The following is an 88,677-nucleotide window of genomic DNA, read 5'->3' as shown; positions in this document are numbered from 1 at the left end:
TCCTTGCAGGTCAGGAGCACCTTTCCTATATCCCGACCTCGCTGATCAACGGCTGACGTGAAAGCCCCGGGCTAGTGTTCGCCGCTGTTCGATCCCTGCCGGGCGGGCACACCACGTGCACGTGCACGGGCACGTGTGCGTCGGCAGGACCCAGGGCCGGCTCGCCGGCCCATCCGACTCCTGGTGGCGATCGTTCCGACCGGGGCGACACCACGGCGGCGGCGCGCAGAGCTGGCCAGAAGGCGGCAGCGGTGATGAACCGCTGCCCGCTCGGCTGCTGGAGCGTGGCGCACTCGCTCGGCGGAGCAGCAGCAGGACCATCCCGATGCTGCTGGCCCTCCTGGTCCGCACCGCCGGACGGGGGTCCCGCCCGGCCGGACAGCTCGATGAGAACGCCGGGCAGGGAGTGCTGGACGCAGCCGACTGTCGGCGAGTAGACCGGACTCCTCACCGAAGCGAAGGAGCGGACATGAGCACTGGGAGTGGCCAGGAGACCGGAGAGGTCACCGGGACGCGGGACAAGGACTACAACCTCATCTGGTTCACCGAGCAGTGCCTGAGCAATGCGCTTCGTCTGGAGAGCTACGTCCAGGACGCGGACCGCGACGGCGACAGCGAGCTCGCCGACCTCTTCCGCAAGGCGCAGTCGGAAAGCCGCAAGGGCGCTGAGCAGGGCAAGCAGCTGCTGAGGTCGCGACTCAGCGGCTGATCGAGCGCCCGGGACGTCGGCCCCGGTGCCCCTGGCCGCTGAGCCGAGTCAACCGGCCCAGGAGTACCTGACGGGAGCCGGAGCGGCCGCCGCGGGAGGCCGAGGGAGCGGACCGGTGACGCCCGACTCCTCAGGCCCGCCAGGGCACCGGGACGACCTGCAGGTCCTCGGCGACGACGACGTCCCCGTCGAACACCGCCCGGACCTCCTCGGCGAACCGCGCCGGGTCCCGGTACCGCTGCGAGAAGTGCGTGAGCACGAGCCGCCGCACCCCGCACTCCGCCGCGACCCGGCCGGCCTGGCGGGCGGTCAGGTGGCCGAACTGCTCGGCCAGCGCGGCGTCCTCCTCGAGGAACGTCGCCTCGACCACCAGCAGGTCCACCCCGTCGGCGAGCGCGAACACCGCGTCGCAGAGCCGGGTGTCCATGACGAACGCGAACCGCTGCCCGGACCGCGGCACGCTGACCTGCTCCACGCGCACCGTGCGCCCTCCGACGGCCAGCGATCCGGTGGCCTGCAGCCGGCCCACGTCCGGGCCGGCGACCCCGAGCTCGGCGAGGCGCCCGGGCAGCATCCGCCGTCCGTCCGGCTCCACCAGGCGGTAGCCGAAGGACTCGACCGGGTGGCTGAGCCGGCGCGCCTCGAGCGTCCCGAACCGGCCGGTGGCCACCGGCCCGTCGTCCGCGACCGGCGCCGGGCGCAGGTCGGCGACCTCGTGGAACACCGACGCGTGCCGCAGCCGGTCGAAGAACTCCTGCCCGGACGCCGGGTAGTGCGCGTGCACCGGGTGTGCCACGCGGTCCAGCGACAGGCGCTGCACCACCCCCGGCAGCCCGAGGCAGTGGTCGCCGTGGAAGTGGCTCAGGCAGATCCGGTCGACCGCGCTGCTCGGCACCCCGGCCAGCAGCATCTGCCGCTGCGTGCCCTCCCCCGGGTCGAACAGCAGGCCGAGGGAGTCCCAGCGGAGGAAGTAGCCGTTGTGGTTGCGGTCGCGGGTCGGGGCCTGGCTCGAGGTGCCGAAGACGACGAGTTCGCGGGCCGCCACCCCCGGCACGCTAGCGATCCGCGGGCGTCCGCAGCGAACTCCCGGCCGGCGCACAGGTCCCTCCTCACCTCGGGGCCTTTCCTGTCCTCGTGAACGAGATCCCTGAGGCGCCGGCCCCTCCTGCCCAGCGCCGGCGGACGACCACGGTGGCGATCGGTGCTCTCGGCGCCGCGGGCATCGCCGCGAGCGCGGTGTTCGGCGTGCAGGCCGCGCTGGACGACCACACCTGGAGCAGCGCGGCCCGGACCACGACCGCGCCGTCCGAACCGGTCATCTCCTCCGGCCGCGCCGGCTTCCTGCCCGGCGCCGGCTCCCCGAGCGGGACCGGGTCGTCGGCGACGACCACGGCCGCCGGGACCGCCACCGCCGACCAGCTCGTCGGCGTCGTCGACATCACCACCGTGCTGGGCTACCAGGACGCCGAGGCGGCCGGCACCGGGATGATCCTCACCTCCGACGGCGAGGTCCTCACCAACAACCACGTCATCGAAGGCGCCACGAGCATCACGGTGACCGTGCTGAGCACCGGCCAGAGCTACCCGGCCACCGTCGTCGGCACCGCCCCGACCGAGGACGTCGCCGTCCTGCAGCTCGCCGGCGCCGCCGGGCTGGACACCGTGCAGGCCGACGACGACGGCGGCGCGGCCGTCGGCGACGCCGTCACCGCGGTGGGCAACGCCGGCGGCGATCCCACCTCGACCAGTGCCGCGGCCGGCACGGTCACCTCGCTGGACCAGTCGATCACCGCGACCGACGAGACAGGCAGCGACACCGAGCAACTCACCGGGCTGATCGAGACGAACGCCGACGTGCAGGCCGGCGACTCCGGCGGGCCGCTGTTCGACGCCGAGGGCGAGGTGGTCGGCATGGACACCGCGGCCTCCACCGGCGGCGCCGTCCAGTCCTACGCGATCCCGATCGACACGGCCCTCGACCTCGCCGAGCAGATCACCGCCGGCGTCGACGACGAGACGGTCCACCAGGGCCTCCCCGCGTTCCTCGGGGTCTCCGTGCGGACCGCCGTCAGCGGCGGTGCGGCGGTCGCGGGCGTCGTCCCCGACGGGCCGGCCGCCGCGGCGGGACTCGCGACCGGCGACGTCATCACCGCCGTCGGCGGGACGACGGTGACCTCGCCGGGCGACCTGACCAGCGCGCTGTCCAGCTACGACCCCGGCGACCAGGTGACGGTCACCTGGATCGACACCACCGGCACCGGGCACTCGGCGACGGTCACCCTGGCAGCCGGCCCGGCGGACTGACCTGCAGAGCGGAGCGGGCCCGTCAGCCCGCGGTCCGCCGCGCGGGGTGGACCCAGCCGATCGCCGGTGCGACGTGCTCGGTGATCGTCTGCAGCAGGCGGGCGTTGTAGTCGACACCGAGCATGTTCGGCACGGTCAGCAGCAGGGTGTCGGCCTCCCGGACGGCGGCGTCCTCGGCCAGCTCCTCGGCGAGCTGGTCCGGCTCGCCGGCGTAGCTCTTCCCGAACCGGGCCCGAACGCCCTCGAGCAGACCGACCTGGTCCCGGCTCTCCCGGTCGTCGCCGAAGTACTGCCGGTCCAGGTCCGTGGTGATCGGCATGACCGACCGGCTCACCGAGACCCGCGGCTCCCACTCCCAGCCGGCCTCCTTCCACGCGGCCCGGAACAGCCCGATCTGCTCGGCCTGCAGCTCGTCGAAGGGCACCCCGGTGTCCTCGCTGAGCAGCGTGGAGCTCATCAGGTTCATCCCCTGCTGCGCCGTCCACGCAGCGGTGGAACGAGTTCCCGAGCCCCACCAGATCCGCTCGCGCAACCCCGGCGACTGGGGCTGGACCGCCAGCCGGCCGCCGAGCTGACCGGTCATCCGGGGATCGGCGTCGACCACGGCGGCCCCGCTGATGGCGGCGAGGAACAGCGCCGTCTTCTCCCGGGCGAGCTCCGCGTCGCTGCTGCCCTCGGCCGGCACGTACCCGAATGCCTCCGAGCCGCGCAGCGCCGTCTCCGGCGACCCGCGGCTCACGCCGAGCTGCAGCCGCCCGTCGCCGAGCAGATCGGTCGCGGCGGCCTCCTCGGCCATGTACAGCGGGTTCTCGTACCGCATGTCGACGACGCCGGTGCCGACCTCGATCCGGCTCGTGCGGGCCGCCATCGCCGCGAGCAGCGGAAACGGCGACGCCAACTGCCGGGCGAAGTGGTGCACCCGCACGTACGCCCCGTCGACGCCGAGCTCCTCGGCGGCCACCGCCAGCTCGACGCTCTGCACCAGGGCGTCCCGCCCGGTGCGCACCTGCGACCCGGGGACGGGCTGCCAGTGCCCGAAGGACAGGAAGCCGATCCGCTTCTCCATGACGTCCACCTCTCTCGTCTCCGGACGCGGCAGCGCCGGAGAGCGCGGCGGTGTTCCCGGATCTGCAGCCACGGCGCGGGAGGCCCAGTGGGGGGCATGATGTGTCCGCTGGTCGTCCCAGGCTCCCGGGGGAAGGGCGAGGCCATGGACACCGAGGACGTGACGCGGCGGGCCGCCGGTCGTGCCGAGGAGGCCGCGCGCCGTAGCTCCCAGCTGGCCGAGCGCCTGCAGGAGATCAAGGGTGGCCGAAAGCCCGGGCCCGAGGACGCGCGCCGCGCCCGGGAGCACGCCGAGCACGCCCACGAGCTCGCCCGGCAGGCCCACGAGCGGGCGGTCGCCGGGCACGAGCGCGCCGCCGAGGCGCACGAGCGGAGCGCCGCCCTGCACGACTGGGCGGCCGACCGCGGCGTCGGCGACGTCGAGGCCCACCGGCGCGAGGCGCAGGAGCACCGGGAGCACGCGGCCGCCGGCCGGCTGGCGGCCGCGGAGGACCGACGGGCGGCGGCCGAGGAGGCCCGCCGTGACGACGGCGTCTGAGCCTCGTGGCCGCGAGCCGGGCCTTCCGCTCCCGGCCGGCCCGGCGGACGCCGTCCTCGAGCAGCTCATCCGGCTGGACACCGCGAGCGAGGAGCGGAGCGTCGCCGAGGAGGAGCTCCGGGTCCAGCAGGAGCAGCTCCAGGACCTGCTCCTGCGCTACGACGCCCAGCGACGGTGGCGCACCCAGCTATCCGCGTTGCTGCCGGTCGGGCTGGCCGTCACCGACGGCCACGGCCAGCTGCTCGACGCCAACCCGGCGCTGGCCGGCCACCTGCGCGTGGGGCTCCACCGGCTGTACGGCAAGCCGCTGAGCGTCTTCCTCCATCCCGCCGACATCACCACCTTCCGGGACGCGCTGCGGGACCTCGCGTCCGGTGCGCTGACCGAGCTCCGGGCGACGATCACCGTCCGCCCCCGGCAGGACGGCGACGGCGGCGCGGAGCTGTTCGGCTTCGCTGAGACCGCGCACGCCGATCGGAGCCTGGCGCGGGTCCAGTGGCTGGTCATGCCCCAGGTCCCGAACGGCCGGTCACCCACCGGCGGCCCCGCGGACTCCCCGAGCTTCGAGCACCAGCCCGACTCGCTCGGTCTGGCCGCCTCCCTCGCGGGTCTGTCGATGCTCCCCACCGACGAGTCCGACCAGCAACGGCTGCTCGCCCGCATGGCGGTCCTGGTGCGCGGGGCCGTGCCGGCCGCCGACTGGGTGAGCATCACCCTGGGCTCCCCGAGCGACCCTCAGCGGCTGGCCACCGACTCGCTGGAGGCGCAGGCGTTCGACGGGCTGCAGCTCCAGGCCCAGGAGGGCCCGTGCTGGACGGCGTACGCCGACGGCTCCGTCGTCCTCAGCCCCGACGTCCCCGACGCCGTCCGGTGGCCGATGCTCGCCAAGCTGGCGGCTGACGCCCCGGTGCGCAGCGTGCTGGCCCTCCCGGTGGGCATGGAAGGGGAGCGCCGCGGCGTGGTCAACGTCTACTCGTCGCACCGGCACGCGTTCGGGCCGTCGAACCGGCAGATCGCCGAGCTCGTCGCCGGCGCGGTCGCGGGCGTGTTGCAGACGGTCGCGGAGCGGGAGTCGCTGCAGCGGCTGTCCGCCAACCTCGAGCATGCGCTCACCTCCCGGGCGACGATCGACCAGGCCAAGGGCGTCCTCATGGCGCACCTGGGGATCGGCCCCGACGAGGCCTGGGCCCGGCTGGTGGCGTTGAGCTCACGACTGAACATCAAGGTGCGGGACCTGGCGCGCCTGGTCGTCGAGGGTGACGCCGGGACGGTGCTCGCCGCGTTGCGCCGCTGACCGCTCAGCGGTCGATCGGGTCCATCAGGAGGACGGCGCCACTTCGCTCGCCGGGAGGCTGGTTGAACGCGCTCACCGTGACGCGCACGCGTACCGGACGGCCCCGGCGGTTCACCGCGTCCAGCGCGACCGCGTCGTGCGGCGGCCCGTCGCCGGACACCTGCCGCCGCAGCAGCGGGTACACCTGCTGGACCGGCAGCCCGATGTCCAGGTCGTTCAGCTGCTGCCCGGCCACCTCGTCCGGCCGGAGACCCCAGAGCTCCTCGGCCGCGGCGTTCCAGACGAGCACCCGCAGCTCCGTGTCGACCACGACCACGCCGGCGCGGAAGCTGCTGAGCACGCCGGTCATGAACTGGTTGAGCGAGGCGACCTCCTCGGTGGAGCTGCGTAGCTCCTCGTTCGTGGTGTGGAGCTCGTCGTTCATCGACTGCAGCTCCTCGTTCATCGTCTCCAGTTCCTCGTTGGTCGACTGGAGCTCCTCGTTGGTGGTCTCCAGCTCCTCGACGGTCGACTGGAGCTCCTCGTTGGTGGTCTCCAGCTCCTCGTTGGTCGACTGGAGCTCCTCGTACGCCGTCTCCAGCTGCCGGTTGGCGAACTCGAGCTCGTGCTGCAGGCGCCGGTACTGCGTGACGTCCTCGAAGATGACCGTCGTCCCGAGCAGCGTCTCGTCCTCCCGGAAGAGCGGCACCAGCTGCACGTCGTAGTGGTCGGACTCCTGGCCCGGGCGGTGCCGCTCGACCCCGCGCAACCACAGCGGCCGCCGTGAGGTGATCGCCTCGGCGAGGGCCGCGCGCAGCTCCACCGGCCGGTACGAGATCTCCAGGTCCTGGAACGGGCGGCCGACGTCCCGCTGGTCCACCCGGAACACGCGCTCGGCCTGGCGGTTCACCATCGCCAGCCGGCCCCCCGCATCGAGGGCGAGCTGGGCGGCCGGACCGGCGAGCATCGCCTCCCGGCGCAGCCGGGGCAGGTCCCCGCCGGTGGCCTCAGCGGCCCCGCGGAGGAGCACCGGCACGCCCCGCCGGTCCTGCGTCGACCCGACGTCCCGCCGCCGGAAGAAGCGCCGGGTCAGGTCCACCGGGGTGAACAGCTGGGCGTGGGACAACAGCATCTCGGCCTTGCCGAGGAAGAGGAGACCGTGCGGGTTCAGCGCGAAGTGGAGCCGGCCGAGGATCCGGTTCTGCGTCTCGACGTTGAAGTACATCAGCGTGTTGCGGCACAGCAGCAGGTCGACGTGCGAGATCGGCGCGTCCTGCACCAGGTCGTTGCGACCGAAGATCACCGACCTCCGCAGGTCCTTGCGGAACGCCCAGCGGGCACCCTCGGGCTGGAAGTACGCGTCGACCTGCTCGGGGGTCAGCCCGGACAGCTCCCGCTCGGTGTACAGCGCCTGCCGGGCCTGGGCGAGCGCCTCCTCGTCGACGTCGGTGGCGTAAATCTTGACGCGCTCGCGGAACTGCTCGGTGCCGAGCTCGTCGGCCAGCATGATCGCCAGGCTGTACGCCTCCTGCCCGGACGCCGACCCCGCGCTCCACACCCGGATGACGGGGCCGGCGGAGGCGAGCAGGTCCGGGAGGAGCCGGTCGCGCAGGTGCTCCCACGCCGGCCGGTCCCGGAAGAAGCTCGTGACGTTGATCAGGATGGTGTTGAACAGCGGGGTGAACTCTTCGGGGTGCACCTCCAGGAAGTCCTGGTAGTCAGCCACCGAGGAGATGCCGATCTCGGCCATGCGCCGGCCCACCCGCCGGACGAGGCTGGGCCGCTTGTACCCGGTGAAGTCGAACCCGCGCCGTTCCCGGAGGTACACCAGCAGCGCCTCGAAGTCCGGGTGCCGACCGGCGGCGGCGTCGGCCTGCTGCTCGTCCTCGGCCAGGTCGTCCGGCACGTCCGGTTCCTGCTCGCTCATCGGATCAGGCCTCCCCGGCACCGTCCCGCGCGACGTCCGGTCCGGCCTCGTCGCTCAGCTCCCCCCGCTGGAGCAGTCCTCGCAGCACCAGTGCGGCCTGCTGTGCCTCGTCGTGCCGCTGCTGGAAGGCGCGGGCGCTGTGCGGGTGACCGCGCTCCTCGGCGCGCTGTCCCATCCGCAGGCTCAGCGCCGCCCGCTCCTCCAGGCCGCGCAGCGCCATCCACAGCGCTCCCTCCAGTGCCTGCGACTGCTCGGATGCGAGCGCCTCCGGGGACCAGGCGTGCCCGACCCGGCAGCGGTAGCGCTCCATCCCGCCCTCGGTGATCGTGAACAGCGCTCCGTGGCAGCTGGGGCAGCCGAACCCGGAGGGATCACCGGGCCGGTCGTCGTCGTTCAGCGCGTCCGCATCGAAGTGGGCCAACGACGTCTCCATGTCCATCAGGTCCCCCGCCGGGGGGACGTCCTCGGCGACCTCCTCGGCCACCAGCCGGGTGAGCAGCGCGGCCATCCCCGCCACCGGGACCACGTACTCGGCGCCGCCGACCTGGATCGCGTGCTGCGGCATGCTCGGGTACAGCGCCTCGGCCGGGTCCTGCGCCAGGCACACCCCGCCGCGGGCCCGCACGGCGATGGTGCCGGCCGTGCCGTCGTCCATCGCACCGGACAGCACGATGCTCACCACCCGGTCGCCGGCGCTGTGTGCCGCCGAGCGGAAGAGGGTGTCGACCGCCGGCCGGTGACCGTTCTCCCGCGGCCCGCGGGAGAGCGCGACGCGCCCGTCGCGCACCAGCAGGTGCCGGTCGGGGACGGCGACCACCACCGATCCGGGCTCCAGCGGGAGACCGTCGTGGGCCTGGACCACCGGCATCGTGGCCGCCCGGGCGAGGATCGCCGGCAGTGCGCTGTTCACCGTCGCCGGCATGTGGACGACCACGAGCACCGTCGCCGCGAGGTCCTCCGGAAGGGTGCCGAGCAGCTCGCGCAGCGCCTCGATCCCGCCGGCGGAGGCGCCGATGACCACCACGTCTCGCCGTCCCACGATGGTGCTCCGTCCTGTCCACCCCGGTCCGCCGCCCACAGTCGGACCCCGACGGTGGTGAGAACGGTAGGCCCCCCGCGGTCCCCCGGAGGCCCTGTGGGGTCCGCGACCTGGACGGGGGACGAGGTCGGCGCGCGATGCCTCGACAACGCTGGTGAGGGCGGGTTAGCGTTCCTGTCACGGGTCGAAGCTCCGGCCTCACACCGCACGTCCAGGCGTCGGTCGGTGCGCGGAGCTCACCGCTCCGTTCTCTCCGGCGCCCTCCAGGGGGAACGCCGTGCCCATCCCGACCACCTCTGCGTCGTCTACGCTGGCCGTCACCGTCGACTGGCCGGGCGGCGCCGTGCTGCTGTCCGGTGAGCTCGACCGGGACTCCGCACACGACCTGCTCGAGGCCCTCGAGGCCCTCGCAGTCACCGGCCACCGCGTGCTCAGCGTGGACGCGGCCGACGTCACCTTCTGCGACGCGGGCGGGCTGCGCGCGCTCGTCGTGGCCAGCCGGCGGCTGCGGGCGGGCGGACGCGACCTGCGGGTCCTGCGGGCCAGCCGCTGCGTCGGCCGGTTGCTCGCCCTCGCCGGGCTCGACTGCCTGACCGGGACGGAGCCGCCCGCCGCGGCGATCAACCTGACCGCCCGCCGCGAGCTGCAGCCCCGCGCCGAGCGCACCACCCGTCTCGCTCTTCGCACCGCCACCGCCTGACCCGCTTCCTCACTCTCTGTGACGGCACGAACACGACGTCCCTGTCCGGGTTGCGCGATCCCGGGCCTTCGATGAGCGACCCTGTGAGCGTGACGACCTCAGCAGCCGAGTCGCCGAGCGCCTCCGGGCAGCACGGCGCCCCCGGACAGCGGCTGACGGCGGCCGACGTGCTGCTGGCCGACCGCGGCCAGCTCTTCCGCGCCCTGTTCCTCGCCGCCCCCATCGCCAAGGCCGTCGTCGCCCCCGACGGCCGGATGCTCGTCGTCAACCCGGCCTTCTGCGAGCTCACCGGCCGCACCGCCGGCGAGCTGGTCGGCCGGCACCTGGACCTGTTGACCCATCCCGACGACGTCCCGCTCGAGGACCGGGCCACCGAGCACGTGCCCGGCACCCCGCTGCTCGACCCCCAGCTCGAGGTCACCGGTGAGCGGCGGCTGCGGCGGGCCGACGGCGAGAGCATCTGGGTGCACCAGAGCCAGGAGCTCGTGCACCGCACCAACGGCGAGCCGCAGTTCCTCCTGCTCTCCCTGGTCGACACCACCGATCGTCGGCGGGCCGAGGAGGACCTCGTCCGGCGGGCCTACACCGACCCGCTGACCGGGCTGCCCAACCGGCGGGCGCTGACCGAGCGGCTGCAGCGGGCGCTGGCGATCGCCCGGCGCCGCGGCACCAGCGTCGGCCTGCTGCACCTCGACCTCGACCGGTTCACCGCGGTCAACGACTCGCTCGGGCACGAAGGGGGCGACCAACTGCTCTGCCAGGTCGCCGACCGGCTGCGCTGGAGCACCCGGGTCGAGGACACCGCCGTCCGGTTCGGCGCCGACGAGTTCCTCGTCCTGGCCGAGGAGATCGAGGACGTCGACGGCCTGCGCTCCCTCGCCGACCGGCTGCTCAGCGTCCTCGACGAGCCCTTCCACGTGGGCGGCCGGGACGTCATCCTGTCCGCCGGGGTGGGGGTGACCCTCGGCTCGGACCTCGCCCCGGAGGCGCTGCTGCGCCAGGCCCACAGCGCGCTGGCGCGGGCCAAGGCCGGCGGCGGTCGCGGCCGGGTCGAGGTGCACGACGGCGCCCTCGGCGAGGGGTACGTGGACCAGCTCCAGCTGGAGACCGAGCTGCGGCAGGCACTGGAGACCGGGCAGCTGCGGCTGTTCTACCAGCCGATCGTCTCCCTCGACGACGAGCGGCTGCTCGGCTACGAGGCGCTGATCCGCTGGCAGCACCCCAGCCGGGGGCTGCTGCCCCCAGGCGCGTTCCTGTCCGCGGCCGAGAACAACCGGCTCACCTCCCGGCTGGGCGAGTGGGTGCTGCACCAGGCTTGCTGGGACGCCGCCGGCTGGGAGCCGCACCTGCGCGTCCACGTGAACATCTCCGCGCGGCACCTGGCCGAGCCCGGCTTCGCCGAGCTGGTCGCCGACGCGCTGGCCGAGTCCGGCCTGCCGCCGGAGCGGCTGGAGCTGGAGATTACCGAGTCCACGGCGCTGTTCGCCGCCGACGCCACCCTGAACGCCGTCGACACGGTGACCGAGAGCGGCGTGACCCTGGCGCTGGACGACTTCGGCACCGGCTACTCGGCGATCACGGCGCTGCACCGGCTGCCGATCCACACCGTGAAGATCGACCGGTCCTTCGTGGCCGACGTGGTCACCCAGCCGGCCACCGCCGCGCTGGTGCAGGGCCTGCTCCAGCTCGGCCAGGGCATGGGCCTGCAGGTGATCGCCGAGGGCATCGAGGACGGCGAGCAGGCCCGCTGGCTGCGGGAGCACGGCTGCGCGATGGCGCAGGGCTACGCGTTCGGCCGCCCGGCGCCGCTGCCGGCCCGCGAGCTGGACGAGATCACCGAGGAGGCCGACCTCCAGGACCTGGTCGACCTGCCGGCGCTCCCGGTCGACGAGACGGAGGACGGCGAGGACGAGGCCACCGTCGCCGAGCTCCCGGCCGACGACGACGAACTCGACGAACTCGACGAGCTCGACGACGAGCTCGAGGAGGACCTGGACGCCGAGGTCGACGCCGAGCCGGGCACCGCCGCGGTGCCGCAGCTGGACGCGTTCGCCGTCCTGCCGCCCGGCCCGTTCGGCCCGGTGTCGGCCGGGCTGGTGCCGGAGCCGGCGCCGCGCGACTTCGCCGAACCACAGGACGAGGTGGACCCCGCCGACGGGGCCACCCCGGCCGGCTTCCCCCGGCTGCGGGTCGTCCCCGACCTGGTGCCGGCCCCGGCCACCGCAGAGCAGCCGTCGGCCGCCGCCCCGCCCCGGGAGCCCGCGGAGCGCGAGCAGCCGCGGCAGCCGGCCCGCTCGTTCGACCCGACGGTGTTCTCCGACTCCACCGCCTTCGCCGAGCTGCAGGCGCTGCTGTCCGCGGCCTCGCGCCAGGGCGGCGTGCCCGAGCCCCGGGACGCGGCGGAGGCCGGCGACCGCGGCGAGGCGGAGCCGCACCCCCGGTCCGACCCGTCGTTCCAGCGCCCGACCCGCTCGCCGTTCTGGGGCCCCGGCTCCGGCGACGAGCGCTGACCACGGGGCTCCGGAGCGCCCCCGTGGCGCGCTCCGGAGCCCGGCGGTCCAACCCGCGCAGCGGGTCGGGGCGTCAGCGGATCGTGTCCTCGAGGGCGGGTCCGGTCGACAGCGGCTGCGGCGTGGCCCGCTTGGGCGTGCGGCCGTCGCCGGAGGAGCGGCCGGTGAGCCGGCGCCCGATCCAGGGCAGCACGAAGCCCCGCACCCAGGCGAGCTCCTGGGCGGCCACCTCGCGGGCCGGCCGGGGCGGCGCCGGCTCCAGCGGGGTCCGCCAGCCGTCGTCCCCCGCCACCGGCACGCCGAGCGCGGACGCGGCGGCCAGCGCGGTGCGGCGGTGACCCTCGCTGGTCAGGTGGATGCGGTCACCCGGGTCCCACATCCGAAGGTCCTGCAGCCAGGCGGCGCCCCACTGGTCGAGGACGACGGCGCCGTGCCGGGCCGCGATCGACCACAGGTGGCTGTTGAACACCGCGACCCGGCCGCGGGTGCGCCGGATGATCGGCGTCTGCCGCGGGTCGACCCCGGTGGCCAGCAGGACGTCGGCCCCGATCTCCCGGAAGGCGGCGACCGCGGTCTCCAGGTCGGCCGCCAGCCGGTCCGGGTCCACGCCCGGGCGCAGCAGGTCGTTCCCACCCGCGACCAGGCTCACCAGGTCCGGCTCCGCCGCCAGCGCGACCGGCACCTGCTCGTCGAGCACCTGGGCCAGCAGCCGTCCGCGGACGGCGAGGTTGGCGTACTCGACGGTCCCGGTCGGCGAGGCGGCGGCCAGGTGCCCGGCCAGCCGGTCGGCCCAGCCACGGAAGGCGTCCGGGGTGCCGGGGTCCGGGTCGCTCAGGCCCTCGGTGAAGGAGTCCCCCACCGCGATGTAGCGCTGCCACGAACGTCGGTCACTGCCTGGTTGCACGACTCCACTGCACCACGCCGCGGACCGGCCCCGCATGTGTGTTCTCGCACTCCTGTGCTCTGCATGCCACTGGCATGCAGAGCACAGGAGTGCGAGAACACACACCCGCCCGCCGCATGCGGACAGGTGGAACGGTCAACATGGTCGGTCATGCGCACCGACGTCGCCTGCACGCTGACCCTCTCCTCCCCCGCACCGGCGACCGCGCTGCTGCAGGTCGCGCTGGCCGCGCCCGACCGCGAGCAGCTGACCGTGCTCACCGACGGCCGGCCGGTGGACCCCGAGGAGGTCGCCGTCCCCGGCGCCCGGGTGCACCGCCTCCAGCTGCCCGCCGGCGACACGACCATCACCTACACCGGCTCGGTGGACTCCGCGGGGAGCCCCCGGGAGGTCACCCCGGCCGAGTGGGCCGAGTACGTGCGGCCCAGCCGCTACTGCCCCTCGGACCAGCTGGAGGGGTACGCCTCCACCGAGTTCGACCGCACCCGGCCGCGGGTCGAGCTGGTCGCCGCGGTGGCCGCGTGGGTGCACGACCGGCTCATCTACACCGCCGGGTCCAGCCGCCCGGTGGACACCGCCGTCGACACCCTGCTGCTCGGCCAGGGCGTCTGCCGCGACTACGCGCACCTGACCATCACCCTGCTGCGCGCACTGGAGGTCCCGGCCCGGCTGGTCGCCGTCTACGCGCCCGGCCTGGACCCGATGGACTTCCACGCGGTCGTGGAGGCCGACGTCGACGGCGTCTGGCAGACCGTCGACGCCACCCGGCTGGCGCCCACGTCGTCCCTGGTGCGCATCTGCTCCGGCCGGGACGCGGCGGACACCGCCTTCCTGTCCCTGTTCGGCGGGCAGGCGCGGTTCGGGTCGGTCACGGTGACCGCCACCGTGGACGGCGACCTGCCCGCTCCCAGCGACGAGCCGTTCCCGCTGGCCTGAGCCCGGCGGCGGCCCCTCCTGGCGGGCCGTCGCCACGAGGGCACGCCCCGCTGTCGCAGCGCCGGGCGGGTCCGGGGCGCTCGTCGGCGCCCTGGCCGGGGGGTGACCGGGGTTCTAGCGTGCCGCCACGCGTGGCCGAGCCCAGGCCGATCTCCAGGCAGCTCGGCCGGTGGAGGAGAGCCAGGAGGCCGCGGTGCCCGTCGTCCCGATGAAGGAGATGCTCGACCGAGCGCTGGCCGACCGCTACGGCGTCGCCGCGTTCAACATCCTCAACGACCTGACGATCGAGGGCGTGCTCGCCGCCGCGGCCGAGGAGCGGGCGCCGGTCATCCTGCAGACCTCGGTGAAGACCGTCCGCCAGTACGGCCGCGACCAGCTCTTCGGGATCTTCTCCGCGCTGGCGCGCGACGTCGCCGTCCCGGTCACCCTGCACCTCGACCACTGCCCCGAGCGCTCGGTGATCAGCGACTGCCTCGCCGGCGGCTGGAACTCGGTGCTGTTCGACGCGCACGAGCTCGACGTCGCGGAGAACCTGCGCCAGACCCAGGAGGTCGTCGCCGAGGCGCGACGGCGCGGCGCCCACGTCGAGGGCGAGATCGAGGGCATCCAGGGCGTCGAGGACGGCATCGGGTCCGACGAGGCCTCGGCGCGGCAGAGCCTCGAGGTCGCGGTCGACTTCATCAAGCGCACCGAGGTCGACTGCTTCGCCCCCGCCATCGGCAACGCGCACGGGCAGTACAAGGCCACACCGACGCTGGACCACCAGCGGGTGTCGGACCTGGTCGAGGCCACCGGGGTGCCGATGGCGCTGCACGGCGGGACCGGCCTGTCCGACGAGCAGTTCACCGACCTGATCAGCCGCGGCTGCGCGAAGGTCAACATCTCCACCGCGCTCAAAGAGGCGTTCATGAAGTCGGCGCTGGAGTTCCTCAAGGGCGCCGAGGAGAAGGGCACGTGGGACCCGCCGTCGCTCTTCCGCCACCAGCGGGCCGCCGTGGTGGAGATGGCCCGCTCCCACATCCGGCTGTTCGGCAGCTCCGGGCGGGCCTGGTGACCGCGCTCGTCCTCGACTGCGACGGGGTCCTCGCCGACACCGAGCGGGACGGGCACCTGCCGGCCTTCAACGCGACCTTCGAGCACTTCGGGCTGCCGGTGCGGTGGAGCGAGGACGACTACGCCGAGAAGCTGCGGATCGGCGGCGGCAAGGAGCGGATGGCCAGCCTCTTCGCGGACCCGGAGTTCGTCCGCGCGGCCGGCGTCCCGGACGACGAGGGCGCGCGGTCCGAGCTCCTGGCCGGCTGGCACCGGTACAAGACGGCGCGGTTCAAGCAGCTGGTGGCCGAGGGGCGGATCCCCGCCCGCCCCGGGATCGCGCGGGTGATCGCGGGGGCGCTGGACGCCGGCTGGACGGTGGCGGTGGCCTCCACCTCGGCCGAGGACTCCGTGCGCGCGGTGCTCACCCACGCCGTCGGGACCGACGCCGCGGCGCGCGTGCCGGTCTTCGCCGGGGACGTGGTGCCGGCCAAGAAGCCCGACCCCGGGATCTACCTGCTCACCGTGGAGCGGCTCGGGCTGGACCCGGCCGACACGCTGGTCGTCGAGGACTCCCGCAACGGCCTGCTCGCCGCCACCCGCGCCGGGCTGCGCTGCCTGGTCACCGTCAACGGCTACACCCGCGAGGAGGACTTCGACGAGGCCGTGCTGGTGGTGTCCGAGCTCGGGGACCCCGGCCGGCCACCGATCGAGGTGCTCGCCAACCGGGGCGCCGCGCACCCGGGCCCCCTGGTCACCCTCGACGACCTCAGGGCGTGCCTCGTCCCGCAACCGGTGCCGACCGGCTCCGGCCCGCCCCGCGGAGAGGTGCAGGAACCAGCAGAGGGAGGGCCCGCGTGACCAGCACGCAGCAACAGGTGGACCTCGTCGTCCGCACGATCGCCGAGACCGCCGTCGAGAACGAGCGGTACTTCGGCGACCTGGACTCCGTCGTCGGCGACGGCGACTTCGGCTACTCCCTGGCCCGCGGCTTCGAGAAGCTGCTGGAGGGCTGGGACGACCTCGACCGCAGCACCCCGGGCACCTTCCTGAAGAAGGCCGGGATGGTCGTCACCTCGCGGATCGGCGGCACGTCCGGCCCGATCTGGGGAACGGCGTTCATGCGCGCCGGCATGGCCGCCGGCGACGCGACCGACCTGGACGGCGACCAGGTGGTGGCCATGTTCCGGGCGGCCGTCGAGGGGATCAAGGCCCGCGGGCAGTCCGACCTCGGAGACAAGACCCTGCTGGACGCCCTGATCCCGTTCACCGACCGCCTGGAGCAGGAGCTGCGCTCCGGGGCCGACGGCGCCGCGGCGCTCGCCGCCGCCGCCGAGACGGCACGGCAGGCGGCCGAGGCCACCCTCGGGATGGTCGCCAAGCGCGGACGCGCGTCCTACACGGGCGAACGCAGCAGGGACTCGGTCGACGCCGGAGCGATGGCGGTGGCCGTGATCACCGATCGGGTCAGCAAGGCCTGGCAGACACAGGGAGCGTCGTCATGAAGAAGTTCGTCAACGACCCCAAGAACTTCGTGCCCGAGATGCTCGAGGGCATCGCGCGCGCCAACCCGGACACCCTCAAGTACGTGCCGCAGTACAACCTCATCATGCGGGCCGACGCCCCGCGGCAGGACAAGGTCTCGATCGTCCAGGGGTCCGGGTCGGGCCACGAGCCGGCGCACGTCATGGTCGTCGGTCGCGGCATGCTCGACGCCGCCTGTCCGGGCGACGTCTTCGCCGCCCCGCCCATGGACTACGTCTACGAGACCACCAAGCTGCTCGCCTCACCGAAAGGCGTGCTGCTGCTGGTGAACAACTACACCGGCGACCGGATGGCCTTCGACATGGGCCGCGAGCTGGCCGAGTCCGAGGGGATCAAGGTCGAGATCCTCACGATCAACGACGACGTGGCGGTCAAGGACTCCACCTACACCGTGGGCCGGCGCGGCGTGGCCGGAAACTTTTTCGTGATGAAGGCGGTCGGCGCGGCGTCCGAGGAGGGTGCTGAGCTCGACGAGCTGGTACGGATCGGCCGCAAGGTCAACGACGTCACCCGCACCATGGGCCTGGCGCTCACCGCCTGCACGCCCCCGGCGAAGGGCTCCCCGCTGTTCGACCTGGGCCCCGACGAGATGGAGGTCGGGGTGGGCATCCACGGCGAACCCGGCCGGGAGCGGCGGGGCCTGGCCAGCGCCGACGAGATCGCCGACGAGCTGCTGGAGGCCGTCGTCAGCGACCTGCCCTACCAGTCCGGTGACCGGGTCGCCCTGATGGTCAACGGCCTGGGCGGCACGCCGATCAGCGAGCTGTACATCCTGTTCCGGCGGGCGCACCAGCAGCTGGAGGAGCGGGGCATCACGGTGGGACGCAGCTACGTCAACGAGTACTGCACCTCGCTGGACATGGCCGGCGCCTCGCTGACCCTCACCCGGCTCGACGACGAGATCGAGCGGCTGCTGGCAGCTCCCGCCGAGGTCGCGATCCGCGTCTTCTGACGACCACGGTCAACGAGGGCCCGGTGCGTCCGGCGAGCTGCCGTGCTCCGGGACGCCACCGGGCTGGCGGCGGCGCAGGTCCTCAGGGAGCAGCTCGAGCAACTCCTCAGGGAGCAGGGGCAGGTCCAGCAGGGAGAGCTTGACCCGGCTGCGGTCGGCGGCCACCCAGTCGTCGAGCCGGACGAGCAGCCCGGCGTCCCGGCGGGTCGACACGAGCAGCTCGTCGCCGGGTCCGAGCCGGCCGTGGAGCAGGCCGTCGACCTCCACGGCCGGCCGCCCGGCGCCCGCGGGCAGGGACAGGTGCAGCGGCTCGTCCGGACCGAGGACCAGCGGTCGGTCGATGCCGTTGAGCGGCGCGGACGGCGTGACCAGCACCCCCTCTACGCCCGGGGACATCACCGGGCCGCCGGCGGCGTAGCTGTAGGCGGTGGAGCCCATCGGCGTGGCCACGATGAGCGCGTCGCTGCGGTAGTGCCCGTACCGGCGTCCCGAGACCGACAGGGTCGCGTCGACCATGCCCTCCCCCGGCACGCGGGCCAGGACGACGTCGTTGAACGCGACCGTCTCCCAGCCCGGTCCCCGCACCGCCAGGCAGCTGCGCGACTCGATCGTCGAACGGCCCTCGGCCATCGCGGTCAGCGCCGCATCCAGCTCCCGGCCCTCCACCTCGGTGAGGAAGCCCAGCCGGCCGAAGTTGACGCCGAGCACCGGCACCGGCCGCCGCACCACCAGCCGCATCGCGCCGAGCAGGGTGCCGTCCCCGCCCAGGGCCATCAGCCCGTCGCAGCTGCCGGCCAGCTCCTCGACCCCCACCGGCCGCACCCCCTGCAGCCCCAGCCGGGCGACGTCCCCGGCCGCCGCGACCAGCTCGACGTCGTGCCGGCCGGCCCACCCGGCCACCTGCGCCGCCGCGGTGGAGCAGTCGCGCTGCGGGTGCAGGACCAGGCCGATCCGGCTGCCGTCGCGCACGGTCAGCCCCGCCACGTCTCGAGCAGACGCAGCCACACCTCACTGATCGTCGGGTACGAGGGGACGGCGTGCCAGAGCCGGGCGATGGGCACCTCGCCGACGACCGCGACGGTCGCCGAGTGCAGCAGCTCGGCGACCCCCGCGCCGACGAAGGTCACCCCGAGCAGCACCTCCCGCTCGGTGTCGACCACGGCCACCGCCGTCCCGGTGTAGCCGTCGGCGAAGACGCTGGCGCCGGCGACGTCGCCGATCGGGTACTCGACGACCCGGTGCGGCAGCCCCGCCACCGCGGCCTCGGCGCTGGTCATCCCGACCGCGGCGACCTGCGGATCGGTGAAGACGACGCTGGGCGTGGCCCGGGAGTCGGCGGTGGCCACGAACGGGGACCAGTCGGTGAGGTCGACCCGCTCGCCGCGGGCGCGGGTGACGATCGCGTTGCCGGCCTGCCGGGCCTGGTACTTGCCCATGTGAGTGAGCTGCCGCCGGCCGTTGACGTCGCCCACGCCGTACAGCCAGGGCAGGCCGCGGACCTGCAGCGAGTCGTCGACGTCCAGGTACGACCCAGGCCGGAGGCCGACGGTCTCCACCCCGATCTCCTCGGTGTTGGCCGCCCGCCCGACAGCGACCAGCACCTGGTCCCCGCGCAGCTCACCGGCGGAGGTGGTCAGCACGACCTCCGCGCCGTTCCGCCGCACGGCGTGGACCCGCGTGCCCAGCCGGACGTCGACGCCGAGCCGGCGCAGCGACTCGCCGACCGCCGCCCCGGCCTGCGGCTCGGCCCCGGTCAGCAGCCGGACACCGCGCTGCACCAGGGTCACCGTCGCACCCAGCTGCCGCCAGGCGGTGGCCATCTCGCAGCCGACGTAGCCGCCACCGATCACCAGCAGCCGGCCCGGGACCTCACGGGCGCTGGTGGCCTCGCGCGGCGTCCACGGCTGCACCTCGGCCAGGCCGTCGACCGGCGGCATCGCGGCCCGCGAGCCGGTGCAGACGGCGACCGCGTGCCGGGCGGTGAGCACCACCTCGCCGTCCGGCGTGGGGACGACGACCCGCCGCTCCCCCGCCAGCCGGCCCCGGCCGCGCACCAGGGTGATGCCCGCGCCCTGGACCCACCGCGCCTGCCCGGCGTCGTCCCAGTGGTGGGTGGCCACGTCCCGGCGGGCGAAGGTGCCGGCGACGTCCTGCTCGCCGGTGACCGCCGCGGCCGCGCCGCGCACCGACCGGGCCTCGGCCAGCGTCTCGCTGCCCCGCAGCAGCGTCTTGCTCGGCATGCACGCCCAGTACGAGCACTCCCCGCCGACCAGGTCGCTCTCGACGAGGACGGTGCTGAGTCCGCCCCGGACGGCGATGTCGGCGACGTTCTCCCCGGTCGACCCGGCGCCCAGGACGACGACGTCGAAGGTCTGCTCCGCGGTGGTCACCGGGGCATTGTGGTCGACTGGCCCCCGTGCCCGTCGAGCCCGAGGAGTTCGCCGCCGCCCTGCGCCAGTACGCCGCCGGGGTGGTGCTGCTGACCGTCCGGGACGACATCGACGACGTCGGGACGACGGTCACCTCGCTGATGAGCGTCTCCGCCGATCCACCACTGGTCGCGATCGGGTTGGCCGCCGACGGCTACCCGGCGGAGGTGCTGCAGGCCGTGGGCGCCGGCGCGGTGACCGTGCTCGCCGCCGAGCACGCGATCCTGGCCAGCCGCTTCGCCTCCGCGGGCCGGCCCAGCGCCCGGCACCTGCTGGAGTCGGTGCCGTGGCACCGCGCCCCGATCAGCGACGCGATCGTGCTCGACGACGGGCTGGCCGCGCTGGACTGCCGGGTCGCCTCGGTGGTCGAGGCGGGGGACCACGTGGTCGTCCTGCTCGCGGTGGAGGGGGTGCCGGTGCTGGGGGACGGCGACCCGCTGCTGCGGCTGCGGGGGCGCTGGACCGACGGGTCAGGGGGACCGCTCCGGCGCCGCACTTGAGGTGACGCGCCCGGGGCCGCGTCACATCCGGGGCGTCGGCGGTGCTGTACGTGTGTGGACCCCATCCGGCGCGGCCGAGGCACCCCCGCCCTGACGTCGGCAGCAGTGCTGCCCGCGCCGCGGGGTGCTGTACTGCGGCGGACCGGACGGGAGGGCGCCAGCGTGTCGAGTCCGCCCGCCCGTGGGGACGTGCGCGCCGACCTCGAGCCGGTCTTCCGCGCCGACTACGCCCGTGTCGTCGCCGCGGCCGCCCGCGTGCTCGGCTCGCCCGACGACGCCGAGGACGTGGCGCAGGAGGTGTTCCTGGCCTTCAGCCGCTCCGTGGTCCCGGCCGCGGAGGCGCCGCGGTGGCTGCACGTGGCCGCGGTGCACACGGCGCTGAACGTGCTGCGCTCCGGCCGCCGGCGGGCCTCCCGCGAGCACGCCGCGCGCGAGGACGACGTCGCCCCGGACGTGGCCGACGCCGTCGTCGTGCTCGACGAGCGCGGCCGGGTGCGCGCCGCGCTGGCGAAGCTGCCCCACAAGCAGGCCGCCGCCCTGGTCCTCCGGCACAGCGGGCTGAGCTACGCCGACGTCGCCGCAGCCCTCGACCTCTCCCCCGGCAGCGTCGGCACGACCGTCCGACGCGCCGAGTCCGCCCTGCGCAAGGAGTTGAACGCACATGCGTCATCCGACTGACGGCACCCTGCGCCGGCTGCTCGACGAGCCGGCCGGCGTCCCCGACAGCGATCGCGAGCACGTCGCCGGCTGTCCGGTCTGCCTCACCGGGCTGGCCACCGCCCGCGAGGACGCCACGGCCGCGGCCGCGGCGCTGCACACCCCGGCTGCCCCGGACGTCGACCTCGCCTGGCGTCGGTTCGCGGTCACCGTCGACGCCGCCGCCACCCACCGCGCCCCGGCGGCCGCGCCCGTCCGGCGGTGGCGGACGGCCCTGCGCAGCCCGACCGTCGCCGTGCTCGGCGTCGTCCTCGTCCTCACCGGCGCGGGTGCCGCAGCGGCCGCGGACTGGCTGCAGATCTTCCGCGCCGAGCAGGTCACGCCGGTAGCGGTCAGCGACGCGGACCTCGTCCGGCTGCCGGACCTCTCGGCGTACGGCGACCTCGAGGTCGTCCAGCAGCCCGACGTGCAGCCCGTCGCCGACGTGGCCGCCGCCGAGGAGGCGACCGGGCTCAGCATTCCGGAGGTCGCCTCGCTGCCGGCCGGCGTGACCGGTGTCCCGGCGATCAGCGCCGGCGGCCCGGTGACCGCCGTGTTCACCTTCTCCGCCGAGCGGGCCGTGGCGGCGGGCGGCACCGCGCCGCCGGCCGAGCTGGACGGCAGCCGGTTCCAGCTCGCCGCCGGACCGGGTGCGGTCCAGATGTGGTCGTCGTCGAGCGGGCTGCCCGCCCTCGTCGTCGCCCGCGCCGTCGCGCCGTCGGTGTCCTCCGACGGGGTCCCGTTCAGCACGGTCCGCGACTACCTGCTGTCCCAGCCCGGGCTGCCCGCGGAGCTCGCCGCTCAGCTGCGCGAGCTGACCGGCGACGGGACGACCCTCCCGCTGCCCGTGCCCGCGGAGCTGGTGACGAGTGCGACCACCGACGTCGACGGTTCACCGGCCACGCTGCTCACCTCCCGCGACAGCACCATGGCCGGCGTGGTGTGGGTCGAGGACGGCGTGCTGACCGGGGTCGCCGGCACCCTCACCACCGACGAGGTGCTGTCCGTGGCGCGCGAGCTGCGGTAGTGGCGGCCGCCGGTCCCGATGTCCGGGGGGCGGAGCAGCTCCTCGCCGGGCTGCCTCCGTCGCCGGCGGTGTGGTGCTCCGGTCTGCGCAAGCGCTACGGCCGGCGCACCGCCGTCGACGGGGTCTCCTTCACCGTGGCTCGCGGCGAGGTGGTCGGACTGCTCGGCCCCAACGGCGCGGGCAAGACCACGGTCATCAAGATGCTCCTCGGGCTCGCCCGGCCCGACGCCGGTGAGGTCCTGCTGCTCGGCCGGCCGGCCCTCGACCCCCGCGGCCGCGCGCGGGTCGGGTACCTGCCCGAGCTCTTCCGCTACCAGCCGTGGCTCACCGCGGCGGAGGTGCTGGCGTTGCACGTGCGGCTCGCCGGCGTCCGGGTGCCGCCCGCGGAACGGCAGGAGGTCCTCGCCCTGGTCGGTCTCGGCGACCGGGCCGGTGACCGGGTGGGCGGCTTCTCCAAGGGCATGCAACAGCGCCTGGGACTCGCGGTCGCCCTCGTCGCGGGGCCGGATCTCGTCGTGCTGGACGAGCCGACCAGCGCCCTGGACCCGGTCGGCCGGGTCGACGTCCGCGACCTCGTGCTGTCACTGAGGTCACGGGGCGTGGCGGTGCTGCTCAACTCCCACCTGATCGGCGAGGTCGAGCGGGTCTGCGACCGGGTGGTGGTCCTCGACGGAGGCCGGGTGGCGGCCTCGGGCACGCTGGCCGAGCTCCTCGGGCAGCGTGAGGTGCGGCTGCGACTGGCCTCCGCGGACCGCCGCGCGGAGGACCGGATGAGGGCGGCCGGCTCGCTGACCCGCAGCGGCGACTGGTTCACCGTCGCGCTGCCGGCCGACGACGACGGCGAGACCGTGCCCGAGCTCGTGCGCGACCTGGTCGGCCTCGGAGTTCGCGTGCACGCCGTCGAGCCGGTGCGGATCAGCCTCGAGGAGCGCCTGCTCGGCATCCTGCGGCACGAGGAGCCCGGTTCCGTGGGGGCCGGGACGTGACCGAGCTCGCGAGGTCACGAATGGACACAGCACGGCTCGTCGCGTGGCCGACGAGCGCCAGCGAGGAGGACTCGTGACGGCGCTCACCATCGCCGGGCTCACCCTGCGCGAGGCCGCCCGGCGGCGGGTGATCTGGGCGCTCCTGGTGCTGACCGTGGTGCTCCTCGTGCTCAGCGCCTGGGGCTTCTCCCGGCTCGTCGGCCTGGACTCCGAGCTGGGCACGATGACCAGCGGCGAGGCGCGGCTCGTGGCCTCCCTGCTGCTCAACCTGATCATGTTCGGGATGAGCCTCATCGCGGCGATCGGCACGGCGTTCCTCGCCGGGCCCACGCTGGCCGGCGAGGTGGAGTCGGGGCAGGCGCTGGCGCTCCTCGCGCGGCCGGTCCGCCGCTCGTCGGTCCTGCTCGGGAAGTGGCTCGGCCTGGTCACCTTCGGCTGCGGGTACGTGGTCCTGGCCGGCCTCGCCCAGATCCTCGTGGTCCGGGGGACCGTCGGCTACTGGCCACCGGCACCCGCCGCCGGGCTCGCGCTGCTCGCGGCCGAGACGGTGGTCCTGCTGACCTTGGCCCTGCTGCTGTCCAGCGTCGTGTCGGCGATGGCGTCGGGCATCGTCGCGGTCGGGCTTTTCGGCGCGACGTGGGTCGCGGGCGTGGTCGGCGGGATCGGCGGCGCCCTGGGCAACGAGGGCGTGGAGCGGGTGGGCACCGTGTCGCGGGTGCTGCTGCCCACCGACGGCCTGTGGCGGGGGGCCATGAACGCCTTCCAGGACCCGATCGCCCTGCCCCAGATGGGTCCCGGCGAGGGCGGGTTCCCGTTCCTGAGCGACGCTCCGCTGACCCCGGCCTACCTGGCCTGGGCCGCGGTGTGGGTGGCCATGATCTGGGGGCTGACGGCCCTGTCCTTCCAGCGCCGCGACATCTGACGAAGGACCCCCTTGCCCCCCACCGCTCGCAAGCTCGCGGCGGGACCCGGCACGGGGGCCAGCGGCAGGGGGTCCTTCGGCTAGCGTCGCCGTCGATGACCGAGTCGCCGCTGTCCCCCTCCGCCACCGCCGTCCGCCGGGCCGTGGTCCGCGCCGAGCGCGGTCAGCCCCTGGACGCCACCGAGGCGGAGGTGCTGCTGCACGCCCGCGGCCTGGGCGACGGCGAACCGCTGGACCGGCTGCTCGGAGCCGCGGGGCTTGTGCGCGACGCCGGGCTGGCGTCGGCCGGGCGGCCGCGCGTGGTGACCTACAGCCGCAAGGTGTTCATCCCGCTCACCCGCCTGTGCCGGGACCGCTGCCACTACTGCACGTTCGTCACCACCCCGGGGCAGCTGCGCGCCGAGGGCCGAGCGCCGTTCCTCTCCCCCGACGAGGTGCTCGCCATCGCCCGGGAGGGTGCGGCGCTGGGCTGCAAGGAGGCGCTTTTCACCCTCGGCGACCGCCCCGAGGACCGTTGGCCGGTGGCCGCCGAGTGGCTGGAGGCGCACGGCTTCGACTCGACGCTGGCCTACCTGCGGGCGATGGCGATCCGGGTGCTGGAGGAGACCGGGCTGCTGCCCCACCTGAACCCGGGCGTGCTGTCGTGGGAGGAGCTGCAGCGGCTCAAGCCGGTGTCGGCGTCCATGGGCATGATGCTGGAGACGACGGCGACCCGGCTGTGGTCGGAGCCGGGCGGTCCGCACTTCGGCAGCCCGGACAAGGAGCCCGCCGTCCGGCTGCGGGTGCTCGAGGACGCCGGTCGCTCCGCCGTCCCGTTCACCACCGGGGTGCTGCTGGGCATCGGCGAGACCTACGCCGAGCGGGTCGACGCCGTCCTCCGGATCCGGGCGTCGGCGCGGCGGCACCAGCACGTGCAAGAGGTCATCGTGCAGAACTTCCGGGCCAAGCCGCGCACCGCGATGGCCGGGCACGACGACCTGGACCTGCAGGAGTACGTCGCCGCCGTCGCCGTCACCCGGCTGCTGCTCGGCCCCAAGGCCCGGGTGCAGGCACCGCCGAACCTGTCGGACTCCACCGAGCTCGGGCTGCTGCTGCGCGCCGGCGTCGACGACTGGGGCGGGGTCAGCCCGCTTACCCCCGACCACGTCAACCCTGAGCGTCCCTGGCCGAACACCGACAAGCTGGCGGCGCTCTCCGCCGAGGCGGGCTTCACCCTGCGCGAGCGGCTGGCCGCCCAGCCCGGCTACGTGCAGCAGCCCGAGCCGTGGCTGGACCCGCGGGTGCGTCCGCACGTCGCGGCGCTGTCCGGTCCCGACGGGCTCGCCGTCGAGGGGCGCATCCCGGCCGGGCTGCCGTGGCAGGAGCCGGACGAGGCGTGGACCTCCTCGGGCCGGGTCGACCTGCACGTGGAGGTCGACACAGTCGGGCGGACCGGCGACCGGCGCAGCGACTTCGACGCGGTGTACGGCGACTGGGCCGACCTGCGCGAGCAGACCGTCGCCGCCCGGGACGGCCGGTCCACCGCGCTGACCGTCGGCGACCCGGAGGTGCGCGCCGCCCTGCGGCACGCCGAGGCCGACCCGGCCGGGCTGACCGACGCCGAGTACCTGGCTCTGCTGGGTGCCGACGGACCGGACCTGGCGGCGCTCGCGTCGCTGGCCGACGCCGTCCGCCGGGACGTCAACGGCGACGACGTCACCTACGTGGTGAACCGGAACATCAACTTCACCAACGTCTGCTACACCGGCTGCCGGTTCTGCGCGTTCGCCCAGCGGCGCACCGACGCCGACGCCTACACGCTGTCGATGCAGCAGGTCGGCGACCGGGTCGACGAGGCGTGGGCCGGCGGGGCCACCGAGATCTGCATGCAGGGCGGCATCCACCCCGACCTGCCCGGCACCGCCTACCTGGACCTCGCGCGCACGGTGAAGGACCGGCAGCCGGACATCCACCTGCACGCCTTCTCACCGATGGAGGTGGTCAACGGCGCGGCTCGCACCGGGCTGTCGTTCCGTGACTTCCTGGTCGCCGCGAAGGAGGCCGGCGTGGACTCCCTCCCGGGCACCGCCGCGGAGATCCTCGACGACGACGTCCGCTGGGTGCTCACCAAGGGCAAGCTGCCCACGGCCACCTGGCTGGAGATCGTCACGACCGCCCACCGGGTCGGGCTGCCGACGACGTCGACGATGATGTACGGCCACGTCGACACCCCCGCCCACTGGGTGGCACACCTGCGCACGCTGGCCGGGGTCCAGGACGAGACCGGCGGGTTCCGGGAGTTCGTGCTGCTGCCCTTCGTGCACCACAACGCGCCGATCTACCTCGCGGGCGTGGCCCGACCCGGGCCGACGAACCGGGAGAACCGGGCCGTCCACGCGGTCGCGCGGCTGCTGCTGCACGGGCGGATCCCCAACATCCAGACCTCGTGGGTGAAGCTCGGCGACGCCGGCACCCAGGCGATGCTGAACGGCGGCGCCAACGACCTCGGCGGCACGTTGATGGAGGAGACGATCAGCCGGATGGCCGGCTCGGGGAACGGGTCGCTGAAGACGGTCGCTGAACTGGAGGCGATGGCCGCCGCGATCGGCCGGCCCGCGCGGCAGCGCACCACCGACTACGGCACCCCGACGGCCGAGCGGCTCGCCACCGCCCGCTCGGAGGCGGGCCGCCGAGCGCTCAAGCTGGTCTGAAAGGAGGCGGCCGGTGGGGGAAGCTCCCCCACCGGCCGCGGGCGGTCAGCGGCTGCCGCCGCCGATCATCGGGTCGTCGTCAGGCCGCTGGGTCCCGGTCTCGACGCCCTCCGTGGACGGCGTGGTCGAGTAGCCCGCCGTCCCCGACTCGTCCACGAGCACGTCGGTGCGGACGGTGTCCGGCGGCGGCTGCTCCACGACGGTGACCTCCTCGGCGATGGTGACCGGCTGGGACTCGCGCACGTCCCGCTCCTCGGTCTCCCCGCTCTTCGACGCGGCCACCGCGGCACCCGCCGCCGCGACGCCGGCCACCGCCGCCGCCGCACCGGCGATCTTGGCCGTCGGGGACATCCCCGCCTTGCCGCTGTCCCCTCGCGAGGCCGCGGCGGCCTCGACGCCCGGGGTCCCGACGCCGGCGCCCGCGTTCACCGTGCCCCGCCAGGCGCCGCTCTCGTAGCCCTCGCTCTCGATGAGCTCCTTGAACCGCTTCAGGTCGGCCTTGGCCTGGCGTCCCACGATGCCGAGCTTGTCCCCGGCCTGCTCGACCAGGCCCTCGGGCTCGTACTCCAGGGTCAGGTACACGGTCGTGGACGTCGGCCCGGTGGAGACGAAGCGGACGGCGCCGGCGTTCGTGGCCCCCTCGGTGGCCGCCCAGGCGATCTTCTGGTCCGGTACCTGCTCGAGGATGGTGGCCTCCCACTCGCGCCGCACGCCGGCGATCTCGGCCGTCCAGTGCAGGCGCTGGTCGTCGTGCTGGTGGACCTCCTTCACCCCGCCCATGAAGTGGGGGAAGTCCTCGAACTGCGTCCACTGGTTGTAGGCGGTGCTCACCGGGACGTCGACCTGGATCGACTCCTCGACCTTGGTGCTCATGGCCATCTCCTTCGTCGCAGGGCACCCGCACGGGCTACGGGACCCCGGGCGTACCCGTCTCGGCAGCACTGTTACGCATCGACCGTGGACCCGGTCACCGTGGTGGTCGGGGGACGGCATACTGCCCGCGTGCAGCCTCCGCGCCGGTCGTCCGCCCCTCTGGACCCGACCGGCCGGCGGTCGGCAGGGCAGCTCGCCGACGAGGCGTGGCAGCGGCTGTCCCCAGGGCTGGCCGCCGACGCGGTCGCCGCGCTCGGCGCGGACGAGGCCGAGGCCTTCCTGACCCGGGTGCAGATCGCGCTGGCCGACGCGCACGGGCCCCTCGTCGCCCTCTACGGCGCCCGCGCCGATCCCGACGAGCTGCTCGCCCGGGCGCTGCGCACCGTCCTGGCCGCCGCGGCGGAGCGACCGGCGGAGCTCCGGCGCCTCGACCGCCGCCGCGAGATCGACCCCGGCTGGTTCCAGCACGAGCGGATGCAGGGCTACGTCTGCTACGTCGACCACTTCAGCGGCACGCTCGCCGAGCTCCCCGGCCGGCTGGACCACCTCTCCGAGCTGGGCACCACCTACCTACACCTGATGCCGCTGCTGCGGCCGCGGGAGGGCGAGAACGACGGCGGTTACGCCGTCGCCGACTACCGCCAGGTCGATCCGCGGCTGGGCACGATGGCGGACCTGGAGACGGTGGCGGCGGCGCTGCGCGAGCGGGGCATCAGCCTGTGCATCGACCTGGTGCTCAACCACACCGCCGCCGAGCACCCCTGGGCGCGCGGCTGGCTGGCCGGGGATCCCGCCTACGCCGGCTTCTACACCGCGTTCCCCGACCGGACGATGCCCGACGCGTACGAGGCGACCATCCCCGAGGTCTTCCCCGACCGGTCGCCCGGGTCGTTCACCTGGGTGCCGGAGGCCCGCGGCGGCGCCGGCGGCTGGGTGTGGACGACGTTCTGGAGCTACCAGTGGGACCTCGACTACGCCAACCCCGAGGTCACCCTGGCCATGCTCGGCGAGATCACCTGGCTGGCCAACCGCGGCGTCGAGGTGTTCCGGATGGACGCCATCCCGTTCATGTGGAAGCGGCTGGGCACCAGCTGCCAGAACCAGCCCGAGGTGCACGACCTGGTGCAGCTGCTGCACGCGCTCACCCGGATGGCCGCCCCGGCCGTCGTCTTCAAGGCCGAGGCGATCGTCGCCCCGGACGACCTGGTGCCCTACCTCGGCGGCCACGAGCGGGAGCGGCCCGAGTGCGAGCTGGCCTACCACAACCAGCTCATGGTGCTGCTGTGGAGCAGCCTGGCCACCCAGGACGCCCGGCTGGCCCGCACCGCACTGCGCCGGATGCGGCCGATCCCCTCCCGCGCCAGCTGGGTGACCTACGTGCGGGGGCACGACGACATCGGGTGGGCGGTCACCGACGAGGACGCCGCCGCGATCGGCGTGGGCGGGCACTCGCACCGCCGGTTCCTCAACGACTTCTTCGCCGGCCACTACCCGGCGTCCTCGTCCCGGGGCGCGCTGTTCCAGGAGAACGCGCTGACCGGCGACGCCCGCATCTCCGGGTCGGCGGCGTCGCTGTGCGGGATCGAGGCGGCGCTCGAACGCGGCGACGACGACGCCGTGGAGGCCGGAATCCGGCGGCTGGTGCTGCTCTACTCCGTCGCCTTCGCCTACGGCGGCGTGCCCCTGCTGTACATGGGCGACGAGATCGCCCTGCTCAACGACGACCGCTACCTCGAGGACCCGTCCCGGGCGCCGGACAACCGCTGGATGCACCGCCCGCTGATGGACTGGCCGGCGGCCGGACGGCGGCACGACCCCACCACCCTGGAGGGCCGGGTGTACGCCCGGATGTGCCGGTTCGGGCAGGTGCGGCGGTCGCTGCCGGCCCTGCGCGGCGGCTCCGAGCCGTCGGTCCTGCACGCCGGCAGCGACCGGGTCCTCGTCTGGCGGCGCCGGCACCCCCGCAGCGGGGCCTTCGTCGGGCTGGCCAACTTCTCCCCCGACCCGGAGGTGGTGGACGCCGACACGGTCACCGGCTTCGGCAGCTACGAGCTGGTGCTGGCCAGCGACGGCCCGCTGCGGGTGGAGCACGGCGGGCTGGTCGTGCCGGGGCTCGGGTTCGCCTGGTACGCCGAGCCCTGAGCGGCACCCCAGACGGCCAGATTGTCCGGCTTCACACCTGTCGAAAGCCGGCGGATCACGTCCGTGCCCATCGGTCGGTCCCGGTCGTCGACCCGCTCGCCGGCGGGGACTCCGGGGGCGACGGCGGGTCCTCGACCGGCGGCGCCGGGTCCTCCACCGGCGGCGCCGGAGACACCGGCGGCGGAGGAGACACCGGCTCCGGCGGCGGAGGAGACACCGAGTCCGGCGGCGGAGGAGACACCGAGTCCGGCGGCGGAGGAGACACCGAGTCCGGCGGCGGAGGAGACACCGAGTCCGGCGGCGGAGGAGACACCGAGTCCGGCGGCGGAGGAGACACCGAGTCCGGCGGCGGAGGAGACACCGAGTCCGGCGGCGGTGGAGACACCGAGTCCGAGACTGGCGGAACTTTCGACTCCGAGGATGGCGGGGATCCCGGCGCCTCGGACTCCGGTGCCGAGCTCGGCTGGGACTTCGAGGACGGCGACGAGGACGACGAGGACTCCTTCGATCCCGATGTCGTGGATCCCGTGTCCTCCCTAGTACCCGTTGTCCCGCTTGGTTCGTCGTGAGAATCGGCCTTGCTCGACCGGGAGCTCGACCCACCCGCGGCCGGAAATGCCGAGGCCTCTGCCTCCACATGTCTCCACAGGGCCAGCGCAGCTTCGACCGCTGCCGGGTCGACGGGGTGGTCCAGCTGCCCCGTGGTCGCGCAGGGGCGGGCAACGACCGCCTGGGTGTCCGGCTCCACGATGACGAACTCCTGGACCGGCGCTGGTGCGGGCCGGACGACCGTGACTGCCCGCGGCGAGAACCCCGACCACGTCGCACCCTCGTAGCGGACCGCCGTCCGCGGTGCCGGAGGTCCGAGCGGGTTGCCGCACGCGCACCGCACCCGCGGTGCGCCGCGCTCGTCGACGAGCACCGCCGTCCCTGCCTGCAGGACGGACTGGATCGGGGTGGCCACACCGTCCCGGTAGCCGTAGTTGGTCACGGCCGTGTCGGCGCGGAGGGTCAGCGAGGTGAGCCGGCCGAGGAACGACCGGATCTCGCTGGTCTGGATCCCCTGCGCCCCCGCCCAGGCCGCTGCCCGATCGGGATGTGCGTCCAGGAACGAGGCGATGTCCTCGGGACGGCACTCATCGGTCCCCGAGCCGCCGTAGAGACCCGGAGCATCGCCGGACACCGTGCCGCTCGCCCCGGGCGGGGGCGCCTGCTGGGGCTGCTCCTCGCTCGCGGGTGGGGTGAAGGGTGCCTCTCCCGGTTCGCCGGCGGCCTCCGCCCGGACCACCGTGGGGTCGTCCGAACCGAACAGGGTCACCGCCTCGATGACCGCCCCCAGGGCGAGGACGAGCACACCGAGGACGAGCAGCCTGGACACCAGGCGGCGCCGTCGCCGCGGAGCGGGCGAGCGGACACGACGTGCTCTCGCGGACCTGACCTCGGCGATCCCCGTCTCGGTCGAGCCGACCGTCGGCGGCATCGCCGGCCCCACCTCGGCGGGCCCCGTCTCGGCCGAGCCGGTCGCCGGCGGCGGCACCGGCCCGAACCCGGCGACCCCCGTCTCGACGACATCGGTCATCGGCGACGCCGCGACCGGCCCGCTGATCGCGGCGCGTGCGGCGGCAGCCAGTTCACCGGCGCTCCCGTACCGGGCGTCGGGGTCCTTGGCCATGCCCCGCGCGATGACCGCGTCCAGCGTCGCCGGTACACCCGCGACGAGCGCCGAGGCCGGCGGCGGTTGCAGGTTCAGGTGCGAGTGGATCATCGCCGGCAGTTCGTCGGCCTCGAACGGTGGGTGCCCGGTCAGCGCTTCGTGCAGCAGGCAGGCCAGCGAGTACACGTCCACCCGGTGGTCGCTGGGGCGGCCGGTCAGCCGCTCTGGCGCGATGTAGTCCAGCGTCCCGACCGTGGTCCCGGTCGCGGTCAGCGAGACGCTGCCGTGGCCGACCTTTCCCGTCAGCCCGAAGTCGGCCAGGTAGCAGTGGCGGGCGGGAGCGTCGCCACCGAGCAGCACGTTCGACGGTTTGACGTCGCGGTGCACCAGTCCCGCGCGATGTGCGGCGTCGAGTGCGGCCGCGACCTGCTCGACGACGTCGACGGCCGCGTGAGGCGGCAGCGGGCCCAGGGTCGCCAGCAGCTCACCGAGGTCCTGGCCCTCGATCAGTCGCATGTCGAGGTAGAGCCGGCCGTCGATCTCCCCGAAGTCGTGGATCGGGATGACGTGGGCCTCCGTCAGCCCCGCGGCACCGTGGCACTCCCTGAGGAACCGGGCGCGGTACCTCTCATCGGCCACGAACTCCGGGCGTAGTCGCTTGAGCGCCACCGTCCGCTCACGCACAGTGTCGTAGGCCCGGTAGACCTCGCCCATGCCGCCGTGGCCGATGAGTGCCTCCAGCCGGTACGGACCGAAGGTCTGTGGGTCCAAGGTTCCTCCCGAGGCCTCGGGTGCCGCGTATCGCGCCGTGGGCTGGCCTGGTCGTCGGCTCGCACGAGTCTCCAGTTCCACGAGGTACATCCGCGCCGCTGAGCCGCGACAGCCGTAGCGAGGGGTGCTCGCGCGGTGAGGCCATCGCGCTGAGGGGTCGACCGGCTACGCCGCGGCCACTCCGGGTCGGGAGTCGGCGTGCGTGGGCCTACGTCGTAGGCGGGTCGCACGACGCTGACGGGTGGGATCGGACCGCCACAGGCCCCAGGCGACCACGCAGATCATCACGAGGGCCAGTGCCGCGAGGACGAGCAGATCGGCGGTCCAGGCACTCGCGCTGTGCCGCCACAGCGGGTCGTCGACCGGCGGAGGCACCCTGCCGAGGTCCATGGTCGCTGCTCCCATCGCGAAGCCCCAGCGCGACGGGAGGATCCAGGAGAGCTGGTCGAGACCGGCCCGGCCGACGAGGGGGAACAGCCCGCCCGCCAGGACGAGCTGCACCATCACCGTGAGAACCAGCAGCGGCATGCCTCGGTCGGCGTTGCCGATCGCCGTGGAGATCACCAGGCCCAGCACCATGGACGCGCACGTCACCGCAACGACGCTCACCGCGATCTCCAGACGCCCCGACCCGAGAGTCGTCGCGCCGTCGGGACCCGCCCGGCCCAGCAGCGCCACGGCGCAGAACACGGCTGCCTGGACAGCGGTCACCAGACCCAGGACGGTGAGCTTGGCGGCGAGGTAAGCGGTGCTCGACAACCCGATCGATCGCTCACGCTCGTAGATGGTGCGTTCCTTGACCAGTTCACGGATCGATGAGGCGGTGCCCATCAACGTGCCGGACATCGTCAGCACCAGCAGGAGCTGCGTCGCGGTGACATCACCCCGCGCGGTCGAGAGTCCGTGCGGGGCGGGGAGGGCGTGCGCGACACCGCTCAACAGGACCGGCAGCAGGGCGAGGAAGGCCAGGTAGGTCCGGTCGGCCAGCATCACGTCGAACGTCCGACGGCACAGGACGGGGAACTGGGTGAAGCCCGATCGCCGTGGTGGCGCAGCGGTGGCAGGAGCCGCTCGACGCGCCGGCCGGGTGGGTGGCCGAGGGGCGATGTCCGAGCGTCGGAACCGGGCGGCCCAATCGGTCGCCGGGTCGTTCTCCAACTGCGTGAAGATGTCCGCGAAGTCCGTGACGCCGAAGTAGTCCAGTGCCCGGCGCGGTGGGCCGTCGTAGGCGACCCGACCTCCCGGGGCCAGGATCACGAGTTGATCGCACACGTCCAGGTTGGCGACGTTGTGCGTGACCACGACCACGGTGCGACCGCCGTCCGCGAGGTCCCGCAGGCTCCCCATCACCTGCTTGTCGAGCCCCGGGTCCAGTCCCGAGGTGGGCTCGTCGAGGAAGAGGAGGGAGGGCCGGGTCAACAACTCGAGGGCCACGCTCGTCCGCTTGCGCTGGCCACCGGACAGGCGGTCGATGCGGAGGTCGGCGCGCTCGGCGAGTCCCAGTTCGTCGAGCACCTCCTGGATGCGCTGCTCCCGGACCACGGCCGGGACGTCCGGCGGAAAGCGCAGGCGGGCCGCGTACGACAGCGCGCGACGCACGGTCAACTGCGGATGCAGAATGTCGTCCTGGGGGACGACCCCGATCCGCTGCTGCAGCTCCTCGTACTCGTCGTAGAGGTCCCGGCCGCCGTAGCTGACCGCACCCGAGTCGGCCGGGCGGGTCCCGGTCAACGCGCCGAGCAGGGTCGACTTGCCCGAGCCGCTCGGACCGAGGACTGCCAGCAGACTCCGGCCCGGTAGACGGAATCCCACCCCGTCGAGCAATCGCCGACCGTCGCGGATCACGACCAGGTCGTCGGCCTCGATGTCGACGTCCCCCCGGTCCTCGTACTGCACCAGCCGATCACCGGACAGCTGCAGCAGGGTGCGTCCGACGCCGATCAGGTCTCGCTCGGCCACGAGCGCCTCGTCGACCCCCCGGCCGTTCAGGAACGTCCCGTTCGCGCTGTTCAGGTCCCGCAGCCGCCAGCCTTCCGGGCTCCGCTCGAGAACTGCATGGTGACGGGAGACCAGGAGGTCGTCCACCACCACGTCGTTGTCCGGCAGACGTCCGATGGCGAGCCGATCCGGCGGGAGGTGGTGCACGGCGGACAGCGCCGCGTGCGTGGGAGGCGCCCCGCCGGGCACGTCACGTGTCGTAGCGAGCGGGGTCAAGGTGACCGCGACACCCTCGACGGGGTGCCCGAGCGAGACGACCGTGGAACCCGTGAGCAGGACTCGCGGTGTGCGCCGGCCCGCCAGGAAAACGCCGTTGCGGCTGTGGTCGCTGAGCACCCACCCCGCCGAGCCGTGCTGGACGGTCGCGTGGTGACGGGACACCCGCCCGTCCGTGATGGGCCCGCCGACCTCCATGTCGCGACCAAGGGTGACGGTCTCCCACGGAGGTACGACCCATCGCCGGTCCCCCGCGCGCACCTCCAGGGGGACGGCGAGCGGGTCCTCGGAATCCGTCTCGGCGGCCGCCGGCGGGGCGGCCCCGGGTGCGGCGTCCGCTGGGACGCACACGTGCTCGGACGGGCCGGAGGGCGACGGCGGCTGCCGGCTCCGGCCGGGAACGTCCTCGACGCCCGATCCCGCTCGGAGGCCGTCGGGCGTCGCGTCGTCGCGGGGCTCGGCCGCTCCACCGTCCCCCGTCGACCGGCCACCCGGCGAGGACACGGGGGCCTGCATGCCGAGGGCCTGCGCGAGCTCGTCCACGAGCTCCTGGCAGGACGCGTAGCGGTCCACCGGCTCCTTGGCCATGGCCCGCGCCACCACGGCGTCGACCGCCGCGGGCAGCTCGGGGCGGATCCCCGTGATCGGCGGCGGTATGTCGACGAGGTGGGCCCACAGCAGCGCGGCGTCGTCGTCCCGGCGGAAGGGCAGCTGCCCGGTCAGGCACTCGTAGAGCACGCACCCCAGCGAGTAGATGTCCGCCGTTGCCCCCACCGGCTTACCCTGGATCTGCTCGGGGGAGACGTAGTCGACGGAGCCGAGGAACTGTCCGCTGGCCGTCAGCCCGCCCGACAGCTCGGTGCTGCGCTTGGTGATCCCGAAGTCGGTCAGGTAGAAGTGGTCGCCCTTGGACTGACCCGGGTTGTCGCGGCTGGCGGCGACGAGAAGGTTGTCCGGCTTGACGTCCCGGTGCACCAGTCCGGCCCGGTGTGCCGTGTCCAGCGCATCCCCGATCTGGCTGGACAGCCGCAGCAGCCGGTCCAGCGGCAGGGGACCACCCTGCTGCGACAGCAGGCCCCTCAGGTCGCTGCCCAGGACGTACCGCATCGCGATGAACAACTGCCCGTCGGCCTCCCCGGCGCCGTAGATGGGCACGATGTTCGGGTGCTCCAGCGACGCCGCCAGCCGTGACTCCTGGATGAAACGCTGGCGGAACTGCTCGTTGTCGGAAAGCTGAGGCGGAAGGAGCTTCAACGCGACCTTGCGGCCCAGACGCACGTCCTCGGCGCGGTAGACGACCGCCATGCCACCCCGACCGATCAGGGACTCGATCCGGTAGCCGGCGATCTCGCTGCCCGACTGCAACATCGTCATGCCGACCGCCTCCACTCAGCCCGGGGCTCGCTCGCGCCGGCTCGCCCCGTGGCTCCGCGGCAGCGGGGCAGTACCGGTGGCGGGTTCCGCGCCGACGGCGCTCAATCAGAGCAGGACCGGCGCGCCGTCGCCAGGGTGTGCGGCTCCTCGCGTCGGTGATCGACCCCCGTGTCCGGACCGCGGGACGCCGTCGGCGCGAATGCGAGGCTGTTCGCGGCACGCTCCCAACGCGCCTGCGCCGCCGCACAGATGACGCTTGCAGCGTGGCTGCGCCGGTGGCCTCGTCCCCGATCCCGTTCGGGCATCCTCCGCTCACCCGGCCGACGCCGGCAATGCCCCGATGAAGGAGCCGGATGCGCCACCCTCCGTCGGTGAGGTCTCGCAGTGCGGCCGGCCGTAGTCCGTGGACGACGGCACTGGGGCTGCTGTTCGCCGCCGTCGTCCTCCTCGGTCTGGCCGTGGGGATCGGCCTGCTGGTCACCCGGGCCGAGACCGGGACGGCGGTCGAGGAGGTGGACTCCGGCGCCGACGAGTGGTTCGCCGACCAGCGCACGCCGACCCTCGACGCCGCCTCGGACACGCTCGACGAGCTCGGCAACACCGCCGTGGTCGCCGCCGTCGGCCTGGTCGCCGCGACGGCCGGGTCGCTCGCGCTCCGGCACTGGCGTCCGGCCGCGGTCCTCGCGCTGGCCCTCGGCGGTGAGCTGGCCATCTTCCTCACCACGACGGCGCTGATCGACCGGCCGCGGCCGCCGGTGGTGCACCTCGACGCCGAGCTCCCGCCCACCTCCAGCTTCCCGTCCGGGCACACGGCCGCGGCCATCTGCCTCTACGGCGGGATCGCGGCCCTGGTGCTGGCCGCGACCCGGGCCTGGTGGCGCTGGCTGGTGCTGACCGCCGCGGTGGTCGTCGTGGCGGTGGTGGCGGTCGCGCGGCTCTACCGCGGCGCCCACTTCCCCACCGACGTGCTGGGCAGCGTCGCGTTCGCCGTGCCGTGGCTGCTCGTCGTCCTCAGGCTCGTCCCACCGACGCCGCCCCGCGCGCCCGTTCGGTAACGCTTGCGCAGCGTGACGGTCCGGGGCGCGTCCCGGACGGCCGGTCGACGGCACCATGCCCCTCACCCGACGGCATCGGCGCACCCAGACAGGAGCCACCGTGGCCCTCCCCGAGCGCTTCAACCTGCGCAACCTCTACCTGTACCTGGTCTGCCTGATCACGCTGGTGGTGTCGATCTTCGCGGCGGTCCAGTTCGTCCGCAGCACCGTGTCGCTGCTGTATCCGGACCCGGGCTACTTCGGCTACTACTACGAGGCGCCCGTCGAGGACCTGACCGAGGAGGAGCAGCAGCGGCAGGAGGAGCGGGCCCGCGACTCCCAGCGGCGGCAGTCGGTGCTGGACATGGTCGGCGGGGCCACCACGCTGCTGATCGCCGGGCCGCTGTACGTCTACCACTGGCGCCGTGTGCAGGCGGAGCTGCCCATGCGGGTGGACCCGGGGGTGCCGGCCGAGCCCGAGCGGCGCTGACCCCGCCGTGCCGGTCCAGGGGCCGGACCCCGGGCGGGCTGCGCTGGGGCGCGGGATAACGTCCCGGATGTGAGTGAGCCCACGCGTCCGCCGTCCGAGCTCGACCAGCTGGCCGACCGCTTCGTCGACGAGTACGCCGCCGACCAGCCCACCGTCGCCACCTACATCGGCGTCCCCGGGCACGACGACGAGTGGCCCGACCTCACTCCCGACGGGCATGCCGCGACCGCGGAGCTGCTGCGCCGCACCGTTGCCGCGGTGGACCGGACCGATCCGGCCGAGCGCCGCGACGACGTCGCCCGCAGCGCGATGCTGGAGCGCCTCGGCGCCGAGCTCGCCCTGCACGAGGCCGGGCTGGCGGCGTCCTCGCTGAACACGATCGCCAGCCCGCTGCAGGACTTCCGGTCCACGTTCGACCTGATGCCCGCCGAGACCGACGACGACTGGGCGACGATCGCCCGGCGGCTCACCGCGCTCCCCGCGGCCCTGGCCGGGTACCGGCAGGGGCTGCGCTCCGCGGCCGACGCCGGGCAGGTCTCCGCCGCCCGGCAGGTGCGGCTGGCGGCGGGCATCGCCCGGCGCTGGGCCGGCACCCCGGAGAGGCCGGGCTTCTACGCGCAGTTCGTGGGACGCGCGGAGGTCGGCGACGCGGTGCGGACCGACCTGACCCGCGGCGCCGAGGCCACGGCCCGGGCGCTGGTCGAGTTCGCCGACGCCGTCGAGCGGGAGCTGCTGCCGGTCGCCCCCGAGCGGGACTGCGTCGGCCGGGAGCGGTACGCGCTGGAGTCCCGCTACCACGCGGGCCTCGACCTCGACCTCGACGAGACCTACGCCTGGGGATGGGACGAGCTCGCCCGGATCGTCGCCGAGAAGGAGGCGGTCGCCGAGCAGATCGCCCCGGGGCAGGGCATCGCCGGCGCCATAGCCGCGCTCGACGCCGACCCGGCCCGTCAGGTGCGCGGCCGGGAGGCCCTGCAGGAGTGGCTGCAGGGGACCGCCGACCGGGCGATGGCCGCGCTGGACGGCGTCCACTTCGACATCCCGGACCCGGTCAAGCGGATCGAGGGACGGCTGACCCCGACGTCGGGCGAGGGCGTCTACTACACCGGCCCGACCGAGGACTTCAGCCGGCCCGGCCGGATGTGGTGGTCGCTGCCCGAGGGCGTCAGCGACATGACCACGTGGCGGGAGACGACGACGGTCTTCCACGAGGGCGTCCCCGGCCACCACCTGCAGATCGCGCAGACCGTCTACAACGCCGCGCTGCTCAACCGCTGGCAGCGGCTGCTGTGCTGGTGCTCCGGGCACGGCGAGGGCTGGGCGCTGTACGCCGAGCGGCTGATGGGCGAGCTCGGCCACCTCGAGGACGCCGGCGACCGGCTGGGCATGCTTGACGCGCAGGAGCTGCGGGCCGCCCGCGTCGTGCTGGACATCGGCGTCCACCTGGACCTGCCGATCCCGGCCGGGCGGGCCGCCGGGGACCGGTGGACCTACGACGTCGCGCTGGCGTTCCTCCGCTCGCACGTGAACATGGAGGACGCGATGCGGGTCGACGAGCTGCACCGCTACCTCGGGTGGCCCGGGCAGGCGCCGGTCTACAAGGTCGGTGAGCGGGTGTGGCTGACCTGCCGCGAGGAGGCACAGCGGCGCGGCGGCGACGCGTTCGACCTCAAGGCCTGGCACAGGGCCGCGCTCGACCTCGGCCCGCTGGGCCTGGCCCCGCTGGCCGCGGAGCTCGCCCGGATGTGATCCGCCGGGCCGGACCGGATGTGATCCGCCGGGTCGGCCCGGGTCAGGGGCCGGCGGGTCGGCCCGGGTCAGGGGCCGGCGGGTCGGTCGGCAGCAGGATCGTGGTCAGCAGCCGCCGTCGGCGCCCTTCGGGGGGCAGCGACGTCCGGCGCGCGTACGCTTCGCGGACCTCGGTGAGCAGCTCCAGCAGCTCCTCGTCGGTGAGGTGCAGCGCGATCTGGCGGTAGCTGACGAGGTCACGGCCGAGGTTCACGTCGCCGCGGTCGAGGTAGCGGTCGAAGTCGGCGAGCAGCCCGGCGACGAAGGTCAGGAAGGCCTGCCGGTGCTGCTCGGGCGTGAGCTCGGCGGCCTCGGCCGGGCCGATCGAGGCCGCCTCGGTGCGCAGGCGGTAGGTGCGCTCGGACACGGCGCGCACCCGTCTTTCCCCGGCGACCTCGAGCACACCGGCCGCGGCCAACGTGGCCACCTGGCGGTAGAGGGTCGCCGCGGACACGTCCGGCAGCAGCTCGTGCAGCTGACCGGTGGTGAACTCGCGGTCGCCGAGGAACGCCTGCACGATCCGCAGCCGCACCGGGTGCAGCAGCAACCCCGCGGTCGTCATGTGTCTCACATCGTCCTGACTGTTCTCATTCTTGACATCGTTCTTGTCATTGAGAACACTACACGGCATGAGCGCTGTCCACCTCACCGACCAGGAGCTCCGCGTCGAGCTCACCCGCACCGAGAAGCTCGCCGGCCTGCACGGGGACGTCCGCATCCCGCTGGCCGCCATCACCGACGTGGAGGTCGTCCCGGATGCGCTGACGGCCACCCGCGGGCTGCGGGCCCCGGGCCTGCAGCTGCCCGGCCGGCGGAGGATCGGCACTTGGCGCACCCGGAACGGAGCCGAGTTCGTCGACACCCGCCGCGGCCAGGCCGGTGTGCGCCTGACCCTCTCCGGGCACCGGCTGGCGTCGGTGCTGCTCGGCGACGACGACGCCCAAGGTCTCGCGGCGCGCATCCGGGCTGCCCGATGAGCGCCGACACGCTGACCCCGCGCGAGGTGCAGCTGCGCTTCCCCGGCCCGGACCGGGACCTGGCCGGCGCCCTCACCGTGCCCGAGGGGGACGGCCCGCTCCCGGCCGCGGTGCTGGTCAGCGGCTCCGGCCCGCTGGACCGGAACTCGAACGCGCCGCGCATGCCGATCGACTCCACCCGGCAGCTGGCGCACGCCCTCGCGCGGGCCGGCATCGCCTCACTGCGCTACGACAAGCGCGGCGTCGGCGAGAGCCGGCTGCTGCGCGACGGGACCACGGAGGGCCGGAACGGCTGGAAGCGGGCCGGGCTGTTCGACAACGCCGACGACACCGCCGCCGCGTTCAGCGCGCTGGCCACCCGGCCCGAGGCCGACCCCGGCCGGATGTTCCTCGTCGGGCACAGCGAGGGTGCCCTGCTGGTCGCGCACACCGCCGCCCGGCTGCTCGCCGGGCAGCCCGGCCCGCGCCCGGCCGGGGTCGTGCTGCTGGCCGGCTCCGCGCAGCGCGGGGACGCGGTGCTGCGCTGGCAGGCCGCCGTGATCGCGCCCACGCTGCCGGCACCGGTCCGCGCCCTGCTGCGACTGCTGCGGGTCGACCTGGTCGCCAAGGTCAGCCGCAACCACGACAAGGTCCGCGCCACCACCACCGACGTGGCGCGGATGGGCGGCGTCGCGGTGAACGCCACGTGGTTCCGCGAGTACCTGGACCACGACCCCCGCCCCGACCTGTCCCGCCTCGACCTGCCCGTGCTCGCGATCACCGGCAGCAAGGACCTGCAGGTCGACCCGGCCGACCTGCCCGCGATCGCCGCGGCCGTGCCCGGACCGGTCGAGACCTGGTGCGCGCCCGACGTCAGCCACCTGCTGCGCACCCAGCCCGGCCCGCCGTCGGTGCGCGCCTACAAGCAGGAGGTCCGCCGCCCGGTCGAGCCCGCGGTCCTCGACCGCGTCACCCGGTGGCTGACCGCGCAGGCGGCCGGCGACGCGGACCCCACCGCGGTCGACTCGCCCGCCCGCTGACCTTCGGCGCTGTCAGCCACCGGGACGTTCCCGCGGGAAGGTCCCGACGGATCGGCGACCGGCTTCGCGGGTAGGGACGGCCGGTGCGAGCGATCACCTACACGCAGCCCGGCGGTCCCGACGTCCTCCAGCTCGTCGAGCGGCCCACCCCCGATCCCGGCCCCGGGGAGGTGCGGGTCCGCCTGGCCTTCTCCGGGGTGAACCCGACCGACTGGAAGGCCCGGAGCACCACCGACCCGGGCGCCGGCGGGAAGGTCCCCAACCAGGACGGCGCGGGCACCATCGAGGCGGTCGGCCAGGGCGTGGACCCGGTGCTGCGCGGCGAGCGGGTGTGGGTGTGGGAGGCGGCCTGGCAGCGCCCGCACGGCACGGCGGCGGAGTACACCGTCGTCCCCGCCCGGCAGACCGTTCTGCTCGGCGAGGGACCGTCCTTCCAGCTGGGTGCCGCGCTCGGCATCCCGTTCCTGACCGCGCACCGCTGCCTGACCGTCGCCGAGTCGCTGCCCAACCGGCTGGGTCCTGGCTCGCTGCACGGCCGCACCGTGCTCGTGCAGGGCGGCGCCGGCGCGGTCGGCAACGCCGCGATCCAGCTGGCCCGCTGGGCCGAGGCCACGGTCATCGCCACGGTCAGCTCCCCGCAGAAGGCGCAGCTGGCCGCGGCGGCCGGCGCCTCGCACGTCGTCAACTACCGGCAGCAGGACGTCGTCACCGAGGTGCGCAAGATCGCGCCGAAGGGCGTCGACAGCATCGTCGAGGTCAACGCCGCGCAGAACGCCGCGGCCGACGCGCAGGTGATCGGCCTGCACGGCGCGGTCGCCATGTACGCCGACGACGGCGGCGCGGAGATCACCGTCCCGGTGCGCTCGCAGATGACCCCGAACGCCCGCTGGCAGTTCGTGCTCGTCTACACCGAGCCGCCGAAGGCCAAGGAGATCGGCGTCGAGGACGTCAACGCCGCGGTGCTGGACGGCGCCGTCCGGGTCGGTGAGGAGGCCGGGCTCCCGCTGCACGTGTACCCGCTGACCGAGACGGCGCAGGCCCACCAGGCGGTGCAGGACGGCGCCGTCGGCAAGGTGCTCATCGACGTCACCGCCTGACGCGCGGCGAGTGGGCAGTTCCGGTCGCCGACACGCGCGGACGCGCCGCCCTGGACGACCGGAACTGCCACTCGGCCCAGCCGAAGCTCAACCGGGGCCGAGCCAGGACCCAGCCGAGGCCCAGCCGAGGGTCAGCCGAGGCCGAGGGAGCGGGCGATGAGCATCCGCTGCACCTCGCTGGTGCCCTCGCCGATCTCCAGAATCTTGGCGTCGCGGTAGAACCGGCCGACCGGGAACTCGGTCATGAAGCCGTACCCGCCGTGCACCTGGGTGGCGTACCGGGCGTTGTCCATCGCGACCTCGGAGCTGTAGAGCTTGGCGATGGCGGCCTCCCGCTTGAACGGCTCGCCGCGCAGCATCTTCTCCGCCGCCCGGTAGTAGGCCAGCCGCGCGGTGGAGGCGCGCATCTCCATGTCGGCGATCATGAACTGGACGGCCTGGTTGCGGCCGATCGGCTGCCCGAACGCCTCCCGCTCGCCCGCGTACTTCACGCTCTCGTCGACGCAGCCCTGCGCGAGCCCGACGGCCAGCGCGGAGATCGCGATCCGGCCCTCGTCGAGGATCGACAGGAACTGCGCGTAGCCGCGGCCGCGCTCGCCGACCAGGTTCTCCTCGGGCACCCGGCAGTCGCTGAACGCCAGCTCCCTGGTGTCCGAGGCGTTCCAGCCGACCTTCTTGTAGCGCTGGCCGACGGTGAAGCCGGGGGTGCCGGTCGGGACGGCGATCGTCGAGATCTCCTTGCCGCCGTCGGCCCGGGTGCTGGTGACCGCGGTGACGGTGACCAGGTCGGTCATGCCGGTGCCGGCGTTGGTGATGAACGCCTTCGACCCGTTGAGCACCCAGTGGCCGTCCTCCAGCCGCGCCGTCGTCCGGGTGGCCCCGGCGTCCGACCCGCCGCCGGGCTCGGTGAGCCCGAAGGCCCCCAGCGCCTCACCGGCGCACAACCGGGGCAGCCACTTCTGCTTCTGCTCCTCGGTGCCGAACCGGTAGAGCGGCATCGCGCCCAGCGAGACCCCGGCCTCGAGCGTGATGGCCACCGAGCTGTCGACCCGGGCGAGCTCCTCCAGCGCCACGCAGAGGGTGAAGTACGTGCCGCCGGAGCCGCCGTACTCCTCGGGGAAGGGCAGGCCGAACAGGCCCAGCTCCCCCATCTGCCGCACGATCTCCGTCGGGAACTCGTCGCGCTCGTAGAAGCCGCCGATCTGCGGGGCCACCACGTCGAGCGAGAACTCGCGGACCACCTTCCGCAGCGCTTCCGTCTCCTCGTCGAGCCGGTAGTCGAGCACTGGGTCACTCCCCTCCGCCGGGCGCCAGTGGGGTCACCACGGCCACCCGCTCGTCCAGCCGGACCGGTCGGCCCGCCGTCACCGGGAGCTCGGTGACCGTCCCCGCGACGGGGGCGGTCAGCACGTGCTCCATCTTCATCGCCTCGACGACCAGCAGCGGGGTCCCCGCCTCCACGTGGTCACCGAGGGACACCTGCACCAGCGTCACCAGGCCCGGCATCGGGGCGGTCACCGCGCCGTCGGACGCCGCCGACGCGGCGGTCGACGCCAGCCGCTCGTGCTCGCGCAGCGCGGCGACGTGCCCGTCGACGGCGAGCCAGACCGTCCCACCGGAGTGGACGACGGTGAACCGGGTGCTCACCGCGCCGACGGTGACGCTCAGCCGGTCGCCGTCCCGGGAGGCGCAAGCCGGCAGCGGCTCGCCGTCGCCCACCCGCACCTCGGCAGCGGCCGCCAGGCCGCGCACGCGTACCTCGACCGGGGCCCCGCCGGCCGCCTGCAGCCGGAGGAGCGTCCACGCCGGCTCGCCCAGCCGCCAGCCCGAGGGCACCTCCCACGGGTCGACGAGGCGCCCCGTCGGCTCGGCCTCCAGCTGCAGCGCGAGGGCGGCGGCCGCGTACACGTGCGGCGGCGGGGGCTCCGACCAGGTCAGCGCCTCGCCCCGGCGCTCGATGAGCCCGGTGTCGAGCCGGCCCGCGACGACGTCGGGGTCGGCGAGCAGGTCGCGCAGGAAGGTGGTGTTCGTGGCCACCCCGAGGACGGCGGTGTCCCCGAGCGCCCGGACCAGCCGCGCCCGCGCGGTCTCCCGGTCCGGCCCCCAGGCGATCACCTTGGCCAGCATCGGGTCGTAGTCGGTGCCGACGACGGAGCCCACGACCAGCGAGCTGTCCACCCGCACCCCGGTGCCGGCCGGCTCGACCAGGCCGACGACCGTGCCGGTCTGCGGCAGGAACCCGCGCGCCGGGTCCTCGGCGTACACCCGCGCCTCGATCGCGTGCCCGTCGAGGGTGACGTCGCTCTGGTCGATCTGCAGCGGCTCCCCCGCCGCGACCCGCAGCTGCAGCTCCACGAGGTCCAGGCCGGTGATGAGCTCGGTGACCGGGTGCTCGACCTGCAGCCGGGTGTTCATCTCCAGGAAGAAGAAGTCGCGCGGGGAGTCGGCGTCGACGATGAACTCGACGGTGCCCGCCCCGGTGTAGCCGACCGCGCGGGCCGCCTCGACCGCGGCGCGCCCCATGGCGGCCCGGGTGGCGGTGTCCAGCAGCGGGGAGGGCGCCTCCTCGACGACCTTCTGGTGCCGGCGCTGCAGGCTGCACTCCCGCTCACCGAGGTGGATCACCGTGCCGTACGTGTCGCCGAAGACCTGCACCTCGATGTGCCGCGCCCGGCCGAGGTACCGCTCGACCAGCAGCGTGTCGTCGCCGAAGGAGCCGCGGGCCTCGCGCCGGGCGGCGGCGATCTGCTCGGGCAGCTCCCCGGCGTCGCGGACCACGCGCATGCCCTTGCCCCCGCCGCCGGCGCTGGGCTTGAGCAGCACGGGGAAGCCGATCTCCACCGCGGCGAGGGCGACGGCGTCGTCGTCCATGCCCGGCTCGGTGCGTCCCGGCACGACCGGCACGCCCGCGGCAGCGACCGTCTGCTTGGCGCGGATCTTGTCGCCCATCGCCTCGATCGCCGCGACCGGCGGGCCGATGAAGACGACCCCCGCCCGCTCGCACGCGCGGGCGAAGTCGACGTTCTCCGACAGGAAGCCGTAGCCGGGGTGCACGGCCTGCGCGCCGGTGCGGCGGGCGGCGTCGAGCACCCGCTCGATCGACAGGTAGCTCTGCGCCGCGGGCGCCGGGCCGATGGGGACGGCGACGTCCGCGAGCCGGGTGTGCAGCGCGCCGGCGTCCGCCTCGCTGTACACGGCGACGGAACGGATGCCCAGCTCCCGCAGGCTGCGGATCACCCGGACGGCGATCTCCCCGCGGTTGGCGACCAGGACGGTGTCGAACACGCTCAGCACCCCCCGTCGCGGGAGGGGCGGTCAGGCCGCCTTGCGGGTGCTCTTCGCGAGAACGGCGTCGGCCTTCTCGAGCTTGACCAGCCGACGCTTCTTGACCGTGTACCCGTCGGGGAGGTTGCCCTCAGCGAGGGCCCGCAGGGGGCAGCGCTTGCACCGGGGCTTGTCCTCGCAGCACTTCTTCTTGGGCATGCGCTGCTTCGCCGACGCGCGCTTGTCCTTGGCCACGTGGTGAGGTTAGCCATGCCTTCGTAGGTGGGCCACCGTCTTGGGCGTGTCGCCAGATACCGTGCGCGGGACGAAGTCCGACACACCCGGGAGTCCCGATGGCCGCCGATGCCTTCATCGACCTGCTCAACGCCCAGATCGGCAACGAGTTCGCCGCGCACCAGCAGTACGTCGCCTGCGCCATCTACTTCGACCAGCTCACGATGCCGCAGACCGCCCAGCTGTTCTTCGACCAGGCGGTCGAGGAGCGAAACCACGCGATGATGATGGTGCGGTACCTGCTGGACGCCGACGCCCTGGTCACCATCCCGGGCATCCCGGCCCCGATCACCGACTTCCCCGACGTGGTCGCCCCGGTCGCCCTCGCGCTGGACCAGGAGAAGCGGGTCACCGAGCAGATCAACCGGCTCACCGCCGTCGCCCGGCAGGAGATGGACTTCGCCTCCGACCAGTTCATGCAGTGGTTCATCAAGGAGCAGGTCGAGGAGGTCAGCAAGATGAGCGACCTGCTCGCCATCGTGAAGCGCTCCACGCACGACCTGGAGACGATCGAGGACTACGTGCTGCGCGAGGTCAAGGGCGAGTCGGCCGACCCGACCGCGCCCTCCATCGCCGGCGCCTGACCTCCCCGAGGGGCGGAAGTGGCCACTTTCGCCCTTCGCGTCACATCCGGAAGACGCCATAGCCGACCTCCTCGAGGGGCGCGTTGGCGCAGGCGGACAGCGCCAGGCCGAGCACGGTGCGGGTCTGCGCGGGGTCGATGACGCCGTCGTCCCAGAGCCGGGCCGTGGCGTGGTACGGGTGCCCCTGGTCCTCGTACTGGGCGCGGATCGGCCCCTTGAAGGCCTCCTCGGCCTCGGCGGACCACTCCTCGCCGCGGGCGGCCAGCCCGTCCCGCCGCACCTGCGCCAGGACGCTGGCCGCCTGCTCGCCGCCCATCACCGAGATGCGCGCGTTCGGCCAGGTGAACAGGAACCGGGGTGAGTACGCCCGCCCGCACATCGAGTAGTTGCCCGCGCCGAACGAGCCGCCGATGACGACGGTCAGCTTGGGCACCCGGGCGCAGGCGACGGCGGTGACCATCTTGGCGCCGTGCTTGGCGATACCCCCGGCCTCGTAGTCGCGGCCCACCATGAAGCCGCTGATGTTCTGCAGGAACAGCAGCGGGATCTTGCGGCGGTCGCACAACTCGATGAAGTGGGCGCCCTTGAGCGCGGACTCGCTGAACAGCACCCCGTTGTTGGCGATGATCCCGACCGGGTGGCCGTGCAGCCGGGCGAAGCCGGTCACCAGCGTGGCGCCGTAGAGCGGCTTGAACTCGGCGAACCGGCTGCCGTCGACCAGCCGGGCGATCACCTCGCGCACGTCGTAGGGCGTCCGGGTGTCCACGGGGACGACGTCGTACAGGCTCTCCGCCGGGTGCAGCGGCTCCTCGACCGGGTCGACGTCCCACGGTCGGGGGGTGCGCGGGCCGAGGGTGCCGACGATCTGCCGGACGATCTGCAGGGCGTGCGCGTCGTCCTCGGCCAGGTGGTCGGTGACCCCGCTGACCCGGGAGTGCAGCTCGCCGCCGCCGAGCTCCTCGGCGGTGACCTCCTCCCCCGTCGCCGCCTTCACCAGCGGCGGGCCGCCGAGGAAGATCGTGCCCTGACCGCGGACGATGACCGCCTCGTCGCTCATGGCCGGCACGTACGCGCCGCCGGCGGTGCACGACCCGAGGACGGCGGCGATCTGCGCGATCCCGGCTTTCGAGAGGTTGGCCTGGTTGTAGAAGATCCGCCCGAAGTGGTCCCGGTCGGGGAAGACCTCGTCCTGCAGCGGCAGGAAGGCGCCGCCGGAGTCGACCAGGTAGACGCAGGGCAGCCGGTTCGCCCATGCCACCTCCTGGGCGCGCAGGTGCTTCTTGACCGTCATCGGGTAGTAGGTGCCGCCCTTGACCGTGGCGTCGTTGGCGACGACGACGACCTCCCGGCCGGACACCCGCCCGATCCCGGTGATGATCCCGGCGGCCGGCGCCTCGTCGTCGTAGAGCCCGTGCGCGGCCAGCGGCGACAGCTCGAGGAACGGGCTGCCCGGGTCGAGCAGGGCGTCGACCCGCTCGCGGGGCAGCAGCTTGCCGCGGCCGACGTGCCGCTGCCGGGCGCGGTCCCCGCCGCCCTGGGCGACCCGGGCCAGCTGCTGGGCCAGGTCGGCGGCCAGGCGCCGGTGGTGGCCGGCGTTGCGGGCAGCCGCGTCCGGGTCCGCCGAGGAGGCGGTGGAGAGCACCGGTGCGTCCACGAGCGGAGTCAACCACGACTCCCGCCCGGATGTGAACAGCGGTTAACCTGAGCGCGTGCCGTCCACCCCGGACACCGCGCTGCACGACAACGCCGCGCGGCCCTCCCGCCGCGAGCAGATCCTGCGGGCCGCGGCGCAGCTGTTCGCCGAGCGCGGCGCGCGGGCGGTGGGGGTCGACGACGTGGGCGCGGCCGTGGGGGTCACCGGCCCGGCCATCTACCGGCACTTCGCGAGCAAGGACGCGATGCTCGCCGAGATGCTGCTGCGGATCAGCGAGCGGCTGCTGGCCGGGAGCGCGGAGGTGGTCGCCGCCGCCGGGGACGACGCCGCCGCCCAGCTGCGCGCGCTGATCGCCTTCCAGGTGGAGTTCGCCCTGGACAACCCCGCGCTGATCACCGTGCAGGACCGGGACCTCGGTGTGCTGAGCGAGCCCGACGCCCGCCGGGTGCGCCAGGTGCAGCGGCGCTACGTCGAGGAGTGGGTCGCGGTGCTGGCCCGGCTGCACCCCGAGGCGCCGACGGCGGCCTGCCGCGCCCGGGCGCACGCCCTGTTCGGCCTGATCAACTCCACACCGCACAGCGCCGGCCGGCTGGCCCGGCCGGCGATGGCCCGGCTGCTCACCGGGATGGCCGAGGCGGCCGCGACGGCCCCGATCTGCTGACGGACCCGTCCTCCTCCCCCCTCGCAAGCTGGGGGCGAGCCTCGGGACGGGGCCGAGGGAGGATCAGGCGGCCGGCGGCAGGGACAGGGCGGCGCTGGCGAGGGCGTCGAGCGCGGAGGTCGCCCCTGCCTCACCGGTCCAGGACGTCTCCACGATGGTCACCGTGCTGCCCTGCTGGGAGCTGGCGTACTCGGCGTTGCGCAGCCGGTCCGGGCCGCCGTCCCAGCTGACCCCCTCGCGCAGCAGGTCGTTGACGTTGCCACTGCCGTCGGTGTCCGCGAGCGACCGCAGCGCCCCGGCCCCGGCGGCATCGGGCATCTCGATCCGAGCCACCGAGACGACCGCGGGGCGGCCGTCGGGATCGGCCGACCAGAGCCACCGGTCGAGCGCGGTGCAGTCCGAGTTGCCGAAGAACGCGGCCACCGAGCTGTAGGAGTGCCCCCGGCAGCTGGTGTCGCTCTGCTGGACCTGCAGGGTGAACGTGATCCCGTTGACGACCTCGGTCGCGCCCGGCGTCAGCCCGGCGGCGGGCGCGGGCGTGTCGGGGGCCGCGGTGGTGGCGCCGGCCTGGTCGGCGGGGGTGTCGTTGTCCCGGCCGGTGAACGTTAGGACGCCGACCACCAGGAGGACCAGCACGACGGTCACCGCGGCGGCGACGAGCAGCGCGGAGCGGGCGCGCCGGGGCCGCTCCTGCTCGTCCGGGTCGTCGCCCGACGGAGCCCGGCGGCGCGGCCGCAGCTCCGGGGGCAGCTCGCGCTGCACCGGCGGCGGCACGGGCGGCTGCCTGGACCCGGCGGTCTGCGGAGCCGGAGCAGCGAACAGGCCGCCGATGCCGCCGGTCTCCTCCCCCGGGCGCGCGCCGCCGGGCTCGGAGACCAGCGCGACGGTGTCGCCGGAGCGGGCCTGCTGCAACTGCGTCGGGAGGACGCCCGTCGACGGCACCCGCGGGGTCTGCGGCGGAACGGCCGGGGGCGCGGGCGCAGCGGCGACGACCGGGTCCTGCCCCGTCGACGGCGGGGGAACAGCGGCCGCGGCCGCCTGCGCCGCCGGTTCGTGGGCCGGGGCGGGCGCTGCGGCGGCCTCCGCCTCGGCCTCCGCCTGCGCGGCCACCGCGGCGGCGGCGACCCGGGCAGCGGCGGCCGGGTCGACGATCGGTCCGGCCGGGGCGACTCGGTCCGGGACCTCCGGAGCGGGCTCGGCGGCCACCCGGGTCGGCTTGGCGTTGAGGGTCGCGGGCGTCAGCAGGTCGGGCCGGCGCAGCACGTAGGGCGAGTAAGGAAAGCCCTCGCCGTTCAGCTCCTCCACCGTCGGGGTGCGGCCGGGCACACCGAGGGCCTCGATCGCGGCCCGCACGTCGGCCGTCGTCCACAGCCGCGGGTTGTCGGTGCCGGCGTAGCGGCTGGCGCGCGCGACGCCGAGCAGCAGCGAGCGGGGGTCCAGCAGCGCCACCTGGTCGCCCTCACCGAGGTCGCCGTCGGGCGGGTTGAGGCCGGTGACGGCGCCGACGAGGACGGCCAGCCGGGCGATGCGCCCCGGGTCGAGGCCCGCGCGGCGCAGCGTCACGGCGGCCTCCATGCCCGCCCGCATGAGGCCGTCGAGCGGTGTGGAGCCGCCGCCGGACAGCTGGAGCACGTCGCCGGGGGCGTTCCCCGGGCCGATCGTCCAGGCACCGTCGGGTGTCGCGGTCACGATGCCGGACTGGCGCTCCACCTCGACGACCCGCACGACGGCGAGGCCCTCGGGAACGAAGAGGACGGCGTCGGACAGCCGGCGGTGCATCGGCCCCTCGACCGCCGGACGGGCGGCCATCACCGCTCCCCGGACGCCACCGCCGGTGTCCCAGTCGGCGAGCTCGGCGAAGAACGCACGCTCTGCCGCCGTCTCCAGCGGGGTCGGCGTGAGGATCAGCACGGACTCTCCCGGGCGCAGACGACAGGGGCAGCGCAGCCCGGGCGCGACCCCGGCCACACGGTCGCCGCCCGGCACGGGGCCCACGGGCGGACCCGGACGACGGTACGTCATCGGCCCGGCTCCTCGGGCCCACCGCGGGGCGCGCCGCGCGGCGGGCGCGGTCATCGGCCGGCCGCCCCGACCGGGGACACCGGGCCGCCGCCGCGGCCCGAGCGCCGGAGTGCACCGGTGCGTAGGGTGGCGCGACGTGGCTGACACCGCGCCGAGCAACCTGGTCTGGATCGACTGCGAGATGACCGGACTGGACCTGGTCCGGGACAAGCTCATCGAGGTCGCCGTCGTGGTCACCGACTCCCAGCTCAACGTCCTGGACCCGGGGCTCGACCTGGTGATCCACGCCGACGACGAGGACCTCGCGGGGATGGTCGGCGTCGTCGCGGAGATGCACGCGAAGTCCGGGCTCACCGAGGCGGTGCGCGACTCGACGGTGACGCTCGAGGAGGCCTCGGCCCAGGTCCTCGAGTACGTGCGGCGATTCGTGCCCGATCGGCGCAGCGCCCCGCTCTGCGGCAACTCGATCGGCACCGATCGCGGGTTCCTCGCCCGGGACATGCCCGAGCTCGACGACCACCTGCACTACCGGATGGTCGACGTGTCCTCGGTGAAGGAGCTGGCCCGCCGCTGGTACCCCCGGGTCTACTTCGCCCAGCCGCAGAAGGGTCTGGCCCACCGGGCCCTCGCCGACATCCTCGAGTCCATCCGCGAGCTGGCCTACTACCGGCAGACCCTCTTCGTGCCCGATCCCGGCCCCTCGAGCGAGCAGGCCCAGGCCGCGTCGGCCGCCGCCGTCACGGCGTTCGCCCCGGTGCTCGCGGCCGGTGCGGCCGACGAGGGCACGCCGGACGCGGAGGCCCCGGCAGCGAGCTGACCCGGGCCGGGTATCGTTACGTCGGTTCGCGCGGCCACCCCGGTGGCGGCGAGCGACGGTGGGTGTAGCTCAGCTGGTAGAGCGCCAGGTTGTGATCCTGGATGTCGCGGGTTCGAGTCCCGTCACTCACCCCACAGGAGAGGCCCTGGTCAGGCAACTGACCAGGGCCTCGTCCGTTCCCGGGGGCTCGGCTCCGACCGGGCCACGCGTCGAGCGCCCAGGCGGGCGGGGTGTCGAGGACCGGTCACCAGACCGATCGGCGTGGCGCGTGCGGTCGTGCCCTGCCCCTGCCCCTGCCCCCGGCCCCCGGATCGGGCGAGCCCCGGGCGAGGAGCCGGGTGCGGTCGGAACGGGGGCATCCGGCGGCCATCCGGCCGCCGAACTGTGCGAATGTGTGGGCGGCCCCCTCTCCCAGGAGGTGTGATGGCCGACCAGGGCGACACGGACGCCGCGGTGCTGGCCGCACTGCAGGTGCACCCCGCGCACGGCGCCGTCGTCTTCCGGGCGGTCCCGGACCAGCGGGGTGAGGCCGGCGATTTCGTCGTCGAGCAGTTCACCGGCGCCGCCGCCCGGCTGCTGGAACCCGTGCTGACGCCGGGCACCCGGATCAGCCAGGTGGCGGAGCCGTCCGGGGAGGACCTCGTGCCCGAGATGGCCCGGCTGGTGACGGACGGCGGCTGGTCACGGCTCGCCCTCCCGTCGGGGGACGCCCCCGAGAGCCCGGCCTGCGTGGACGCCGTCGGCGTCGGCGACCGGGTGGTGGGGCTGATCTGCCCGGAGGGCCCCCTCCCCCCGCCGGTGCAGGAGCGCGGGTTCCGCGCGCTCGTCGAGGCCGCCGTCGACGTCGTCCACGTCCTCGACGCCTCCGGCATCACCCGGTACATCAGCCCCGGGGCTGCCCAGGTGCTGGGCTACACGCCCGCGGAGCTGGTCGGCCGCCACTTCCGGATGATGCTGGACCCCCGGGACCGGGCCCAGGTCGAGCAGACCTTCGCCGACGTTGTGTCCGCACCCGCGGGAGCGGTGGTCGAGGCGGAGCACCGGGTCCGCAGCAAGGACGGCCAGGTCCGCTGGGTCCACGGCCGCGGCTCCAACCACCTGGGGACGCCGGGGGTCCACGCCGTCGTCGTCAACTGGCGCGACGTCACCGTGCCCGTGGAGCTGCGTGCCCGTCTGGAGTACGCGGCCACCCACGACGCCCTGACCGGGCTGGCCAACCGGACGCTGTTCATCGACCACCTGGAGCTCGCGCTCGCCACCGCGTCCCGGCACCCCCGGCTCCGGGTCGCGGTGCTCTTCTGCGACCTCGACCGCTTCAAGCTGATCAATGACAGCTTCGGCCACGCCGCCGGAGACGCCCTGCTCCGGCAGGTCGGCCAGCGGCTGCGCGGCGCGGTCCGTCCCGCCGACACGGTGGCCAGGCTCGGCGGCGACGAGTTCGCCGTCCTCTGCCCGGAGCTCGCCGACGAGGAGCAGGCCGGCCATCTGGCCGAGCGGGTGGTGGCCGCGGTCGCCGGCCCGTACCGGCTGGAGGACGGGCCGGAGGAGCTCCTCGTCGGCACCTCGGTGGGTGTCGCGCTCTCCCCGCACCCCCCGCAGGACGCCGAGCTGCTGGTGCGGGAAGCCGACACCGCGCTGTACGAGGCCAAGCACCGGGGCGGTGGCCGGGTGCAGCTGTACTCCGGAACGCTCAGCGAGAGCGTCAGCCAGCGGTTCCACCTGGCGGCCGAGCTCCGCCGGGCCTTGGTCAGCGACCAGCTCCGGGTGCTCTACCAGCCCAAGCTCCGCCTCGCCGACGACGAGGTGTTCTCCGCCGAGGCGCTGCTGCGGTGGGAGCACCCCGAGCGGGGCCTGCTCCGGCCGGCGGACTTCCTCGGGCTGGCCGAGGAGGCCGGGCTGCTGCTCCCGATCGGGGCGTGGGTGCTCCGGACGGCGGCCGAGCAGGTGGCGGCCTGGGCGCAGAGCGGCCGCGGGATCGGCGTCCAGATCAACTTCTCCCACGAGGAGCTCATCGACCCGACGATGCTCGAGCTGGTGAGGGCCACGCTCGCCGAGACCGGTGTCGACCCCGGCAAGCTGGAGATCGAGATCACCGAGCGGGCGGCGGTGGCCGACCTGTCCCGCACGATCGAGACCGTCGGGGCCGTCCGGGCGCTGGGGCTCCACGTGTCCCTGGACGACTTCGGCACCGGGTACTGCTCACTGGCCTGGCTGCGGCAGATCCCGGTGGACGTCGTGAAGCTGGACCAGAGCTTCACCCAGGGGCTCGGGGACGACCCGACCAGCACCGCCATCGTGGAGGCGGTGATCCGCCTCAGCTCGGCCCTCGACCTGCTGACCGTCGCCGAGGGGGTGGAGACGGCCGAACAGCTCGCCCGGCTCCGGGAACTCGGCTGCCACTCCGCGCAGGGCTACTTCATCGGCGTGCCGATGACCGCGGCGGAGCTGAGCGACCGGCTGCTGCGCTGACGGCACCGGTCAGGCGGACGGGACGGACCGGGCGGACGTCCAGCCTCCCTGATGGAGCCGCTCGAACCCGTCGAGCAGCAGGTCGAGGGCGAACTCGAACTCGAACTGGTCGTCGCAACCCGCGCCTCCGGCCATTCCCCCGTCGTCCGACACAGCCGTCGCCATGTCGACGATGTGCGGGTACCGCGCGGCGAACTCGCCGAACATCGCCGCCCGCGCATCCGGGTCGGCCGGCGGCTGCGGCGTGGGGAAGACCTCCTGGGTGAAGCCCCACATGCGGATGCCGAGCGCGTGCATGACGTGGTGGGTGAGGTCGGCGGAGAACCCACCGGCCCGGAAGGTCCCGATGAGCGAGTCCATGTAGGCCAGCACGGCCGGCGGCGCGTGCGTGCGTGACTGGATCACCGCGGAGGCCCAGCCGTGGCGCAGCAGGGTGCCGCGGGCCGAGAGGATCCGCTGCCGGACGGCGTCCTTCCACTCCGCACCCCGCGGAGGTGGGTCGATCTCGCCGACGACGACCTCCACCATGCCGTCGAGCAGCTCCTCCTTGTTCGCCACGTGCTTGTAGAGGGCCATGGGCACCACACCCAGCCGCTCCGCCAGGTTGCGCATGCTCAGCGCGTCGATCCCGGTCTCGTCGGCGAGCGCGACGGCGGCACGCAGCACCCGGTCCCGGTTGAGCGGAGCCCGGCGACCCTCTCCCTGCAGCACCCTCCGACCCCCTCCCCGCTGCAACAACGGCCCGTCCTTGACGGGTGTACGGCATACACCTTACCGTCCCACCCGGTGTACGTCGTACACCGGTACCTCGTCGGAAGGACCTCACCGTGGACTCCGCCCCGCGACCGTGGCTGGTGCCCACCGGTCTGATCCTGCTCAGCCTGGTCCCCGTCCTCGCCGGCGCCGCCCGGGTCGCGGAACTCACCGGCGACGCGCACGTCACCCCGGACAACGCCCGGTTCCTCGCCTCGCCGGCACCGGTGCTGGTGCACATCGTCGGCGCCACCCTCTACTGCCTCCTCGGGGCGTTCCAGTTCGCTCCCGGCCTCCGCCGTCGTCGGCGGGGCATGCACCGCACGGCGGGGCGGCTGCTGGTGCCGCTGGGACTCGCCGCGGCGCTGTCGGGACTGTGGATGACGCTCACCTACCCCCGCCCACCCATCGACGATGTGCTGCTGACGCCGGTCCGGCTCCTCTTCGGCGCGGCCATGGCCGCCTGCCTCGTCCTCGGTGTCACGGCCATCCGGCGGCGGGACATCGCGAGCCACCGCGCCTGGATGGCCCGCGGCTACGCCATCGGCCTCGGGGCCGGCACCCAGGTCCTGACCCATCTGCCGTGGATGCTGCTGGTCGGGCAGCCGAGCGGGCACGCCCGGGTGCTGCTGATGCTCGCCGGCTGGGTGATCAACCTCGCCGTGACCGAATGGGCGCTCCGCAGGCGGCCGGCCGGACCCGCCGCGGTCCCGGGCCGGTCCGCGTCCTCAGCCGGCGGACCGGCACACCCGAGGGCGGCCGCGCCGGTCGAGGCAGCCCGGTAGAGGCAGGCTGGCACGCGCCTCGGTCAGGCGGGCCAGACGGCGTCCTCGGGATGGGCCCGGACGGCGAGCAGGGCGATGTCGTCGTCGGCGCGGCCGGTCACGATGCGGTCGAGCAGCTGGTCGCACAGCTTCTCCACCGGGACCGCGGCGAGCTGGGCGAGCTCGGCGCAGAGACGGGCGAGGCCGTCGTCGATGCCGGAGTGACCGTGCTCGACCAGCCCGTCGGTGTAGAAGACCACCGTGTCACCGGGGTGCAGGGTCACCTCGGAGTTGCTGCGCCACGCGGTGCACTCGGCGCCGAGCAGCCGCTCGGGCACGCTGTCGAGCAGTTGCGCCGTCCCGTCGGGGCGGAGCAGCGCCGGCGGCAGGTGGCCGGCCGAGGACCAGCGCAGCGTCCGCAGCCCGGCCCGAGCCCGCTCCGCCGGCCGCTCGATCCGGGCGACCAGGGCGGTGGCCATCGTGCCGACGTGGAGCCCGTCGAGCACCCGGTCGACCCGGGTCAGCACCTGGGCGGGGCTCTCCGGCCGGTCGTAGGCGATGCCGCGCAGGATGCTGCGGATCTGACCCATCGCCGCGGCGGCGTCCACGTCGTGCCCGACCACGTCACCGATCACCAGCAACGTCCCGCCGTCGGGCTGCGGAAAGGCGTCGTACCAGTCCCCGCCCACCTGCTGGTAGACCGCGGCCGGCCGGTACCGGACGGCGATCTCCAGCTCGTCGGTCTGCGGTGGAGGGCTGAGCAGGCTGTGCTGCAGCGTCTCGGCGACCTTCAGCTGCCGGCCGTAGAGGCGGGCGTTGTCCAGTGCGAGCGCGCCTCGGCGGGCCACCTCGACGGCGATGGCGATCTCCGCCTCGGTGTGCGGCGGCCGGTCGCCGCCGTTGAGCAGCGCCAGCGCACCGAAGGTCTCCCCGCGGGCGCGCAGCGGCACGATCGTGCACGACGTGGTGTCCAGCCGCCGCCAGGCCGCCCGCACCCCCTCGGTGGGCAGCGACGGCGCGATTAGGTCCTGGTCGATCGTGGTCAGCTGCACCGGCTGCCCGGTGAGCAGCGCCTCGACCATCGCGGCGTCGTCACCGGTGTTGCGCAGCCGCCCCGCCACGTAGGCGTCCAGGTCAGCGCGGCGGGCCGGGTCGCGGTGCGCCCACGCCTCCTCGCCCGGGCCGCCGTCCTCGCCGGCCAGCGCGACGACGGCCCAGTCGCACAGCCGGGACGCGGCCAGCTCCGCCAGCCGGGTGGCCGACTCCCCCGTGTCCAGGGTCGCGATCATGGCCTCGGACACCTCCGCCAGGAAGCGCAGCCGAGCAGCGTCCTCGGCACCCCCGACGGTCCGCCCGGCATCGACGACGGGTTCGCCGGGCCGGCCGTCGACCGGCCGGGCGGACAGCTGCAGCAGACCGTCGACGACGACGGCGGTGACCTCCAGCCGGCGGCCGGACGGCGGGTGGTAGCCCGACCAGGTCACCGGGGTGCCCACGCTGCGGGCGTGCAGCAGGAACGAGTGCAAGGCAGTGCCCCGGAGCTCGGGCAGCGCGACCCGGACGTCCCGGCCGATCAGCTCGTCGACGCTCCGGTCGAGCAGCCGCGCGGCGGCCGGGTTGACGTAGCCGATGATCCAGTCGGCGTCGAGGACAGCGACCGGGGTGGGCAGCACCTCGAGGGCTGTCGCGAGGGCCTCCGCGCCGAGGGGGGAGGCCGCGGATCCACTCACCACAACTCCTGCGTCTCGGTCAGCGGCCCGGCGGCTGGGGGGTTCGGACTCTACGTCAGGCCCAGCACGGCGTACACCGACGCGGCCGCACCGGGCGCGCCGCCGGAGGGGCCACCGGACGGCGGTGCCGCAGCGGAGAAGGCCGAGATCAGGCGGCCCGGCGGCCGCGCTCCTGGACCGCCGGACCTCGGTGGTACGGGCACCCGGGCGCCCGCATCACCGTGCCCGGTGACCTACCCACCGCGGCGATCCGCAGGCATGCGGTTCGCTGCGTGCGCAGGTGTCCGACCGGGCCGGGAGGGGGAACTGACCGCCGTGCCCTTCGTCTCCCCCACCGTCACCGTGCGCCGGGTGTCCGACGAGCTGTGGGAGGTGGTCGAGCCGCTGGTCTACCACGGCCACTCGGACACCTTTGTCGTCCCGGCGGGATTCCGCACCGACTTCGCCACGGTGCCGCGACCGGTGGTCTGGCTGATCCCGCGCTTCGGGCGCTACACCCTGGCCGCGGTGCTGCACGACTGGCTGGTGACGAAGGGGCTGGCCGCCGGGGTGGTGTCCGCCCGGGACGCCGACGGCCTGTTCCGCCGGGTGCTCCGGGAGCTCGACGTGCCGCCGGTCCGCCGCTGGCTGATGTGGACCGGCGTGCGCTGGGGGTCGGCGGCCAGCGGGCGGTGGACGGGCTGGTGGCGGGACGCTCCCCTGGTGCTGGCGATCTCGGTGCTGGCCGCGCCGGTCGTCGCCCCGCCCGCCGTGCTCATCACCGTGGCGCTGGCCGTCTACGCCGTCGTGGAGACCGTGGTGATCGCCGCCCTGCCCGGTACCCGCCGGCGCACCGACGGCGGGATCCGGCTGTGACCGCCCCGCCGGGAACGGGTCAGGTCAGCGCGCTGCCGGCCTTCCAGTCCTCCCAGGAGACCGCCCAGTCGTAGATGTCGCCGTCGACCCAGGAGAGGGTCGGCCCGATGGAGTTGACCACCTCGACCACGTCGCCGGGCTGGGAGAAGTCGTAGAACCACCGCGCCCGCTCGGTGGAGAGGTTGATGCAGCCGTGCGAGACGTTGGCCGAGCCCTGGGACGCCACCGACCACGGCGCCGCGTGCACGAACTCACCGTTGTTGGAGATCCGGGTGGCGTACTGGACGTCGGTCCGGTAGCCGCCCGGGGCGTCGACCGCGAGACCGAAGGTCGAGGAGTCCATGGTGATGTCGGCGAACTTCTCGAGGACGACGTGCGGCCCGTTGCGGGTCGGGTTCTCTGCGCTGCCGGCGCTCATCGGATAGGTCTGCACGACCTGGTCGCCGTCGTAGACGGTCAGCGTGTGCGCGCCCGCGTCGACCACCGAGACGTGCTTGTCACCGACGTTGAAGGAGACCGTACGGTCCTTCTCGCCCCACACGCCGTTCCCGAAGTCGACGCCGTAGAGGTCGGCCTCCAAGGTCACCTCGGTGTTCGCCGGCCAGTAGGTCGACGGCCGGAAGTGCACCTCGCTGTCGGACAGCCAGCTCCAGACCCCGTCGGTCGGGGTGGACGTGGTGACGTGCAGGTTGCGCTCGACGGCGGCCTGGTCGGCGACCGGGTCGTCGAAGTAGACGCGGATCGGCATGCCCACGCCCACCGTCGTGCCATCGAGCGGGCCGACGCTCGGGGTCGACAGGGTGGCCGGGGAGACGGTCGTGAAGGTGCTGCTGGCGGTGGCCTCGGCGTCGTCCTCGTTGGCCGCCGTGGCGGTGACGGTGTAGCTCGTGCCGTAGGCCAGCTCCCCCTCCGGCGTCCAGACCGACGTGGTGGGGTCGCCGTCCGCGGGAGCCACGGCGCCGGGCACAACGGCTCCGGCGGCGTCGGTGACGGTGACGTCGCCCAGCTCCCCGCTGCTGACGATCACCGAGACCGGGGTGGTCGGCGGGAGGTCGACGCTGCCGTCGGACACGCTCAGCGCGAGCTCGGCGGGCGCCGCCGGCCGCTCCGGCGTCCGGGCGGAGGCGTCGCCGGACGACGACCCCTGGCATCCGGCGAGGAACGCCAGCAGCACGGCGATGAGCACCGCAGCCACCCGCCGTCCCTCGCCCCGACCGTTGACCGACGACACCACGACGACCTTCCTCCTGCACCGACACCTGCCCGATCGGGACCGTCCCGGGGGCCGGGTGCCGAGTTCCAGTGTCCACGTCGGTGCTGACAGTTCACTGTTCATCGACCCACAGGCGCGTGGCCTACCCCCACGGTCACCGCTCGGGACCGCCGTGTACAGTTCTCCCACGTCGCCGGGCTGCGCCCCGAGGACACGCGCCATTAGCTCAATTGGCAGAGCAGCTGACTCTTAATCAGCGGGTTCGGGGTTCGAGTCCCTGATGGCGCACCACCCGTGAACGGCCCCGTCCCATCCGGACGGGGCCGTGCTGCGTCCGCGGGCCGGATGACCCAGCCGATGCCCGGACGGCAGGATCGCGGTCATGAACGGACCACAGCGGCGGGACTCCGGACTGACCACCGAGACCCGGGGGCACGTGCGCGTGCTCACCCTCGACCGCCCCGAGCGACGCAACGCGCTGTCCAGCGCGCTGCAGGCCGACCTGGTCGAGGAGTTCCTGGCCTGCGCCACCGACCTGGACGTGCGGGCGGTGGTGCTGACCGGCACCGGTCCGGCGTTCTGCGCGGGTTTCGACCTCAAGGAGATCCGCGAGGCCGACCGCCGGGGTGAGCCGTTCCGCCCGCCGATGAACCGGCCGGGCCGCAACCTGTTCGAGGTCCTCGGCGAGACCTACGTGCCGGTCATCGCCGCGCTGAACGGCCACGCCGTCGCCGGCGGCTTCGAGCTCGCCCTGGCGTGCGACATCCGGATCGCCGCGCCGGGGATCAAGATGGGGCTGCCCGAGGCGAAGATCGGCATGGGCGCCAACTACGGCTCCGTCGTGCTGCCCAAGCGGGTCCCGACCGGCCTGGCGCTGGAGCTGCTGTTCACCGGCGACTACGTCGACAGCGAGGAGATGGCGCGCTGGGGGCTGGTGAACCGCGTCGTCCCGGCCGGCGACGTCCTCCCCGAGGCGCTGCGGCTGGCCGAGCGGATCGCCGCCAACGCGCCGCTGTCGGTGCGCCGGATGAAGGAGACCGCGCTCAAGAGCCTGGACCTCCCTCTCGCGACCGGCCTGCGACTGGATGTCGGCCCCAACCCCTACCTCAGCGAGGACCGCCGCGAGGGCATCGCGGCCCATCTGGAGAAGCGGCCCCCGCGGTGGTCGGGCCGGTGACCGGCAGGGAGAGTGGACCCGTGACCGAGCCCGCTGCCGCCGTCGACGCCGCTGCCCTGGGTGCCCGCCGCGCCCGCGAGTACCTGGACCACGTGGCGGCCGGGCGCACCGCCGAGGCCGAGACGCTGCTGGCGGGGCTCGAGGACACCCGGGAGCTGGTGTACGTGGGCGCCGCGTTCACCGCCCTGGCCCGCGCCACCGGCCGCACCCTCCCGACCGCCATGCGCGCCCAGGCCAGCACCCGCCAGGTGCTGCTCGGGCAGCTGCGGGACCGGAACCGCCGGGACGCCGAGGGGCTGCGGTGCTGGCTGCGCGAGGCGGCCGAGGAGGTGCGCACGGTGCACCGGCTGGCCGAGGCGGCCCGGCGTCGGCTGGGCTCAGCCGGCTGAGGGGCGCAGCGCCGTCCGGCCGAGGGCGATCGCGAGCGGCAGCGCGACGGCGAGCAGGACGGCGGTGAGCGTGTACGTCGTCGGCAGCCCCAGCCCCGCGGCGACCGCGCCGACGGCCAGCGCGCCGATCGCCGTCCCGGTGTCGTAGCAGGCGTTCCAGACGGCGCTGACGGTCGCCGTCGGACCGTCCCCGGCCCGGGCCAGGGCGAGCACCAGCGTCAGGTTCTGCACCGCGCCGTAGGCGAGCCCCAGGGCCAGCGCCCCGGCGAGCACCGCGGCCACCCCGGGGCTGCCCTCGGTGGTCAGGCCCAGCGCCACGAGCAGCAGCCCCACCACCCCGGCGGCCACGCTCCCGGGCATCAGCAGCCGCGCGCCGAGGCGGTCGACCAGCACGCCGGCCTGCCACCGGCCCAGCGCGCTGGTGAGACCGAACAGCAGCAGCGCGACGGCCGCCAGCGACCCGTCGGGCCGCTCGATCGGCAGGAAGGTGAAGAACCCGCCGCCGGCCAGCGTCATCACCAGCAGGAGCACCGAGGGCGTGACGGAGGCCCGCACGGCAGCCCGGGACCCCGTGCGCCCGCGCCCCGGCTCGGCCCGCTCACCCACCGCCCGCACCAGCCCGGGCAGGAAGCCGCAGGCCAGCACCGGCGCCGCCGACAGCGCGGCGACCCAGCCGAAGTGCCCGGCCAGGGTCAGCGCTGCGCCGCCGGGCACGGCGACAATCGTCGGGACGGCGATGGCCAGCCCGTAGATGCCGATGGACTCCCCGCGCCGCTCGGGCGGCACCGCCTGGGCCGCCACCGTGGACCCGAGCACGGTCAGCACGGCGAACCCGAGACCCCGGACCGCCGAGACGACGGCGAACCAGCGCACGTCCTCGGCGAGCAGGTACAGCGGAGAGGGCACGGCGAGGGCCAGCAGCCCGGCGAGCAGCACCGGCCCGAGCCCGAACCGGTGCACCAGCGCGGGCACCGCCCCCTGGGCGAGCACCGTAGCGACCAGGAACACCGTGGTCACCGACCCGGCGGCGGTGAGCCCGTACCCGAGCGCGGCGGCGTGCGCGGGCAGCGCCGAGAGCAGCAGCGAGTAGCTGAGGAAGCCCAGCACGTTCAGGGCGAACAGCGACCGCACCGCCGGCAGCCGCCACAGCGAGCCGCGCTGCTCCGCAGTCGTCACGCCCGGTCCCCCGCTCTCCCCGCCGACCCCTACGGTCGGGCCATGAAACCAGAGGCCAGCATCCCGGCGACCACCTCGATCGTCGTCATGGGGGTGTCCGGGTCCGGGAAGACCAGCGTCGCGCAGGAGCTCTCCCGGCAGCTCGGCTGGGAGTACATCGAGGGCGACGACCTCCACCCGGAGGTCAACGTCGCCAAGATGGCCGCCGGCAGCCCCCTCGGCGACGAGGACCGCTGGCCCTGGCTGCGGCGGGTCGCCGAGGTGATCGGCGAGCACGCCGCGGCCGGGAGGTCGGTCGTCCTCACCTGCTCGGCGCTCCGGCGCGCCTACCGCGACCTGCTGCGCGAGGACAACCCGTCGGTGTGGTTCGCCCACGTGCAGGTGTCCGAGGGGGTGCTGGCCGAGCGGCTGGGGAAGCGGCAAGGGCACTACATGCCACCGTCCCTGCTGGACAGCCAGCTGGCCACCCTCGAGCCGCTGGGCGAGGACGAGCCCGGCGGGGTCATCCCCGGCGACGGCCCGCTGGAGCAGACCGTCGCCGACCTCCTCGCCGACCTCCGCCGCGAGCGCGGAGTAGCCGCGAGTTGACCCGGGCCCTCTCGCAGGGGTCGCCGCGAGCCTGCGAGGGGTGGGGGGCGAGGGGGTCCTTACGCCATGTGGGGGTAGCGGTGGTCGGTCGCCGGGACGAACGTCTCCTTGATCGACCGGGTGCTGGTCCAGCGCATCAGGTTCTGCGCCGCGCCCGCCTTGTCGTTGGTACCCGAGGCCCGGCCGCCACCGAAGGGCTGCTGGCCGACGACGGCGCCGGTCGGCTTGTCGTTGACGTAGAAGTTGCCGGCCGCGTGCCGCAGGAAGCGCTGGGCGTGCGCGATCGCCGTCCGGTCCTGGGCGATGACCGAGCCGGTGAGCGCGTAGGGCGCCGCGGACTCCATCTGCTTGAGCACCGTGTCGTAGTCGCCGTCGTCGTAGACGTGCACGGCGAGCACCGGGCCGAAGTACTCGGTGGTGAACACCTCGTGCCCGGGATCGGTGCCCTCGATGACCGTCGGCCGGACGAAGAAGCCCTCGCTGTCGTCCGCCGTCCCCCCGGCGACGACGGTGAGCGCGTCGTCGTCCTGGGCCGCCTCGAGGACCTTCGACAGCTTCCCGAACGAGCGGGAGTCGATGACCGCGCCCATGAAGTTGGAGAAGTCGGTGACGTCGCCCATCGGCAGCGACTCGGTGGTGTCCACGAGGTCGTCGCGCATCCGGGCCCAGAGGCTGCAGGGGACGTAGGCCCGGGAGGCCGCGGAGCACTTCTGCCCCTGGTACTCGAAGGCGCCGCGGATCAGCGCGGTGCGCAGCACGTCGACGTCGGCCGACGGGTGCGCGACGACGAAGTCCTTGCCGCCGGTCTCGCCCACGATGCGCGGGTAGCCGCGGTAGCCGGAGATGTTCTGCCCCACGGTCCGCCAGAGGTGCTGGAACACCGCGGTGGACCCGGTGAAGTGGATGCCGGCCAGGTCGCGGTCGGCGAGGACGACGTCGGAGACGGCGATCCCGTCGCCGGGCAGCATGTTGATGACCCCCGGCGGGAGCCCGCCCGCCTCGAGCAGCCGCATCGTGTGCCAGGCGGCGAGCTGCTGGGTGGGCGCGGGCTTCCAGACGACGGTGTTGCCCATCAGCGCCGGCGCGGTGGGCAGGTTGCCGGCGATCGCGGTGAAGTTGAACGGCGTGACGGCGTAGACGAAGCCCTCCAGCGGGCGGTGGTCGACGCGGTTCCACACCCCGGCGCCGGAGATCGGCTGCTCGGCGAGCACCTGGCGGGCGAAGTGCACGTTCCAGCGCCAGAAGTCGATCAGCTCGCAGGCGCTGTCGATCTCGGCCTGGTAGGCGGTCTTGCTCTGGCCGAGCATCGTCGCGGCGTTCAGCGTCTGCCGCCAGGGGCCGGCGAGCAGGTCCGCGGCCTTGAGGAACACCGCGGCCCGGTCGTCGAAGGAGAGGTCGGCCCAGCCGGGCGCCGCCTCCTTGGCGCTGCGCACGGCGTCTGCGGCGTCCGTCGCGGTGGAGTGCGCCGAGGTGCCGAGCACCTGGGCGTGCCGGTGCGGGGCGACGACGGCGAAGCGCTCACCGGCGGGCATCCGCTGAGCGCCGCCGATCGTGGCGGTCAGCTCGACCGGGGCGGCGGCCAGCTCGGCCAGGCGCAGCTCGAGCGCCGCCCGCTCGGGAGAGTTCGGGGCGTAGTCGCGCACGGGCTCGTTGCGCGGCGCGGGGACCTGGGTGACGGCGTCCAACATCGGGGTGCTCCTCAGTTCTTGGTGGCGAGCGAGCGGAGGAAGAACTGCAGGTTGGCCGGGCGCTCGGCCAGCCGGCGCATGAAGTAGCCGTACCAGTCGACGCCGTAGGGCACGTAGGCCCGCACGGTGTGCCCGGCCGCGGCCAGGCGCAGCTGCTCGTCGGGCCGGATGCCGTAGAGCAGCTGGAACTCGTAGCTGTCCGGGTCGCGGCCGGTCCGGTCGACCAGGGCCAGCAGCAGCTCGATCAGGCGGGGGTCGTGGGTGCCGGCCATCGGGTGGCCGGGCCCGCGGACCAGGATCTCCAGGCAGCGGGCGTAGGCGGCGTCGACGGCGGCCTTGTCCTGGTGCGCGACGGCCGCCGGCTCGTTGTAGGCCCCCTTGACCAGCCGCACCCGGGAGCCGGGGGTCGCCAGCGCGCGGGCGTCGTCCTCGGTGCGGTGCAGCATCGCCTGCAGGACCGCCCCGGTGCCGGGGTGGTCGCGGCGCAGCTCGGCGAGGACGGCGAGGGTCGAGTCGACGGTGCCCGACTCCTCCATGTCCAGGGTGACGGTGGTGCCCATCGCCGTGGCGGCCTCGGCCACCGGGCGCACCAGCTCCAGCGCGACGTCGTGCCCGCCGAGCGGCAGTGCCTGGCCGAAGGCCGACAGCTTGACCGACACCTCGGCCCGGCGCCCGAGGCCCAGCGGCGCGAGCGCGTCCAGGAGGGCGAGGTAGGCGTCCCGGGTGCGCTGCGCCTCGGCGCGGGTGGTGACGTCCTCGCCCAGGTGGTCGAGCGTGACGGCCAGGCCCTCGCCGGTCAGCGTGCGGACGACGTCGAGCGCCTCGAGCAGCGTCTCCCCTGCCACGAACCGGTCGACGACCCGGCGGGTGACCGGGGTGCCGGTCACCATCCGCCGCAGGGAGGCGCGGCGGGAGGCGGCGAGCAATGCCTTCTGGGTGAGCACGGCGGCACCTCCGGCTGGTCTGGCTGTCCCCTCCGACGGTAGGGACGGCGGGTCACGCCGCACCAGGGACAGATGTCGGGACTCCGGCCCTCATCTTCGTACGATCGTCTGAACGACGGGAGGACTCGTGCGCGACGACCTGCAGGACCTGGTGGACGAGGTGTCCCGTGCCCTCGGTGCGCCCGCGACGCTGGAGGACCGCGACTTCACCCTCCTCGCGTTCTGCGCGCACGAGTCCGGCCCGGCTCCCGCCGAGACCGCGATGGACGCCGTCCGGACCCGGTCGATCCTCGGCCGCGGGTCCACGCCGGAGGTCCGCACGTGGTTCGAGGGGCAGGGCATCACCACGGCCACCGCTCCGCTGCGGGTGGCGGCCGACCCGGCGGCGGGGATCCTCACGCGGCTGTGCCTGCCGGTGCGCGCCCACGGCGAGCTGCACGGCTACCTCTGGCTGCTCGACGGCGGGCGCACCGACGTCACCGACCCCGCCGCCCCGGGCCTGGCGGAGGCCGTCGCGCTGGCTGCCGAGGCAGGCCGGCTGCTGGCGGCCGGGCGGCCGGGGACGACGGACCTCGCCGCCGACCTCGCCGCCGTGCTGACCGGCGGCGGCCGGGCCAGGCGGTCCCTCGACGCGGCCCTCGGGTCCCGGACACCGGTGAGCGTGGTGGCGCTGCGCCCGGCCGCTCCGGGGCTCCCCACCGACTGGCGGCCGCCGGGGGCGGGGGCGATCAGCGCCGTGCTGGACGACGGCAGCGCCGTGGCGGTGCTCCTCCCCCTGGCCGACGACCGCGACGTGCGTCCGGCCGGGGCGCTGGCGGCGGCCGCGCTGACCGGGCTGCCGGCCGGGAGCACGGCCGGGGTGGCGGCGGCCCGCCGCGGCTGCGCGGAGCTGCCCGGGCAGTGGCGGGAGGCCCGGACCGCGGCACGCGTGGCCGCGGTCGACCCCCGCCTGGCGCCGGCGGCGTCCTGGGCCGAGCTCGGCGCCTGGCGGCAGGTCGCCGTCCTGCCGGGACCGGACCCGGCGCTCAGCGCCCTGCTGACCGACCCCGTGCTGACCGAGACGGCCGCGGTGTGGCTGGACTCGGCCGGCAGCCCGCAGCGCACCGCCGCCCGGCTGTGCGTGCACCGGCAGACGCTGTACTACCGGCTGGGCCGCATCGCGCAGCTCACCGGCCTGGACCTCGCCGACGGCGCCGACCGGCTGCTGCTGCACCTCGGGGTGCGCGCCGCACGACTGGCCGCCGTGGACGGTTGACCGGCCCAACCGACGCACCCGGCGTCCCGTCGGTCGGTTGGCCTAGGCTCGTTGTCGCTGATGAGCTCAGCGACGGACGCGCTCCCCGGATCCGGGCCGGCGCCGGCGACGACGGGAACCGGGTGGCAGAGACGACGACGGCGCAGCTGCCGGCCGCGGGCACGGACGTGCTCCGGCGTCTGCGCACCGCGACCGCGGTCGAGCACCGGGCCGTCGAGGACACCCTGGACCTGCTCGACCCGCAGCTGACCCGCGACCGGCTGGTCCAGGTGCTCATCGCGATGCACGGCTTCTGGCGCGCGGCCGAGGCGGGGCTGGACGCCTGGGCGCGGGCCCGGCCGGACGACGCCGCCGGGGTCGACTGGTCGCGCCGCCGGCGCAGCCACCTGTTCGCCGCCGACCTGGCCGCCCTCGGCGTTGCGTCCGAGTCCGTCGCCACGCCGGACCTGCCGCCGGTGGCGGACACCGACGAGGCGCTCGGCCGGCTCTACGTGCTGGAGGGCTCCTCGCTCGGCGGGGTCTTCATCGACCGGCACCTGGCCGGGCTCACCCACTTCGCCGGCGCCGGCCGGCTCACCGCCTTCTCGCCGTACGGCGAGGACACCGGGTCGATGTGGCACGCCTTCCGGCAGGTGACCCGCGACCGGGTGGCCGCGGGCGGGGACGCGGACCGCCTGGTCGGCGCGGCGCAGGAGACCTTCGGCGCGCTCGCCGCCTGGTGCGGGGCACGGGCGGGCCGATCGTGACCGACCAGCTGCAGTCCGGCCCGTGGCTGGCGCCGGGCGAGCCGGTCGACCTGGGCAACTGCGAGCGGGAGCCGATCCACGTCCCGGGCAGCATCCAGCCGCGCGGGGTGCTGCTGGCGGTCAGCGAACCGGACATGGTGGTCCGTCAGGTGTCCCGGAACCTCGCCGACGTGGTGGGCGTCGCCTGGGACGCGGCGCTGGGCCGGCCGCTGGCCGAGGTGCTCGGCGTCGTCCCGGCCCAGGCTGTGGCGCGCTCCGCGAGCGCCTTCGGTGACCTGCGCGAGCGCAACCCCGTGGAGCTGATCGTCGACTGCGACGGCACCCCTTGCCCGGTCGACGCGATCCTGCACCGCGCCGCGCACAGCCCCGAGACCGTCGGCCTGCCCCTGGCCGACACCGGGCCGCCGGTGGGCGGCCTGCCCGCCGCCACGCCGTCGAGCACCCTGGTCATCGAGCTGGAGCCGGCGTACGGACCCCGCCCGTTCTCGTTCCCGAACACCTACCAGGCGGTGCGCGGCACGATCAGCGAGCTGAACCGGGCCACCTCGCTGCAGGAGCTCTACGACATCACCGCGGAGGCCGTGCGCACCATGACCGGCTTCGACCGGGTGATGGTGTACCGCTACGACCCCGACTACAACGGCGAGGTCGTCGCCGAGGCGAAGGCTCCGGAGCTCAACTCCTTCCTCGGCCTGCACTACCCCGCCTCGGACATCCCGGCCCAGGCCCGGGCGCTGTACGAGAAGAACTGGATCCGGCTCATCTCGGACGTCACGTACACCCCCGCGCCGCTGGAGCCGGTCGACCTGCCCGCCACCGGCCGCCCGCTGGACCTCACCTACTCCACGCTGCGCAGCGTCTCGCCGATCCACTGCGAGTACCTGCAGAACATGGGCGTGCGGGCGTCGATGTCGATCTCCCTGTTGCGGGACGACCGGCTGTGGGGGCTCATCGCCTGCCACCACTACTCCGGTCCGCACGCCCCGCCGTACGCCACGCGCGCCGCGGCGGAGTTCCTCGGGTCCACGCTGTCCCTGCGCCTGGTCGACCGGGCCGAGGACGAGGAGCACCGGCGGGCGCTGCAGGTGCGGTCCACCATGGCCTGGCTGACCGCGGCCGCGCTCGACGAGGACCGTCCGCTCGCCGAGACGCTGCTCGGCCGGCCCGGGCTGCTCGACGTCGTCCCGGCCGACTCCCTCGTGGTGAGCCTGCAGGGCAACACCGGCACGGCCGGGGTGCCGCTGCCCGCGGACGTCGTCACGGCACTCGCGGAGTGGGCCGCCGGGCAGGGCCATGACGTCGTCAGCACCGACCGGCTCCCGCTGGTCGCGCCGCAGCTCGGCGTCCCGGCCGACCTGGCGTGCGGCGTGCTCGCGCTGCCGCTGCCGGAGGGGCAGTTCGTCCTCTGGACCCGCGCGGAGCAGGTGCACTCCGTCGACTGGGGCGGCGACCCGCACAACAAGGCGATCGCCGAACGCGAGGGCGACACGATCCGGCTGTCGCCGCGGCGGTCCTTCGACCGCTGGCGGGAGGTCGTGCGCAACCGCTCCGAGCCGTGGAGCCCCGCCCAGCTGGCCGAGACCGGTGACCTGCGCGCCAACCTGCTGGAGGCGCTGTACGCGCGGTCCCGGCGGGTGGCCCGGGCCGCGGTCACGCTGCAGCGCAGCCTGCTGTCCGAGCCGCCGCACGCCGACCACCTCGGCTTCGCGGTGCGGTACGTCCCCGCCGCGCGCGAGGCCCAGGTCGGCGGCGACTGGTACGACGTGTTCCAGCAGCCCGACGGCAGCACGATGCTGGTGATCGGCGACGTCGTCGGGCACGACACCGAGGCAGCGGCCTGCATGGGTCAGCTGCGCGGGCTGCTGCGCGGGATCGCCTACGACAGCGCGGAGGGCCCGGCGGCCGTCCTCGGCCGGCTGGACCGGGCGATCGACGGCCTCCAGCTGCGGACCGTGGCCACGGTGCTGGTCGCCCGGCTGGAGCAGACCGGGGAGGAGTCCGAGCGCGGGGTCACCCGGCTGCGCTGGTCCAACGCCGGCCACCCGCCCCCGGTGGTGCTCGCCCCGGACGGGCAGGTGCAGGTGCTGTCCGGCCACCGCCCCGAGCTCCTGCTCGGCGTGCAGGCCGGTGCGGCCCGGTCCGACCACGTCGCGACGGTCGAGCGCGGCTCGACGGTGCTGCTGTACACCGACGGGCTCGTCGAGCGGCGCGACCAGGTCTTCGACGTGGGCGTCGAGCGGCTCGTCGCCGAGCTCGCGGCGGTCGGCTCGGGGGACGTCGAGGGCCTGGTGGACGAGCTGCTCGGCCGGCTGCTGCCCGAGCGCAACGAGGACGACGTCGCGCTCATCGCGGTCCGGCTCGCCCCGCAGCGCTGACCGGCGGGCCGCCGCCGGCCTCCAGGTGGGGGTTCCCGCCACCCAGGGTGGCTGGTGACCGTGCGTGGTGCCTCCGACAGTGGAGGGAAGCCATCGCCGGGTCGGGGACCCGCTGGCGGAAAAAGGGGGACCACAGTGCTGTTGCGGAAGCAGGACCAGGTCGAGGCAGGTGGGGACGCCGTCCTCGGTGGCGGTGACGTCCACCGACTGCGGCCGCCGGTGAGCCGGCGCACGGTCGGGCGGGCGGCGGCAGAGGAGCCGGAGCTGGACCCGGGCCCACTCGACTCCAGGCAGGGCGCGCTCCGCCGCCGCCAGTACTCGATCTCGACCCTGAGCCTGCTCACCCGTCGGTACGTGAAGGTGCGGGGCGACCTGCTCGTCTCCATCGGCGACGGAACGGAGCTCACCAGCGTCGAGCGTCGCTACGCGCAGCGGTGCAGCGAGTACCTGCACCAGGCCAAGAGCCACCTGCAGAGCCGGCGCGCCAACTTCTTCGTCTGCTCGAACCTGCTGTTCCTCGCGGACGTGACCCTCGTCTGGCTGTACCCCTACGGCAACCTCGGGCTGCGCTGCGACGCGGTGACGGCGCGGCTGCGGAGCGCCGGACCGGAGGCGCAGTGGCTCACCGACGCCCTCGAGGCCGCTCGGAAGAAGGACGACGACCGCTTCCTGCGGAGCGCGCTGGAGGACGCGCTGAACCACCTCCAGGAGTTCGAGCAGGACGACGCCATCGCCGACGACCTGCAGGTCACCCGCCTCCGGATGCTGCTGCTGTACATGACGGGGGCACTCGTGATGCTGTTCCTCGTCGCCCCCTACGCGGTGATCGACCTGCGGGCCTCGCAGCTCCGGGGCTGGCCGGTCGCCACCTTCGAGAACCCGCTGGTGACCCAGTGGGTGTCGGCCGCCGCGGTCTGCGCGGTCGGCGCGGTCGGGGGCATCCTGAGCGGCCTGCTCGCGACCCGGGACGCGACCACCACGCTGCTGGACTACCGGGCGAGCATCCTGAGGCTCGCCCTCAAGCCCCTGGTCGGCGCCGTCGCGGCCCTGACGCTGTACTTCTTCCTCACCTGGCAGGTCCTGACCGGGGTGGAGGTCACCAGTGGCGGGACCTTCCTCCTGGTCGGGTTCCTGGCGGGGTTCTCCGAGCGCTACTTCCTGCGCATCCTGAAGGCCGAGGAGACCGCACCGGAGACCAGGGACGGACGCCGGGCCTCGGCCGGCGCGGCGGGTTCACCCGCCACGTCGGCCCCGCCCAGCAGCAACGTCCTGAACGAGCGGCCGTTCGACGACACCCCGCACTCGTGCCCGGCGATCCCGACCGCGCGCCAGCACCCGTCCTCGACGGCCGGGACGGGATGAGCTGAGCCGGGGAACGGCTCACTCGTCGGTGAACTCGGGGGTCAGCCCGTCGTCCTGGGGGCCGCCCCGGTCGCCGGCGAGGGGCAGCGGCGCATCGTCGGCGACGGCGGAGGCCACCTCCGGGGAGTCCTCGACCGCGGGCTCGGCGGGCCCGCCCTCCGGGTGCTCGAGTGCCTCGAGCATCTCCCTCTCCTCGGAGTCGAGCGATGCGGGGTTCCGCTCGCCCGACATCCCCTCGTCGTTGCCGGTGGCCATCGCGGTGTCGGGCAGGACGCTGTCGGGGCTCTCGCTCATGCCCTTCTCCTACCGAGCCGGGGGCCCGGTGAACCCTGCTCAGGCGGCGGCCTGGCTCTCCAGCGTGCGCAGCAGCTCCCGGACGGCGCTGCGCCCGGCCCGGTTGGCGCCGATCGTGCTCGCCGAGGGCCCGTAGCCCACCAGGTGCAGCTGCGGCTCGGCGACCACCCGGGTGCCGTCCACGGCGATGCCGCCACCGGGTGCGCGGAGGTGCAGCGGGGCCAGGTGGTCCAGCGCGGCACGGAATCCGGTCGCCCAGAGGACGGCGTCCGCCCGCACCTCAAGCGCCGGGTCGTCCCAGACGACGCCGTCGGCGGTCAGCCGGTCGGAGACCGGCAACCGGGCCAGCACCCCGCGCGCGCGGGCCGCCCGCACCTCGTCCGTCTCCATCAGCCCGGTCACGCTGACCACGCTGCCCGGGGGCAGGCCCGCCCGCACCCGCCGCTCGACGAGGGCGACCGCGGCCCGGCCGGCGTCCTCGTCGAACTGCTCGGTCCGCCACACCGGCGGCCGTCGGGTCACCCAGGTGGTGTCCGCGACCTCGCTGATCTCGATGAGCTGCTGCACCGCCGAGGTGCCGCCGCCGACGACGACCACCGACTGCCCGCGGAACTCCTCGGCGCCCCGGTAGTCGGCGGCGTGCAGCTGCCGTCCCCGGAACAGCTCGCGGCCCGGGTACGCCGGCCAGAAGGGGCGGGTCCAGGTGCCGGTCGCGCTGACCAGCCCCCGCGCCGTCCACTCCCCCTCGCTGGTGTCCAGCACGAAGCCGTCGTCGTCCCGGTGCACCGCGCGCACCCGGACCGGACGGCGGACCGGCAGGTCGAAGTGCCGCTCGTACTCGGCGAAGTACTCGGACACGACCTCGCTGGCCGGCGTCGCCGGGTCCGCCGCGGGGAGGTCCATGCCGGGCAGCGGGGCGATCCGGTGCGCCCGGTCCAGGCGCAGCGACGGCCAGCGGTGCTGCCAGGCGCCACCGGGTCCGGCGTCGGCGTCCAGCACGACGAAGTCGGCGCCGGCCCGTCGCAGCTCGTAGGCCGCCGACAGCCCGGCCTGCCCCGCTCCGATCACCACGACGTCCGTCTGCACGTCCGGTCCAACGAGACGGACGTCGCGGGCCTTCCCCCGTCAGCGGGCGGCGATCAGCCGGGGCTCCAGGACGCCCTCCCCGATCAGCCGGCCGACCCGCCGGGACTGTTCCTGCGCCTCCGCCCACCGCGGGTCGGTGCCGTGCCGCCGCTCCACCTCGGCGTCGACCGCGTCCGCCCGCTCCTGCCACTCCGGCGGGCTGTCGGACAGGTCCACGGTGGCCGTCGCGGTGACGGTGAACCCGGCGCCGGTGAGCAGCGCGTCGAGCTCGTCGGGGGTCGGGAAGCTGTTGCCCTCGGGCAGCGGTGGGCGGAGCGGTCCGACGGCGGCGAAGACCAGCAATCCGAGCGGGCCGCCGGGCACCAGCACCCGGCGCAGTTCCGCGAGCAGTTCCGCCTTCTCCTCGGTCGTGCACACGACGCCGAGGCACCAGGCCGCGTCGAAGGACCCGTCGCGGAACGGCAGCGCCTGCGACAACGCGACCACCGACGGCAGCCCGAACAGGACCCGGCTGGCGTGCACGGCCTCGGCCATCGGCTCGGCGCAGACCGGCCGCACCCCGCGCGCGGCGGCCAGCCAGCCGGCCGGGCCGCCGACCCCGGCGCCGGAGTCGAGCATCCGCTGGCCGGGCCGGACGGCGAGGGCGTCGGCCAGCCAGCGCAGCGCCCCCTCGCTGCCGCTGCCCCGGCAGCCGGCGGGGACCGCGTGCTCCGGACCCAGGGCGCGGACGGCCTCCTCGGTCCACCCCGCGACCGTGCCGAACTCCGACTCCATCGCCTCGCTGGACAGCTCGCTCATGCCGCCTCCTCCCTGATCCGCCGGGCGACCTCCGCCTTGACCGCGGCCGCCGTCTCCTCGCCGCGGGCCGAGGCCGGCCCGGACAGGTTCACCCCCACCACCCCGGGGACGGCGAGCAGCGCCCGCGCCTCCGCCACTGCGGCCGCGATGCCGGCCGCGGCCGGGTCGGGCGAGGCCAGCACGCGCTCGACGACGCCGGCGTCCAGGTGCAGCCCGGGGAACCGCTGCAGCACCCGCGCCGACAGCTCGTCGGTGTAGACGGCGACCGCGGCGACGAACGGCAGCGTCGCCCCGGCCGTCCGCGCCGCCGTGGTGAAGGCGGTGAGCCGGGCCGGGTCGCGGACGTGGTTGAGCACGCAGAGCCGCGCCCCGGCACGCTGCTTCTCCGCGATCCGCGCCGGTCGCAGCCCGACCGGTGGCGAGTCGGGCGACTCGGGCACCGCGACCGACAGTCCGGCCGCCGCCGCGAGCGCGGCCAGCCGGGTGCCGTCGAGGTCGAACACCTGGGTGGTGTCGGGCCGGACGCCGGGACCACGCGCGTCCCCGGTCACGCAGAGGACCCCGTCGACCCCGACCGCGGCCAGCCCGGCGACCTCCTGCTCGAGCACGACGCGGCTGCGGTCCCGGCAGGCCAGCGTCGTCCACGGCCGGCCGCCGGCGGCGAGCACCTCGGCGGCGAGCAGCGTGGGCGGCAGGTCCGGGCGCCCGGCGTGCTCCCCCACGAGCAGTCCGTCGCTCACCGGCGCGAGCACGCCGACGACCGCGCGCACCGACGCCCGGTCGAAGGGGCGCACCGACAGGTCGGTGAGGACGACGGGGCGCCGCCGGGCCCGCTCGATCAGCCCGCCCGCCGCCGGGGCGGGGACGGGCGGCGCGGGCCCGGTCCACCGCGGCAGCGGCGGCTCCAGGAACACGCACGGGTGCGCGGCGACCTCGCAGCTGCCGTCGTCCCGCACCCCGCCGCAGGGACCGAACACCATCCGCTTCGGGCACCCGGCGCGCACGAGGAGCTCGGTCGGCGGGGCGCTCATGCCCTCGTCGCTGACCCGGACGTCCCTGGACGAAACGCGGGGCCGCTGTGTGACATCCCCCGGTGGATGTGTCCCGCAAGGATTCGGCGGGCACAGAGCCGACGTCGGAGCAGACGACCGAGGAGCAGCGGACACGGTGGATCAGCCACACCAGGCGCACGAGGGTTACCGGCACGTGGGTTACGTGCTGCGCCCGGACGACGACCTCACCGGGGTCGTCGGACCGGTGCTGCGCCGGGCCGTCGCCGCCGGGGAGCCCGTCGTCATCGCCTGCGCCGAGCCGCTGGCCGGCACGCTGCTGGCCGCCCTCGGCAACCCCGGGGACGTGCGTGTCGCCTCGCCCGACGCCCTGCAGGAACGGCCGCCGGACGCGCTGGCGGCCATCGGCCGGATGGTGGACGGGGAGCTGCCCGCCGACGGCCGGCGCCTGCACCTCGTCGTCGGGCCCGGCCAGCTCGACGACTGGTCGACGTGGACGGAGGTCGAGGCGCTGCTGAACCACGTGCTCGCCGACCGCCCGGTCGACCACCTCTGCCTGCTCGGGTCCGCGGACGCCGGCGACCGTGACCCGGACTCCGTGGTCCGGGCGACCCACCCGTGGCTCCTCACCGAGGAGGGGACCGTGCCCAACCCCGACTACCGCCCGCCCGCGGAGCTGCTGCGCGAGGCCCGGCGGCGCGTCGCGCCCGACCCGCTGGAGGCCACCGAGCCCGACCTGGCGCTCATCGACCTGGACGACATGCGGACGCTGCGGCGGGCACTGAACCGGGTGCTGGCGGACACCGCGCTGTCCCCCGACGCCGCGCAGGACCTCGTGCTGGCGATCGACGAGGTCACCGCCAACGCCGCCGAGCACGGCGTCCCGCCGGTCGACGTCAAGCTGTGGTGCTCACCGCAGCGGGTGCTGTGCGCCGTCACCGACCGAGGCACCGCCTTCGACGACCCGCTGGTCGGCTACGGCCCCGCGCACGGCGACATGGCCGTGGGCGGCATGGGCCTGTGGCTGGCCCGGCGGTCGGTGGACCAGCTCACCGCCGGCCCCGCGGACGAGTCGGGCGCCGGGTGCACGGTCCGCCTGGTCGTCAACTCCTGACGGGCACCAGCCCGGCCGCCTCGATCATCCGGGCCTGCTCCCGGCACCACGGCGACCACGCGTCCCGCTGCTCGGTCTCCTGCCGCGACCGGAACTCCGCCCAGTCCAGCAGCGCCCACTCGCCCACCTCGGTGGGGTCCGGCTGCGGCGTGCCGGTGAAGCGGCCGAGGTAGACCGGGCAGATCTCGTTCTCCACGACCCCGCGGAACTCCGCGCGGTACCGGTAGGAGGGCAGGGCCGCGCGCAGGTCGGCGACGCCGAGGCCCAGCTCGTACCGGGCGCGGCGGGCGATCGCGTCGGCGTCGTCCTCGCCCGGGCCGGGGTGCCCGCAGACCGTGTTGGTCCACATCCCGGGGAAGGTGGCCTTGTCCGCCGCCCGACGGGTCACCAGCAGCCGCCCGTCGGCGTCGAACAGGTAGGCGGAGAAGGCCCGGTGCAGCGGCGTCTCACCGTGGTGCACCAGGGCCTTCGGTATCGCGCCGATCGCCGTCCCGGACTCGTCGACCAGGACGATCATCTCCACCGTCGGGGGTGCCACCACCCGGCCATCGTCCCCCAGCGCGGCGGGCGCCGCGTGCCCGCGTCCCCTTCTCCAGCAGTAAGGGCACGGAGGACGGGGCAGGAAGGGGGCATGGACACCTTCCGGCGCGGTTCCCTGGTCTTCGACGTCCACGATTCCGGCCCGGTCGACGGTGAGCCCGTCGTCCTGCTGCACGGCTTCCCGCAGGACGCCTCCTCCTTCGACCGGCTGACCCCGGCGCTGCACTCCGCCGGACTGCGCACGCTCGCCCCCGACCAGCGCGGCTACTCCCCCGGCGCGCGGCCGACCGGCCGGTCGGCGTACCGGATCCGGGAGGTGGTCGACGACGTGCTCGCCCTGCTGGACGCCGCGGGACTCGAGAGCGCCCACGTGGTCGGTCACGACTGGGGCGGGCTCGTGGCCTGGGCGCTCGCGGCCTGGCACCCGTGGCGAGTGCGGACGCTGACCGTCCTGTCGGTGCCGCACCCGGCGGCGATGACCCAGGCGCTGGTGCACAGCGACCAGGCCCTGCGCTCGAGCTACATGGCGTTCTTCCAGGTGCCCGCCGTCCCCGAGGCCGTGCTGCTCGCCAACGGCGGCGCGCTGCTGCGCCGGTCGCTGCGCCAGGGCGGGCTCCCCGACGACGTGGTCGACCGGTACGTCGAGCGGATGCGGGAGCCGGGCGCGCTGACCGCGGCGCTGAACTGGTACCGGGCGCTGCCGTTCGGCTCCGGCACGCCGATCGGGACGGTGCGGGTGCCCACGCTGCACGTGTGGGGTGCTCGCGACACGTTCCTCGGCCGGGCCGCCATCGAGGCCACCCGCGGGCACGTCGAGGGCGCGTACGCGCTGGAGGTGCTCGAGGACGCCGACCACTGGCTGCCCGAGCTCGCCGCCGACCGGATCGGCGAACTCGTCACCGCGCACGTGCGCGGATCCTCCGCCTGACCCTGAGGCGTCAGCCCTCGACGGCGGCCGGGAAGTGGGGCAGCAGGGTCGTCCAGCCCATCCGGTTGCGGTCCCGCCGGTCCGCGCGGAGGAACCCGGTGGAGGCCAGCCGGGACGGCGGCTCCCACACGGTCACCCGCTTCTTGAGCCGATCGGCGAACCGGGAGAAGGACGGCTGCAGATCGGGGTGGACCGGCCGATCAGCGGGACAGCGGACCGGTGAACTCCTCCCGCATCACGAACCTCGTCGCGCCCGCCTCGTCCGGAGTCAGCGTGTCGGTCCGCACACCCCGGAACAGCCCCAGCGGCATGCCCCCGGTGAAGACCAGCCGGTGCGGTGGGTCCATCGCCGACACGACCACGGGGAAGGCGAGCGGTGCGGCATCGGTGTGGATCCTGATTCGCTCGCCCGGCGCGAGCCGACCCTCGACGGCGTCGACGCCGGAGTCCCAGGTGCTCCAGGTCGCCCGTCGGCGAGCACCTCCCACCTCGGGCTCCGTCTGGATGACCGCCCTCGCCTCGTGGCTCCGCATGGCGCGCTCCCCTTCGGTCACCGTCGAGTTGCCGTAACACCGCAGTCACCGAGCTCGGTGATCACGCGCACAGCCGACCGCCGCACGGTGCGCTCGCGGGCCCGCCGGGTAGACAGCGGACCGTGGACGCCGCCCCTGCCCCCCTGACCCGCGCCCAGCGCCTGGACCGGCTGCCGGTGACCCGCGAGCACGGCCGGCTGGTCGTGGGCAGCGGCGTGGGCTGGGCGCTGGATGCCATGGACGTCGGGCTGATCTCCTTCGTCATGGCCGCCCTGGTCACCCAGTGGTCGCTGTCGACGACCGAGCTGTCCTGGATCAGCTCGATCGGGTTCGTCGGGATGGCGCTCGGTGCCACGCTCGGCGGCCTGCTGGCCGACCGGATCGGCCGCCGCCAGGTCTTCGCCCTCACCCTGCTGGTGTTCGGCGTGGCCACCGGCGCGGCCGCCCTGTCGTGGTCGATCGGGGCGCTGCTGGTGTTCCGGTTCCTCATCGGGCTGGGCCTGGGCGCAGAGCTGCCGGTCGCGTCGACCCTGGTCAGCGAGTACGCCCCCGCGCGGGTGCGCGGGCGGCTGGTCGTCGCCCTGGAGGCCTTCTGGGCGGTCGGCTGGGTGCTCGCCGCGCTCATCGGCTACCTGGTCGTGCCGCGCAGCGACGACGGCTGGCGGTGGGCCCTGGCGCTGGGCGCGGCGCCCGCCCTGTACGCCGTCGTCGTGCGGCGCGGCCTGCCCGAGTCGGTGCGCTTCCTGGAGCTGCGCGGCCGCACGGACGAGGCCGAGGCGGCGGTGCGTCGCTTCGAGCGGGCCGCGGGTGTGCCGCCGGTGCCGAGCCCGGCGCCCGCACCCGAGACCCGCCGAGCCCGGCCTGCCGAGCTGTGGGCCCGCGGCACCCGCCGGCGGACGGCGGCGCTGTGGACGGTCTGGTTCGGGATCAACTTCGCGTACTACGGTGCGTTCACCTGGCTGCCCACCCTGCTGGTGGCCGACGGGTTCTCGCTGGTGCGGTCCTTCGGGTACACGCTGATCATCACCCTGGCACAGCTGCCGGGGTACGCCGTGGCGGCGTACCTGGTGGAGCGCTGGGGCCGCCGCCCCACGCTCGGGGTCTTCCTCCTGGGCTCGGCGGTGGGCGCCGGGCTGTTCGCGGCCGCCGACTCGGAGTCGGCCGTGCTGGTCACCGGGATGGTGCTGTCCTTCTTCAACCTCGGCGCGTGGGGCGCCCTCTACGCGCTCACCCCCGAGGTCTACCCCACCGCGCTGCGCGCGACCGGTGCCGGCTCCGCGGCGGGATTCGGCCGGATCGCGTCGATCGCGGCGCAGCTGTGCGTGCCGCCTTTGCTGGGCGCCGGGGGCACGGGGTTGGTCTTCGCCACCTTCACGGCCTTCTTCCTGGTCGCCGCGCTCGCGACCACGGGGCTACCCGAGGGCCGCGGGCACGGCCTGGACGACGTCCGCCCGCCGGCGGGCACGGCGGTCAGCACCGGCTGAGCCGCCCCCCGGTCAGCCGGTCGCCACGGCCGCGCGCAGGCTGCGCCGGAAGGCCTGGACGGCGGGGTGGCCGGCACCACCGCGCCGGACGCCGGTGTAGAGCCGCCGGGCGGGCCGACCGGGCAGCTCGACGAGCTGCAGGTCGGCCTCGCGGTCGGTCCAGAGCAGGTCCGGCAGCAGGGCGATGGCATGACCGGTCTCGACCAGGTGCACGTGCAGCAGGTAGTCCGGGCTGTCGAACCGGACGTCGGGCTCGAAGCCGGCGTCGCGGCACAACGCGCGCGCCCACCGGCCCGGCGGGGACCCGGCGGGGTCGAGGACCCAGGGCGCGCCGGCCAGGTCCGCCAACGAGGCGCCGGGATCGCTCCAGGCGCCCGTCCGGGGCAGCGCCAGACGCATCTCGTCGCGCAGCAGGTCCTCCTCGTCGACCCCGGGCGCCGGCACGCCCGCCCCGCCCGGGTACTCCTCACCGAGCACGACGTCGAAGTCGTGGGTCAGCAGGCCCGCGAAGGCGTTCTCGGGCTCCCTCTGGGTCATCTCGACCCGCAGCCGGGGGTGCAGGTCCGCGAGCCGGGTGAGGGCGGCCGGGATGAGGGTCAGCAGGACGCTCTGGAAGGAGGCGACCCGCAACGTGCCGCTCACCTCGGTGAGGGACGCGGCCAACTCGGCCTCGGCCAGCTCGAGACGTTCGAGGACGGCGTCGGTGTGCCGGACGAGGATGCGGGCCTGCTCGGTCAGCCGGACACCGCGCCCGACCCGTTCGAGCAGTCGCACCCCGGTCTCGCTCTCCAGCTGGGACAGCTGCTGCGAGATGGCCGAGGGGCTGTAGGACAGGGCGCGGGCGACCTCGGCCAGCGTGCCGCGGCGCTGCAGCTCCCGGAGCAGGCGGAGGCGGTGGACGTCGAGCACGGGGCCTCCCATCGTTCAGCTCAGCTGATGATCTCACTCCAGAATGATTCGCTGGACGGCGGAGTGGCGAACGCCGAGGCTGGGACCGTGCCGCAGCCCGCCTCGACCGCCCCGCGCCCGTGACCCCTCGCCACGCTGGCAGCGGACCGGCTGTGCTCATGGTGCTGGGGTCCTGCGTCTCGCTGCAGGTGGGCGCCGCGGGTGCCGCGCAGCTGTTCCCCTCGATGGGCAGCGCCGGTGTCACGTTGCTGCGGCTGCTGGTCGCCGCCCTGGTGCTGCTGGCCGCCACCCGGCCGCACGTCCACCGGTGGACACGGCGGCAGTGGGTGGCGGTCGTCGCGTTCGGCCTGTGCCTGGCCGGGATGAACGGCTCCTTCTACGCCGCCATCGCGCGCATCCCGCTGGGCACCGCGGTCACCATCGAGTTCCTGGGCCCGCTGGTCCTCGCCGCCGTCCTCTCCCGGCGGGTGCGCGACCTGGGGTGGGTGCTGCTGGCCGCGACGGGCGTCGTCCTGCTCGGGCTGGCCGCCGACGGCGGCGGAGGCCCCGGGCTGGACCGGGTCGGGGTCGCCTTCGCACTGCTGGCCGGGGTGTTCTGGGCCGGCTACATCCTGACCAGTGCCCGGGTGGGTGCGGCCGTTCCCGGGCAGGGTGGGCTCGCCGTCGCGCTGGGGGTCGGCGCCCTCGCCCTGGTCCCCGTCGGTGCGGCGGGGGCCGCGACGGCGGTCGACCGGCCGGAGCTGCTCCTGCTGGGGGCCGTCACCGGGCTGCTCGCCTCGGTGGTGCCGTACACGCTGGAGCTGTCCGCGCTGCGGCGGCTGCCCCCACGCGTGTTCGGCGTCCTGCTCAGCCTCGAGCCGGCCGTCGCCGCGCTGGCCGGGTGGGCGCTGCTGGCCCAGTCGCTCGGGGCACCGGAGGCCGTGGCGGTGGGGATCGTCGTGCTCGCCAGCGTCGGCTCCACGCTCTCCGCACGGCGGCCGGCCGGGGATCCGCCTGTCCCGTCGGCCGCGGCGGGGCAGCCGGCGGCCGTCGGAGCGCACAGCCCCTGACGCCGGATCCGGGCGGACGGTTCTCGGCTTCCGCGTACGGCCCCCCGGAGAGAACTGTCGACCGTCAGTTCGGCTTCCGTCGGGAGCAGCCGTGGTGCTGACGTCGGCCGTCGACACCGGGGGCCCGGCTCGGCAGGCTGACCCCTCGGCACAGCGGCGAGGGGAGCACTCGATGGCCGGGCGTTACGAGTACAAGGTCGAGGAGATCCGCGAAGGCATGATCGGCGGCAAGATGTCCGGCGAGAAGCTTGAGAAGGTGCTCAACCAGCGCGGTCGGGAGGGCTGGCAGCTCAAGGCGATCACCTCGGTCGAGGTGAAGGGCCGCATGGGACCGGGTGGCGTGGAGGGCGTGCCGGTCACCTTCGAGCGACCGGTGACCTGACGACGCGGGCCCGGGCTGACGCCAAGGGCCGGTGCCCGGCGCGCGGGTGCGCTCCGGCAGGCCGCCACGCCCACCGCAGCACTCCGCCAATCCCCGTCCACACGCCTCGGCTTCAGGTGTTCAGTGGTCGGCAACGCCGGAACGTAAAGCCCCGTGCCGACAGCCAGCATCGACACGGGGCTACGGGGAATCGACTTCAGCGCCCTGAGGGTCGCCTGCTCCTAGGCTGGCGTCAAAGGGTGAGCAAGCACCCAAAGGCGGCCCGCCCCACCATCAGTTGCCGGCGGCCCGGAACTGTTCGACAACGTCGCTCTTGATGCGGCCGCGCGGAGAAACTTCGATGCCCTGGCTCTTCGCCCAAGCTCGCACGGCCGCGGGGTCGATCGAGCTGGTGGTCTTGTGACGAAGAGCAGCCCGGGCCTCGCTCGTCGAGCCGGACTTGCGACCCGCCGAGACGTACTTCGACAGGGCGTCGCGGAACTCGGCGGCGTTGTTGTCCGAGAGGTCGATCTCGTAGCTCTTGCCGTCGAGACCGAAGCTGACGGTGGTGTCGGCGGGGGTTTCGCCGTCCAGGTCGTCGACGAGGACGACGGAAGTCTTAGTGGCCATAACGGTGATCATCCGCGTATTTACTATCGAGTCAAGGCCAACGATCAGCGTGCGGCCTATATCACTCGACGCAGTGAGGGAAGTACTTTGGGGTAGCACATGACTATGCGCATGGCCCCTATAGCTCACGTCGTATTGAGAGGGCCACTCAGAGGTCTCCTGGTTCCCGCAGAAGAGCCGCCTGGATGAGCGCGGACGGCACCACGCCGATCTCGGACCCGGGCCCGACGGCCGCAAATAGCGGATCGTAGCCGTTCCTTAGGCCGCCCCGTGAACGAGCCCGCCCAGGTGTTTGGAGCGGCCCACTAGGGAAGGTGAACGCTCGTCGAACGAGCACCTTCCCGCCATCAGGTAACCGTCTTGACGCTCTCCAAGCCCGACGCCCAGATGGACCCGGATCGGTGGGCCCCGCGTCAGCCCCACTGCCCATCAAGCGGCATCGAAGCGGCTGCTTGCGCAGAGACTGGCCGACGCAGACAACCGCCCGCCGGCTGCCGTCAGACTGAAAGGACGTTGGAGGAGGGGGCCATGACGACTCAACTCATTCGTGCCGCTGCGGGCGACACTTACGATCACCCGGGCGTGCGCCTCCGTATGTGCCTCACCGGCCAGGAGACGGCGGGCAGCCTCGCGCTCATCGAGCACGTGGGGCGCAGGGGAGCGGGCACGCCCCTGCATCGGCACACCCGTGAGGCTGAGACCTTCTTCGTCGTCGAGGGCGACCTGGACGGTTGGTCGGACAGCAACCACGCGGTCGTGTCGGCCGGCGATACCTTGTACCTGCCCCCGGGCAGTGAGCACGCGTATCGGATTCGCAGCGGCACCGCGCGGTTTCTCGTGCTCATCACGCCGGCCGGTTTCGAGCAGTTTGTCGTCACCACTGGCACGCTCAGCGAACCCGGCGCCGACCTGCCGCCCGCACCCGGGGCACCGTCTCCGGAGGCGCTGGAGCGGATCGCGCAGGTACTCAGCGACTACGGGGTGTCCATCACCGGTCCACCGCCGACTGCTTGACGTAGTTCTACGCACAGCACGGTCGTCAGGGCGCATCGAGAAGCGCTCGCCCGGAGTCGCCCAGTGTGGTGACGCACGGCTCTGCTCCGCATCCGGGATCCACATCAGCCACTCTTGACACAGCGGGTGCCCTGCCGTTGCTCGTCAGGCGATCCTTCGGTCCCAGCGTTGGGAATCTGCAGGTCCGGAGGACTCTCGTCGTCGGGTGTCCCCTTATTCCGCCTTCAGGGACGGGTCCCGCGTATCACCAGCGAGCCAGCACCACCCTCGTTCACCCGCGTGAGCACCGCCTGAGCCTTCCCGATCGTCGGCGGCCGGCCCTACGTTGCCCGTATGACGACGACCGTGACCAGGGCGGACGTGCTCGGCTTCCGGGTACGGGCCCACCAGCTGGACCGCGCGGAGGGCACGCTCGCCGACACCGCCGTCCTGGACCTCGGCGTGCAGGACACCGGGCCGGACGGCGCCCGCTGGGCGCTGGCCGTCCGCGGCCTCGAGGTGCCGGCCGACTCCCCCGACCTCGCGTTGGCGTGAACCCTCCGGGGCGCCCCGCACCTGTACCGGCGGGCCGACCTGCCCGGGGTCGCCGCCGCCACGGCACCGTTCTCCGAGGCCGACGCCGGCAAGCGCATTTACGACGCCGCCAAGCCGTTGAAGGCCGCGGACATCCCGATCATCACCGCGCTGGACACGGTCGCCGGCGCCATGCGGACCGTCGTCCGCACGCCGACGGTCAAGGGCGAGCTGTCCGGACGGCTGGCGGAGCTGCTGCCCGAGCCGTACCAGCGCTACTGCCGCCCGTGCGACGCCGTCCACCCGTCCGAGCAGGCGTTCCGGATCGCCTCGCTGCGCGCCGGCCTGCAGCTGCAGCCGGGCACATCTCCCCCGGTGCTCGAGCCGATCCCCGACTTCAGCCCGGCCCAGCGCGTCCCCGAGCAGCTGGACGTCATCCGCGGCTACCTGCGGCTGTTCGGCCCGGCCACCCCCAAGCTGGCCGCCGCGTACCTGGACGCGCCGGTGCGGGACATCACCGACCGCTGGCCCTCGGACGTGGTGGAGGTGACGGTCGACGGCGAGAAGCGCTGGGTCCTGGCCGAGGACGCCGACCGGCTCACCGCCGGCGCGGCCCGCACCACCCGGCTGCTCGGTCCGTTCGACCCGTACCTGCAGCTGCGCGACCGGTCGCTGCTCGTCAGGGACCCGGCGTCGGCCAAGACGCTGTGGCCCGTGCTCGGGCGCCCCGGCGCCGTCCTCGTCGACGGCGAGGTGGCCGGCACCTGGCGGCCCCGGAAGAGCGGGAAGAAGCTGACCGTCGAGGTCGGGCCGTGGCGGTCGGTGGACCGGCAGGCGGTGGAGGAGCAGGCCGCGCGGCTGGCCGCGCACCGCGGCGTGGTGCTCGCGGCGGTGCGGGTCAACTGAGCCGGGCGGCGTCCTCAGGCGTCGAACGCCGTCGGGTGGCGCGCCTCGCACAGCCCCAGTCGGCTCCCGCCGGGCAGCCGGATGGTGGTGAGCCGGCCCCATCCCTGGTCGCTGATCGGGCCGTCGAAGGCCACGCCCCGCTCCGTGAGGTCGGCGACGGTGGCCTCGACGTCGTCGCAGACCAGGTAGAGCTCCACCGCGCCGGAGGTGTCGGCCGGGTGCACGGCGACCTCGGCGGGCGGCAGCCGGAAGATCAGCCAGCCGTTCCCCGCGTCGACCGAGGAGAACCCCAGGACCTCCGCGAGGAAGGTCCGGTCGACCTCGGCGTCGCTGCTGTACAGGACGGTGTGCGCGCCCAGGATCACGCCGCTCACCGTATGCGGTTCCTGAGCGCCGTCGTGGGTAGCCGCCGGGCATGGCTCAGCTCTCCAGCGGACACCTGTCGGGCCTCAAGGTCGCGGTCACCGGCGCCAGCGGCAACGTGGGGACGGCGCTGCTGCGCGCCCTCGCCAAGGGCGGAGCGGCCGAGGTCCGCGGCCTCGCCCGGCGGCAGCCACCCGAGACCGAGCCCTACGACGGGGCGCGCTGGTACCTCACCGACCTGAGCGAACCGGACAGCGAGCAGGTGCTGGCCGAGTTCCTGGACGGCGTCGACGCGGTGGTTCACCTGGCCTGGGCCCTGCTGCCCGACCGGCAGCCCGACCTGCTGCACCGGGTGAACGTCCAGGGCACCGAGCGGGTGCTGGCCGCGGCCGGCGCGGCAGGGGTGCAGCACGTGGTGCACATGTCCTCGCTCGGCGCGTACGCCGCCGGCCCGCAGGAGCGGCCGATCCAGGAGGACTGGCCGATCACCGGCATCCCGTCGTCCACCTACAGCCGGCAAAAGTCCACTTGCGAGCTCGCGGTACAGGAGTTCGCCGCGACCTACCCGGACACGATCGTCTCGGTCACCCGGCCCACGCTCGTGCTGCAGCCCGAGGCGGCCAGCGAGATCGGCCGCTACTTCCTCGGCCCGTACCTGTTCCCGCTCGCCCGGCTGCTGCCGGGTGAGGTCGCGCGGCTGCTGCCGCTCCCGCTGCCCGGGTCGCTGCGGATCTCCTTCGTCCACGCCGAGGACGTCGCCGACGCCATCGCCCGGATCCTCGACCGCCGGGCCGCCGGCCCGTTCAACCTGTCGGCCTCCCCGGTGCTGGACGCCGACGGACTGGCCCGCGCGCTGGGCGCCCGGCGGATCCCGGTGCCGGCGGTCGTCCTCCGCACCGGGATGCAGGCGGCGTTCCTCGCCCACGTGCTGCAGATCGAGGCCGGCTGGTTGGACATGGGGCTGGGCATCCCGCCGCTGGACGCCAGCCGGGCGCGGACCGCGCTGGACTGGCGGCCCGCGCACAAGGGCGACGACCTGCTGCGCGAGTTCGTCGCGGCGCTGGGCCGCGGCCAGGGCGGCCAGGGCCCGCTGCTGTTCCCCGGCACCGGCCCGGAGCACACCCCGGCATGAACGACGGCCGGGCCCCAGCGGGGCCCGGCCGTGGCCTGTCCTTCAGCGGGCGAGGGCGTCCAGCTCGGCCATGTCGTCGTCGGAGAGGGTGAGCTGCGCGGCGGCCAGGTTCTCGGTCAGGTGCTCGACCGACGTGGTGCCGGGGATCGGCAGCACGACCGGGGACTTCTGCAGCAGCCAGGCCAGCGCCACCTGGGACGGCGTAGCGTCGAGCTCCGCGGCGACGGCCGCCACCGGGCTGTCGGGCCTGGCCAGGTCACCGGTGGCGATCGGGAACCACGGGATGAACGCGATGCCCTCGGCGGTGGCGTAGTCGAGCACGTCCTGGCTCTGCCGGTTGGTCAGGTTGTACAGGTTCTGCACGCTGACGATCTCGGTGACCTCGCGGGCCGCCTTCAGCTCGTCGACCGACACCTCGGAGACGCCGATGTGCCGCACCTTGCCCTCGGCCTGCAGCTCGGCGAACGCGCCCAGCTGGTCGGCCAGCGGCACCTCCGGGTCGATGCGGTGCAGCTGGATCAGGTCGATCCGCTCCTGCTTCAGGTACCGCAGCGAGAGTTCGACCTGCTGCTTGAGGTAGGCCGGGCGGCCGACCGGCGTCCAGATGCCGGGGCCCTGCCGGGTGAGGCCGGCCTTGGTGCCGATGACCAGCTGCTCCGGGTACGGGTGCAGCGCCTCGCCGATGATCTGCTCGCTGACGGCCGGGCCGTAGGAGTCGGCGGTGTCGATGAAGTCCACACCCTGCTCGACGGCGGCCCGCACGACCCGGACGGCGGCGGCGCGGTCGGCCGGCTCGCCCCACACGCCCGGCCCGGGCAACTGCATGGCGCCGTAGCCGAGGCGGTGGATGGTCAGGTCACCGCCGAGGTCGAAGGTCAGCGGAGTGGTCGCGGTGCTGGTGGTCATCCGGGTCTCCTGCGCGTCTGGTGGTGGGCGCCCGACGGCGCCCCGTCCCGTCGTGCACAAGCCGTTGCGTCGAGCACCGCTTCCCGGCCCGGTCAGCTGTGACGGGAACCACAGGTCGTACCCCGGGCGTCGTCCGGGCGCCCGGCCGGAGGAAGGTGGACCGGTGCAACGAGGACGACGGGGAGGCGCAGCGGCCGTGCCGGTCCTGCTGCTGGCCGGAGTGGTGCTGATCGCGCTCAACCTGCGCGGACCGCTGGTCGCGATCTCCCCGGTGGTCGACGACCTGCGGCGCGACCTGGCCGTCAGCGGCGGCACGATCGGCCTGCTCACCAGCATCCCGGTGCTCTGCTTCGGCCTCGCCGCACCGCTGGCGTCGCTGCTCATCGCCCGCACCGGCGTCCACCGGGCCGTCGTCGTGTCCCTCGCCGGCGTGCTGGCCGGCACCCTGCTGCGCTCCCTCGGCAGTCCCAGCGCCGCGATCGCCGGCACGGTGGTGATCGGGCTGGGGATCACCGTGGGCAACGTCGTCGTCCCGGTGGTCATCGGGCGGGACTTCCCCGGGGCCACCAACGTCGTCACCGCCGCGTACACCGCCGCGCTGAACCTCGGCTCCACGCTGACCTCCGCGCTCACCGCGCCGCTGGCCGACCTGCTGGGCTGGCGGGCCGCGCTCGCCGCCTGGGGACTGCTGGTGGTGGCCGCGGCCGCGATGTGGACGGCCGGGCTGCGCCGGCACGTCGCCCGTACCGCTGCCGCCGCGGCGGCCGGCGACGCGCCGCCTCCTCCCCTGCCGCCGGCCACCGGGCCGTCGGTCTGGCGCCAGCCGGTGGCCTGGGGCCTGACGCTCGCCTTCGCCGGGCAGGCGTTCACCTACTACGGCGCGACGGCCTGGCTGCCGACGCTGCTGGCCGACGAGCAGGGGCTGTCCCGCTCCGCCGCGGGCGTCAGCTCCTCGCTGTTCCAGCTGCTCGCGGTGGCCGGCGCGTTCGCCGTCCCGGCGCTGGTCGCCTGGTGGAGGTCGCCGTCGCTGGTGCTGCTGACGGTCACCGCGTTCTGGGCCACCCTTCCGATCGGGCTGATCGTCGCACCGTCGCTGTGGCCGCTGTGGTGCTGTCTGGCGGGGCTGGCCCAGGGCGGCGGCATCACGATCGTGTTCATCGCGATCGTGCGCCGCTCCCCGAACCTGACGGAGAACCGGCGGCTCTCGGCGATGGTGCAGGGGGGCGGGTACGTGGTGGCCGCGCTGGGCCCGCTGGTCGTCGGGGCGGTGCACGAGGCGACCGACGGTTGGACCGCCCCGCTGCTGGTCATCCTGGGCGCGGTAGCCGTGATGGCCGTCGCCGGGGCGCCCTCCGCTGGCGGCCGCACCCCGCCCGGGGTGCGGGAGGCAGATCCGGCTCCCGTGGAGGAGGTCCAGCGTGGGTGAGTTCGTGGTGATCCGGCACGGGGCGACCGAGTGGAGCAAGAGCGGGCAGCACACGGGGGTGACCGACCTCCCGCTGCTCCCCGAGGGCGAGGAGGACGGCCGCCGGCTGGCGCCGGTGCTCGCGCAGCGGCAGATCGCGCACGCGTTCGTCAGCCCGCGGCAGCGCGCCCGGCGCACCGCGGAGCTGTCCGGCCTGCTCGACGGGGAGGTCGACACCGTGATCGAGCCCAACCTGGTCGAGGTCGACTACGGCGCCTACGAGGGGCGGACGACGAAGGAGATCAGCGCGGAGATGGGCCGGCGCTGGTCGCTGTGGACGGACGGCACCGTGCCCGGCGACACCCCCGGCGAGTCGCTGGACGAGGTCGGCGCACGGGTCGACCGGGTGCTGGAGAAGGCCCGCCCGCTGCTCGACGACGGCGACGTGGCGTTCGTGGCGCACGGGCACCTGCTGCGGATCCTCACCGCCCGCTGGCTCGGGTTGGACCCCGCCGCGGGCCGGTTGTTCCCGCTGGCGACCGGCCGCTACGGCACCCTCGGGCACGAGCACGAGCGCCCCGCGCTGACCGGCTGGAACATCGGCTGCCCCTAGTCTAGGTACCCGCCCGCCCAGTCGTGATCGGGTGACCTGGGCGCGCGCTGTCCTCCCCCACCAGCGTCGGCGCGGGGTGCCGCACGGCGACCACGTTCCCCTGATCACCGCTGCGACTAGGTGTATTGACCCGCAGCGTTGTTGACGCGGTCGATGGGTGAGCGTCCGCCGATGCCCAGGTGGGGCCGGTTC

At 74.4% G+C, this 88,677-nt stretch carries 80 protein-coding genes, 2 tRNA genes and 1 pseudogene; 50 read left to right on the top strand and 33 right to left on the bottom strand.

What is annotated here, in order from left to right:
- Nucleotides 1–469: 469 nt before the first annotated feature.
- Nucleotides 470–709 carry a hypothetical protein gene (locus HK417_RS17565; RefSeq protein ID WP_222268820.1) on the top strand — a complete coding sequence of 80 codons (240 nt, stop codon included), beginning with the start codon at nt 470–472 and terminating at the stop codon, nt 707–709.
- Between the two features lie 130 nt (nt 710–839).
- Here the strand turns inward: HK417_RS17565 and HK417_RS17560 are convergent, their stop codons facing one another.
- Complete coding sequence (locus HK417_RS17560; RefSeq protein WP_222268818.1) at nt 840–1,754, bottom strand: ribonuclease Z; 915 nt, start codon at nt 1,752–1,754, stop codon at nt 840–842.
- 89 nt (nt 1,755–1,843) lie between these two features.
- On the opposite strand from HK417_RS17560, the gene HK417_RS17555 reads away from it, so the two are divergent.
- Nucleotides 1,844–3,013: a S1C family serine protease gene (locus HK417_RS17555; protein ID WP_222268815.1), complete on the top strand. Its 1,170-nt coding sequence runs from the start codon at nt 1,844–1,846 to the stop codon at nt 3,011–3,013.
- 22 nt (nt 3,014–3,035) lie between these two features.
- On the opposite strand, the gene HK417_RS17550 is transcribed toward HK417_RS17555, so the two are convergent.
- A complete protein-coding gene (locus HK417_RS17550; protein WP_222268813.1) occupies nt 3,036–4,079 on the bottom strand; it encodes an LLM class flavin-dependent oxidoreductase in 1,044 nt (347 codons plus the stop codon).
- A 144-nt stretch (nt 4,080–4,223) separates the two neighbouring features.
- Between HK417_RS17550 and HK417_RS17545 the strand changes: the two genes are divergently transcribed.
- Nucleotides 4,224–4,616, top strand: a complete 393-nt coding sequence (locus HK417_RS17545) for a hypothetical protein (protein ID WP_222268810.1) — start codon at nt 4,224–4,226, stop codon at nt 4,614–4,616.
- Nucleotides 4,600–5,910, top strand: a complete 1,311-nt coding sequence (locus HK417_RS17540) for an ANTAR domain-containing protein (RefSeq protein WP_222268807.1) — start codon at nt 4,600–4,602, stop codon at nt 5,908–5,910. The genes HK417_RS17545 and HK417_RS17540 overlap by 17 nt, the downstream gene beginning before the upstream one ends.
- Before the next feature lie 4 nt (nt 5,911–5,914).
- Here HK417_RS17540 and HK417_RS17535 read toward each other — a convergent pair whose 3' ends face one another.
- Together HK417_RS17535 and HK417_RS17530 are read right to left on the bottom strand one after the other, a co-directional pair.
- Entirely contained in the window at nt 5,915–7,816 is a 1,902-nt protein-coding gene (locus HK417_RS17535; RefSeq protein WP_222268804.1) for a CheR family methyltransferase, read from the bottom strand.
- Between the two features lie 4 nt (nt 7,817–7,820).
- A complete protein-coding gene (locus tag HK417_RS17530; RefSeq protein ID WP_222268801.1) occupies nt 7,821–8,855 on the bottom strand; it encodes a chemotaxis protein CheB in 1,035 nt (344 codons plus the stop codon).
- Between the two features lie 277 nt (nt 8,856–9,132).
- Here HK417_RS17530 and HK417_RS17525 point away from each other — a divergent pair, with 277 nt between their 5' ends.
- Together HK417_RS17525 and HK417_RS17520 are read left to right on the top strand one after the other, a co-directional pair.
- Entirely contained in the window at nt 9,133–9,555 is a 423-nt protein-coding gene (locus tag HK417_RS17525; protein ID WP_222268798.1) for an STAS domain-containing protein, read from the top strand.
- A gap of 89 nt (nt 9,556–9,644) precedes the next feature.
- The gene (locus HK417_RS17520; protein ID WP_308123670.1) at nt 9,645–12,065 is read left to right on the top strand and encodes a putative bifunctional diguanylate cyclase/phosphodiesterase; all 2,421 of its coding nucleotides are present in this window, start codon (nt 9,645–9,647) and stop codon (nt 12,063–12,065) included.
- A gap of 73 nt (nt 12,066–12,138) precedes the next feature.
- Here HK417_RS17520 and HK417_RS17515 read toward each other — a convergent pair whose 3' ends face one another.
- Entirely contained in the window at nt 12,139–12,969 is an 831-nt protein-coding gene (locus tag HK417_RS17515) for an SGNH/GDSL hydrolase family protein (protein WP_222268792.1), read from the bottom strand.
- Between the two features lie 150 nt (nt 12,970–13,119).
- On the opposite strand from HK417_RS17515, the gene HK417_RS17510 reads away from it, so the two are divergent.
- The 5 genes from HK417_RS17510 (at nt 13,120) to dhaK (ending at nt 17,434) form a co-directional block, all read left to right on the top strand.
- On the top strand, nt 13,120–13,905 hold the full coding sequence (locus HK417_RS17510; RefSeq protein ID WP_222268789.1) for a transglutaminase-like domain-containing protein: 786 nt from the start codon (nt 13,120–13,122) through the stop codon (nt 13,903–13,905).
- A 169-nt stretch (nt 13,906–14,074) separates the two neighbouring features.
- Nucleotides 14,075–14,959, top strand: a complete 885-nt coding sequence (locus HK417_RS17505; protein ID WP_222268786.1) for a class II fructose-bisphosphate aldolase — start codon at nt 14,075–14,077, stop codon at nt 14,957–14,959.
- Nucleotides 14,956–15,798, top strand: coding sequence for an HAD-IA family hydrolase (locus tag HK417_RS17500; protein WP_222268783.1), 843 nt, complete (start codon nt 14,956–14,958; stop codon nt 15,796–15,798). Before HK417_RS17505 ends, HK417_RS17500 begins: the two co-directional genes overlap by 4 nt.
- Nucleotides 15,795–16,442: a dihydroxyacetone kinase subunit DhaL gene (gene dhaL / locus HK417_RS17495; RefSeq protein ID WP_222268780.1), complete on the top strand. Its 648-nt coding sequence runs from the start codon at nt 15,795–15,797 to the stop codon at nt 16,440–16,442. The genes HK417_RS17500 and dhaL overlap by 4 nt, the downstream gene beginning before the upstream one ends.
- On the top strand, nt 16,439–17,434 hold the full coding sequence (gene dhaK / locus HK417_RS17490; RefSeq protein WP_222268777.1) for a dihydroxyacetone kinase subunit DhaK: 996 nt from the start codon (nt 16,439–16,441) through the stop codon (nt 17,432–17,434). The genes dhaL and dhaK overlap by 4 nt, the downstream gene beginning before the upstream one ends.
- 9 nt (nt 17,435–17,443) lie before the next feature.
- Here the strand turns inward: dhaK and HK417_RS17485 are convergent, their stop codons facing one another.
- Nucleotides 17,444–18,418 carry an NAD(+)/NADH kinase gene (locus tag HK417_RS17485; RefSeq protein WP_222268774.1) on the bottom strand — a complete coding sequence of 325 codons (975 nt, stop codon included), beginning with the start codon at nt 18,416–18,418 and terminating at the stop codon, nt 17,444–17,446.
- Nucleotides 18,406–19,824 carry a dihydrolipoyl dehydrogenase family protein gene (locus HK417_RS26550; RefSeq protein WP_222268771.1) on the bottom strand — a complete coding sequence of 473 codons (1,419 nt, stop codon included), beginning with the start codon at nt 19,822–19,824 and terminating at the stop codon, nt 18,406–18,408. Before HK417_RS26550 ends, HK417_RS17485 begins: the two co-directional genes overlap by 13 nt.
- Before the next feature lie 26 nt (nt 19,825–19,850).
- Between HK417_RS26550 and HK417_RS17475 the strand changes: the two genes are divergently transcribed.
- The 6 genes from HK417_RS17475 to HK417_RS17450 all read left to right on the top strand — a co-directional run bounded on the left by HK417_RS17475 (nt 19,851) and on the right by HK417_RS17450 (nt 26,684).
- Entirely contained in the window at nt 19,851–20,363 is a 513-nt protein-coding gene (locus tag HK417_RS17475; RefSeq protein WP_222268768.1) for a flavin reductase family protein, read from the top strand.
- Between the two features lie 162 nt (nt 20,364–20,525).
- The gene (locus HK417_RS17470; RefSeq protein ID WP_222268765.1) at nt 20,526–21,041 is read left to right on the top strand and encodes a sigma-70 family RNA polymerase sigma factor; all 516 of its coding nucleotides are present in this window, start codon (nt 20,526–20,528) and stop codon (nt 21,039–21,041) included.
- Nucleotides 21,025–22,086 carry a hypothetical protein gene (locus HK417_RS17465; protein ID WP_222268763.1) on the top strand — a complete coding sequence of 354 codons (1,062 nt, stop codon included), beginning with the start codon at nt 21,025–21,027 and terminating at the stop codon, nt 22,084–22,086. Before HK417_RS17470 ends, HK417_RS17465 begins: the two co-directional genes overlap by 17 nt.
- Nucleotides 22,086–23,072: an ABC transporter ATP-binding protein gene (locus HK417_RS17460; RefSeq protein ID WP_222268761.1), complete on the top strand. Its 987-nt coding sequence runs from the start codon at nt 22,086–22,088 to the stop codon at nt 23,070–23,072. Before HK417_RS17465 ends, HK417_RS17460 begins: the two co-directional genes overlap by 1 nt.
- Nucleotides 23,073–23,145: 73 nt before the next feature.
- Complete coding sequence (locus tag HK417_RS17455; RefSeq protein ID WP_222268759.1) at nt 23,146–23,994, top strand: ABC transporter permease subunit; 849 nt, start codon at nt 23,146–23,148, stop codon at nt 23,992–23,994.
- 95 nt (nt 23,995–24,089) lie between these two features.
- A complete protein-coding gene (locus HK417_RS17450) occupies nt 24,090–26,684 on the top strand; it encodes a bifunctional FO biosynthesis protein CofGH (protein ID WP_222268757.1) in 2,595 nt (864 codons plus the stop codon).
- A 45-nt stretch (nt 26,685–26,729) separates the two neighbouring features.
- Here HK417_RS17450 and HK417_RS17445 read toward each other — a convergent pair whose 3' ends face one another.
- A complete protein-coding gene (locus HK417_RS17445; protein ID WP_222268755.1) occupies nt 26,730–27,557 on the bottom strand; it encodes an SRPBCC family protein in 828 nt (275 codons plus the stop codon).
- A 129-nt stretch (nt 27,558–27,686) separates the two neighbouring features.
- Here HK417_RS17445 and HK417_RS17440 point away from each other — a divergent pair, with 129 nt between their 5' ends.
- Nucleotides 27,687–29,699: an alpha-amylase family protein gene (locus HK417_RS17440; protein ID WP_222268753.1), complete on the top strand. Its 2,013-nt coding sequence runs from the start codon at nt 27,687–27,689 to the stop codon at nt 29,697–29,699.
- A 55-nt stretch (nt 29,700–29,754) separates the two neighbouring features.
- On the opposite strand, the gene HK417_RS17435 is transcribed toward HK417_RS17440, so the two are convergent.
- Both HK417_RS17435 and HK417_RS17430 read right to left on the bottom strand, forming a co-directional pair.
- Nucleotides 29,755–32,124: a serine/threonine-protein kinase gene (locus tag HK417_RS17435; RefSeq protein WP_222268750.1), complete on the bottom strand. Its 2,370-nt coding sequence runs from the start codon at nt 32,122–32,124 to the stop codon at nt 29,755–29,757.
- Nucleotides 32,125–32,289: 165 nt separating this feature from the next.
- Nucleotides 32,290–35,712: a protein kinase domain-containing protein gene (locus tag HK417_RS17430; RefSeq protein ID WP_222268748.1), complete on the bottom strand. Its 3,423-nt coding sequence runs from the start codon at nt 35,710–35,712 to the stop codon at nt 32,290–32,292.
- A gap of 371 nt (nt 35,713–36,083) precedes the next feature.
- Here HK417_RS17430 and HK417_RS17425 point away from each other — a divergent pair, with 371 nt between their 5' ends.
- From HK417_RS17425 to HK417_RS17415, 3 genes are all read left to right on the top strand, one after another.
- Nucleotides 36,084–36,767, top strand: coding sequence for a phosphatase PAP2 family protein (locus HK417_RS17425; RefSeq protein ID WP_222268746.1), 684 nt, complete (start codon nt 36,084–36,086; stop codon nt 36,765–36,767).
- Between the two features lie 100 nt (nt 36,768–36,867).
- A complete protein-coding gene (locus HK417_RS17420) occupies nt 36,868–37,236 on the top strand; it encodes a hypothetical protein (RefSeq protein WP_222268744.1) in 369 nt (122 codons plus the stop codon).
- Nucleotides 37,237–37,305: 69 nt separating this feature from the next.
- Nucleotides 37,306–38,985, top strand: coding sequence for a DUF885 domain-containing protein (locus HK417_RS17415; protein WP_222268742.1), 1,680 nt, complete (start codon nt 37,306–37,308; stop codon nt 38,983–38,985).
- 43 nt (nt 38,986–39,028) lie between these two features.
- Here HK417_RS17415 and HK417_RS17410 read toward each other — a convergent pair whose 3' ends face one another.
- Nucleotides 39,029–39,586 (bottom strand): helix-turn-helix domain-containing protein, encoded by a 558-nt coding sequence (locus HK417_RS17410; protein ID WP_222268740.1) that lies wholly within the window; start codon nt 39,584–39,586, stop codon nt 39,029–39,031.
- Nucleotides 39,587–39,653: 67 nt separating this feature from the next.
- On the opposite strand from HK417_RS17410, the gene HK417_RS17405 reads away from it, so the two are divergent.
- The 3 genes from HK417_RS17405 to HK417_RS26190 all read left to right on the top strand — a co-directional run bounded on the left by HK417_RS17405 (nt 39,654) and on the right by HK417_RS26190 (nt 42,117).
- The gene (locus HK417_RS17405; protein WP_222268737.1) at nt 39,654–40,001 is read left to right on the top strand and encodes a hypothetical protein; all 348 of its coding nucleotides are present in this window, start codon (nt 39,654–39,656) and stop codon (nt 39,999–40,001) included.
- On the top strand, nt 39,998–41,020 hold the full coding sequence (locus HK417_RS17400) for an alpha/beta hydrolase family protein (RefSeq protein ID WP_222268736.1): 1,023 nt from the start codon (nt 39,998–40,000) through the stop codon (nt 41,018–41,020). The genes HK417_RS17405 and HK417_RS17400 overlap by 4 nt, the downstream gene beginning before the upstream one ends.
- An 83-nt stretch (nt 41,021–41,103) precedes the next feature.
- The gene (locus HK417_RS26190) at nt 41,104–42,117 is read left to right on the top strand and encodes an NADPH:quinone reductase (protein ID WP_222268734.1); all 1,014 of its coding nucleotides are present in this window, start codon (nt 41,104–41,106) and stop codon (nt 42,115–42,117) included.
- 131 nt (nt 42,118–42,248) lie between these two features.
- Here the strand turns inward: HK417_RS26190 and HK417_RS17390 are convergent, their stop codons facing one another.
- Genes HK417_RS17390 through HK417_RS17380 form a run of 3 tightly spaced genes read right to left on the bottom strand, consistent with a single transcriptional unit; the run spans nt 42,249 to nt 45,636 of the window.
- Nucleotides 42,249–43,403, bottom strand: coding sequence for an acyl-CoA dehydrogenase family protein (locus HK417_RS17390; RefSeq protein WP_222268732.1), 1,155 nt, complete (start codon nt 43,401–43,403; stop codon nt 42,249–42,251).
- A gap of 4 nt (nt 43,404–43,407) precedes the next feature.
- Complete coding sequence (locus HK417_RS17385) at nt 43,408–45,402, bottom strand: acetyl/propionyl/methylcrotonyl-CoA carboxylase subunit alpha (RefSeq protein ID WP_308123669.1); 1,995 nt, start codon at nt 45,400–45,402, stop codon at nt 43,408–43,410.
- Between the two features lie 30 nt (nt 45,403–45,432).
- Nucleotides 45,433–45,636: a hypothetical protein gene (locus HK417_RS17380; protein ID WP_222268846.1), complete on the bottom strand. Its 204-nt coding sequence runs from the start codon at nt 45,634–45,636 to the stop codon at nt 45,433–45,435.
- Nucleotides 45,637–45,734: 98 nt separating this feature from the next.
- Between HK417_RS17380 and HK417_RS17375 the strand changes: the two genes are divergently transcribed.
- Nucleotides 45,735–46,259 carry a ferritin gene (locus tag HK417_RS17375; RefSeq protein ID WP_222268730.1) on the top strand — a complete coding sequence of 175 codons (525 nt, stop codon included), beginning with the start codon at nt 45,735–45,737 and terminating at the stop codon, nt 46,257–46,259.
- Between the two features lie 40 nt (nt 46,260–46,299).
- Here HK417_RS17375 and HK417_RS17370 read toward each other — a convergent pair whose 3' ends face one another.
- Nucleotides 46,300–47,913 (bottom strand): carboxyl transferase domain-containing protein, encoded by a 1,614-nt coding sequence (locus tag HK417_RS17370; protein WP_222268728.1) that lies wholly within the window; start codon nt 47,911–47,913, stop codon nt 46,300–46,302.
- A gap of 55 nt (nt 47,914–47,968) precedes the next feature.
- Between HK417_RS17370 and HK417_RS17365 the strand changes: the two genes are divergently transcribed.
- Nucleotides 47,969–48,574, top strand: coding sequence for an SACE_7040 family transcriptional regulator (locus tag HK417_RS17365; protein WP_222268726.1), 606 nt, complete (start codon nt 47,969–47,971; stop codon nt 48,572–48,574).
- 63 nt (nt 48,575–48,637) lie between these two features.
- Here HK417_RS17365 and HK417_RS17360 read toward each other — a convergent pair whose 3' ends face one another.
- Entirely contained in the window at nt 48,638–50,485 is a 1,848-nt protein-coding gene (locus HK417_RS17360; RefSeq protein WP_222268724.1) for a hypothetical protein, read from the bottom strand.
- Between the two features lie 247 nt (nt 50,486–50,732).
- Here HK417_RS17360 and orn point away from each other — a divergent pair, with 247 nt between their 5' ends.
- The 3 genes from orn to HK417_RS17345 all read left to right on the top strand — a co-directional run bounded on the left by orn (nt 50,733) and on the right by HK417_RS17345 (nt 53,882).
- Entirely contained in the window at nt 50,733–51,413 is a 681-nt protein-coding gene (orn, locus tag HK417_RS17355) for an oligoribonuclease (RefSeq protein WP_222268722.1), read from the top strand.
- A gap of 58 nt (nt 51,414–51,471) precedes the next feature.
- Nucleotides 51,472–51,547 (top strand) — tRNA-His (locus tag HK417_RS17350).
- A gap of 289 nt (nt 51,548–51,836) precedes the next feature.
- Entirely contained in the window at nt 51,837–53,882 is a 2,046-nt protein-coding gene (locus tag HK417_RS17345) for a putative bifunctional diguanylate cyclase/phosphodiesterase (protein ID WP_222268720.1), read from the top strand.
- 9 nt (nt 53,883–53,891) lie between these two features.
- Here the strand turns inward: HK417_RS17345 and HK417_RS17340 are convergent, their stop codons facing one another.
- Entirely contained in the window at nt 53,892–54,593 is a 702-nt protein-coding gene (locus HK417_RS17340) for a TetR/AcrR family transcriptional regulator (RefSeq protein ID WP_222268718.1), read from the bottom strand.
- 116 nt (nt 54,594–54,709) lie between these two features.
- On the opposite strand from HK417_RS17340, the gene HK417_RS17335 reads away from it, so the two are divergent.
- Nucleotides 54,710–55,420 carry a DUF2306 domain-containing protein gene (locus HK417_RS17335; RefSeq protein WP_222268717.1) on the top strand — a complete coding sequence of 237 codons (711 nt, stop codon included), beginning with the start codon at nt 54,710–54,712 and terminating at the stop codon, nt 55,418–55,420.
- A 23-nt stretch (nt 55,421–55,443) separates the two neighbouring features.
- Here the strand turns inward: HK417_RS17335 and HK417_RS17330 are convergent, their stop codons facing one another.
- Complete coding sequence (locus tag HK417_RS17330) at nt 55,444–57,129, bottom strand: SpoIIE family protein phosphatase (RefSeq protein WP_222268715.1); 1,686 nt, start codon at nt 57,127–57,129, stop codon at nt 55,444–55,446.
- A 315-nt stretch (nt 57,130–57,444) separates the two neighbouring features.
- Here HK417_RS17330 and HK417_RS17325 point away from each other — a divergent pair, with 315 nt between their 5' ends.
- Nucleotides 57,445–57,984 carry a DUF1353 domain-containing protein gene (locus HK417_RS17325; protein WP_222268713.1) on the top strand — a complete coding sequence of 180 codons (540 nt, stop codon included), beginning with the start codon at nt 57,445–57,447 and terminating at the stop codon, nt 57,982–57,984.
- A 19-nt stretch (nt 57,985–58,003) separates the two neighbouring features.
- Here HK417_RS17325 and HK417_RS17320 read toward each other — a convergent pair whose 3' ends face one another.
- Nucleotides 58,004–59,179 (bottom strand): L,D-transpeptidase, encoded by a 1,176-nt coding sequence (locus tag HK417_RS17320; protein ID WP_308123668.1) that lies wholly within the window; start codon nt 59,177–59,179, stop codon nt 58,004–58,006.
- A gap of 233 nt (nt 59,180–59,412) precedes the next feature.
- On the opposite strand from HK417_RS17320, the gene HK417_RS17315 reads away from it, so the two are divergent.
- The 3 genes from HK417_RS17315 to HK417_RS17305 all read left to right on the top strand — a co-directional run bounded on the left by HK417_RS17315 (nt 59,413) and on the right by HK417_RS17305 (nt 60,763).
- A tRNA-Lys gene (locus HK417_RS17315) sits at nt 59,413–59,488 on the top strand.
- Between the two features lie 91 nt (nt 59,489–59,579).
- Entirely contained in the window at nt 59,580–60,374 is a 795-nt protein-coding gene (locus HK417_RS17310; RefSeq protein ID WP_222268708.1) for an enoyl-CoA hydratase/isomerase family protein, read from the top strand.
- Nucleotides 60,375–60,394: 20 nt separating this feature from the next.
- Nucleotides 60,395–60,763, top strand: coding sequence for a hypothetical protein (locus HK417_RS17305; protein WP_222268705.1), 369 nt, complete (start codon nt 60,395–60,397; stop codon nt 60,761–60,763).
- Here the strand turns inward: HK417_RS17305 and HK417_RS17300 are convergent.
- Nucleotides 60,752–61,939: an MFS transporter gene (locus HK417_RS17300; protein WP_222268704.1), complete on the bottom strand. Its 1,188-nt coding sequence runs from the start codon at nt 61,937–61,939 to the stop codon at nt 60,752–60,754. The two genes, HK417_RS17305 and HK417_RS17300, sit on opposite strands and share 12 nt — an antisense overlap.
- A gap of 42 nt (nt 61,940–61,981) precedes the next feature.
- Here HK417_RS17300 and HK417_RS17295 point away from each other — a divergent pair, with 42 nt between their 5' ends.
- Nucleotides 61,982–62,527, top strand: a complete 546-nt coding sequence (locus tag HK417_RS17295; protein WP_222268702.1) for a gluconokinase — start codon at nt 61,982–61,984, stop codon at nt 62,525–62,527.
- 59 nt (nt 62,528–62,586) lie between these two features.
- On the opposite strand, the gene pruA is transcribed toward HK417_RS17295, so the two are convergent.
- Both pruA and HK417_RS17285 read right to left on the bottom strand, forming a co-directional pair.
- The gene (gene pruA, locus HK417_RS17290; RefSeq protein ID WP_261327118.1) at nt 62,587–64,215 is read right to left on the bottom strand and encodes an L-glutamate gamma-semialdehyde dehydrogenase; all 1,629 of its coding nucleotides are present in this window, start codon (nt 64,213–64,215) and stop codon (nt 62,587–62,589) included.
- An 11-nt stretch (nt 64,216–64,226) separates the two neighbouring features.
- Nucleotides 64,227–65,159 (bottom strand): proline dehydrogenase family protein, encoded by a 933-nt coding sequence (locus HK417_RS17285; RefSeq protein ID WP_222268700.1) that lies wholly within the window; start codon nt 65,157–65,159, stop codon nt 64,227–64,229.
- 127 nt (nt 65,160–65,286) lie between these two features.
- Here HK417_RS17285 and HK417_RS17280 point away from each other — a divergent pair, with 127 nt between their 5' ends.
- The 4 genes from HK417_RS17280 to HK417_RS17265 all read left to right on the top strand — a co-directional run bounded on the left by HK417_RS17280 (nt 65,287) and on the right by HK417_RS17265 (nt 70,897).
- On the top strand, nt 65,287–66,414 hold the full coding sequence (locus HK417_RS17280; protein WP_222268698.1) for a PucR family transcriptional regulator: 1,128 nt from the start codon (nt 65,287–65,289) through the stop codon (nt 66,412–66,414).
- Between the two features lie 122 nt (nt 66,415–66,536).
- Nucleotides 66,537–67,160 (top strand): biliverdin-producing heme oxygenase, encoded by a 624-nt coding sequence (locus HK417_RS17275; RefSeq protein WP_222268696.1) that lies wholly within the window; start codon nt 66,537–66,539, stop codon nt 67,158–67,160.
- Entirely contained in the window at nt 67,157–69,535 is a 2,379-nt protein-coding gene (locus tag HK417_RS17270; protein ID WP_308123667.1) for a SpoIIE family protein phosphatase, read from the top strand. Before HK417_RS17275 ends, HK417_RS17270 begins: the two co-directional genes overlap by 4 nt.
- Nucleotides 69,536–69,676: 141 nt before the next feature.
- Entirely contained in the window at nt 69,677–70,897 is a 1,221-nt protein-coding gene (locus HK417_RS17265) for a hypothetical protein (RefSeq protein WP_222268694.1), read from the top strand.
- Nucleotides 70,898–70,915: 18 nt separating this feature from the next.
- On the opposite strand, the gene HK417_RS17260 is transcribed toward HK417_RS17265, so the two are convergent.
- The 4 genes from HK417_RS17260 to HK417_RS17245 are packed head-to-tail and all read right to left on the bottom strand — an operon-like array spanning nt 70,916 to nt 74,106.
- Nucleotides 70,916–71,191, bottom strand: a complete 276-nt coding sequence (locus HK417_RS17260; RefSeq protein WP_222268692.1) for a hypothetical protein — start codon at nt 71,189–71,191, stop codon at nt 70,916–70,918.
- A gap of 39 nt (nt 71,192–71,230) precedes the next feature.
- Nucleotides 71,231–72,277 carry an FAD-dependent oxidoreductase gene (locus HK417_RS17255; protein WP_222268690.1) on the bottom strand — a complete coding sequence of 349 codons (1,047 nt, stop codon included), beginning with the start codon at nt 72,275–72,277 and terminating at the stop codon, nt 71,231–71,233.
- Nucleotides 72,278–72,316: 39 nt separating this feature from the next.
- Complete coding sequence (locus HK417_RS17250) at nt 72,317–73,075, bottom strand: class I SAM-dependent methyltransferase (RefSeq protein ID WP_261327116.1); 759 nt, start codon at nt 73,073–73,075, stop codon at nt 72,317–72,319.
- The gene (locus HK417_RS17245; RefSeq protein WP_222268688.1) at nt 73,072–74,106 is read right to left on the bottom strand and encodes a methylenetetrahydrofolate reductase C-terminal domain-containing protein; all 1,035 of its coding nucleotides are present in this window, start codon (nt 74,104–74,106) and stop codon (nt 73,072–73,074) included. Before HK417_RS17245 ends, HK417_RS17250 begins: the two co-directional genes overlap by 4 nt.
- A 136-nt stretch (nt 74,107–74,242) precedes the next feature.
- Here HK417_RS17245 and HK417_RS26185 point away from each other — a divergent pair, with 136 nt between their 5' ends.
- Entirely contained in the window at nt 74,243–75,199 is a 957-nt protein-coding gene (locus tag HK417_RS26185; RefSeq protein WP_222268686.1) for an ATP-binding protein, read from the top strand.
- Here HK417_RS26185 and idi read toward each other — a convergent pair.
- Nucleotides 75,189–75,740, bottom strand: coding sequence for an isopentenyl-diphosphate Delta-isomerase (gene idi, locus HK417_RS17235; RefSeq protein ID WP_308123666.1), 552 nt, complete (start codon nt 75,738–75,740; stop codon nt 75,189–75,191). The two genes, HK417_RS26185 and idi, sit on opposite strands and share 11 nt — an antisense overlap.
- Before the next feature lie 90 nt (nt 75,741–75,830).
- On the opposite strand from idi, the gene HK417_RS17230 reads away from it, so the two are divergent.
- Nucleotides 75,831–76,667 carry an alpha/beta fold hydrolase gene (locus HK417_RS17230; RefSeq protein ID WP_222268684.1) on the top strand — a complete coding sequence of 279 codons (837 nt, stop codon included), beginning with the start codon at nt 75,831–75,833 and terminating at the stop codon, nt 76,665–76,667.
- A gap of 10 nt (nt 76,668–76,677) precedes the next feature.
- Here the strand turns inward: HK417_RS17230 and HK417_RS25615 are convergent, their stop codons facing one another.
- On the bottom strand, nt 76,678–76,803 hold the full coding sequence (locus HK417_RS25615) for a hypothetical protein (protein ID WP_261327115.1): 126 nt from the start codon (nt 76,801–76,803) through the stop codon (nt 76,678–76,680).
- Between the two features lie 64 nt (nt 76,804–76,867).
- On the bottom strand, nt 76,868–77,200 hold the full coding sequence (locus tag HK417_RS17225; protein WP_222268682.1) for an SRPBCC family protein: 333 nt from the start codon (nt 77,198–77,200) through the stop codon (nt 76,868–76,870).
- Nucleotides 77,201–77,322: 122 nt separating this feature from the next.
- Between HK417_RS17225 and HK417_RS17220 the strand changes: the two genes are divergently transcribed.
- Nucleotides 77,323–78,684: an MFS transporter gene (locus tag HK417_RS17220; RefSeq protein ID WP_222268680.1), complete on the top strand. Its 1,362-nt coding sequence runs from the start codon at nt 77,323–77,325 to the stop codon at nt 78,682–78,684.
- Between the two features lie 12 nt (nt 78,685–78,696).
- On the opposite strand, the gene HK417_RS17215 is transcribed toward HK417_RS17220, so the two are convergent.
- Nucleotides 78,697–79,593 (bottom strand): LysR family transcriptional regulator, encoded by an 897-nt coding sequence (locus tag HK417_RS17215; RefSeq protein WP_222268678.1) that lies wholly within the window; start codon nt 79,591–79,593, stop codon nt 78,697–78,699.
- Between the two features lie 158 nt (nt 79,594–79,751).
- Here HK417_RS17215 and HK417_RS17210 point away from each other — a divergent pair, with 158 nt between their 5' ends.
- Entirely contained in the window at nt 79,752–80,642 is an 891-nt protein-coding gene (locus tag HK417_RS17210) for an EamA family transporter (protein ID WP_222268828.1), read from the top strand.
- A gap of 91 nt (nt 80,643–80,733) precedes the next feature.
- Nucleotides 80,734–81,024 (top strand): DUF4177 domain-containing protein, encoded by a 291-nt coding sequence (locus HK417_RS17205; RefSeq protein WP_308123665.1) that lies wholly within the window; start codon nt 80,734–80,736, stop codon nt 81,022–81,024.
- A 273-nt stretch (nt 81,025–81,297) separates the two neighbouring features.
- On the opposite strand, the gene HK417_RS17200 is transcribed toward HK417_RS17205, so the two are convergent.
- On the bottom strand, nt 81,298–81,633 hold the full coding sequence (locus tag HK417_RS17200) for a histone-like nucleoid-structuring protein Lsr2 (RefSeq protein ID WP_222268676.1): 336 nt from the start codon (nt 81,631–81,633) through the stop codon (nt 81,298–81,300).
- A gap of 528 nt (nt 81,634–82,161) precedes the next feature.
- Between HK417_RS17200 and HK417_RS17195 the strand changes: the two genes are divergently transcribed.
- The 3 genes and pseudogenes from HK417_RS17195 to HK417_RS17190 all read left to right on the top strand — a co-directional run.
- On the top strand, nt 82,162–82,647 hold the full coding sequence (locus HK417_RS17195) for a cupin domain-containing protein (RefSeq protein ID WP_222268674.1): 486 nt from the start codon (nt 82,162–82,164) through the stop codon (nt 82,645–82,647).
- A gap of 333 nt (nt 82,648–82,980) precedes the next feature.
- Nucleotides 82,981–83,181: a hypothetical protein gene (locus HK417_RS25610; RefSeq protein WP_261327113.1), complete on the top strand. Its 201-nt coding sequence runs from the start codon at nt 82,981–82,983 to the stop codon at nt 83,179–83,181.
- Nucleotides 83,182–83,196: 15 nt separating this feature from the next.
- Nucleotides 83,197–84,066 (top strand): annotated as a pseudogene (locus HK417_RS17190) (DNA glycosylase AlkZ-like family protein); the annotation flags it as partial.
- A gap of 14 nt (nt 84,067–84,080) precedes the next feature.
- Here the strand turns inward: HK417_RS17190 and HK417_RS17185 are convergent.
- A complete protein-coding gene (locus tag HK417_RS17185; protein ID WP_261327112.1) occupies nt 84,081–84,440 on the bottom strand; it encodes a VOC family protein in 360 nt (119 codons plus the stop codon).
- A gap of 41 nt (nt 84,441–84,481) precedes the next feature.
- Here HK417_RS17185 and HK417_RS17180 point away from each other — a divergent pair, with 41 nt between their 5' ends.
- Nucleotides 84,482–85,561, top strand: coding sequence for an NAD-dependent epimerase/dehydratase family protein (locus HK417_RS17180; RefSeq protein WP_222268672.1), 1,080 nt, complete (start codon nt 84,482–84,484; stop codon nt 85,559–85,561).
- Between the two features lie 42 nt (nt 85,562–85,603).
- Here HK417_RS17180 and HK417_RS17175 read toward each other — a convergent pair whose 3' ends face one another.
- A complete protein-coding gene (locus HK417_RS17175; RefSeq protein WP_222268670.1) occupies nt 85,604–86,467 on the bottom strand; it encodes an aldo/keto reductase in 864 nt (287 codons plus the stop codon).
- 196 nt (nt 86,468–86,663) lie between these two features.
- On the opposite strand from HK417_RS17175, the gene HK417_RS17170 reads away from it, so the two are divergent.
- Together HK417_RS17170 and HK417_RS17165 are read left to right on the top strand one after the other, a co-directional pair.
- On the top strand, nt 86,664–87,893 hold the full coding sequence (locus HK417_RS17170) for an MFS transporter (RefSeq protein WP_222268668.1): 1,230 nt from the start codon (nt 86,664–86,666) through the stop codon (nt 87,891–87,893).
- Nucleotides 87,886–88,485, top strand: coding sequence for a histidine phosphatase family protein (locus HK417_RS17165; RefSeq protein WP_222268666.1), 600 nt, complete (start codon nt 87,886–87,888; stop codon nt 88,483–88,485). Before HK417_RS17170 ends, HK417_RS17165 begins: the two co-directional genes overlap by 8 nt.
- Nucleotides 88,486–88,677 lie beyond the last annotated feature (192 nt).

The sequence above is a fragment of the Modestobacter marinus genome (assembly GCF_019799945.1).
Lineage (GTDB): Bacteria > Actinomycetota > Actinomycetes > Mycobacteriales > Geodermatophilaceae > Modestobacter > Modestobacter marinus_B.
This window is presented reverse-complemented; position numbering and strand designations above follow the sequence as displayed.

What these genes read in the sequence shown, in the direction of transcription:
- HK417_RS17565 (WP_222268820.1), top strand. Translation starts at nt 470, where the DNA reads ATGAGCACTGGGAGTGGCCAGGAGACCGGAGAGGTCACCGGGACGCGG.
- HK417_RS17550 (WP_222268813.1), bottom strand. Translation starts at nt 4,079, where the DNA reads ATGGAGAAGCGGATCGGCTTCCTGTCCTTCGGGCACTGGCAGCCCGTC.
- HK417_RS17545 (WP_222268810.1), top strand. Translation starts at nt 4,224, where the DNA reads ATGGACACCGAGGACGTGACGCGGCGGGCCGCCGGTCGTGCCGAGGAG.
- HK417_RS17535 (WP_222268804.1), bottom strand. Translation starts at nt 7,816, where the DNA reads ATGAGCGAGCAGGAACCGGACGTGCCGGACGACCTGGCCGAGGACGAG.
- HK417_RS17510 (WP_222268789.1), top strand. Translation starts at nt 13,120, where the DNA reads ATGCGCACCGACGTCGCCTGCACGCTGACCCTCTCCTCCCCCGCACCG.
- dhaK (WP_222268777.1), top strand. Translation starts at nt 16,439, where the DNA reads ATGAAGAAGTTCGTCAACGACCCCAAGAACTTCGTGCCCGAGATGCTC.
- HK417_RS17465 (WP_222268763.1), top strand. Translation starts at nt 21,025, where the DNA reads ATGCGTCATCCGACTGACGGCACCCTGCGCCGGCTGCTCGACGAGCCG.
- HK417_RS17450 (WP_222268757.1), top strand. Translation starts at nt 24,090, where the DNA reads ATGACCGAGTCGCCGCTGTCCCCCTCCGCCACCGCCGTCCGCCGGGCC.
- HK417_RS17445 (WP_222268755.1), bottom strand. Translation starts at nt 27,557, where the DNA reads ATGAGCACCAAGGTCGAGGAGTCGATCCAGGTCGACGTCCCGGTGAGC.
- HK417_RS17430 (WP_222268748.1), bottom strand. Translation starts at nt 35,712, where the DNA reads ATGACGATGTTGCAGTCGGGCAGCGAGATCGCCGGCTACCGGATCGAG.
- HK417_RS17410 (WP_222268740.1), bottom strand. Translation starts at nt 39,586, where the DNA reads ATGACGACCGCGGGGTTGCTGCTGCACCCGGTGCGGCTGCGGATCGTG.
- HK417_RS17405 (WP_222268737.1), top strand. Translation starts at nt 39,654, where the DNA reads ATGAGCGCTGTCCACCTCACCGACCAGGAGCTCCGCGTCGAGCTCACC.
- HK417_RS17400 (WP_222268736.1), top strand. Translation starts at nt 39,998, where the DNA reads ATGAGCGCCGACACGCTGACCCCGCGCGAGGTGCAGCTGCGCTTCCCC.
- HK417_RS17375 (WP_222268730.1), top strand. Translation starts at nt 45,735, where the DNA reads ATGGCCGCCGATGCCTTCATCGACCTGCTCAACGCCCAGATCGGCAAC.
- HK417_RS17345 (WP_222268720.1), top strand. Translation starts at nt 51,837, where the DNA reads ATGGCCGACCAGGGCGACACGGACGCCGCGGTGCTGGCCGCACTGCAG.
- HK417_RS17310 (WP_222268708.1), top strand. Translation starts at nt 59,580, where the DNA reads ATGAACGGACCACAGCGGCGGGACTCCGGACTGACCACCGAGACCCGG.
- HK417_RS17295 (WP_222268702.1), top strand. Translation starts at nt 61,982, where the DNA reads ATGAAACCAGAGGCCAGCATCCCGGCGACCACCTCGATCGTCGTCATG.
- pruA (WP_261327118.1), bottom strand. Translation starts at nt 64,215, where the DNA reads ATGTTGGACGCCGTCACCCAGGTCCCCGCGCCGCGCAACGAGCCCGTG.
- HK417_RS17260 (WP_222268692.1), bottom strand. Translation starts at nt 71,191, where the DNA reads ATGAGCGAGAGCCCCGACAGCGTCCTGCCCGACACCGCGATGGCCACC.
- HK417_RS17250 (WP_261327116.1), bottom strand. Translation starts at nt 73,075, where the DNA reads ATGAGCGAGCTGTCCAGCGAGGCGATGGAGTCGGAGTTCGGCACGGTC.
- HK417_RS17245 (WP_222268688.1), bottom strand. Translation starts at nt 74,106, where the DNA reads ATGAGCGCCCCGCCGACCGAGCTCCTCGTGCGCGCCGGGTGCCCGAAG.
- HK417_RS17230 (WP_222268684.1), top strand. Translation starts at nt 75,831, where the DNA reads ATGGACACCTTCCGGCGCGGTTCCCTGGTCTTCGACGTCCACGATTCC.
- HK417_RS17225 (WP_222268682.1), bottom strand. Translation starts at nt 77,200, where the DNA reads ATGCGGAGCCACGAGGCGAGGGCGGTCATCCAGACGGAGCCCGAGGTG.
- HK417_RS17210 (WP_222268828.1), top strand. Translation starts at nt 79,752, where the DNA reads ATGGTGCTGGGGTCCTGCGTCTCGCTGCAGGTGGGCGCCGCGGGTGCC.
- HK417_RS17200 (WP_222268676.1), bottom strand. Translation starts at nt 81,633, where the DNA reads ATGGCCACTAAGACTTCCGTCGTCCTCGTCGACGACCTGGACGGCGAA.
- HK417_RS17195 (WP_222268674.1), top strand. Translation starts at nt 82,162, where the DNA reads ATGACGACTCAACTCATTCGTGCCGCTGCGGGCGACACTTACGATCAC.
- HK417_RS25610 (WP_261327113.1), top strand. Translation starts at nt 82,981, where the DNA reads ATGACGACGACCGTGACCAGGGCGGACGTGCTCGGCTTCCGGGTACGG.
- HK417_RS17180 (WP_222268672.1), top strand. Translation starts at nt 84,482, where the DNA reads ATGGCTCAGCTCTCCAGCGGACACCTGTCGGGCCTCAAGGTCGCGGTC.
- HK417_RS17175 (WP_222268670.1), bottom strand. Translation starts at nt 86,467, where the DNA reads ATGACCACCAGCACCGCGACCACTCCGCTGACCTTCGACCTCGGCGGT.